A 115,343-nucleotide genomic window follows, 5' to 3' on the forward strand; every position below is an offset into this window, starting at 1 on the left:
AGCCAGAGCCAGAGCCAGAGCCAGAGCCAGAGCCAGAGCCAGAGCCAGAGCCAGAGCCAAAACACACAGATAAGAAACTAAAGCAAGATCTAAATTTAATAAATGATCAAAAAAAGCAGAAGACTGATCGTGCATCATCTTATGTATCAGAAAAAACTGAAACAAATACGAATAAAGTTTTTATCAGTGACAAAATAACGACCAAAACACCTCATAATGATAGAGATGTAGAGAATCATGAACCTAAAAAAATGTCTTGGTTTGAGCGCCTTAAAACGGGATTATCACGCTCTTCACGTCAATTAGGGGATTCAATCTCATCTATTTTTACCAAGCGCAAGCTTGACGAAGAAACATTACAAGATTTGGAAGATGTTCTTATTCAAGCAGACCTTGGACTTGAAACGGCCATGCGGATCACAGATAGTCTTGCATCTGGCAAATATGGAAAAGATATTTCTACCGACGACGTGCGCACAATTATGAGCAACGAAATTAAAAAAGTATTGGAACCTGTTGCGCAATCTCTTGAACTTGATCTCAGTCATAAACCACACGTTATCTTAGTGGTCGGCGTTAATGGTACCGGAAAAACCACGACAATTGGGAAACTTGCGGCAAAATTAACCGCTGGGGGATTAAAAGTTATGCTGGCAGCAGGCGATACATTTCGTGCTGCAGCAATTGAACAGCTTCACATTTGGGGCGAGCGCACAAACTCTCCTGTTATATCAAACAAATTGGGATCAGACGCAGCTGGTCTTGCTTATGATGCTTATGAAAAAGCCCGCGAAGCTGGCAGTGACGTTTTAATTATTGACACGGCAGGGCGCTTGCAAAATAAAACCGAATTGATGGAAGAATTAGCAAAAATTGTTCGCGTTCTTGGTAAGCATGATAGTGATGCCCCGCATACCGTCTTACAAACATTGGATGCAACAACAGGACAAAATGCGATTAACCAAGTGGAAATCTTTCGTAATATTGCTGGTGTTAATGGTTTAGTTATGACAAAACTTGATGGCACCGCTCGTGGGGGTATTTTAATTGCCATTGCCGCCAAATATAAATTGCCCGTGTATTTTATCGGTATTGGTGAAGGAATTGATGATCTTGAACCTTTTGCAGCCAATGATTTTGCTGAAGCTATTGCAGGAAAACACGAATGAACAAATCTATTTTTGAACCTGATCCACAAAACACCAAAGCAGTTAAAGACATGCAAATGTCACCAACATTAAAGCTCATTTTGGAAATGGGGCCTTTGATGGTATTTTTCTTTGCCAATTATAAAGGTGAATGGCTGATCGAAAATATACCCCTTTTTGAAAATTTTGATAAACCCATTTTTCCAGCTACAGCTATCTTTATGCTTGCAATTATTATTGCTCTTATTGCGTCATGGATTATTGCGCGCAAAATTCCGATTATGCCTCTTATATCAGGAATATTTGTTCTCATTTTTGGATGTCTAACACTTTGGCTTCATAATGATACTTTTATCAAGATGAAGCCAACAATTATCAATAGCTTGTTTGGTTTGATTTTATTCGGTGGGCTCTTTTTTAAAAAAGCACTTTTGGGTTATGTTCTTGATTCAGCTTTTCATCTTGATGATGAAGGTTGGAAAAAATTAACCTATCGGTGGGCATGGTTTTTTATTTTTCTAGCCCTTTTAAATGAAGTGGTCTGGCGCAATTTTAGTGACGATTTTTGGACAAGTTTCAAAGTATTTGGTACGATGCCCATTACTTTCATTTTTATGGTTGCTCAAATGCCAATGATTATGAAACATGCAACACAACCTTTAAATAGCAAAAAAAATAATTCGGATTAAAGCATTCATTGAAAACAACGGATTAAATCCATGGAAATTATTCAATTTATATGCCGTCATGATAATTTTGGTATACTTATACACGATAAAGCAAGTGGTTTAACCGCTGCCATTGACGCGCCTGATGCTGCAGTTATTCAAGATCAACTTCAACGCCATAACTGGACTCTTGATTTTATTTTTGTCACACATCATCATAATGACCATGTTGAAGGCATTCACAAACTTAAAGAAATTTATGATGCAAAAGTCATAGGGCCAAAAGCAGAAGAACAAAAAATACAAGGTATTGATATTGGTATTGATGAAGGTGAACCTTTAGATTTTGGCGCACAAGAGATAAAAATTATCGCAACACCAGGGCATACGCTTGGTGGAGTTTCTTATTATTTTCCCTTTGCTAAAGTTGTATTTACAGGGGACACACTTTTTTCTTTAGGATGTGGCCGTATTTTTGAAGGTAATCCTTCAATGATGTTTCAATCCCTCAATAAACTTAAAAATCTTCCCGATGACACAAAAATTTATTGTGGTCATGAATATACATTAGAAAATGCACATTTTGCTTTAACAATTGACCCGAACAATCAAGAGCTTATCAACCGAAAGGCTGCCGTTGAACGACTTATTGCTGTGGGAGAAGCAACATTACCAACCACACTGGCTTTAGAAAAAGCAACCAATCCTTTTTTACGTTATGATGATGTTGATATTCGCCAAAATTTAGCCATGGAAAATGCTGATGATGCAGAATTATTTGCAGAAATAAGAAAGCGTAAGGACAAATTTTAATGTTTTTTCATACACAAAAACAATTCTTTTTTTCAAACTTTATTTGCTCTTTTTTATGCGTTTTTATGATTTTCTTTTCAGTCAATTCTTTTGCTCAAAACGATGAAACACATTCAAAAAAAGAAGAATTTTATTTAGCCCCCATTCATAATCCAGCAATGATCGCAAATTACCCTTTAAACGAAGCTTTTCTTACTAAAATGGAAATTGTACAGCGTGAAATGACCAATCAATCTGTCTATTTGACTGTACAAGAAACAGGCAATGATGTGAGTATTAACGGTTTAATTTCTGCAATTGAAAAAAATGAAAAAATAAGCACAATATTAAAAAATAATGGGCTTTCACCCAACGATTATATCGTTGGATATATGGCTTTGCAAGCGGCTCTTGCTGCCGCCTCTTCCGCAGAAGACAAAGATGCTATTTTTGATGAAACAACAACTGTGTCACCCCAAAATCTAGAGTTTGGTAAGAAAAATACTGATCGTATTCGTCAATTACTAGAAAATATTTCTTGAAATTGACGCAAACAACTTTCAAAGAAATATCATTGATAAACCTATTAATTTCTTGATTTTATTTAATTTGTGATTGTTTACTTTTATGATAATAAGATTAATGAATCATTTGGTTTTATTAAGTGAGAAGCGGATGACAGGCATATCATCTTTTTCCCTCCGTCTCTTTGAATTTTCATGTTGATAGCCGCCGTAATGTCAGCACCATTGTCTTTTTCATTCAATATGGTTGAATGTCGCAAGATGCGTCTGTTGCCTAAGGTCCACATAAATTGCTCTGTAAGCGCTGCAGAAGCTGAAGAAGATTCGGTGGATTTGACCGCATATTGCTGCTCTCATCATATAAAGCTTTACTGTATTATCATTTTAACGCCATACAACATTTAGGCACTTTGCACGTCAATAAGCCCTTTAAAAAGGATATTTTCCTTTTTTTTCGATTGTACCAAAGGTGGCTTAAAGTCAAAGCTGCATACGATCTATAATGAAACCAGTAAACTTCTCTACCTATCATTGTCCGTAGGACAGTTGAGCAATTACTAGGATGCATCTCTTGTGTTAACGCTTCTGCCAGATGCGCAGCAATTCATTGCTTAAAAATATTATGATGGAAATTGATTTTATAAGAAATAACACAAAAAGAAGATTAAGGCCTTTTTTCCTCTTCAAAAATGAATAACTCCTCAAATGTACTTCGACAAACAAACCTACCGACATCGCCACAAAATTAAGAACTTGTTTGCCAAGCTAAAAGATTAACAACGCATCGCTACGCATTATGATCGATAGATATACATTTTCTTATCTGAAATCTGAACGCCGCAATCTTAATGAATAAATCTTGATACTTAAAGCAATAGTTTAATTTTGCAAACGGCGACAAATATCATCAAGCTGTTCCAACGAAGAATAATGGATTTTAACATCTCCGCCTTTTTTGCCATGTTTAATCGCCACTTTCATCCCAATAACATCAGCAAGAAGTTTTTCTAAAGATTTTGTATCAGCATCTTTTTCCAAAGGTGTCCGTCGTTTGGTTTTTATTTGAGTTTGACCATGAGCCAAAGCCTCAGTCTGTCGGACTGAAAGACCATCACGAATGATAAGCTCCGCCAGTGCTTGTGGATCTTCAACTGTAATAAGACAGCGAGCATGACCTGCTGAAATTTGACCCTCATTTAAAAACTGTTGTACTTTTTGTGGAAGTTTCAATAAACGCAATGTATTCGCAACATGACTACGGCTTTTGCCGATAACCTGTGCAAGATCAGCCTGTGTATAGTCATGATCATCAATTAATAATTGATACCCCATACCCTCTTCAATTGGATTCAAATCAGCACGTTGCACATTTTCAATTATTGCTAATTCCAAAGCCGTACGGTCATCCACATCGCGAACGATAACGGGTAACTCATTTAAATTTGCTCTTTGCGCTGCACGCCAACGTCTTTCACCAGCGATCAATTCAAAATAATTTGGATGATCTGGTGATGGGCGAACAACAACAGGTTGCACAACACCATGCTCCCGAATAGATTGCGCCAGATCATCAAGTTCATTTTCAGTGAAATAACGTCGAGGATTGCGCGGATTACGTGATATAAACTCAATCGGAACATGACGTTCTAAATTTGTCAGTGCCTCATTAGGTGTATTGCTTTTGTGAACATCAATATCAACATCGCCAATTAAAGCTGCCAAACCACGTCCAAGTCTTTTTTTTGATTGATCATCTCGCATTTTTAAATCTCTTTATTTTTCAATGGTTTATATTTATGCTGCACGCAATTTTCGTTCACGCTGGATCACTTCTGAAGCCAATTGTAAATAAGCCTGACTGCCAGCACATTTTAAGTCATACAACAAAGCAGGTTTACCAAATGAAGGTGCTTCAGAAATACGCACATTACGCGGTATCATCGTACGATAAACTTTATCTCCCATATAAGAACGGACATCATCAACCACCTGATTGGATAAATTATTACGCCCATCATACATTGTCAGAACAATACCTTGTATTTGCAATGCAGGATTAAGCGAATTGCGCACTTGTTGAACAGTTTCAAGCAATTGGCTTAAGCCCTCTAAGGCTAAGAATTCGCATTGTAGTGGCACGAGAACAGAGTCTGCAGCTCCCATAGCATTTAACGTTAAAAGATTAAGAGATGGCGGACAATCAATCAAAATATAAGTAAATTTTTGTCTGACACGCTGATCCCGACGAAGAGCCGTTTGCAAACGTGTTATACGATCTTTTTCTGGAGCAATTTCCATTTCAACTCCTAAAAGATCAAGAGTTGATGGTACAACATAAAGATTTGGAACTTCTGTCTCAAGTGCAGCTTGTGCAACAGATGCACCTGATATTAACACATCATAAGATGACAATGCGCGATTGTGACGATCTATGCCCAATCCTGTGCTGGCATTGCCCTGTGGATCAATATCCATAACCAAAACAATCTCACCAATCGCTGCTAAAGCCGTAGCAAGATTTATGGCGGTTGTGGTTTTACCCACCCCCCCTTTTTGATTGGCGATAGCGATAATTCTTGTGTCGCTCATATTTATCACCCTTTATATGCCCGTATATTTGTCATTTTCAAAATAACAGATTGCACATCAATTTTACTTTTAAAAATTTCAAGTTCAAATTCCCAATGCTTTTTTGCTTGATCAATTTCTTTTTGATATTCACGACCTTTTGGAAAAAGCACGTTGCTCCCTTTTTCTGTCCATATACGACACAAAGATAACAGTGCGTTAAGAGGCGCTAAAGCGCGCGCAGTGATAACCTCAGGAGCTTCAATTTTTTTCGTACTATCTTCTATACGCGCATTATGAACGTGAGCTGGCAAATCCAACTGGGCAATCATATGCTGTAAAAAGGCTGCTTTTTTATGATTGCTTTCAATAAGATGCAAACTGCCTTTTTTTTGTCCTTTCAACAAAATGGCTGTAACCAGACCAGGAAAACCACCACCAGAACCAATATCACACCATGTCATAGCATGAGAAGCCAAATTAAAAATTTGTGCACTATCTAAAATGTGACGATTCCAAATATTAGGAATTGTTGTATTGGCTATCAAATTAATATGTTTTTGCCATTTGGTAAGTTCTGCTTCATAAAACAAAAAACTTTCTTCTGTTTCACGTGAAACGGAAGGAATGATTTGCTTTAAAGCTGCAATTTTTTCTACAGCATTTTTATTCATTACGCTGTCTTTCTATCATTACGATATAAACGTTGAATATGCGTAATAATTAATGATAAAGCAGCAGGTGTCATACCATCTATTTTTTGCGCCTCCGCAATTGTTTGTGGCTCACGCTGTTTCAATTTAAACTTCAATTCATTCGATAAACCTGAAATGAGATCAAGGTTTAAATGTGCTGGAATTTTCATGTGTTCATCACGCTGCAAAGCGATAATATCCATTGTTTGGCGTTCAATATAAACAGCATATTGCGCTTCAATTTCTAAAACTTCTCTTGTCGTATTTTCAATTTGATTAAGCTCTGGCCAAACGCGTTCCAATCGAGCTATAGAAATATCAGAATAGGCAAGAAAATCATAAGCACTTCTGCGAATTCCATCATTTTTAATTTGAAAACCATAAGATTGAGCTTGATTTGGCGTTAAAGTCAGTGATTGACATAATAAACGCGCTTGATTGAGCTTTTCACGTTTTTCTTCATAAACGTGAAAACGCTCTGATTGAACAATTCCCCATTCTTTACCTAAGGACGTTAATCGTTCATCAGCATTATCTGCACGCAATGATAAGCGAAATTCAGCACGGGAAGTAAACATACGATAAGGTTCACTAACACCTCGATTGATTAAATCATCAATCATAACACCAATATAAGCTTGTGAACGACTTAATGTTACCATCTCATTTTGAGCTGCTTTTCGAGCAGCATTCACTCCAGCAAGCAAACCTTGTGCGGCAGCTTCTTCATAACCTGTTGTTCCATTAATTTGCCCAGCCAAAAATAGCCCTGGCAAAGCGCGTAATTCTAAGGAAGCATTAAGTTGTCGGGGATCTATAAAGTCGTATTCAATTGCATAACCAGGTTGTAAAACATGAACATTTTCTAAACCTTCAATCGTTTTTAAAAGGGCAATTTGTGCATCTTCAGGAAGTGACGTTGAAATACCATTTGGATAAATAGTGTCATCTTCCAAACCTTCCGGTTCAAGAAATATCTGATGACCATCACGATCCCCAAATTTGACAATTTTATCTTCAATGGATGGACAATATCGCGGACCAATCCCTTCAATTGCACCTGAATACATCGCAGATCGATGAAGATTATTTCTAATAATTTCATGCGTTTTATCATTGGTACGGGTAATAGCACATTCGATTTGAGGTTGAGGCAAATGCGTTGTTAAAAAGGAAAATGGTGTAAGAACATCATCGGCACCTTGTTTTGGTAAAGATGACCAATCAATGGATTTTTTACTTAACCGTGCAGGTGTTCCTGTTTTCAATCGACCTAATGTCAAGTTTAAAGACCTAAGTCGTTCTGCCAACAGTGTGCTTGGTTCTTCTCCTATGCGTCCAGCTGGCCAATTTTTATCACCGAGATGAATCAATCCTCTTAAAAATGTACCCGTTGTAAGAACAACAGAAGAAGTTTGAAAACTTCCTTTATTTTTTAGAATAACACCTTTTAATTGACGTTGATCAAAAACAAGATCAACAACTTCATCTTCAATGAGAGTAAGATTTTTTGTTTCTGCCAAAAGGTTTTGCATGGCTTTTTTATAAAGATACCTATCCGCTTGAGTGCGAGGACCACGTACAGCAGGACCTTTTCGACGATTTAATAGACGAAACTGAATACCAGCTTCATCTGCAGCGCGCCCCATATAACCATCAAGTGCATCGATTTCACGTACTAAATGACCTTTACCCAAACCCCCAATTGCTGGATTACAAGACATAGCACCAATTGTTGCAATTTTATGCGTAATTAATACAGTTTTTGCACCTGCTCGTGCAGCAGCACCTGCCGCCTCGCAGCCTGCATGCCCTCCACCAACAACTATGACATCATATTTTTTCATTTATACAATCCAAATAGAGACGAATCAAACATTTCACGTGAAACAAAAATAACGCCAAGACTCTATCTTATTATGAAACGTTTGTGTTCTCATCCATTTATTGAGAAGTGATCCGTTTATTTATCACATCTATTGTTTCACGTGAATCCAAAAAAAAAAGAATTATCATTTATTTCTCATACTTCAACGAATTCTTTATTATGGAGTTAGAAATTAGGATGTCAGTTTTAAAGAATTATAGACACACTGTTATATATTGTTTCACGTGAATCTTTATTTGCCAATGCAGAATTCAGAAAATATAACATCTAAAATATCTTCTACATCAATATCACCTGTGATGCGTCCTAACGCATCGGATGCCAATCGAAGATGCTCAGCCCGTAAAGTTAAATCAAGATCAGGATTTAATAGCGCATTATCTATTTCTTTTAGTGTTTGAAATAACAAATCACTTTGACGTTTACGTGCAGGAAGTGCATCACCAATTTTTGCCATTATATTTGAACAAAAATCACTGATAGATCTAAGGAGATGATCAACACCTTCACCATCAATAGCTGATATTTGAATTGGCCAACGTTGATTATCACCTTTTATGACATCTTGTTTATTTCCAATTCGCCAAATAACAGCTTTTGTTTGCGGAAGATCTATATAATGAGGCTGATTCATATCTTCAACAAGTAAAATCAAATCAGCTTCTTTTATGCGATCATAAGCTGTATCAATACCCAATTTTTCAATAGGATTATCTGTTTCATGCAAGCCCGCTGTATCACTGAGAAGAATGGGTAAACCTCCCAATATAAGCCGTGTTTCTAATGCATCACGCGTTGTACCTGCTATATCTGTAACAATAGCTAAATCGCGACCCGTTAACTTATTGATTAAACTTGATTTTCCAGCATTTGGTGCGCCAGCAATAACGACTTTTAGACCATCACGCATTAAATTTGCACGTTCTTCTTGATCAAGGTGTTTTTGAATATCATTACGTAAAAAAGGTAGTTGCTCCCAAACTTGATCAGAAACTGAACCGGGAATATCGCCTTCATCAGCAAAATCAAATTCAGCTTCAATCAATGCGCGTGCTTTTATCAGTTTATCACGCCACTCACGATAAAGAGTAGCAAGTTTTCCACTTGTTCCCATAAGCGCCAAACGTCTTTGGCTTTCTGTTTCTGCTTCTATTAAATCCGCAAGTCCTTCAGCTTGTGTAAGGTCAAGTTTGCCATTAAAGAAAGCACGTCTAGAAAATTCGCCTGGTTCAGCAATCCTACAATTATCAAATTGTGATAATTCCTCTAATAAGCGCGCAGCAACAGCTTTGCCACCATGAATATGAAATTCAACACAATCTTCACCTGTAAAACTCTTAGGTTCTTGAAAAAAAACAGTTAAAGCCGTGTCTAAAAAAGTACCGTCTTTTGCTATCAGCGATCCATAAGACATTATACGAGGTTCAGGTATTTTACCATAAAGTGTTTGTATAATTTCTCTTACCCGTTCACCAGAAATGCGAATAACGGCGACACCTGATGGTAACAATCCACTTGAAACAGCAAAAATTGTATCCATTGTCTTTATCCTCATTTCAATACAGACAATTGAAAATAAAAATACTCATTATAACACTCTTCATTCTATAAATAAGTTTATGAAAAGCAATTTGGTGCAAATTTAAAAAATATATCTATTTTTAATAATTTACTTCCGTAAATATTAATATGTTTTTATGTATTAACTTTAATAACAAAAAAATTTGATCTTGAAGATTTTAGTATTACTTTCAAGATCAAAATTATAGTTTGATTAAAATGATTACGTATTCATTGAATCAAAAAATTCATTGTTATTTTTTGTTTGTTTTAATTTATCAATTAAAAACTCAATTGCATCTGTTGTTCCCATTGGGGAAAGAATACGACGCAAAACAAAGATTTTTTGTAAATCTTGGCGTTCTATTAACAAATCTTCTTTTCGTGTTCCCGATTTTAATATATCCATTGCTGGAAAAATACGTTTATCAGCAACTTTACGGTCAAGAACAATTTCTGAATTGCCTGTACCTTTAAATTCTTCAAAAATAACTTCATCCATACGGCTTCCGGTATCAATTAAAGCTGTCGCAATAATTGTTAAAGAACCTCCTTCTTCAATATTACGCGCTGCACCGAAAAAACGTTTTGGACGTTGTAGGGCATTCGCATCAACACCCCCTGTTAAAACCTTACCAGATGATGGTACGACAGTATTATAAGCACGTCCTAGCCGTGTAATTGAATCAAGTAAAATAACAACATCACGTCCATGTTCAACCAGACGTTTAGCTTTTTCAATAACCATTTCTGCAACTTGAACATGTCGAATAGCAGGTTCATCAAAAGTTGAAGAGATAACTTCACCTTGCACTGAGCGTTGCATATCAGTGACTTCTTCCGGACGTTCATCAATTAAAAGAACAATTAAATAACATTCAGGATGATTAACAGTAATAGAATGAGCAATATTTTGTAAAAGCACAGTTTTACCTGTACGAGGAGGTGCAACAATAAGACCACGTTGACCTTTTCCTAATGGTGAAACAAGATCAATTACGCGTCCTGACATATCCTTTCCAGTAGGATCTTCCAATTCCATTGCCAACCGTTCATTTGGATAAAGAGGTGTAAGATTATCAAAATGAATTTTATGTCGGATTTTTTCAGGATCTTCAAAATTAATACTGTTAATTTTTAACAATGCAAAATAGCGTTCGCCTTCTTTTGGTCCTCGAATAGGTCCTTCAACAGTATCACCTGTTTTTAGTGAAAACCGACGAATTTGTGATGGCGATAAATATATATCATCTGGTCCAGGAAGGTAATTTGCATCAGCTGAGCGTAAAAAACCAAAGCCATCAAGCAAAACTTCAACGACCCCTTCCCCAATAATTTCCACATCTTGTAGTGCCAGTCTTTTTAAAATAGCAAACATTAATTCTTGTTTGCGCATTAAAGAAGCATTTTCAACTTCCAATGTTTCTGCAAAAGCAACGAGTTCAACAGGTGTTTTGCTTTTTAACTCTTGGAGCTTCATTTTTTGCATATCTTGCATATAAAAACCGTATATTTTGTTTAAAGGAAGGATGTTTATTCAGTTAAACAAATATTTAACGTAAACGCTTATTATTTTTTGTCTGAAAAACATATATGGTAGGTGAAAAGATCACTATCAGTTTTATTTGTAAAAATCAAGAATATTACATTTACTTTTTTATAAGGGTTTAACAATAACAGCAATAACGGCAATAATCATTAGAACTGTAGGAATTTCATTCATAATTCTCCATGTTTTTTGTGAAAAAACATTTCTATCTTCATTAAAATGACGTGTACCGCGCGCTAATACCCCATGAAATACAGAAAGAAGAACAACTATTAAAAGTTTTAAATGAAGCCAACCACCTTGAAACTGAAAAATTTTCCAAGCCAACCAAAGTCCTGTAATCCATGCAGCAATCATAGCAGGATTAATTATTGCACGTAATAAACGCCTTTCCATAATTTTAAACGTTTCAGATTGAACAGATCCAATTTGAACACCACAGTGATAAACAAAAAGCCGAGGTAAATAAAGCATACCTGCCATCCAACAAATAATTGCAATCACGTGAAGAGCTTTCAACCAAGAATACGCATTTGGGTAGTCATCAAGATTCACGTGAAACAATAATCCAACTATAATTGCGACAATTACAACGGATAAAAGCGTTCTAATCCAGATTTTCATCTTTGAAACGCGTTTTTTTTGATAAGTCATGGCTTAAAATTCCTTACCTGTGCAATCATTTTTTCAACATGTTCAATTGGTGTTTGCGGTGTAATGCCGTGTCCAAGATTAAAAATCAACGGACCCTTACCCAGTGTCTTTAAAATTTTTTCTACACCTTCTTCAAGCGCTTTACCACCTGCAACAAGGCGTAAAGGATCAAGATTACCCTGAACCGATGTTGTAGTTTGAAGTTTGTTTGCAAAAAAAAGAGGTATCGTCCAATCAAGTCCAAGTGCATTTACGCCCGTTTTTTGAGCATAATCTTGGTAAAACAACCCTGCGCCTTTTGGAAATCCAATGATCGGTATATCTGGATAACTTTTTCGAATGAGATGAACCATGCGCTTAACGGGTTCAATACAATACATATGAAAAGTAAACTCATCTAAGACTCCTGACCAAGAATCAAAAATTTGAACACAATCTGCGCCTGCTTTAATCTGATTTATAAGATAAAGTGCTGAGACTTCTGCTAAAATATTCAAGAGTTCTTTCATAGCATCATGATGATAAAAGCCAAAAAGTCTTGCAGGGGCTTGATCAGGCGTTCCATGTCCTGCAATCATATAAGTGGCTACTGTCCATGGTGCGCCGCAAAATCCAATCAAAGTTGTTTTTTCATCAAGATTTTTTTTAAGAAGTTTTAAAGTTTCAAAACTTGCACCTAGATTTTCTTGAGTATGATGCAATTGCAAAGTCGTAATATCACGAACATTTAGTGGATCAAGAATAGGACCGCGTCCTTCTTCAAAATGAAGATTTCTTCCAAGAGCTTTAGGAATAACAAGAATATCAGAAAATAAAATAGCAGCATCAAAATCAAAACGTCTGATAGGTTGCATGGTTATTTCATAAGCAAAATCAGGATTATTGCAAAGATCAAGAAAACTTCCTGCTTTTTTTCGAATTTCACGATATTCAGGTAAATAACGACCAGCTTGACGCATCATCCATATGGGTGGTGGTGTCATAGTTTGATTTTTCAAAACATTTAACATTTTTTTTGTCATGATGCATCGTCGCTTTTCCAACAGATCTTTTCAATAAAGAAATTTTTTAAATTAAGATTTTTTTTATTTGAGTCTGTGTTTATTGTTAATTCTTTTTTAACTATCAATTATCCACAAATAAGAAAGTCATATGCAGAGTTTATTTTTGTTTTCATTTAAGATAAAAAATAATGAGGAAACATTAAAATTTTATTGTATTTAAAAAGATTTATCTAAAAAAGGGATTGTAAATAAATTGTGCATAAAATTTCAAATTTTATCTTTTTTCCCACGTATTAAATTTTGTTTCTGATATTTATCCACATGAGGGGATAGTGTGTATAAAGTGGACACATATTTGTCAGTTATGCACAGTTGTGAATAAAAGGATGTGGCTTTGCACACTTATCAACAAGGAGCTGTGAATCCTGTGATAAAAATGAATTATGGCTTTCATTTGCGTGTAATTTCTGAACGACTAAAAAACACTTACTTTAAGAATATATGATGTTATAGCGCACTATCTTTTTTCGTAAAGGAAACACATTGGTTTAATGAGTCGATATCTGAACCAGTTGGTATGTGTAGAGAGATAATCTATTAATATTTTATATGATTGGTGATGACGATAGAGTATATGCGCTTGATTCGACCTATTATAAAAAACGCTCATTACATAACAGTCTTAGTGACATAACAGTCTTAGTGTTTATGTAAAGGTGTTCAAATTCATTTTAAAATCGACATTCATATGTATGCTATAATTTTAATACATAATATATTGAACATAGTGATGGATTTCATCATTGATTTTATTGCTTCAAAAGGTCAAATTTTTCAATCGCGTCAATGTCATCATAATAGCTGGCTGATTGATGATAAAAACTTTTACAAATCAAACAGTAACCGCTCAAAATTACATAGATTAAAAATATATTGTGCGGCTAAAAATGATTGCTCAACAATATTATGCGCTATTCTTTTAGAAGAAACAATAATCTGTATTCTTGAATTGTTTAACAATCGAATTTAACAATCACTGTAATATTGATTATAAAGGCTATTAACAAAATAAAATTGAATTAATTTAAGAGGATAAAATGTCCGCAGATTCGCTTATTCTTGCTTCCTTAAGCCCATTTCGTGCGGAGCTTTTAAAAAATGCAGGTGTAAATTTTGCTATTGAAGGTGCGCAAATTGATGAACGTAAAGTTGAAGCGACTTTTGATGAGCGTTCTCCTGAAACAATAGCTATAAATTTAAGCCAAGCCAAGGCATGTGACGTTTCAAAGCGCTTTCCATCAGCTCTTATTATTGGTTGTGATCAAACCCTCGATTTTAATGGGCAATTATTGCATAAAGCGGCAACTATGGAAGACGCGCGTCAACGATTATTAACTTTATCTGGGAAAATACATTATTTACACAGCGCTATCAGTCTTTTTAAAAATGGTACACATTTGTGGTCTGATGTTTCCACCGCGACAATGACCATGCGCATTTTAGCTCCTGATTATATTGGTCGCTATTTATCTCGTGTTGGACAAGATGTTTTATCATCTGTGGGAGCTTATCAAATTGAGGGAGAGGGCATCCAGTTATTTGATAAAATTGAAGGCGATAGTTTTACTATAATTGGATTGCCTTTATTGCAATTGCTTAAAAAATTGCGTGCTATGGGTGTTATTGATGGATAATTGTGAAACGGTGATAAAGTTAAAAGGACCTAAAGCTTTTGTTGTCGGATATCCCATAGGACATTCACGCTCGCCTCATATTCACCAAACATGGTTAGAACGTTATCAATGTGAGGGGTCTTATGAAAGTCTTGAAATAACGCCACAATATTTTCCCAAATTTTTAAAAAACCTTAAAAAACATCAATTTTGTGGTGGAAATGTAACTCTTCCTCATAAACACGTCGCATTTCAAATTGCTGAAAAAAAAGATGATGTATCCATTATGATAGGTGCGGCAAATACTTTGTGGTATGAAAATGAAATATTATGTGCGGGCAATACAGATGCTTATGGTTTTTCTAAAAATTTAGATGATTATGCGCCAGGATGGGCTGGTGATGTTGCCATTGTGCTTGGAGCAGGAGGGGCATCACGCGCTGTCATTTATGCCCTTAAAAAACGTGGTTTTGAACGTATTTATCTTTATAATAGGACATTTTCTCGGGCGCAAGAATTGGTAGACCATTTTGGTGCACCTCTTCACGCTTATGAATGGCAAAAAAGACAAGAATTTTTGCCTGAAGCAGATTTAATCGTGAATACAACACCCTTAGGCATGACGACATCGCCTATTAATAGTTTTGATATAACAAAAAATAAGCAATCAAAGAATTCTTTGAATTCTACAACATTTGATCACGATGACATGTCATTTCATTCTGAGCAAACATCAAAAAATCTGCATTATGATAATTTTGAAGCTTTAAATTTGATTGATTTTGATAGCGCAAAATCGTCACTTTTGGTCACAGATATTGTTTACACGCCTTTGCAAACACCTTTTTTATGCCAAGCGCAAGCATATGGATTGAAAACGGTTGATGGTCTTGGCATGCTTTTGCATCAAGCTGTTCCAGGTTTTGAGCATTGGTTTGGTATAAAGCCAAAAGTTGATGATGATTTGCGTATGAAAATTTTGCGCAATATAAGGTGACATATGATTATTTTGGGGCTTACAGGTTCCATAGGAATGGGAAAAACAACAACAGCGAATTTTTTTAAATCGGCTGGCATTCCTGTTTATAGTGCTGATGCGACTGTGCATGAGCTTTATAAAAGTGAGCCAGCAACGCGTCTTGTAGAAGCGGCATTTCCGGGTACAGTTACTAATGATGAAGTTGATCGAAAAAAACTGTCCCAAATCCTTTTGTCGGATCAACAAAATTTTAAAATTTTAGAACGGATTATACATCCTTTGGTGCGTAAGAAAGAACGTGATTTTATAACAATGGCAAAAAATAATCATGAGCCACTCATTGTATTAGATATTCCCTTATTGTTTGAAACAAAGGCTGAAGAGCGCGTTGATAAAATCCTTGTCGTATCGGCTCCGTTTGATGTTCAGCGAGAAAGAGTTTTAACACGGCAGGGTATGGATGAAAAAAAATTTTATATGATCCTTGCCAATCAAATGAGTGATGAAGACAAACGCGCCCGTGCAGATTATGTTATTGATACGAGTAATGGATTTGAATGTGCACAATTGCAGGTTTTGGCTCTTATTCAAGATTTAAAAAATACATCATCAATATTATAATTATTATCTGATAGTGTATTTGATAAATTCTTTGGTAAAAATCATGTTTTATGATTTTTTTATTATTATGAATAAACGGATGTATAAAACGCCAGATGACTTTTTAAATGGCGTTTTATATTTATTGATAGCATACATATAGTCTTAACAAAAATAAAACAGATATGATTGATTGTCACCAATGCATTTTAAAACCTGCAGATGCTTTCAAAGCATAGCTGTCGCCGATATTTTCTAAGCTGCTCTTTATAGAACCTTCGCCATAAAGTGTATATTTCCCATCATGCCATTTATGAGAAATACCGCTACCTATACCTCCCCAAAGACGATCTTGTTGGTTTTTAAAACTTTTTTCATTCAAATGCACACGGACGCCATCTTGAAATTCATGGAAAAGATTAGCAATTGCATAAATACCAGTTGTGTTACTTGTGCCATTTTCAGCTTTTTTTATGGTTTCTTTTTCGAAGCTTAAACCAACGCGACCACGTAAACTTTCCGCTCTATCCAGAACGACATCAATATTATAATGATCATGAAAATCATCAAAATCGATTGACGACCAACTTAATTGTGCTTGAGGTGTCATAATCCATCCATTGGATAAGCTCATGCGTCGTCCTAACTCGCTTGAAAGTGCTAGACCTGTTCCGTCATTTGAGGTTATTAGTCCGCCTAGTTGCGAAGAATTGAGATCAGAATTATACCAAGTTCCACGGATAAGATTGTCACTATAAAAACCATTATCACCATACCATGTTAAGCTTGCACCTATGCTATAACCGTCGGTATCAATCTTACCATCACCTGCTTGAGAACGAATACGTGACGCGCCATTTATATAGGAGACAATGATACCACCAACCAATTGTCCGTGGTCATTTTCTATGAAGCGACCATCAAGACCTGCTTCCATTTTATAAAGTGTTGTGCGAAAATTTGCATCACTTGTACTAATGTCTGCTTTATATTCTCCATATCCGCCTGTGATTTTGCTCCAAAAAGCGTTCGTTTCGCTGTTTTGTTGGCTATCTTCAGTCATCAATACGGCATTATCCCAATAACGTGCGCCAACGCGTTCGCGCATTGTGCCTGTCTGATTAAGCTCTAATAAGGTTTGCCCATAGGCTTCATAAATAGGAACGGCTGGTTGATAATGTGAGCGTAAATACCAGTTACCATCATGAGGCGTGGATACACCATTTTGATAAAGCGAGTAACCGTAAAGTCCTTGAATAAGTGATTTATGACCGCTTTTTGTTACATAATTACTATTGGCAAGGATAAATTCAGCATCGGAAGGACCATCAATTTCAATGAGTTTTATGCCTTCTTTTGTTGGTGCACCATAGCCACCTGCGCTGACAATTTGTATAGCACTTTGACCATATGCGCCGCCTTTAATATGCAATAGATCGCTTTTTGAATGATCATCATGCAGTTCTGTCGCTAAAATAATCGTGCTTCCTATAGAACCTCGATAAGATCCAACGCTTAATTGATGACCAGGATAAGGATTAAGTGGTGAGGTCAGTGCAAGTGTTGCATGATTGTTCAAAGATGATTTAAGATCACCACCACCAGTAAAAATAAGAGATCCATTATCAATGGTTGTATCACCTGTCCAATGGCTAAAACCGGCTAATTCAAGTGTTCCTGTCCCTTGTTTTGTTAAAAAACCTTGAGAAACGATCCCAGTTTGAGGACTTTTATAGTCGCCAATATCATTATACCAAGTATCATAAGCGTTAAATCCTCCTTTATCGGCATCCATTGTTAAGATAACATGGCCTTTAAAAGCGCCATAACCGTCAGCTGCATTAAACAAATTTAATCGTGCCCAACCACTGCCATCATCTAATGGCAGACCTGATTGTTGTTCAGTTGTGGCAAGAACCTCACGCAATTGTTCTTTGTTTAAATAAGGAAAGCGTGTGGCAATTAATATCTCTGCCCCTTCTGGTACGACAGGATCAAGATTGGTCGCACCAACAGCAGACATGCCATAAGTGAGCCAATAATTATAATTTTTCTTATTTTCTCTATGATCGTTGAAGCGATCATCTGGAGATTTGGCACTGGTGCAAATGGTAAGATCACCATAACAAGATGCATTTAACATGTTGCGTAAATCTGATTGTGCTGCAAGAAAAAGTGCTTGAAAATCGGATGTTGTTGTTGAGCTTTGCCCTGTGAAACTAGAGATAGGTTGATTAAGGTAATCAGGGTTATTATTAAGCATTTGCGCTAAAGCATAGGTTGTATGAATGCGAGCGCCAATAACATCAAGGGCGTAATGAACGCCTAGTACAATTCGGCTATTGCCGTATTCACCACCGCGTGTTAAAAACTCTTGATAACGTTCAGGGACCATCATAGCCATCAGCATAGTCGTAGTAAAGCCACCCGATGAATGCCCACTTGGAAACGATGCATTGGACGTAACACCTGGTAATATATCCTTTCCTGTAGTTATATTTTGACCAAAATAGTCAGTGCCAGAAAAGCTTTGAATCCTGTCAGGGGCAACTTGAACGGGGCGACTATTGCCAACCGTATTGGCATTTTCAGGATTAGGATTATAAGCAATGTCATAGATATTATAAGCGCCATCAGCAGGTAATGTGATCCCTTCAGCTGTGTCATTTGGGTCACCATTAATACTGCCATTAGCATAGAAGTTTTTTGCAAATGCTGAATCGCTACCTGTAAGTGTGGCGGCTTGGTTCATTAAATTACCAAAAGTCTCTGAAAAAGTTGTTATTTTATAGTCACGTGAGATTGTATTTTGAGCAAGATAGGCTTGAGAGAGTTGTGGCCCTAAAGCATCAGCGCCAAGCATTCCATTTGTAAATGAGCCAAGAAGATAAGCAATTGTATTATCATAAATAGCTTGCTGTCTTTGCTCGGCGGTTGCATTATTATTTGTCGCAATAGAAAATTCTAAATTTTCTCTTAAAACTTGTCGACCTTGCTCGGTATTATTAAGTTGGCTGAACCCACTTAAAAGTTCCGCGGCTTCAATATTCGGTACCGTTTGCGAATAAGCGTGTAACGGATTAAAAAATGACGAAAGCGCTGTTGAAAATGATAGTGTTAAAATGATCGATTTCTTTGATTGAACCATAATATTATCCCCAATGATACAAATCCCCATCTTCATCTGATGAGCCTTGTATTTTACACGCATGTGAAAATTTTATGAAACTTTTATGACAATGCACAGGTCTCGCATAAACGGGTTTTTAACGGCTTATATTCACCGCATGAACTTAACATTTTAAATTTCTGGGTATGAAGATAAATTTTTATATTTAAACGATGCGCGAAGATTTAAAATCACATAAGTTTTGATAAAACAATTAAAGTGATACAGTGTTGTTTTACAGCAAGTTTTATAATGAAAGCAGTTCATCATGCGAGAAATTATTTTTGATACGGAAACGACAGGTCTTCATAAAGAGAGTGATCGTATCGTTGAAATTGGCTGTGTAGAAATGGTGGATCGTTATCTTACTGGTAAGACATTTCACGTTTATTTAAACCCTCAAGGTGTTCTTATACCCGATGAAGTGGTTGCGGTTCATGGTTTGACTAATGAAAGACTAAAAGATGAACCTATATTTGATGAGATTGCTGATGATTTTTTGGACTTTATTGAAGGAGCAACGCTGATTGCCCATAATGCGAGTTTTGACTTAGGCTTTTTAAATGCAGAACTTGAAAGAGTTAAAAAACCCCTTATCAGTGTTGATCGTATCCTTGATACTTTGGCGATGGCGCGTAGAAAATATCCGATGGGTCCTAATTCTTTGGACGCATTATGCAAACGGTTTGGCATTGATAATTCTCATCGTACACTCCATGGCGCCTTGCTTGATTCAGAAATATTGGCAGATGTTTATATTGAGCTTATTGGTGGTAAACAGGGAGCTTTAGGCTTTGAAGGCATAAATAAACGGCTTAATCACAATGAAAATACGGCTCATCATTTGAAACATGTGAAGGTGCGGCCATCACCATTAGCCAGTCGTTTGACGCAACATGATCTTGATCAACATGCCGCGCTTTTAAAAAAAATTGGCGATAATGCGCTCTGGCACCGTTTTCAGTCGTCGTAAAATAAAGTTTGTTAAATGATTGAAAGCTTTGCTGATAATTCTATTCATGAAACGATGTCACCAAGAAACAGCCTTTATCGATATTATTATCAAATATGGTTATATTTATATAAAGTGTCATCAATAGCTCGTTTAAAAACATTAAGCAAAGAAGTAGATCTTAAAAAATTAGGCCGCTGTGGAGAGGGGAACCACAGCGACCTTATCACTGCTACTGCGCAACAGCCTTGAGAGGGGGATGGAGGCTGTTGCATCTGGTAATGGCAAGGGGACGATGCCTTATTTCCAGATAATCGACGCAGCGTCGATAGGGTATATAAAAGAATTCAAACATGGCTTTTCAAGGGCGAATAGATTAAGATTTTGTAACATATGCGTGAAAATCAAAAGGGGAAATTTTTAAAAATTTAAATTTATCTTCATGTTTGTTCTTTTCAAAACATTGAAGAGTTTTACATCTATTTAGTTTATAGATAAAAAAGATACATATTTAATATTTGTGTCAGATTATTTTTATTCATCATTGTCATAAAAGCTTGAATACATCGTAAGGGAATTTGTTTGCCACCCTTCAAGTGATGTTTTCACCAACCACAACACTATCCACACTTGAAAATATTCATAAGACTGCCATAAAAGACAGACGAGCATGAATTTAATGGAATAAAAAATGCAAAAAGATGATCACCTTTTTCTCGTCGATGGTTCGGGGTATATTTTTCGTGCTTATCACGCTCTTCCCCCATTAACGCGAAAAAAAGACGGCTTACCTGTTGGTGCTGTCGCGGGCTTTTGTAATATGTTATGGAAAGTTTTATGCGATGCGCGCAATACAGCTGTTGGTGTGGTCCCGACACATTTTGCTGTTATTTTTGATTATTCCTCACATACCTTTCGAAAAGAAATTTATCCAGATTATAAAGCTAACCGATCAGTACCACCAGAGGATCTTATCCCTCAATTTGGGCTTATCCGTCAGGCAACGCGCGCATTTAATGTACCTTGTATTGAAAAACAAGGCTTTGAAGCAGATGATATCATTGCCACTTATGCCAGTCTAGCCTCAAAAAAAGGAGCTAAAACGACGATTATTTCATCAGATAAAGATTTAATGCAGTTGGTCAATGAGCGGGTGGATATGTATGACGGCATGAAAGACCGTCAAATCGGTATTGATGATGTTATTGAAAAATGGGGCGTACCACCAGAAAAAATGATTGATCTTCAATCTTTAACAGGTGATTCAACAGATAATGTACCAGGTATTCCTGGAATTGGTCCCAAAACTGCGGCACAATTATTGAATGAGTTTTGTAGCCTTGACACATTACTTTCAAAAGCAGATCAAATTAAACAACAAAAACGGCGTGAAAATATTATAGCTTATGCGGAACAAACCAAAATTTCGCGCCAATTAGTGACTTTAAAAACAGATGTGCCGTTAGATATGGGGCTTGACGATTTATATTTAGAGCCACAGGATGGTCCACGCTTGATTGGTTTTTTAAAAGCTTTGGAGTTTACGACTTTAACACGCCGTGTGGCTCAAGCAACTGATTGTGATGCAGGTGCTATAGACGCTGCAGATATTGAAGTTGAATGGGGAAATGATGCTCATGGTCCTGATCTTGATAAAAATAGTTCTCATTTAGATAAGGCGCCAAATACTGAAAACAACGAGACTAAAAATAAAGATGATGGTGATGGTACACCACAAGACTTCGCGAATAAACGTAAAAATGAAGCGCTAAGAAAAAGTTTTGAGCGATCTGACTATGTGACAATAAGTGATGAAATAAGTCTTCAAAATTGGATTGATGAAGCCTGTGAGCAAGGCTATGTAGCCTTTGATACAGAAACAACATCTTTGGATCCAATGCAGGCAGAATTGGTGGGATTTTCTTTAGCCTTACGCCCAGGAAAAGCCGCTTATATTCCTTTAAATCATGTGAAGGGGAAAAATGACCTTTTAGGTAACGGGCGTTTAGAGGCTCAAATCACAGTTGAAAAAGCCTTAAAATTTATTAAGCCACTCCTTGAAAATACAGCGATTTTAAAAATTGCGCAAAATATGAAATATGACTGGCTGGTAATGAAGCAATATGGCATCGAAATTCGTTCTTTTGATGATACGATGCTTTTATCTTATGTATTAGATGCGGGCACCTTAACTCATGGTATGGATGCTTTATCGCAGCGTTGGCTTGGCCATAAGCCAATCACTTATAAAGAGCTCACAGGTAGCGGAAAAACGGCGATTAGTTTTGCAGAAGTTGATCTTGAAAAAGCAACTCATTATGCAGCCGAAGATGCTGATGTGACTCTACGTTTATGGCAGGTTTTGAAACCTCAGCTTGTAGCAAAAGGTCTTTCACGCGTTTATGAACGGCTTGAACGTCCACTTGTGGAAGTATTGGCTCGTATGGAACAAAGAGGTATTTTGGTTGATCGTCAAGTGCTTTCGCAACTTTCAGGTGAGTTGGCACAATCTGCAGCTGCTGAGGAAGATGAAATTTACACACTTGCTGGTGAAAAATTTAATATTGGATCACCAAAACAATTGGGTGATATCTTATTTGGAAAAATGGGTTTGCCCGGTGGTTCAAAAACAAAGACAGGGCAGTGGTCGACATCGGCACAAGTTTTAGAAGATTTGGCGAATGCGGGGCATGAATTGGCCAGAAAAATAGTTCAGTGGCGTCAACTTACGAAATTAAAATCGACTTATACTGATGCTCTTCCCAATTATATTTTAAAGTCGACAGGTCGTGTTCATACAAATTATTCAATGGCTGCAACTTCAACGGGGCGTTTATCGTCATCTGAACCAAATTTACAAAATATTCCTATACGGACAAAAGAGGGACGAAAAATTCGTGCAGCCTTTGTCGCTGCTCCTCATTATTCTTTATTATCCGCTGATTATAGTCAGATTGAATTGCGCGTTTTGGCGCATATTGCCGATATTAAAGCTTTAAAGAAAGCTTTTGATGAAGGATTGGATATTCATGCCATGACAGCATCTGAAATGTTTGGTGTGCCTATTGAAGGTATGCCTTCAGAAATCAGACGGCGAGCAAAAGCGATTAATTTTGGTATTATTTACGGTATTTCCGCTTTTGGTCTTGCGAATCAGCTTGGTATTTCTCGTGAAGAGGCGGGAAGTTATATTCGCACTTATTTTGAACGTTTTCCCGGCATTAAAGATTATATGGAAGCCACCAAGACTTTTGCACGTGAACATGGTTATGTTGAAACTATATTTGGCAGACGGGCGCATTATCCTGAAATCAATGCTTCCAATCCTCAAATTCGTGCCTTTAATGAAAGAGCAGCAATCAATGCACCTATCCAAGGATCGGCAGCTGATATTATTCGTCGTGCAATGATCCATATGGAAGATGCGTTAAAAATAGCTGATTTATCAGCAAAGATGCTATTACAAGTGCATGATGAATTAATTTTTGAAGTCGCTAATGATGAGATCGATAAAACAATACAATTGGTTAAAGATGTGATGGAAAATGCTACAATGCCTGCACTCTCTTTATCTGTGCCGTTAAAAGTAGATGCACGTGCCGCAAAAAACTGGGACGAAGCGCATTAGGCGTGTTTCTGTTTGACCAACGCCTATATGTACTGAAGATCTTGATACGTTATGAAAAAAAGTGAAAAATATACGTTGAAGAAAGTGTAGTTTAAAACTGTTTTGAAGGTCAAGCGATGAATATACTCGTTTAATATTCAATAAGTATAATGTCTCAATTCTTTTTATCTTACTGTAAAATTTTATATTCTAATATAGATTTTTTTAAAAAATATTGCTATAGAAGCATTTTATCGCGTGTTTTTTTCATTTAAAAACAGATTTTTTAAGCCTTTTATAAAGGCGAAAGTGCCATGTTAAGCTCAATGTGAAAATAAAGAGCTTAACATTAATTTATCACAATATAGTATAAGATTTTATAAATGCACTATTAAGTTCATTCTTGAGCCGAAAATCATTTGTCACGAGCTGCTAATGTGCGTAATCTTAAAGCATTGAGTTTGATAAAACCTGCTGCATCTTTTTGATCATAAGCGCCTTTATCATCTTCAAATGTGACCAATGCATCAGAATAAAGTGATTTATCACTTTGACGACCTTCCACAATGACATTGCCCTTGTAAAGTTTTAGGGTTACTTCCCCTTCAACATGTTCTTGACTTAAATCAATGGCGGCTTGCAGCATTTTACGTTCTGGTGAAAACCAAAATCCATAATAAATCAATTCAGCATAGCGTGGCATCAATTCATCTTTTAGATGTGCCGCCCCGCGATCAAGTGTGATCGATTCAATTGCACGATGTGCTTGAAGCAAAATTGTCCCCCCGGGCGTTTCATAAATACCGCGAGATTTCATACCCACAAAGCGATTTTCTACCAAATCCAATCGACCAATACCGTTATCTCGGCCTAAATCATTTAATGTTTTAAGGAGTTTTGCAGGCGATAAGGCTTGTCCATTAATGGATATAGGATCGCCTTTTTTAAAGCCGATCGTTATGATTGTTGCTTTATCTGGTGCAGCTTCAGGCGAAACTGTGCGCATATGCACATATTCCGCGGCTGGAATGGAAGGATCTTCTAAAATTTTCCCTTCTGATGATGAGTGCAAAAGATTGGCATCTACAGAAAAAGGTGCTTCGCCCTGTTTGTCTTTCGATACAGGAATTTGATGGGCTTGCGCAAAATTCAGAAGATCTGTGCGGCTTTTAAATTGCCAATCGCGCCAAGGCGCAATAATTTTAATGTCTGGATTAAGTGCATAAGCAGAAAGTTCAAAGCGAACTTGATCATTACCTTTACCAGTAGCACCATGCGCAATGGCATCCGCTCCTGTTTCTCGTGCAATTTCAATTAATCGTTTGGATATAAGGGGGCGCGCAATAGAAGTGCCAAGCAAATACACCCCTTCATAAATAGCATTGGCACGAAACATTGGAAAAACATAATCACGTACAAATTCTTCACGTAGATCTTCAATATAAATTTCTTTGATGCCCATAAGTTCAGCTTTTTTACGGGCAGGTTCAAGCTCTTCTCCTTGTCCTAAATCAGCTGTAAATGTCACGACTTCAGCGCCTATTTCGGTTTGTAACCATTTTAAGATAATTGAAGTATCAAGCCCACCTGAATAAGCCAGTACGACCTTTTTAACGTCTTTCCATTTTTCCATTCTTTTATCCAATATTGTGATGCTGGTTGGTTTTCTTCTTCTGTTTTATCAGTTGATGACGATCATGCAAGTGAACAAAATAAAATCAGCTGAAAGTGGTGATCAACAATGTTGAATATGATTGATCAGATAAAATCAAAAACATAAAAAGTGAACGAAGAAACGGATTAAATCCCTTATCAACCATTCAATATGAACAATGCTTAAGAGAAAGCTGATAGATTATTGATGTATTTTTATGAAAAACAAGGAAACGTTTATATAAAAAGATTGAAAATATCGTGTATTAAACTGTAAAAAAGGAAAATTATGCTTATTTTATTTAAATTTTAGTCATTTTCATATGTATATTGTGAAACATTGATAGAAGAAGCACAGAAGTTTGATAGGCGAAAATGATGTATTTTCATGTGACAAGCATTTTGCTTTTAATTTAAAACGGAAGATAGAATGACATTTTTACCAGATTGGCTGACTTTTATACAATTTGCAGGTGCTGTTATTATACTCACATTAATACCTGGACCAGATATGGTTTTGTTTGTGAGTCGCAGTATTGCCCAAGGTAAAGCCGCAGGTTTTGCTTGTATTTTTGGGTGCTCAACAGGTATTATTATACAGGTTATTGCTGTTTCGATTGGCTTGTCAGCTTTGATCATTGCTTCACCCACAGCATTTTTAGTTTTGAAAATTTCTGGTGCTCTTTATCTTTTATGGTTGGCTATAAAAACAATACGCCATAAATCGGGGTTTACACTTCATCAAACGCAAAAAGCTCCTTTGAGCTTTAAACGCAATTTTTTGACAGCGCTTGGTATTAATCTTTTAAATCCTAAAGTCCTTTTGTTTAATATGACATTTTTACCGCAATTTGTGCATGCAACCGATCCATATGCGGGAGCAAAAATATTATTTTTAGGACTTTCATTCATTCCAATAGGATTTCCAATCAATGCCGTTATGGTGTTTGCTGCACATCAATTTGCATCCCTTTTAAAAAAAAATCCTTTATATGTACGCATTCTTGATTGGGTCAGTGCAGGTATTTTTACGGCATTTGCTCTTCGCTTATTGGCAACACAAACAAAATAAAATGAGGTAACTATTAGTATTTTGAAACAAATTTTTCATTTCTAAGATTGTTATATAGAAAAATAGTGAAAATAATAGGAAATGAATATTTTTATAACACTTTATATTTCTTAATTATAATAAACACTATTTTTTAATCTTGTTTTAAAATTAGAGTTGTGCACGCTATCAAAAATTAATCCTTTAATTCAATTTTATACTCAATTTAGTAATATATGCTGTAAAAACTGTTTTTATTTTTTGCATTTAATTTGTAATTTTTTCGCCAGGATATGCACCCCAAATTTGATTTTGATTCACCCAACCGCGTGTTCTTCCAATAGTTAATTCACACCAATTACCATCACATTGGCGAATTCTGCCAATGACACCAGCTTCAAGTTGTGCTGCAAGATTTGAAGTTTCATTTGGCTCGCGATACATTGCGATTAAAGTGCTTTTATCTTTAGCCCAAGGGGCAATCATTGCTGTGCGTTGACCTGATACAAGGGATTGATAGACCCATCCTTCATCACCATCAGAATCTCGTATTTTACGCCATTGATCATATTCTTGTGTTATTTCAATTGGTAAACCCTGTTTTTGATAACTATAGATGACACTATAATTGCGACCTGGCCCAACACGGACATTAACCCGTGTTGGTTTGATGGACACAAAACGGGGAAGAGGTAAGCCACTTGGTCCAAGATTGGCGCTATCATTTTGAGAGGCCTCTTGCGCGTGAGCTTTATTTTGATCAAAATTTAGACTTAAACCATTTAAGTAAACACATAAACTGCTCAAAATAATAAAAAATCGCAACCATACCCAATTGCCCACTTTAAGACCTCTTCCTTTTGTTTTATATTCATTCACTCAATGATTATTCTGCTATAAGAATTTAGAATCAGTAGTTTATATAGCTTTTTAGCTATTGCATGAGACTGGTTAAAGAGGTCTCAACGATTAATAAAAAGTTCAATTTTGAGGCAGAAATTATTCTGGAACATTGCATGGATAGCAAAAAGAAACCTTTGGTTATTCTCACACATAAGCTACCTGAACCAGTAGAAAAGCGTATGAGTGAGCTTTTTGATATGATTTTTTCGGAAAATGATACTCCCATGACAAGAGAACATCTCATTGCTGCGTTACAGCGTGCTGATGTGCTTGTACCAACCATTTCCGATCATATTGATAATGAAATGCTCGATTATGCTGGTAAAAATTTAAAACTGATTGCCAATTTTGGTAATGGCACAGACAATATTGATGTGCAATCGGCGACAAATCGCGGGATTGTCGTGACAAATACCCCTAATGTGTTAACTGATGATACTGCTGATATGACCATGGCCTTAATTTTGGCTGTACCGCGCCGTTTGGTGGAAGGCGCGATTGTTTTAGATACAAAAGGGGCGTGGTCTGGTTGGTCTCCGAATTGGATGTTAGGAAGACGTATCGGTGGCAAAAAACTTGGCATTATAGGTATGGGACGTATTGGTATTGCCGTGGCGCGTCGGGCAAAAGCGTTTGGCCTTTCTATTCATTATCATAACCGCCAATGTGTTAGTCCCGCTATAGAACAGGAATTGGACGCGCAATATTGGCATAATCTTGATGACATGTTGACTGAAATGGATATTGTTTCGGTTCACTGTCCAGCAAAGACAGAAACACATCATTTATTGTCGTCAAAACGTTTATTACTCATGAAACCAACGGCTTATATTGTAAACACCGCGCGCGGTAATATCATTGATGAACAGGCTTTGGCACAAACTATTGCTAATGGAAAACTTGCGGGTGCAGGATTAGATGTTTTTGAAAGAGAGCCTGCAGTTACACCTCTTTTGGAAAATTTGGCAAATCAAGGAAAAGTTATTCTTTTGCCACATATGGGATCAGCGACATTTGAAAGTCGTGTCGAAATGGGCGAAAAAGTTATCATCAATATTCGTGCGTTTTTCGACCATCATCGTCCACCTGATCGCATAATACCTGAAAAAAGACGATGATTTTAAACGTTTAAATTTTTGATTGAAATCAAATTAATCTTTCCAAAGGATATTAAAAATATAGACGTTATGTTGGTTGTTTCACGTGAAATTTTATCTCTATTTTATGAGATAAGTTAAATATTAAAAAAAAAGCATAATAAATATTTTTCCTCATTCGCTTTATTAACGATTTTTTCCTGGAACCCATAAAACATCATCATGACCCTTATTATTTGCATGGCGTGCTGCGACAAAAAGAAAATCAGAAAGGCGATTGATATAGTGCAACGTATCCTCTTGCAAAGTTTCTTTTAAATGAAGAGCAACCATCGCTCTTTCTGAGCGTCTTGCTATGGTGCGTGCTAAATGGAGATGCGCGGCTAATTTTGTGCCACCTGGCAACACAAAAGATGTTAAAGGGGATAATGTTTTATTGAGATAATCAATTTCTTTTTCAAGACGATCAACTTGTGTCGTGGTGATGCGCAAATTTTCCTTTTTTTCATCATTTAGAGGAGTTGCTAGATCCGCTCCCAAATCAAACAAATCATTTTGAATACGAAAAAGCATGGCATCAAGCACATTTATTGCACAATTTTCAGTATGGTCATAATGAGTGTTTAAATCATTTTCGTTTGCTTGATATTTGTTTGTATTTATATAATTTGTTTCAAGGCGTGCGAGTCCAATTGCTGCATTTGTTTCATCAACATGACCAAAAGCGTCAATTCTTAAATCTGCTTTTGAACGGCGTGGCCCATTGACCAATCCTGTCGTTCCATCATCCCCTGTTTTTGTATAAATTTTATTAAGTTTGACCATTTTATAAGCCTTTAAATTTTAGTTCTAATCAACCGATGTGATAAAATTATCACATATTATGATGTGTCATCCAAATAAAATTCTAATGAAGACAATTGATTCTTTTATTTATTAATTAGAATTTTAAAAAAATTAAATCGCTTAATTTAAAGAGTTTTTTCACAATTATTTTTCTACATGTTTATTCAAATTTCATTGAATAATGTTGAAAGATTGAATTTTAAAATAAAATAACGCGTTGTTATGATTTGTGACATGAAACCCTAAAGAACTGAAATAATTTATCTTTCGTGGATTTTATTCTTGTATTTATGAACAATGTTCATAAGCTATATTTGCTTTTAAAAGAAATTATTTTATAAATGCCGCAAAGAATTTTGCACGAAAGTGTATAAAGTGATGCAAAATGACAGCACGGTGGTGCTTCGTTATCGTATCGACATGATCAAGAAAGAGCGTATATTTTGAAAAAAAAACCAATCAGATATAGTTGGCGCGTTTTTATCAATGCGCTTGGTCATTATTTTCGTGATAGTGGTAGTGCATTTGCCAGCCATGTTGCTTTATCAGGATTATTGGCGTTGTTTCCATTTTTGATATTTGCCACGTCACTTGCAAGTTTTTTAGGCGCGCGTGCTTATACTGAGCAAAGTGTGAATGCGCTTTTAACTATGCTTCCTGAAGCCATTGCTGGCCCAATTGTTAAGGAAGTTATTAATGTTATGACAGTGCAACGGGGCGGATTGTTGACCATTTCAGTTATTGGTACGGCATATTTTGCTTCAAATGGGGTTGAGGCATTGCGCACAGCATTAAATCGCTCATATCGAGTGGAAGATGCGCGCAGTATCTTTTTTTGCCGTTTTCAAAGTTTGTTTTTTGTTATTTTAGGCACAATTGGCCTTTTGGTTATCAGCTTTCTTTTGGTATTAGCACCACTTGTGATCAATCTGCTTGAACATGATTATCCAATTATTGCCCAATATGTTGGAACAATTCGTATTTGGCGTTATGCCATTGCTGTAGTGGTTTTGTTTATCACTTTGCTTGTGGCGCATAAATGGTTGCCAGCGGGAAAACGTAAATTGGGGGATATATTACCCGGCATTATTTTTACGATGATGGTTTGGTTTTTTGCTTCAATCTTATTTGCTCAATATCTTGCAACTTTTGCCAATTATGTCTCAACTTATGCAGGACTTGCCTCTATCATGGTGGCAATTATCTTTCTTTACATGTTAAGTTCCATTTTCATTTTAGGTGGCGAAATTAATGCTGCAACGATGTTTTATCGTAATCGGCAGCAACAACCAGGTCAAATGGTTCAGGCATTGGAAGAAGAACAAAAGTCTTATAACGATGATCAACAAACAGCCAATAACGCTTTTCATTGATGCGGATGCGTGTCCTGTAAAGGCTGAAGTCTATCGTGTTGCAGAGCGTTATGGATTAAAAACCTACGTTGTGTCCAATAGTTTTATAAAAGTTCCAAGGGAAAAATTTGTGCATGCTGTGATTGTTGCAAAGGGACAAGATGGTGCAGATAATTGGATCGTTGAACATGCACAAGAAGCAAGTATTGTTGTGACTAATGATGTACCGTTAGCCGAACGAATTGTAAAAAAAGACGCTATTGCTCTTTCTCCTACGGGGCGCCTTTTTGACATAAGCTCTATAGGACATGCTCTAGCAACACGTAATTTGATGGAAAATTTGCGTGAGGGTGGGATGATAACAGGGGGACCAAAACCTTTTTCACCTCGTGACCGCTCAAATTTTTTAAGTGCTTTGGATCTCGCTGTTCAACGTTTAAAACGGCGCGGTTATCCTATAGATGAAGTTTCAAAAAATTCTTAAGTACAACAACAACCTTGTTTTTTAAATTTTTTCAATTTTTATCGCGGATATTTTATCAGTGTGAGCAAATCTTTTGATGTTTAAGCTGCTTATCGCAAATAATGGCGAAAAGATTAAAAGGAAAATAAGTGTTTTAAAAAAATGCGGTATGATGTTCTATTAGCTGTCTATCCGTTCACCATTCTATCTTTAAATAAAGGAAGCAAACGTATATTGAGGTCAATGCATTTGAAAAACGCATTATAGAGATGAATCTCATTTTTCATGCGCTTTTCAAAATTATTTTCAAAGATATTATCGTTTTAAGAAAACGTTTTTCACTTTTTTATTACAAAGAACTGAGAAAAATAGCTGTTTATTTCCAATGTTTTCTTAGTTATCATAAAGCTTAAGATATTTATCTTTCTGTGTTTTGCAGGATGATCTTAATTTATGAGTATTCTATTGTCAGTTGCTTTGCTTTACTGCTCGGTATCAATTGCTGCACGCATCAATGTTTGTGAATCCTCATCAGCCCAAGGTGCAGCACCGTTAAATGAGGCAATTAAACAACCGTCTTTATCAATAAGTAATGTGACAGGAAGACCAAGAGCCAATCCATCACGGCGTATTTGATTAAAAATTCCCATTGTTTGATCACGATGTAAAGCAAGATTGTCGGCTTTAACCTCTTTTAGAAAGGCATTGATTTTTTCTTCTGAGGCAACTTTATCAATATTTATTGCTAATACTTCAAAACTTTCACTTCCAAGTTTAGTTTGTAATTGTGCCAATTCAGGCATTTCTGTACGGCATGGCACACACCAAATGGCCCATAAATTAACCAGTCGCGTTTTGCCATTTGAAGCAGCCAATGTGGTTGGATTGCCTTTAGCATCATTAAAATGAAGGCTGCTTGCATTATAAGGATCATCAGCAAAGCGCATATTTTGAAAAAAACCTTTTGCAGATTTTTTAATGTGTTCTTTTTTTTGAGCATTCATGGTGCATTGAGAGATTTCTTGTGCTTGCGCTGATGCAGTGAATGTTGGGAAAGCGTGAAGCTGGTTGTCATCCCCTATCATTATCGCGTATAGACTAAGTGCTGCGAAAAATCCGGTCATGGCCATATAAAGAATGCGTCTTGCGGTTTTTGCGTAGTTCAAAATTGTTTCAACCATTTTTCTTCCTTTCAATTGAGGCCAGTATAAATGACAAAGACCAAATCAAGCAACCAGATGTGGGGTGGACGGTTTGCCTCAGGCCCGAGTGCTATTATGGAAGAAATTAATGCGTCTATTGATTTTGATAAAAAACTTTATCGCCAGGACATTGAAGGGTCGCTCGCTCATGCGTCTATGCTTGAAAAACAAGGCATTATTACGTCAGCAGATTCTCATGAAATAAAAAAAGGTTTGAAAGCTATTTTGAGCGAAATTGAAAGTGGTGGTTTTATCTTTTCGCGTAAGCTTGAAGATATTCACATGAATGTTGAAGCGCGCTTGCGTGATTTAATCGGCGCTGCTGCAGGGCGATTACACACGGCACGCTCAAGAAATGACCAAGTTGCATTAGATTTTCGCCTATGGGTGCGTGATGAAACCCAAAAAACGGCTGAAGCATTGAAACAATTAATTCAACAGTTGCTTTTGCGTGCTGAACAAGAAACAGAAACATTTATGCCAGGTTTTACCCACTTACAAACAGCCCAACCTGTAACCTTTGGTCATCATCTGATGGCTTATGTTGAAATGTTTGGTCGTGATCTTTCACGCATGTTGGATGCAGCAGAACGTATGAACGAATCACCGTTAGGTGCGGCTGCTCTTGCAGGCACAGGTTTTCCTACGGATCGTTTTATGACTGCTCAAAGCCTTGGCTTTAGAGAGCCAACCCGCAATTCTATTGACAGCGTATCGGATCGTGATTTTGCTTTGGAATTTTTAAGTGCAGCCGCCATTTGCGCTACACATCTTTCGCGCTTGGCAGAAGAAATTGTGATTTGGTCGACAACACAGTTTCATTTTATCAAATTGCCTGATTCGTTTTCGACAGGATCTTCTATCATGCCGCAAAAGAAAAATCCTGACGCAGCTGAGCTTGTCCGGGCAAAAGTGGGGCGTATCAACGGCGCGTTGGTAGCACTTTTAACTGTGATGAAGGGTCTCCCATTGGCTTATTCAAAAGATATGCAGGAAGATAAAGAGCAAGTGTTTGATGCTGCAGAATCACTTGAATTATCTTTAGCAGCTATGACAGGTATGATCGGTGATTTGGATATTGATCGTGAGTCTATGAAAAGGGCCGCGGGCTCTGGCTATTCTACGGCAACAGATCTGGCAGATTGGTTGGTGCGAGAATTAGGCTTGCCTTTTCGTGAGGCGCATCATGTAACTGGACGTGCTGTGGCAATGGCTGAAGAAAAATCCTGCGCTCTCTCTGACTTAACACTTAGTGATCTTCAGTCTATTCATCATGATATTCGTGGTGATGTTTTTAATGTTTTAAGCGTAGAAAATTCAGTAAAAAGTCGACGGAGTTTTGGTGGTACCGCCCCACAAGAAGTACAACGGCAAATTGACTATTGGAAAAGCCGCCTTGCTAAAGACGATGTGACGCGAAATTCTTTATAAGAGGGTCATTTTTTTTAAAACGTCATTTGAAAAGCACAAAAAAAATATTAAACTAACAAATCTTTTGCTCTATAGACATATTGTCTTGTAATTTTATGATAAGATAATTTTTTGGGCAATATTTAAAGCAACAACGATAGAAAGAGACGAAATAATGAACAAAACGCTGATGAGTTTGATAATTGTCTTTTTCTTTAGTGCGGTTTTGTCTGCATGCGGGCGAAAAGGTCCACTGGAGCCTCCTCCATCAAGTATGGTTGAAAATGCTCAGGGAAAAATAGTAGAAAAGCCTAAAGAAGATAAACCATTTATCCTTGATCGACTTATTAAATAGAAGAGCGAATATGACAGAAGCTTTTGTCTATTGTAAGGGTATTTTGCATGCAGAAAATGTGAGCCTACCCTTGATTGCACAACAGGTGGGAACACCTTTTTATTGTTATTCGACACGCTATATAAATGAACAATTCGCTCTTTATCGTGATGCGTTTTCAACACAGCGTGCAATGATTGCTTATGCTTTGAAGGCAAATTCCAATCAGGCTATTTTGACACTTTTAGCAAATCAAGGAGCAGGAGCGGATGTCGTTTCTAAAGGCGAATTGATGCGCGCGCTTCAAGCGGGTATTCCAGCTAAGCGTATCGTGTATTCAGGTGTTGGAAAAACAACGGAAGAAATAGATTTTGCACTAAGCAATGATATATGCTCTTTTAATGTTGAATCTGAACCAGAGCTTGAACATTTATCAGCGCGAAGTGTTGCGCTTGGTAAAACGGCTCGAATTTCTTTGCGTATTAACCCAGATGTTGATGCTAAAACGCATAAAAAAATTGCAACGGGAAAGTCAGAAAATAAATTTGGTATTCCAATTAAAAATGCCAGTCAAACGTATCAACATGCTTTACAATTACCGGGCCTGAGTGTTCAGGGTGTTGACGTTCATATTGGCAGCCAAATATCTGAATTGCAGCCTTTTGACGATGCTTTTACAATAGTCGCTGATTTTGTACGTCATTTGCGTGCTGATGGAATTTTAATCGAGCATGTGGATGTTGGTGGTGGTTTGGGTATCCAATACCGCCATGATAATCATATATTGCCAAGCGTTGAAGAATATGCACGCATTGTCAAAAAGCACTTTGATCCTCTTAATGTTGAAATTATATTGGAGCCTGGGCGCAATATCGTTGGTAATGCAGGCATTTTAGTAAGTTCTGTCATTTATTTTAAAAAGGGTGAAGGGAAAAACTTTGTCATTGTTGATGCAGCGATGAATGATCTTATCCGTCCTACTCTTTATGACGCTTGGCAAGATATTATGCCGATTAAAGAAGCGGTTATTGGTGTTGAGAGCGTTGTTGCTGATATTGTTGGGCCTGTTTGTGAAACAGGTGACTATTTGGGATTGGAGCGGTCTTTGCCTTTGCTTCATTCAGATGATCTTATAGCTATCTTAGGAGCAGGCGCTTATGGCGCCGTTTTGGCAAATACGTATAATACACGTCGCCTTATTCCGGAAGTATTGGTCAATGATGATAAATTTGCGGTCATAAGAGAGCGGCCAGATTATCAAAGCATAATCGATTTGGACCATGTTCCTGATTTTGTTTACAAATTTTAAAATTAAAATGACTTAAAATCAGTGTTTGAGATTATAAATTCAATTTAACAAGATATGTTATCATTTCTTGATGTTTTTTGTTTTCTTTCAAAACACTGATTGTAAAGCGTTTAATTTTGTTAAGATTATTACTATAAAAGAATAAAAAATCACATGTTTTGGTCAATTGGTCTCGCCTTTGCCAAGATCCTCGCTATGATAGAAAATATGTTATGGATAAACAGGATTTCGGCTCAGTGACAAGAATTATACACTTAAGTTTGAATGCTGGAGCCGTATTGATGGGCAATAGAAAATAGAAAGCGTTTTCGCATGTGCAATGAAAACTTAGAATGTCCTTCTTTGTATGAAACGAATTCTAATCTTGCTCAAAAGCAAAGTGATAGAGCGTGGAGCTTATCTAAAAATGCGCTTAAATTTGCCAGAAAACGTGCTTTTTATGTTTTAACATTTGAGCGTCTTTGGCCATGTATTATGCCTTTAGTGCTTATAGTGATGATGATTGCTGGATTGGCATGGTTTGGTGTTTTTTATTACTTAGGACCAATAACGCATATTTTTCTTTTGGTCATCTTTTCCTTGCTTGCCTTGTGGTCTTTATTTTTATTTAAAAATTTTCATTTTGTTAAACAACGCGATATTGATGCACGCATTGAACAAACAAGCAATTTTAAAAATCAACCTTTGGAAGCTTTGAATGATAGACCCGTTAATGGTCAAGAAAATGCTTTTTCGCAATCTCTTTGGAATGAACATCAAAGGCGCATGGCCGCACAATTAGGCGCATTGCGTGTAGGACTACCTGACAGTCAGATACCAAAACATGATCCTTATGCATTGCGTGCTTTGGTGGTACTTTTTATGGTTATCGCTTTTGTTTTTTCTTTTGGATCAAAAGGTGGGTATCTGTCGGATGTTTTTTCTTTTCAAATACCTGTTCACTCTTCATTGATGCGGGTTGATGTTTGGGTAACCCCCCCTGCCTATACACGGCAAGCCCCTATTTATCTCACAAATAACAATGTCAATCAGGCTGAAGTACCGCAAAAAAGTATCATGACGGTACGTGTAAGTGATGGTGGAAAGCCTATTTTGAAAGTTGAGGAACGTGAGAGTGGAGAAGAAAAATATCCCCTATCGCTTGAAAAAAACACAGATCAGCAAAACGCGTCAAAAAGTTTTGAAATACAATTAGATGAATCATCGACGATTACGCTTTCAGCGCGTCATTATGAACGACAATGGCATATAGATGTTGTCAAAGATCATGCCCCAACAATTCGTATGACAAAGGAACCTTCTCGTGTTTTGAGTGGTTCGCTTGAATTGAATTATTCGCTTGAAGATGATTATGGTGTTGAAAAAGCTTATGTTGAGATAGAGCCTACGCAAACCACACCATTATTGAGCCATCCACTTTATGAGTCGCCACAAATTTCACTTTTAATTCCGCGTAATGGTAAGGGAAAAGGACGCACTGTAGCCGATATAAGCAATCATCCTTGGGCTGGTTCAGAAGTACGTGTCACGCTTGTGGCAGAGGATGGGGCGGGTCAGGTTGGGAAAAGTGAAACACGAACAATCATTTTGCCACAACGTATTTTTGCTCATCCTTTAGCGCGTGCAGTAGTGGAACAGCGGCGTATTTTAGCACTTGATCCCATGCAGAGAAATAGCGTCATGGATACGCTTTGGGCGCTTATACAGCGCCCAGAAGAGACATTGGACAATGTTACACATTTTCTCGCTTTGCGTATTGCATGGACACAATTATCATTAGCGAATAATGACGAAGATTTACGGCGTATCGCCGATTATATGTGGCAAATTGCTATCAATATTGATGGTGATATGGTCAATCAAGCGCAAAAACAATTAAAACAAGCGCAGGCTGCATTACGTGATGCGTTACGTAATGGTGCGCCTCCTGAAGAAATTGAACGTTTAACACAAGCTCTGCGCGATGCTATGTCAAATTATATTGCAGCACTTGCAAAAGACGCTCAAACACGAGGTCTTGAACAGACCCCAAACACCAATAATTATTTATCGCAAAATGAACTTGAAGATAAATTAAGACAATTAGAAGACATGGCCAAAACAGGTAATCGTGGAGCTGCAGAACAACTTTTGTCTGAACTTGAAAATATGATGGATAATTTGATTGTTCAACAAGATCAGGGGAATGGACAAGGTCAAACAGGTGGACAGGCAGGCGCTCAAGGTCAAATGCAACAACAATTGGACAAATTGGCTGATTTATTGCGTCGTCAACAAGAAGCGTTGAATAAAACACATAAGCTTGAAGAAGAACATAATCGAGGTGAAAAAACGCAAGAAGAGTATCTAAAAGGGCTCGATCAATTGCGGGAAAATCAACAAAATTTACAATCTGAATTGAAGGCGCTTCAAAAAGAGTTAGGCGCTCAAGGTCTTGAACCGGGAGAGGAATTAAATTCTGCTGAAGGCCATATGGGGCATTCTTCAGATGCTTTGACACAAGGCAATGGAGAGCAATCAGCACAAAACCAGGCTGATGCGCTTAATAGTTTAAGAGAAGGTGCGCAAGTCTTGATGAAAAAAATGCAGGAAGCCATGAAAGCTGAAGAAAATGGCGATGGATCTTCAGATGGCCGAAATTCATCTCAGACACAACAAGATCCATTAGGACGGGAAACAGGTAGTGGTAAGGCATCGAATGAGCAAACTGGTAATATTCCGCTTGAAAGTGAGACTGAACGCGCACGACGTATTTTGGATGAAATACGTAAAAGACTTGGACAGTCTCTCACACCACAGATGGAAAAAAATTATTTAGAACGACTTCTGAATTTTGATTAGTACAAATTATTCATAAGCTATTTTTTATGTTTTTTTAACACCTTTTTATCCTGCAGCGTATTGACTGATCTTATACAGTCTTTGCTATTTAAGATAAGTTCGTAAAAATTCTGTCATTTTTATGAAAGACTAAATTGGTAATTTATACCTAATTTTTGATATATGAGCATGTCTTTGCTTTTAACATGTTGATTATCGTTTTTATGATTTCAGCTCACATTATTATGTAAATCTATATGATGAAGCATGCAATAAAATGCTTTTATTAAGGCAATTTATATGCTTTGAGATATATCAAAAATGAAGTCATTATAAATGTAAAGACATGAAGTTGTTTAAGAAAAAGTGCATTGACTTTACCCTTATAGGAACCTTTACACTGAATTTCCATTTAAATTTTAATACATTATCATATCACGTTGATCAATTTTATAAGATAAAAATGAATTGAAAAGGAGTTTGCAATGAAAGTATTTCCTATAGCATTTATGATGACAGCCGCTATTGGTGCAAGTGCATTTACAGGTTCAGCTTTTGCTCAAAATGTTGAAACCGTGCAAATGATAGCGCAACATCATAAACAACCAAACGAGCAAAAAAAAATAAATGATCATGACGAAAAAGCGCAAGCACCATCAACAATCGCGTATGAACGTGCCAATGAAAAAATGCATAAAAATATGATGGTTCCATTAACGGGAGATGCAGATCAAGATTTTGTTCGCTCTATGATTCCTCATCATAAAGGGGCGATTGATATGGCAAAAGTTGTGTTGCGGTATGGTCAAGATCCAAAGATCAAAAAACTCGCTGAAAATGTCATTAATGCGCAGGAAAAAGAAATAAAAGAAATGCAAGATTGGTTAAATAAACATTCTAAAAATTAAATCTTGTATTTTGATAAGAGTGAAGTTTTAAATATTGAGTAAGCGATTTTTGCTAAAATTAATTAATATATTGTCATTTTAACAAATATAAAAATAAAATTTAGTAAAAAATTTACAAACGTTAAGGTCGAAGTTTTAACTTTGATGAACAAAGCGATGCGTAAAAGACGCATCGCTCTTTTTCACAGTGAGATTATAAACTAATGTTTTGATGCAAGATGGCGGTTATCATATTCATCTTCCAAACCATGAAAAAGGGCAGTTGAAAGATAACGTTCAGCAAAAGACGGAATAATAATCACGATGTTTTTGTCTTTATTTTCTGATCGTTTGCCGATTTCAATAGCAGCTTTCAGTGCTGCACCCGATGAGATACCAACAGGGATGCCTTCCAATTTTGCCAATTGGCGTGATGTTTCCATTGCATCATCATTTGTGACAGTAATGATTTCATCATAAATATCAGTATCAAGGATTTTAGGCACAAAACCTGCACCGATACCTTGAATTTTGTGCGGACCTGCTTGCCCACCTGACAAAACAGGAGAATCGCTTGGTTCAACTGCGATCACTTTGAAATCATGTTTACGGTTTTTAATGACTTGTCCCACACCTGTAATAGTGCCACCTGTGCCAATGCCTGATATTAAGAAATCAACATGACCGTCCGTATCGTTCCAAATTTCTTCTGCCGTTGTTCTACGATGAATTTCAGGATTAGCAGGATTTTCAAATTGCTGAGGAATAATGGCATTTTCAGTCTCATTGACTAAGTCTTCTGCTTTTGCAATGGCACCATTCATACCTAATGCTCCTTCTGTTAGCACCAGTTCAGCGCCTAAAAATTTTAATAATTTCTGTCTTTCTTCTGACATGGTTTCTGGCATTGTTAAAATAAGGCGATAGCCTTTTGCCGCTGCTGCAAATGCCAGTGCAATACCAGTATTGCCCGATGTTGGCTCAATTAAAACCGTTTTTCCGGGAATGGCTTTGCCTTCATTTTCTAAAGCATTGATGAGAGCAAGACCAAGGCGGTCTTTCACACTGGCAAGAGGATTAAAAAATTCTAACTTGGCTAGAAGATTGGCATGAACGCCATTTTCTTTGGCAAAATGATCAATGCGTACAAGTGGTGTGTTGCCAATTGTCTCTAATATTGAATCATAGATCTTACCGTGACCTTTTTTTGGATTTTGTGTGTCTTTTTCTATCTTTGTTTCTTTAAAATTTTGTGATGATTCGTGTGGCATGGTGACGTTCCTTTATTCATTTTCCGCAATAGCGTCTTATAATTTTAAACATTAGTGTTTGAACTTTTTTAAAAAGTGCAAAGTTTATATTTTCTCGCAGAGTGTATTTTTAAAATAGTTTATAAAGGAAAATTATAAAGGAAATTCAGTTTAATAGAGAGCGATTGCGTGTTATAGCTTAGCACAAATTAAAAATTTTTTCGAGAAAATATACGTTAAAGAATAAAATATTTTATAAATATGATAATTACATTATAACTCTATGATCAAAAACATTTAAAAAATTATCTCTTATAATTAAAAATGGTTTTGTAATTGGCAATCAAACAAGAAAAAAACATAAAATTACTTAATTAAAAGATTGATAGGATTGTTTATATTTAAAGGCACGTAAACGTGCCTTTAAATTTTTCTAAATATTTAAGTTGATGTTTTACTACTTGAAATTTGTTTTCAGGTTTTGGCTTTTATATGTAAAAGTTACTTATAAGATTTTCGTTTTAAACACTGGCTTTGTTTAAAAGATCCATATCATCTTGATCAAGATTAATTTTTGTTGCGCGCACAAGGCTATGCAATTGGTCAATTTTTGTTGCACTGGCTATAGGAGCTGTAACGCCTGGGCGCTCCATAATCCAAGCTAAAGCAATTTCTGCTAATGAGGCATTATGTTTTTCTGAAACAATATCAAGCGCACCTAAAATAGCCAAGCCTCGTGTATTAATATATTTTTTTACCATATCGCCACGTTTATGACCTGTAAGATCATCAATTGAGCGGTATTTGCCAGATAAAAAGCCAGACGCCAGACTAAAATATGTGATCACGCCCATATCATATTTCATGGCGATATCGCATAATGCTCCATCAAATTGTTCACGATCATAAAGATTATATTCAGGCTGTAATGTTTGATAAGAAGGAAGATGATGAGCCGATGCTATATCCATTGCTTTTTGTAATTGATCTGCCGTAACGTTAGAACAACCAATCGCTCGTATTTTTCCCGTTTTAAGTAATTTTTCATAAGCTTCAAGCGTTTCTTCAATCGGTGTTTCAGGATCAAACCAGTGGGATTGATAAAGATCAATCACATCACAATTGAGTCGCTTTAAGGAATCTTCGACCGCCTTTTCAATCCAGCGCGCTGATAAACCTTTATGCCCTTCAACGCCCATATCTGATCCAACTTTGGTAAAGATCAGCACTTTGTCACGCTTCGATGGATTGTCTTTCAACCATTGGCCAATGATCGTTTCGGATTCACCACCTTTATTACCTTCAACCCATGAGGAATAAACGTCAGCTGTATCGATTGCATTTAAACCACTTTCAACGATCGCATCAAGCATGGCAAAAGATTGTTTTTTATCCAATGTCCAGCCAAATACATTGCCACCAAAAACAAGAGATGCAATTTTAAGATGAGTATTTCCTAAGGAACGCAATTTCATAAAATATCCTTTCAATAACAGGATTAAAGATAGTCAACCATTATTATATAATAACTAATTTTTGTGCTATAATAGCATAGGTTGAATGAACTCAATATCTTATTTTAGATTTCGACCGTCATATAAATTTAACAATTTTAACCTTAAAACAAGCTATGCTTTTTCTTTAGTACAAAAGTTTGATATGAGTAAGGCAATATCAGTTTTTAAGTGGTATGGTTAGCCATAACCAAAACAGAATTGAGTGCAACAACGGATTGAAAATCATGGGTGGGATGAAGAATTTATTTTTTGCTAAAACGATGATGTTGTCAAGCCTTCTTCTCATAGGTGGTTGTGCAGCGCAAGCAACAGCTTGGACAGAAAAAATTACCTTGCAACATGTTGAAATGCCGAAAGAGTGTAGCGGATGGCAAAAGATTGATATTAAAACACGAAGCCGTTATCAATTGATGAAAGATGATCAACGCGCGCTTGTGGATATTGATGCGCATAATTTGCGTGGGCGTAATCTTGGGTGTTGGGAATAGTGGCTTATTGTGCTGATTTATAAAATGTTACAGTAAAATATATATAAATTTTATTAGATTTTTTAACAGCATATAATGTGTTCAAGCAAAATAATGGTAAGAATTATTCCAATTGATAAAGTCAGTTTATAGGCTATAGCATTATTTTAATTTAAAAAGCATCTTTGTTAAAAGATGATTTGTCTCGTGTTATCATTTGATTGTATGAATGGGTTCCCTTACTAAACCTTAACAAGGTTTTGTTTGCATTTACATGAAAAAGCACTCAAACTTGATGCAAAATGCATATAATCCTTTAAATAAAATACATAAGTGCCATATGATCGTTCATAGTGTTTATTTTAATACAGGAGTGCATTTGTGGATATTTTAACGCTTCGCTCCTTTTATACAACGCCACTTGGGCGGCGCTGTTTCAATGTCATTTCTAGCCAATTAAATATGGTTGCTCAAAATATGACAGGTGAACGCGTCATGGGGCTTGGTTATGTCACTCCTTATTTATCATTGTGTCAAAAGCAGGCTGAGCGCTGTTTGGCCTTTATGCCAGCACGCCAAGGTGCCGCACCTTGGCCAAATGCAAAAAAAGTTGCGACAGCGCTGGTTTTTGAAGAAGATTTGCCCTTGCCTGATGCTTCAATTGATCGCATATTTTTGGTTCATTCTTTAGAGTTTGCTGAAAATTCTGATGAATTGATGAAAGAAATTTGGCGAATTTTAGCACCAAATGGGCGTATTTTTATTGTTGTGCCCAATCGACGAGGCGTTTGGGCAAGAAACGATCATACACCTTTTGGTAGTGGACAACCTTATACGGCGGGTCAATTGCAACGCTTGCTGCATGAAACAAATTTTACTGTTCAATCAATGTGCGAAGCATTGCATTTTTTGCCTTCGCAACGTTTGCCCGCTCGGTTGTTTTCAGCCATTTATGAGCCTTTAATGCGTCGTTTTTGCCTTTATTTCGGTGGAATACTCATATGCGAGGCGCAAAAACGTGTCTATCAAGGTTTAATGGTCAAAAGACGCCAATCTCGACGTGTTTTTGTGCCTGCTTTATCACCACAAGCCTCTAACCGAAAATATAGTCGTGAGTTGAAATGGCAAGATCACAATTCTAAAAGCGTTCATTTCGATTTATAAGAGTTTAAATGAAAATGGCTCTTAAAATGACAAAATTTTATATGAATTACATAGAAAATAATCTTATAAAGCTACCGCAAATAATTTTACGAAAATAAAGCCAATGTTTTTGCGAAAGATAAAACCAGTATTTTTATCTATAGTCATAAACATATTGGTATGATGCTAAAATTTAAGTTTTTTAGAATGAATCACGATATTGAACCTCTATGATGGCATTTGCTAGCATAAACCAAAATATTTGCTTTTACCGTCTAAAACGCGTTTTAAGGTTTTGTAAAGCTTGGCAATTGACTGAGATTATCAATAAGTTGCTGCATTTTTGTGCTGACATAATCATGAATATGATGTGCAATTTCAGGATATTCTTGCATCAAGCGCAGAAAACTCTCTCTAGTGATTTGCAATACAACACAGTCTTCATCCGCAACAGCACTTACCGGGCAATGAATAGGGCTAACCATACCCAATTCACATAAAAGGCTGCCTATTAACGCTGTTTCAATAAGGTGGTTTTTATCATTTTGGGTTTTATAAATTTGAAAACTGCCTGATAATATAACATAAGCACATTCAGTGATATCACCTTCATGAAAAAGAATTTTATGACGATCAACACTAAAGCTTTGCGCATCAAAAAGTAACATGCGCAAATGTTCCTGTGTCATGGCTTTAAAAAAGTCCAAACGCTTTAATAAAGCTATATCATCATTCGTTAACAATAAAATGTCCTCTTTTTTACGGCATTCACAAAAGTATCGTGATTTTTACCCTATTTGGTTTCATTTTCTTTTACTGTTGTCGTATAGAAATGCTTTTTCTTCGATACTGATGAAATTATATTATGGAATAAGTTTATAACCACCACTATCTGTCACTAAAATATGGGCGTTTGAAGGGTCTTTTTCGATTTTTTGGCGCAAACGATAGACGTGTGTTTCCAATGTGTGAGTTGTGACACCAGAATTATAGCCCCAAACTTCTTCCAAAAGTGTATCACGGCTAACAACTTTATCGCCTGAACGATAAAGAAATTTAATAATGGCAGCTTCTTTTTCTGTCAGGCGAATTTTATGGTTTTTTTCGTCTAGAAGTAATTTTTGCCCCGGTTTAAAAATATACGGACCTACTTGAAATGTTGCATCTTCGCTTTGTTCATGTTGGCGCAATTGCGCGCGAATACGGGCAAGCAACACAGCAAAACGGAAAGGTTTTGTGACATAATCATTGGCACCAGCTTCTAATCCTAATATTGTATCAGAATCAGTATCATGTCCTGTTAGCATAATAACGGGAGAGCGAAATCCTTCTTGACGTAAAAGTTTGACGGCTTCGCGTCCATCAAGGTCTGGTAAGCCAACATCCATAATAACAAGATCAACATTTTCTTTTGTTGCAGTTTCAATGCCATTTTTGGCGTTTGTTTCTTCTAAAACTCGAAATTCTTCATGCATTTGCAGTTGCTCAACGAGAATAGTGCGTAAATCATTATCATCGTCAATAATTAAAAGCGTGCGATTTGTCATTGTTCTTCCTTATGAAAAGGGGGTCGTTTATGCTATAAACCCTTTGTTATCACAATCACGAAAAATAAAACACCATGCAAGTAAATTTGAAAAGAAAAGCACAAGAAAGACAATCTTTTGTTACGATTATTGTTGTGCGCCGGCGAATGGGGCAACGCTCTCAAGGAATTTTGGCAATTGGTCAGAATCGTTTCATATGCGCGTTAGGAGCTAGTGGCATTGTATCACAAAAATATGAAGGTGACGGCGCAACACCACGTGGTGTCATGAAAGTTTTACAAGGATTTAGACAAAAAAATGTGCACTCTCGAACTAAACATTGTTTGAAAATGCGCATTATTGGCAATCGTGATGGTTGGTGTGATGAAAATTGGGATGCCAACTATAATCGTCCTGTCCGTTTGCCTTATCGTGCAAGTGCAGAAGAAATGCAGCGTAAAGATGAAATTTATGATATGGGACTTATCGTTGACTGGAATATACAAAAACGAGTGATGAATCGTGGTAGTGCTATATTTATGCATCTAGCACGCAAAGGTTATACACCAACACGAGGTTGTATCGCCTTATCACGTCGTGATATGGAAAGAGTTTTTACGGTGGTTTCAAATAAAACTCGGCTGTTGATTTTAGGCTAAAAGTCTTGAAAAATCATTTGTCACGATTTTGAAAACATGCATAAAATTTACGAATTTTTTTGATATTTTAAATTTAAACCACATGACAACTCAATTTTAATGAATTGGCTCAATAAATAGCAAAAAAGACGAGAATATAACTGAAAACCAATTAATATATCTACTTCTCGACTTTTCTAACATAAGGTTATCAAAGCTGTTTTTGTGTTCCATGGATATCGGAAATTTTGTCGATAACTTTGTCGTGCCATTTAGAAAACACCCTTATTTTATGTAACTCTTTTCCTCATTTTCAAAAATCACTTCATACCAATTCAACAAAATGAAGTGGTTCTCAGTCTATTTCATTATTATTTTATGAAACCATATGAAAATGCGTTTATTAGGAAGATAAAGAGCGCATGATAATGAAGCTATTATATTTGTTTTTTGATTTTGATGAATTTTGACAGGGTTTTGAGTAATCATGACATAGAAACATATTTTGCAATCGGTACGTATCATGTTTCTTTTGATATCTTTTGTGTAGAGTTTGTCATGAGATTATTATCTCATGACTTTTCTTTTCAATAAGACAAATTTTACGACTTTTAAGAAAAATGTGTAAATTTTGGTTTTTTAAGCTTTTAGGCAAGAGACCGACCAATTTGCAAGTATTTTTCCCAACGTTCTGTCTTTAAGGTTTCACCGTTTTTCCCAGCCATGGTTTTTAATGCTGATGTAATGATATTGCCTGTTGCATCAATCGCAGCTTCTTGTCCGCGGTGAGCTCCTCCTAAAGGTTCAGGAATAATGCCATCAATAATTTTTAGCTGATAAAGGTCTTGTGCAGTAATACGCATATTGGTGGCAGCATCTTTGGCACGTGTGGAATCACGCCATAAAATTGAGGCAGCGCCTTCTGGAGAAATGACAGAATAGATTGCATGTTCCAGCATATACACTTTATTGGCTGCGGCAATGGCAATGGCTCCACCTGATCCGCCTTCACCAATAATAACTGAAACTACAGGCACTTTTAAACGTAAGGTTTGGGCAGTTGATTGTGCGATTGCTTCTGCTTGACCACGTTCTTCCGCGCTCACACCTGGATAAGCGCCAGCCGTATCAACAAGTGTAATAACAGGTAGATTAAACCGATCTGCTAATTCCATAATGCGCACAGCTTTACGATAACCTTCAGGACGGGCTGAACCAAAATTATAGCGTAAACGTGTTTGTGTATCATTGCCTTTTTCTTGGCCAATATAAGCAATCGCTTCTCCTTTAAAACGAGCAAATCCAGCTTGAATAGCTTCATCTTCACCAAATTTACGATCGCCTGACAAGGGGGTAATATCACTAAAAAGCTGATTGCAATAATCAAGAAAATGCGGACGATCTGGATGACGTGCCACTTGTGCTTTTTGCCAAGGGGTTAGCTTTTTATAAAGATCACGTAATGCTGCTTGGGATCGCCCTTCAAGGCGAGTAATGGCATCGCCCATGTCGACGCTTCCCTTTTCTTCGGCAATCTTTTTTAATTCAAAAATCTGGCCTTCCAGATCTGCAACAGGTTTTTCAAAATCAAGATAATTATGCATTTTTTTCCAACTTTTGCGACTGTTTCATTATACAGCCTTCCAACCTTTTGCGCTTTCTAGCATTTGCGCAATGGTTTTCTCAATAGCTTGTGCAAGATTTTTTGCGCCAATGGTCTTTTTCTTGTAATGCCTTCTACTTTTTAAATTTGTTTATAGCATAGATATTCTGTCAAATGTGTGGGTTTTTATATTATTTTATAATCATAAGTTAGCGTAATTAAATTGACGCTTTTACAGAATAAGAGAATTCAAAATTTTAAAGTCATCGATTAAATTTTGACTAAGTGTCAAATTTATAAATAAATATCGTATTTTTTGTCAATGATAACATTGCTAAGCTTTTGATAAAAAGAAAAGTATTATTTTGATAGCATCTTATTATCAATTGAAAATATGGATAATGTTTTTAAATAATGCCATATTAATATTATTTTGACGTGAAATTTAGTGTCATGAAAAAAATTTAGCCTGATTTATGATTGGCTAAAGGGTGATGTTCATTGACCAAACGTTGCAAACGTTCTTCCAATATATGTGTATAAATTTGTGTGGTTGAAATGTCGCTATGACCTAGCAATTTTTGAACCGCACGCAAATCTGCACCATGATGCAATAAATGGCTTGCAAAGGCATGGCGTAAAATATGGGGTGATATTTTTGAGCGATTTATGCCCGCAGCTACAGCAAGCTCTTTTAATTCGCGTGCAACCAATTGGCGGGCAATATAACCTGTTGTAGATTGCGCTGGAAAAAGGTAGGGGCTTTGGCGATTGTTTTCATCTTTTTTTTGCGAAAGATCTTCATCACGTAAAATGAGCCAATGAGCAAGAATTTCTATTGCTTTTTTTGATAAAGGAACCATACGTTCTTTTGCACCTTTGCCACGTACCAATAAAAAACGTGGATCTCCACGTGCTACACGAACGGGCAGACTAACACATTCACTGATACGCATCCCTGTGGCATAGAGAAGTTCAATGATTGTGCACAGGCGTAGTGCGCGACGGTGTTCGAATGCAGAAACTTTCTGCGCCATTGCATTTTCATGTGCAAGATCAAGTAATTTTGATACATCGTCTTCATTGAGAGTTTTGGGTAGGTTAAGTTGTTTTTTGGGTGCATCAATGTCTGCTGAGGGATCATCTGTGCGCAAACCTTCACTATAGAGAAATTGAAAAAATTGCCGCAATGTGGAGAGGCGTCGTGCTTGCGATGTGGCCGCAAAACCGCTTTTTTGCATCTCACCGACAAGTGTATTTATTGCATCCAGCTCAGCATTAAGCAGATCATTATTACCTTTTTTGAGTTGGCTTTCTGCCCAATTAAGATCGCGTCGATAGGCTTCAAGCGTATTACGCGATGCACCGCGTTCTGCACTCATCATTTCTAAAAAATTATCAATGAAACGAGCAGACGACATTATTTTTCTTTCCATTATTAATGGTGTTAAATTAAAATGTTTTGTTACTTAAAGATATAAAAAACTTCATTAATCTTTTTGAGGAAAAGAGATAATATTAATTATTTGTCTCTCATTTATGTAAGTATATTTTTAAAGTCAGTTTTGTCATCTAGATAGATTGGTATTCGTTTTAATGGACTTAAGTTCGAAGTCATTATTTAATTTTTTTGATGAAAATTTTCAGGCCGATCTCTTAAGTTTAGTTGTGAAAGAGGAATTTCAATGCTGATGATGGTTTGGGTCGGTTTGACAAATGCAACAAGTGCAACCATGCAACCATAGACCAAACCTAAAAAAAGTGAGATGATGCATAAAAGACGTGTTAAAGTGGGCATGAAATATATTTTTCCGTTTTCTTGCTTCTTACCATATTTTATAGATGATAATTATTAACAGCTTTTGACTGACTGGCAGAAATTGAATCGACGTCAGATAAAAGTATTGCTGAAACGCATGATGAAAAGCATAATGAAAAAAATAGGGAAACATACTGGCAAAAATGTCGGCCAATTTATAGATAAAAACCGTAACAATGTTATGGATAAAAACGTCGACAAAGATATCACAAAAATTTCAAACAAAGATGAAAGAAAAAAGTATTTCAAAAAAAATGCGCCTATGGCGCGTACAGCTGCACGGCTGAACACGCGTCTCAATAATAAATCTTTGGTTCTTGTAGGTTTGATGGGGGCAGGTAAAACTACCGTAGGAAAACGCGTTGCTTCTATGTTGCGTTTGCCTTTTTTTGATGCTGATCATGAAATTGAAAATGCAGCGCAAATGACGATTCCAGAATTATTTGAAGCTTATGGTGAAGCTGAGTTTCGTGGGCTTGAACGGCGTGTAATCTTACGGCTTATCCAACAAGGACCGATGGTTTTGGCAACAGGTGGTGGTGCTTATATGAATGAAGAAACGCGCATGGCAATAAATGAAAAAGGCATTTCTGTTTGGTTAGATGCTGATCTTGATTTGCTAATGGAGCGCGTTTCACGGCGACAAAATCGACCCTTGTTACAAAATGAAAATCCGCGTGCGGTAATGGAACGTTTGATGCAAGAACGCTATCCTATTTATGCGCGCGCTCACCTAACGGTGAAAAGTCGTAAAGCAGGTCGTGATGTGGTGGCTCGTAATGTTGTGCGTATCGTTGAACGTCATTTGAATAAACAAGAAAAATTACAACAAAAAGAATTCCACTATAAATAAATCATATCATTCATATGAGTAAAAATCAAGGTAACCTTATCCTAAGAATGAAATTTTTTAAATTTTTAAATTTATAATTTTAAAATTATTATGATAGGTAATAAGAGCTCTTCGATAAGTTTAGTGATTGAGAGGATTATTTTATTGCTATTATAAATGATACGCTTAAATGGAGATTGAGCTATAATAATATTCTATTACCATACAATATTTATTGGTGTTTATAATTTGTCTGTTTGATAGTATATTGGGATCGTTTTAAAGACACTGAGACTGTGTCATATTTAAAAACTTGATATTTGGCTGATGACATGAAAGATCGTATTTATCATTAAAATTATTTCAAACTATGGTCTTTGTTTAATAATTTTAAATAAATCCTGTGGTGATCACTTAAAAGATGATATCAAAGACAATATGAAAAGATTTATCAATCAACGTTTAATATTAAAAAATACGAGGTGATATCATGACGCATTTGACGGTTCCTGTTGGTCTTGGAACACGCAGTTATGATATTTTAATTGGGCCAGCACTTCTTACCAATATAGGACAAGAAATTAAGCAACGTTTTTTGGGTGAAAAAGCAGGACGTGTTGCTATCGTCAGTGATGATAAGGTGGCGGCCCATCATTTAGAAAATTTAAGTGCGAGTTTGCGCGATGCGCACATTCCTTTTACGCCGATTATTGTGGGATCAGGAGAAAAGTCCAAAAGTTTTGAAACCTTGCAATATGTGGTTAATGCTCTTTTAGAGGCGCGCTTAGAACGTAGCGATTTTGTCTTGGCTTTAGGCGGTGGTGTTGTTGGGGATCTTGCGGGATTTGCTTCTGCAATTGTGCGTCGTGGTATGAATTTTATTCAAATTCCAACCTCGCTTTTGGCTCAGGTTGATTCGTCGGTCGGAGGAAAAACAGGTATTAATACTGCTCATGGTAAAAATCTTGTTGGTGCATTTTATCAGCCGCGTTTGGTGATCGCAGATAGCGATGTTTTGGAGACACTACCCTTACGCCAATTTCGAGCAGGCTATGCTGAGGTGGTTAAATATGGATTGATTAACCAGCCTGACTTTTTTCATTGGCTTGATACCCATTGGAAAGAAGTTTTTTCTGGCGGTCCAGCTCGTATGGAAGCCATTGCGCGCTCTTGCCAATCCAAAGCTGATATCGTGGAGCGTGATGAGCGTGAAGCTGGGGAACGTGCATTGCTCAATCTTGGTCATACATTCGGTCATGCATTAGAAACTGCCACAAATTATAATGCAGAACGTTTGGTTCATGGTGAAGGGGTTTCGATTGGCATAGTGCTTGCATATCAATTTTCAGCCTATTTGAATTTATGTAGCCCTGATGTCAGTTTAAAAGTTGAAGCGCATTTACAAAAGGTTGGTCTTCCTACAACAATTCAGGATGTACCAGGTTCTTTACCTAATGCAGAAAAATTTTTAGATATAATCGGGCAAGATAAAAAAGTTTCACGCGGTCTTTTAACTTTCATCTTAACGCATAATTTGGGTGAGTGCTTTGTTGCAGAAAATGTAGCACCCACTTCTGTTTTGTCTTTTTTAAAGCAGAAATTAGGGGAAACGTCATAATTCTCATAGAATTTTTACTCGATTTTATTAAATGATTTAAGAGTATGCGACGTTTTTATCATTCGAGAAAACGTGTTTGACAATGAATTCTCATTCCTTAACCATTGCCGTGGATAATCTCCATCGCTATTGGTCTCTATTTATAGTGGTTAATATTAAAAAATTATCATGAAGACTATTAACTGTTTCATGTCATATAAATTTGCCCTTAAAAATTGAAAAAAATTCTTAAACGCAAAAGTTTTTTATAAAAGCTGTATAAATATTTTTTTCAATTTACCTGAAAGTCAAAATTTAGGTTTTAAGAAGTGCCATTTTTATAACAATCTTTCTTCTTGCTCTTGTTTGGTTTTCTTCATACGATCAAAGATAAATGAAAATAGCATCATCATGGAATGAAAACACTGTGACTTTAAGAGGATATGTTTGATGGCTAAAGACGAAAAAAATGGCTGGACTCCTTTTTCTACTTCTAAAGAAGATGTACGCATAGTCGATGAAGTCCCTGATACGCCGCAAACGCGATCTCCTACTTATCGATTGGCTTATGATGATCCTGATTTTCTCATGCGTCCTGAAATGCGCGCTATGCGTATTGGTTTAGAACTGACAAAGCCAGAATTGGGTTTAAAGGATTTTGGTATTAAATCCACTATTGTTCTTTTTGGAGGGGCACGCATTCCAGCACCGGGACAAGCTGCATGGGCCGCTAAAAATGACACACAGAGAAAAAATCTTGAAAAATCTTCACATTATTATGAAGAGGCACGAAAGTTTGCTCAACTTTGTTCTTGTCAATCAGCAAAACATGATCATCGTGAATTTGTTATTGTTACAGGTGGTGGTCCAGGTGTCATGGAAGCTGGCAATCGCGGTGCCGCTGATGCCAATGCACCGAGCATTGGTCTCAACATTGTTTTACCGCATGAACAAGCCCCTAATATCTATGTGACACCAGAGCTTTGTTTTAATTTTCATTATTTTGGTATGCGCAAAATGCATTTTTTAATGCGTGCAAAAGCTTTGGCTATTTTTCCTGGTGGATTTGGTACATTGGACGAATTGTTTGAAGCGTTAACTTTGATACAAACAGGACGAATGCACCGTGTTCCTATAGTGATGTTTGGTGGAGAGTTTTGGAAAAATGTTATTAATGTTGATTATTTAGCCGAACAGGGCACAATATCTCCAACAGATAAAGATCTTTTACATTATGTCGATAATGCTCAAGAAGGCTGGAATGTTATTTGTCAGTTTTATGGAATTTGTTAAAACGAAGATCACATCGCATAACTTTTGTGAATCTCATCAAGGTATAATCAGATTTAAAAATGAGAATTATGTATTAGATTTATTGAAAAATGAGTAATTCACCAAAAAATGCGAAGACTTCAAATGAAGTCTATAAACATATTTTCTATAGATATAAATTTTAGCTTTATGAAAAAATTATTGTTTCAAATGCGTTACCAATAAAAAAGGTGGGACAAGCCCACCTTTTTTAGCGATAAAGCAAAATTATTCAGCTGGCGAACCATCATCAAAGCTGCCTGTCTCACTATCTTCAATGATATGTTGTGATTGAGGCGCATCTTTTTTCTGGCCAGGAACATAAGTATCTTCATGAGAACCATTACCAAAATGTTTAGGCGTACCCATTTCTTTTGCTTCAGGTGAATCAGGTGTTTTTTGACCCGATACGTAGCTATCTTCAGGTGAACCATCACCAAAGGAATCACGACCATCAGCAGCCATTGCAAAATTGGAAGCAATAACTCCACTCATGGACATCATAGCAATGAGACTCGCGGCAAGAATTTTTTTCATAATATTTCTCCTTATTTTGAAGCTTTCGCCTTTGTATTATTATTTTCGCATTTTTACGATAAGTGTTCATGTATAATATTGATCAAGAATATATTTCTTTCCATTCACGAAGTCGTGAAGTCATCACGTTTTTCGTGAAAACGATCCTAAATAGCTTAATGCACTCATCCTGAAGTAAGATTGATTGATATTTTTTCGAGCTCAGGATGTATAAGTTTTATCAAAATGGTATGAGGAAATTTATCCGAGAACGATTAAGTGTCTTAATTCCTTATACAGATTTATTTCTATATTAAAAAAATCATAAAATTAGATGAATAAACGGTTTGAAATTTGAGAAATTTAATTTGAAAATAGGGAATATATATATTTTAATGTAAAAATATGACTCTTATAACCATCTTTAAATGATCGAATTCTCTTCATTTAAAAAGCAAATAATAACAATTTGAAGCAAAAATCATATAATTTATCGTTTTTTTACGCAAAATTTTACATTTCCATGAGGATTCTCTTTCTCCTCTCTTGCACGCTTAAAAAGCCACCCTTATATACCTTCCATCGAAGTTCGTTAAGGTGACGTTTTTCTAAACCGCCTTTGCGGACTTTTAATTGAGAAGGAGCCGTCACTGGGGAATGCTTGGTAAAGGTCCCGGCGGTTTGCTGAATGGAGAGTAGATATGGCAAAAGTAATTGGTATTGATTTAGGAACAACAAATTCCTGCATTGCTGTTATGGACGGTAAAAATGCGAAAGTTGTTGAAAATTCAGAAGGTGCACGCACCACACCTTCTATTGTTGCCTTTTCAGAAGGTGGTGAACGTCTTGTAGGGCAGCCCGCAAAGCGCCAGGCCGTTACCAATCCTGAAGGGACAATTTTTGCGGTAAAGCGTTTAATTGGTCGTCGTTTTGACGATCCAACTGTTGCAAAAGATAAAGAGCTCGTACCTTATAATATTGTTAAAGGTGATAATGGTGATGCTTGGGTTGAGGCAGAGGGTAAAAAATATTCTCCTTCACAAGTATCTGCGATGATTTTGCAAAAAATGAAAGAAACAGCTGAAGGTTATTTGGGCGAAAAGGTCGAACAAGCTGTTATTACTGTTCCTGCATATTTTAATGATGCGCAGCGTCAAGCAACTAAAGACGCTGGTAAAATTGCCGGTCTTGATGTTTTGCGGATTATTAATGAGCCGACAGCAGCAGCTTTGGCTTATGGTCTTGATAAAAAAGATGGCAAAACAATCGCTGTTTATGACCTTGGTGGCGGTACATTTGATATTTCAGTTCTTGAAATTGGTGATGGCGTCTTTGAAGTAAAGTCCACGAATGGGGATACTTTTTTAGGTGGTGAAGATTTTGATATGCGCTTGGTCGGCTATTTGGCTGATGAATTTAAAAAAGAACAAGGCATTGATCTTAAAAACGATAAACTTGCTTTGCAACGTTTAAAAGAAGCAGCAGAAAAAGCAAAAATTGAGCTTTCTTCATCACAACAAACTGAAATCAACTTGCCCTTTATTACTGCGGATCAATCTGGTCCAAAACATTTAGCGATGAAATTGACACGGGCAAAATTTGAATCTCTCGTTGATGATCTTGTTCAACGTACAATTGCACCATGTAAATCTGCGTTAAAAGATGCTGGCATTAACGCAGGTGAAATTGATGAAGTGGTGCTTGTGGGGGGTATGACCCGCATGCCAAAAATTCAAGAAGTTGTTAAAAGCTTCTTTGGAAAAGAACCGCATAAGGGTGTCAATCCTGATGAAGTTGTTGCCATGGGCGCTGCAATTCAGGCAGGTGTTTTACAAGGTGATGTTAAAGACGTCTTGTTGCTTGACGTGACACCTCTTTCCTTAGGGATTGAAACTTTGGGTGGTGTATTTACTCGCTTAATTGAGCGTAACACGACCATTCCTACAAAAAAATCACAAACTTTTTCAACTGCAGATGATAATCAAAATGCAGTTACAATTCGTGTTTTCCAAGGGGAACGTGAAATGGCTGTCGATAATAAATTGCTTGCCCAATTTGATTTGGTGGGAATTCCACCTGCACCACGTGGCGTGCCTCAGATTGAAGTGACATTTGATATTGATGCAAATGGTATTGTGAATGTGTCTGCTAAAGACAAAGGTACAGGTAAAGAACATCAAGTGCGTATTCAAGCATCAGGTGGTTTGAGTGATGCAGATATTGAACAAATGGTCAAAGATGCAGAATCTCATGCTGAAGATGATAAAAAACGTCGTGAAAGTGTAGAAGCTAAAAATCAAGCGGAAGGACTTGTTCACTCTACTGAAAAGTCATTGGCTGATTATGGCGATAAGGTATCTGCTGAAGATAAAACTGCCATTGAAACAGCTTTGGCTGATTTGAAAACAGCACTTGAAGGCGATGATGCACAAGACATTAATGCCAAAACACAAGCATTGGCTGAAGCCAGCATGAAGTTGGGTCAGGCAATGTATGAAGCATCACAGGCTGAAGCAGAAGCTGATGCAGCAAAAGATGCAGCAAAAGACGCTTCTAATGATGACGTCGTGGATGCTGATTTCGAAGAAATCGACGATAATAAGAAATAATTGGTGGTAATGCTTTAAAGGAAAATAAGCCCGACCTTTCAAACAAAGTGTCGGGCTTGCTTTTTAAAAAAACCATCAGTTATGAAATCAAATATCATTTTTAGAAGTGATTAAAAATATCATTCGGTAACATTAAAACCTCTAAATGAAAATAAAAGACCCCTTTAAGAAGCTTTAAAACAAATGTACAAGTTCTCATCAATTCTCGATAGAAGATAGGTTTTTGAATTATGTTCTTAGTGATAAAAACGTCTTTTATGATTAAATATGAAAAGCTTAAACTGTGTACCATCTGCAGGATTGACCTATGAAAATTGATTATTATGAATTGCTCGGCGTTACTCGTGAATGCGATGAAAAAACGCTCAAATCTGCTTTTCGTAAATTGGCTATGCAATATCACCCTGATAAAAATCCCGGGGATGTGGTTGCAGAGCAAAAATTCAAAGAAATCGGTGAAGCTTATGAGGTTTTAAAAGATCCACAAAAACGCGCCGCTTATGATCGCTTTGGGCATGCAGCTTTTGAAAATGGCGGCCGTGGCGGTGGAGGCCCGTTTGGCGGCGGAAATCCTTTTGGAAATGCTGGTGGCTTTTCCGATATTTTTGAAGATTTTTTCGGCGAAATGATGGGGGGAGGTCGTCGCAGACGCTCTGATGGGCGTGAGCGAGGTGCAGATTTAAAATATAATATGGAAGTCTCACTTGAAGAGGCTTATCATGGCAAAACCGCACAAATTCGTGTTCCTACTTCTGTCACTTGTGACAGCTGTAATGGCTCGGGTTCTAAAAAAGGATCAAAACCACAAACATGCACAACATGTCATGGTTCAGGTCGCGTGCGTGCGGCTCAAGGCTTCTTTTCTATTGAACGGGCGTGCCCCACATGTAATGGACGGGGAGAAACAATTTCAGATCCTTGTAGTAAATGTCATGGTCAAGGGCGCGTTGAAGAAGATCGCACACTTACCGTCACAATTCCTGCTGGCATTGAAGATGGAACGCGCATTCGCCTTTCTGGTGAAGGAGAAGCAGGAAACCGTGGTGGTCCATCCGGTGATCTTTATATATTTATATCTGTACAGCCACATGAATTTTTTCAGCGCGATGGTGCTGATCTTTATTGCCGCGCCCCTATTTCTATGACAAAAGCGGCACTTGGTGGGGAATTTGAAGTCTCTGGACTGGATGGTATTAAAACACGGGTTAAAGTTCCTGAAGGAACACAAAATGGAAAACAATTTCGCTTAAAAGGTAAAGGAATGCCTGTTTTGCGTCAAGAAGCAATGGGGGATCTCTATATTCAAGTTGCCATTGAGACTCCACAAAAACTGAGTAAAAAACAGCGTGAATTGCTTGAAGAATTTGATCAAATATCAAGTCACGAAAATTCTCCTCAATCGCACGGTTTTTTTTCGCGTATGAAAGAATTTTTTGAGGGTTTAAGTGGTCATCATTAATATTATACGACCATAAAAATTATATCTTTTATGTATGATATGCTTATCAGCATGAAAGGTGTTAACCTTTGATTATGATCAGTGTGAAGAACATCTTTGCATTGTATAAATTTTATGCCATTCTCATCGTATTGAATATTCAGTGTTAATAGAAAAAAACTTCATGATATGCTGATTAAAAAAATGGGAAGATATAATGACGCAAACACTTAAAGAAAAAATTTCAAAAAAATTTAGTGAAGAAATTCGTTTTTTTAAGGGTATGATCGATGGTCCTAAAAAGGTTGGGGCTGTATTGCCGACAAGTTCTGTAACATCAAAACGTATGGCAAGTGTGATTGATGTTGAGTCAAATTTACCTGTTTTGGAGTTAGGACCTGGAACAGGTGTTATAACGAAAGCGATTTTAGAACGCGGCATTGCTCCAAATGATCTTTATTCTATTGAATATAGCGAAGATTTTGCCGAGTTATTGTTTGAAAAATTTCCAAAGGTTAATGTGATTCATGGTGACGCTTTCAAACTTGATGAAACATTGGGTGATAAAAAACATCTTAAATTTGATTGTGTGATCTGCGCTATTCCTTTGACTTTAATTCCCGTTGCTGATCGGATCGCTTTGATTGAAGATCTTCTTGATCGGATACCTCATGGGCGTCCAGTTATTCAAATCACTTACGGTGCAAAGTCACCTGTTCCCGCGAATAAAGGAAGTTATGAAGTTAAGCATTATGACTTTGTTATGCGCAATTTTCCTCCTGCGCAATTATGGATCTATCGACGCAAGATAAGCTCATAATTGATGCAAAATTATAAACACGTTTAAGTTTATTTAATACGGTTATAAAATCTTAAAAAGCATTAAGAGTTTTCACACTCAGCATATGTCTTTTGTGCCTCTTTAAAAAAGCTTAAAGAAAACTGAAGAAGAGTTTCTATTTGTCTTGGAATTTTAACATTCTTCAGTTGCATTGACGACATGAAAGCAGATTGTAATAATGATTAATGGATTAAAACGTAACATATGATCTTATGGAATAGACCTTAAAACGAAATTTTTAGGCAAAAAATTTTTCAAGAAAATTTTCATAGATTTGTGTTAAAGTTTCTAAATCATGCACATCAACGTATTCATCGATTTGATGCATGGTTTGCCCAACCAAACCAAATTCTATGACAGGGCAATAATCTTTGATAAAGCGCGCGTCCGATGTCCCACCTGTCGTCGATAATTCTGCATGACACCCCGTTATAGCCAAGATTGATTGCGAAAGAATATTGATTAAAGTGTCATCTTTGGTAACAAAGACCCCTCCGGGACTCATCATCCAATCGAGGGTAAAAATTGGTCGATCTTTTTTGAAAGAGGACGGAATATGCATGTCATTTGACATACTCTGTTTTCTTATCGATTGATCAGATGTCGTCTCAAAAACGTCTGTTTCACCATCTGCCTTTAATGTTTTATTTAACCGTTTTTCAATTTCGGCTTTCAGACTTTCTTGTGTCCAACAATCATTATAACGAATATTAAAACGTATGCGGCATTGGCCAGGGATAATGTTGGTTGCTTGATTATCTGTATCAATGGCAGTTATTTCCAAATTGCTTGGTTGAAACATTTCGGATCCATTGTCTAAAGGTGTTGTTGTTAAAGCCTCGCATAATTTTATAGCAATTGGAATAGGATTAAAAGCGCGTTCTGGATAAGCAACATGACCTTGGTAACCTTGAACTGTCATGAGACATGAAAGTGAGCCACGTCTACCAATTTTAATCATTTCACCCAAATGGTTGGGGTTTGTAGGTTCGCCAACAATAGCTGCGTCCCAATTTTCTCCTTTTGTTGCTGCCCAGTGCAATAATTTCACTGTACCGTTAATCGCAGGGCCTTCTTCATCATTGGTAATGAGAAAGCTGATGGAACCTAAAAGCGGCTTTTTTTCGAGATAGCGTGCAGTTGCAGCAAGAAAACAGGCTATACCGCCTTTCATATCAACAGCACCACGTCCAAAAATTTTATTATCTTTCAGAACTGCATCAAAAGGAGGATAAGACCATTGGTCATTATTGCCTGGAGGGACAACATCTGTATGGCCTGCAAACATAAGATGGCGACCATTCGCACCAAGACGCGCATAAAGATTGTCAACGTCAGGGGTATTTGTATCCTGAAATGTAGGCCGTTTTACATCAAAATTAAGTTTATGCAAAAAAGTTTCCAATGTGCTTAAAACACCAGCCTCATTTGGCGTGACAGATGCGCATTGAATGAGGGTGCGTATTAAAAAAACGGGATCTTTCAAAGAGTCCATAACTCTGTCCTTTTATTTGAATGAGGCATTTTTGATAATAAAATTGATTGTTTAAGAGTTCACTAAAAAGGTTTTTTATCTTGATGGACTTGTTTTCACATACTAGCTTTGATCAAGTTATGATAAAAATTTATAGGAAGAAATATTAAAGAATTGTTTTAAAAATAAAAAGTTAAACTTTAGTGGAGTTTAAGACAAATGTATTTATGAATGTGAAGGTATAAGCTTTATTGAAGGATAGGATTTTATTTTTTTGAAAGCGACGGATACACTTAGTAAAAAAGACGTCTCAGAGAAAATCATGATGCGTGATAAACCTTTACTAAATTATGAAACGTGAAAAAGTGTTACAGTTCCTAAAAATTTACAACAATAATAAGAAAAGTACACAGAATAGCTTTTCATGATAGGCATATTGTTTTATTGTAAAAAATTCAATGAAAATTGGGCATAGATCAAATAATGAGGAGGGACTGACCCTATGGTAAATGAGAGTGAAAATTTAGACCGAACTTGGCCAAATGAACAAACTCATCTTAATGGTGGTCTTAAAACAAGCGGACAAAAAGCGAAATTGATTATTGCCGCAGGTATCGGTAATTTTATAGAAATTTTTGATTTCACTGTTTATAGTTTTTTTGCTGCTATTATCGGGCGTGTTTTCTTTAATGCTGAGAATCCTCTTATAGCATTGCTGATTTCTGTATCCGTATTCGGTGTTGGCTTTGTCATGCGCCCTTTGGGAAGTATTATTATTGGTGCTTATGCAGATCGTCATGGTCGTAAATCGGCCATGCTTCTTACAATTACCCTCATGGCTATCGGAAGTGCCTTGATTGGTTTTGCACCATCTTATGCAACTATTGGTATTTTTGCCCCTATATTGATTGTTTTAGGTCGCTTATTCCAAGGGTTTTCAGCTGGTGGAGAAATTGGCGCAGCAACAACTTTATTGATGGAATCAGCTGGTCGTAATCAACGTGGTTTTTTTGTAAGCTGGCAATTTTTGGGGCAAGGATTAAGTGCTCTTTGTGGCTCACTTCTTGCGGCTTGGCTCACTTACCAACTTTCAGAAGAAGCACTTCACAGTTGGGGTTGGCGGTTACCATTTATTTTTTCTTTAATTATTATACCTGTTGGGCTTTATATTCGCGCTCATATTGATGAGACTTATGAAGCTCCAGCACATCAAGATACCAAAAAACATCCTTTTAAAGTCTTGATGACTGATCATACAAAGCAGACAATTATGGGAATATTATTTATTTTTCCTGTGACTGTTTTAATGTATGTCATCATTTTTTTCATGCCCAATTATTTGAAATTAGTGACGAATATTGGTAGTTCACAAGCCTTTCTCGTTTCAAGTTATGCTAGTGTGATAATGATTGTGGCAACGTTTTTTTCTGGTTTATTAAGCGATAAGCTTGAACGACGTAAACCTACAGTTTTGGTCATTTTATGCGTTGCATTTATAAGTTCCTATCTCGAATTTCATTTTGTTCGTAACATCTTATTGTTTTATACATTTCATGTTGTGACAATTTGTTGCTTAGGCTTTTTAACAATAGTGTCTGTATTGATGATTATGGAAGCCTTTGTGCAAGAAATTCGTGCAACTGCGACAGCTGTTATTTATGCTTTTGGCGTTGCTATTTTTGGTGGTACAGCTCAGATGGTTGTCACATTTTTATTAGATCTTTCTGAGTTGGACAATATGGCACCTTTTTGGTATTTGGGTTTTGCTTTAATTGTGGGCATTATTGCAGTGACCAAATTTGATGAACGCCGTGAAATAATTTAACTAATTTGGAGGAAGATGAATGAGTGAGACACTAAAATCGGAAAAAATGGCCCATATTTTGAATCATATTTCAAATTTTGTGCCGCAAATGGTTGAGATACGGCGTGATCTTCATGCTCATCCTGAGCTCGCTTATGAAGAGCATCGTACCTCTAAAATTATTGCCGATCTCTTAAAATCTTGGGGCTATGAAGTTGAAACGGGGTTAGGAAAAACAGGTGTTGTTGGTCAGTTAAAGGTGGGTGATGGGACAAAAGCTGTTGGCTTGCGCGCTGATTTTGATGCACTTCCACTTTCTGAAATGACCAATTTGCCTTATTCAAGCAGATATGAGGGTAAAATGCATGCTTGTGGGCATGATGGTCATACAGCTATGTTATTAACAGCTGCGCGCTATCTTGCTGAAGCAAAAAATTTTAATGGTACATTAAATCTTATTTTTCAGCCTGCTGAAGAAGGATATGCTGGCGCGAAGGCCATGATAGATGATGGTTTGTTCGATAAATTCCCTTGTGACAAAGTTTTTGGCATTCATAATTGGCCAGATGCGCCGACGGGTTTTGTTGGCTCTCGTAAAGGAGCCTTTATGCCTTCAAGTGATACGGTTAGGATTCAAATTAACGGAAAAGGCGGGCATGGTGCAGTGCCAGAAAAAGCGATTGATCCGATCGCTGCTGGTGCTGCTATTATTACGGCATTACAAACCATTGTATCGCGCAATGTTCCACCACTTGAAACAGCAGTTGTAACAGTCGGCAGTTTTCGTTCGGGATTTACCTCAAATGTAATTCCAGATAGTGCTGAAATGCTTTTAACAGTACGGTGTTTTAACGCACAAATACGCGATCTTTTACAAGAACGTATTGAAACATTGGTCAAAGCACAGGCGGAAAGTTTCGGAGCCACTGCCGATATCCACTATCGCCGTATGTATCCTTGTCTTGTTAATCATGATGATGAAACCGATTTTGCTCTCAATGTCGCGAAAGAAATTTTTGGAGAAGAAAAAGTCAATACCAATATGGTGAAAGCATCGGGGAGTGAAGATTTTGCCTATATGCTTGAAAAACTTCCTGGTTCTTATTTGATGATCGGCAACGGTGAAAGTGCGCCGCTTCATAATCCTAAATATGATTTTAATGATGATTTAATTCCCTTGGGGGGGTGTTATTGGTCATCATTGGCTGAAAACTATTTACGCTAAAAGTTCTACCCGACAACATAAAAAGCTGGCGGGTATTTTGTTTGAGCTTTTAAGTAAGGAATTATGTCAATGAATATTATTCGCAATCATATTGAAAACAGTCTTCCTGAAATGACGCAATTGCGCCGTGATTTTCATCAACATCCTGAGTTAAGTTATCAGGAATATAAAACAAGTGAGAAGGTGGCAGAGCTCCTTGAGAGTTGGGGATATGACGTCACGCGCGGAATTGGTAAAACAGGTCTTGTTGGATCATTTAAATTGGGAGACAGCAAAAAAACAATTGGTATTCGTGCCGATATGGACGCATTGCCTATTCATGAACAAACAAACCTGGACTATTCGAGTGAAAATAAAGGCGTTATGCATGCCTGTGGTCATGATGGTCATACAACAATTTTACTCACAGCTGCGCGCTATTTAGCAGAAACAAAAAATTTTAATGGTACCGTTCATCTTATATTTCAACCTGCTGAAGAAGGATATGCAGGGGCAAAAGCGATGATTGATGATGGTTTGTTCGATAAATTTCCTTGTGATAAAATTTATGGTCTTCATAATTGGCCAGGATTTCCTACTGGTAGCTTGCGTTTTGCAGAAGGTCCGATGATGGCTTCTGTCGATACAGTCTATATTACCATTCGAGGTAAAGGTGGGCATGGCGCGCGTCCTGAAACAACAATAGATCCAGTGGTTGTGGCGTCTTCTACGGTTATGGCATTGCAAACTGTTGTCTCACGTAATGTTTCACCGCTTGAGGCCGCTATTGTAACAGTTGGACTTATTCAAGGAGGAACAGCCCACAATGTTATTCCTGATGAGGTAAAACTTGAATTAACGGTCCGTAGTTTTTCTTCAGAAGTGCGAGCTTTGTTGGAAGAGCGTATTTGTAATATTGTGCATGCACAGGCACAAAGTTATCGTGCAGAAGCTGAAATAAACTATTCTCGTGGATATCCCGTAACGGTCAATAATCCTGAGGCTACCCGCTATGCTCAAGCGGTTGCCGAACAATTGGTCGGTAAAAATAATGTCGTTTTTAATGCTGAACCATTAACGCCAAGTGAAGATTTTTCTTTTATGTTAGAAAAGGTTCCAGGTGCTTACATTATTATAGGTAATGGCAATAGCGCTGGATTGCATAATCCGCAGTATAATTTTAATGATGATATTATTCCTGTTGGTGCTAGTCTTTGGGGCGCTTTAGTGGAAACATATTTAAAAAAATAATAAAATTTAATATAAAATAATGAGGGACTTATTAAAAATAAGCACACGATTTTTTTATCATTATTGTAAAATAGTGAGTGTTTGTGCGTAGTATTGCTTATTCAATATATATAATCGTAGTGTTTAAAGATATTGATTAATCTAACGTGATAATTGCCTCGCTAAGATTATTCTCTTATTTGCAAAAGCACGTGCATTTTATCATTTTAAGCTCCTTAATTCATTTTATGCATCATGAATATAATTATGAAAAAATGACTGATAATTTTTAGAAGTGTTAGAATACCTGCTTTTGTGATGTAGATGAATGAGCCTTATCATTTCAACATGGATTGGAATGTTTTATGATTTGGGGTGATATGTAAGACAGACAGAATAATGATAGATAAATAATCTCATCCATATGACAGTCCGTCGAATCAGTTACAATAGTTAAGTGTTAAAATTCGTCACTTTATGATCATACAATAGCTAAAAAATAAAGTGTTAGTATTAAAATACAATCTAGGTTTGGGTATTAAAGTAAAATTACAATTGATGCGTGTAAATCCTTTTAATTTTATTATGATATTTTTTTCAAAGAGTTGACGGATAATCATAAGCCGAATAATGATTATCCGACTAATGTATCAACTATTTTTATTCGGGTATTTCAAAATGCCTGAACGTAACCGGACGAGATTTTTTTGAAAATCCAGTCCGGCGCAGCAGAGTTATACCCCCGCATACTCTGCTGCACTTTTTATGGGATAATAGAGAAGATGAATCAGAAATAATTGATGCATCTTTTTTGTTTTAGCTTATGAGCCCGTAGGAATTTTTGCTTTTTAATTATTATGTGCATTATAAGATTTTTTAAATTTTATTTAAATTTCACCTTTTAGTAACCACAAACACGTCAAAATTAGATGTAATAGTGGTGCCAAGGACAACTCATGATATAATTTATCAAAATATGTATATTGATGGATTAGGGACTGGTCAAAAGCTGTAAGTTTAAATGAAGTGAATTAATAAGGCTTTGCCAAAAGAAAAAGAGAAGCGAGCGGAGTATACGATGATTGGAAAAATTTTTACTGCTGGATCTATTATGGTTTTGGCTTTTGTTGGAACGGCTTTTGCGCAGACACCCACACGACTCAATCAATTTGATGCCTGGGGTGCCTATTCTTATAAATCAGGCAATAATACAGTCTGTTATGTGCTTTCAGCTCCGTTGACATCACAACCAACGAATGTCAATCATGGCGATAATTTTTTTCTTATCAGTAAACGTGCAGGTGGCCAGGTAATATTTGAACCGCAGTTTATGGCTGGTTATACGCTTAAATCTGGATCAAAAGTTACAGTAACAGTTGATGGTAAAAATTATGAATTTTTTACCAAGGATTCATCAGCATGGGCATCTTCACAATCGGCTGAAAATCAGCTTGTTGCCGCTATGCGCGCAGGTTCTAACCTTACGGTTAAAGCCGTTTCACAAAGGGGAACTAATACAAGCTATACATATTCCCTTAAAGGCGTGACAGCGGCACTCAATTCAACGCAAAATTGCAAATAATTAGCGTTATACTGTAATTAAAGTTATGAGTTTATCATTTTTAATTTATCAATAATCCTCAATCATTTGAGGATTATTGATGTTGAGAATAGAATTTGATTGCTTAGATATTTATTTTTGCCCATGCGTTCATGGAGAAATCAAAATCCAATTATTATAAAATGGATTCATATTGATAAAAATGAAACAATGATAGCTGCGGTTTTTCGTTTGTATATTAATTATTAAAAATATAATGTCTTGAGAGTTTGTTTTTATAAAAGAGTGAATAAATATCAAAGACACAAAGTATGCTTACATAATGACGTTTGTGGTTTTTTGTGTTAAAGCTTCGAATATTCATAAAATTGAGACCCAAAAACAATGAGCGTATCTTACGATCTAAGACCAGTTGGCGCCAATAAAGCTTTGCGACCAACGTTTGATAATGATGAACGTCCTTCTTTGATTGGGCTTAACCGTGAAGAAATGGCTGAAGCCCTGCATCGTATTGGTATACCTGAACGTCAAACACGCATGCGGGTTGCTCAGTTATGGCATTGGCTTTATGTGCGGGGGGTTTCGCATTTTGATGATATGTTTAATATTTCAAAAGAAATGCGGGAAAAACTAAAAAGCGCTTTTACAATCGCCAGACCACAAATTGTTGAAGAACAAATCTCAAATGATGGAACGCGCAAATGGTTATTGCGTTTTCCCCCACGCGGTGCTGGTCGGCCAGTTGAAATTGAAATGGTTTACATACCAGAAGAAGGGCGTGGCACATTGTGCATGTCTTCGCAAGTTGGATGTACTTTAACTTGTACTTTTTGTCATACAGGTACACAGAAACTTGTTCGTAATTTAACAACAGAGGAAATTTTAGCGCAATTGCTTATCGCACGTGATTGTTTGGGTGATTTTCCTGATAAAGATACACCAGATGGTGCCATTGTACCAGCAGAAGGGCGAAAGATCACAAATATTGTGATGATGGGTATGGGAGAACCGCTTTATAATTTCGAGGCGGTTAAAAAAGCACTGATAATTGCTTCAGATGGTGAAGGATTATCGCTTTCGAAACGGCGCATAACCCTTTCAACATCAGGTGTGGTTCCCGAAATTGTACGTACAGGCGAAGAAATTGGTGTTATGCTTGCGATTTCATTGCATGCTGTGCGCGATGAATTGCGGGATATGCTGGTGCCGATAAATAAAAAATATCCGCTTGATCAACTAATAGAAGCTTGCCGTCATTATCCCGGTCTTTCCAATGCAAGACGTATTACGTTTGAATATGTAATGTTGAAAGATGTCAATGATAGTTTGGATGATGCCAAACGTCTTGTTCACTTATTAAAAAATATTCCTGCAAAAATAAATCTCATTCCATTTAATCCATGGCCTGGGACCAATTATCAATGTTCTGATTGGGAACAGATTGAGCGATTTGCTGATTTTATCAATCAAGCAGGATATGCTTCACCTATTCGTACACCTCGAGGGCGCGATATTTTTGCTGCATGCGGGCAATTGAAATCTGAATCTGAACGCATGCGTAAATCAGAACGCCAAAAGCTTGAAAATGATAAAAGTGGTAAAAAAACCGCTTAGAGAATAAGAAGACAATTTTAAAATCCGATCTTTTCTAAGATGATCACGTCTTTATAGTGTTGTGTTGAATAATCTTTGTTTTTTATGTGATAACAATCATCATAGAACGCGTACTCGTTTTTAAAACCGTTTCTTTTGCTTAAACGTATCTTTTATAAAAAATCAGTAAACATAAAGTAACGTCTTTTAATTGTTGATCACTTATAGAATTGGAATTTTTGATAAGACAATTAAGTGACACTAAGCGATAGCAGCTCAGCAATAAAATATCTCGATCATTGAAAGCTAACAATTTGATAGTTGTTAATATTTATTCGATTTTTGCTGAAGAATACTGCAATGATCGTGTTTACGAAAATTATAAAAATTTTAACTTTGATCAATCTTATCCAATGATATCAACTTGATTTCGTTTTTTTATTCGTTTTTTTAATTTTTCTCTATGCTTTTGGCGTAGTTTTGGCGAGGCACGACGCAATGTTGGCCATAAAATCCATGGAATGGCAAAAATATGAAACATGGCAAAAAGAATGATGGTGCGTATCCGTCTTGCACGTCGAATATGCCCTTTTGATCGTAATATAATATAAGGGAGTGTTGCAATGATAAAGGCAAGAATAAACCATAAAGCTGGAATGATGAGTGCTAATAAAAATATACCTGCATTCCCCATATTTTGAAGAATGCTTATATGCCATGCATGAATGATCCAATCAGAAAGTCCTAAAAGACCAACCAGTAATGCGCCATAGACAAAAAAGATGAAAAGAGCCATAAATGCAAGTGGCGTAAGAATTCCTGTGTCTTGGAAACGATCATCTTGAAGAGGCGTTTTAGAAGTCATTGATTTGTCTTAAAAAGGATAAGATATGGAAATAAGATTGAGTATCATTACCCTCTTTATAAAGTTTTTTTTAAAAATATCATCTTTTAAATGCGTGACAAATAGACGCTTTTGGAATTCTTTTTGTTAAAAATGTCTTTTCACTTATAAACATCATAGAAAAACTATTAAATCGTGTTCGATTGAAAAGAAGACATTTTCATAAAATCACAATCTTATTTTATTATGAAGCTTCATAGTATTCTATAATAAGACTATACACGAGTGCTTTTAATAATGATTGCCTATTGGATCATGTATCAGGACATATCTTATATGCCATCAAGTTATTGGATAAACCCAGTCTGATCCATAAAGTCTATGATTTAGAAAATAGGACCATGTATCAAAGATACACTATGACATTCATCTTGATAAGCATGAATGCGTTGTCATCATTGTTCGCCTCTTAGAATGAGTCCAGTTGATAAAACATTTTCGCCGTGATTTATTGATGTAATATCTTAAACGCACTAAGCTGCATTCGAAGCTGCTGGATGTTCCACTAAGAAAGAATAGAGAGTTTGTGCTTCATGTGTGTTGCGTAATTTTTGAAGCATATCTTGATCGCGTAAAACACGTGCAATGCGAGACAGGGCTTTCAAATGATCTGCGCCTGAATTTTCAGGTGCTAAAAGCATAAAGACCAAGTCGACAGGTTCATCATCAAGGGCTTCAAAATCAACAGGATGATCCAATCGGGCAAAAATACCCACAATATGATCAATTTTATTCAATTTACCATGTGGTATGGCAATACCATTGCCGACACCTGTAGAACCAAGTTTTTCGCGTTGTAAAATCGTGTCTAAAATTTCACGTTCGCTAAGTCCTGTTGCTTTGGATGCTTTTTCAGCCATAATTTGCAAGACTTGCTTTTTCGAATTGGCCTTGAGCACTGGAATCACTGCCTCAGGTTCAATCAAATCACTCAGATCCATGCTATTTTTTCCTCTTTACCATCCAAACATTCACCTTATCAAAATGCTAAAACACTTTAAACAAGTGAAGGTTGCGAATAACTATTGTGTCGTAAACACCTTTGTATTGATCAAATTCGGGGATTTATCTTTATGCTTTGTTTGTAACTGAAGAAGGGTCAATCCAACCTATATTGCCATCAGCCCTGCGATAAACAAGATTAATCTTATCACTTGCTCCATTACGAAAAACCATAACTGGATTATCCATTAAGTCAAGCTCTACCACTGCATCAGCAACAGACATAGAGCGTAAGGTCATTGATGTTTCAGCAACAATTGTTGGCGCATAATCTGCCGGTAAATCGTCATCAAGATCATTATCAGGTATTGGCTCCATAATATGATAAGCGTATTCGGCAAAGACCGCACTTTCACTTTGTACATGGCTACGGGATTTAAGACGACGATTGTAACGACGAAGGCGTGTTTCAATACGTTCTGCAGCACCATCAAACGCCCCTTGCGGGTCAAGTGCCTGACCTGTTGTTTGCAAAATAGCGCCCGTACTAAGATGGAGGACACAATCTGCCGAATAACGCGAGCCCGATTTAGACACAGTTACATGGCCTTCAACGCTTCCATCGAAATATTTCGAAATCGCATCTTGAATGCGTTCCTCAATTCGAACACGAAAAGCATCACCAATATCCATGTGCTTTCCAAAAATACGCAAACTCATTATAAACCTCGTTCATAATTCGTGATAAGGTCAATTTAACCTTATCTTTCCTATCACGCAAGCGTCAGCGTTTAAAAATATGGAAAAGATAAGGTCAATTCCTTAATCGGGCTTCTATTGGGTTGTATGAGGGAAGTCAACCAGTAAAAATCAACTTTTGGTTGTATTTTTTCGTGCTGTATTTTCTCTCCGTCTAATTGTTGAAGACGGAATGTTCATTGCTTCACGATATTTTGCTACAGTCCGTCGTCCGACAGCAATATTTTCTTTTTTTAATAAAGCCACCAATTGATTATCTGAAAGAACATTATCATTATTTTCTTTTTGGATTAATTCTTGGATACGGTGACAAATTGCACCACCTGAATAATATCCCTGACCATTATTGGCGCTAAGCGCGGAGGAAAAAAAACGCCGCAGTGGCAATGTTCCAAGTGGTGTTGCTATATATTTATGAGCTGTAATACGACTTATGGTCGATTCATGCATATCGACCATTTCAGCAATTTGACAAAGGGTAAGAGGTTTAAGTTTACAAATACCATGCCTTAAAAATTTTTCTTGGCTTTGGACAATAGCGCTCGTGACCTTAAGCAAGGTTTTTGCGCGTTGGTCGAGTGCTTTTATTAATCCATATGCTTCTTGTTGGCAGGTTTTGATGAAGTTTTTCTCTTGTGGGTTGATACAAACTTTTGCGGTGTAATTTTGATTAACAATCAATTTTGGTAAAATGGCTTCATTTAATTCAACCAGAAAATGATCATTATCTTGAGTATAGACCATAATGTCTGGAATAATAATTATGCTTGGAGTTATATCAAATAATGTTGCAGGTTTTGGATTAAGCTGACGGATCTCATGCAAAAAAAGAACAATATCTTGTTGTTTTAATCCTGTTAATTTTTTTAATGAAGTAAAATCGCGTTTTGCAAGTTGAGTAAGATGGTTTAATAGAGAACGATAAGCACATGTGAGGCGTTTTTTACGTGATAACTGCAACGCTAAACAATCGCTCAAAGACAGTGCAAATATTCCAGCGGGATCAAATTGACGTAAACGCTTAAAAATATGCATAACCATATCTTCTGAAACATTGAAATTTAATGCTGTCTCTGAGAGAGAGCCGCAAAAATAGCCAGCGCCATCAAGTTGATTTATGAGATCAAGCGCAATATTAAAATGCATGCCGCGAGCAAATGTAAATAAACATTGTTCATAAAGATGATCATGTAAATTGGGTTTTGTTGCCAAAACATGAGCGTTTTCATGAACATTAGCATCGCTATATACTGATTGAGTTATGTGTTTATGTGCAAAATTATAGGCGTATTCTTGTCCTTGTGATAAATATGACGTTTCTTTTATCGATTTTTGATCATTGTGCCTATCAACGTTTGGTTTATTCCGAAAATTATCATGCGTTGATGATAGAGAAATTGTGTGAGTGTTTTGTCGTTCCTTATTAAGGTGAATGTCACGGCAGTTTGTTTCAAAATTACGATAAACAGGCGTGCCATCATTGTGATCTGCGCGTTCTAAAAGGGGATTTTTTTCCAAAGCATTTTGTACAAAATGTTCAATTTCTGTAGCGGTCATCGACAAGATTTGGATTGATTGTAGCAGTTCGCCCGTTATAATAGGCGCTGTTTTTTGACGTAAACTGATACGAGGCGATGATGCCATGAAGAGTAATCCATCTGACAAGATGCATATGACGCGATAAGTGATAATGCATGGTTGTAAGTTTCAGTTTTGTTTTAAGATCTTTCTCTTATTAATGCATATATAAGATAAATTATTACTGTATTTTAAGCGCTTAGGCAAACTGTGTCTTTTATATATTTTAAGTATGTATGAGATGAATAAAAATGAAAAAATGCTATAAATTTTAACAAAACACACGATAAAATCAAAATACAATTACGCGCCAATCATATCTTGTCAGAATGATGATTGTTATATAGCGTTTGGGACTTATTTTTGAAATAAGGAGTGAGGATTTTATGCATTTTTCTGTTGAATATTTAACACAAAAGGATGTTTATAAATTACTGACGGCAACAGTGACACCGCGCCCCATAGCATGGGTCACAAGCAATAATGCAAATGGAGGAGTGAATGCCGCGCCGTTTAGTTTTTTTAACGTTATGGGTAGTGAACCACCGCTTGTTGTTTTTAGTATTGCAAAATCTTCCGTAAGAACAAAAAAAAGATACAATAGAAAATATTTTGCATAATAACAAATTTGTAGTTAATTTAGTTTCCAAAAAGTTGGTTGAAGCCATGAGCCTGACGGCAATGGAAGCCCCTTATGGTTTTGATGAATTGAGAGCTGCAGGTTTAACAATGCGTGTATCAAGAGTTATCAAAACGCCTCACATTGAACAATCCCCTGTTTCCTTTGAATCTGTTAATCATGCCACCATGCTGACAGGCCCAAGACAATATATGGTTATCGGACGTGTAGTTGATATTTTCATTGAAGATAGTTTTATCAAAGACAAGGATAATTATTACATCGATACTCAAGAATTGGATTTAGTCGGACGTGTTCAGGGAACAGGTGGTTATATTAGATGCCAAGATAGATTTGAATTAAGACGGATTTCTTATGAAGAATGGAAAAATCACAATGAGAATTAAAAACTAACGGCATTCATATCTAAATTTAAAAAATAAAGTCAAGTTAGACTTTAATTACGTAAATTTTGATGAATGATATAGATGGCTTAAAAGATATGTGTGCATGAAATATGACTTTGTTCACACGAAGATATATTTTGCTGTTTTATCACTTATAAATTAAAATATATGACCGCATTTGATTATTGTCACATTGAAAAGATTGTCATCATTTTAAAATTTTCGCTTGAACATAATATATTTTAAATATGCAAAAGAGAACGTTTTTTTGGGAGCGTATGCAATTTTTAATGAATGAATCTGGCTCTTAAATCGTTTAATAAGGCGATTATTTTTACAAAGTAATGGCTGACCAACACATTTTGCTAATTTCTTTTCTATGCTGTTGTGAAAGATTTTTATAAAGTATTCTATGCCATTTTAAACTATTGCGGATACCGCCGCCAATAAAACTTGTTAAGAGTTCTTCGTTGTAAGGAGCAGTGAGGCCAGCTTTTTGCGCTTTTAAAAAAATATGCGAAGAATATTTGCTTGTTTTTTCGAAAATCACAACCATTTCTTCAGGCGAAATAAGTGGAACATTTGATAAATATTCGAAGAGAACGGCGCGCTTTGGATCTTCCCATATGAAATCAATATAACAATCAATATAATGCTGAATTCTTTCTTGATCGGTGTGCATTGGGTGATCTGTTTTCACCAAAGAATTTTCAAGTTGTTGAGCAAGACGGTGATAAAGCGCTCTAATCATTGCATCTTTAGATTCAAAGTAAAGATATAAAGAACCCGTAGCGATATGGGCGCGTTTTGCAATTGCCGCCATGGAGGTCTCTAACCCGTTTTCTACGATTAATTCTGCGGCAGCGTTTAGAATTTGTGAAATTTTCTTTGTTCTATGATTCATGAAATATCTCAAAATGAACGATCATTCATTAAACTGTCATATAGCACGGTTATTTCTAAATCAAGCAATAGAGATCGAGTTTTAAGTGAGGAAATAGTGCGCGTGCCAGTTAATTTTATTCATTTGACAGATTTGCATATCGGTAATCCTGATATTTACGACGAATACTTGCATACAGATACTGATGCGACTTTACAAACTATTTTAGGTCAAATTCAAAATATGAAACCAACCCCTGAATTTATTGTTGTCAGTGGGGATTTAACCAATCGCGGTGATGATGTGAGTTATCAACGCCTACGGTATTTTTTTGCTTCTTACGATTTACCAATGCCAGTATATTTTGCACTTGGTAATCATGACAAACGTGATGGTTTTTATAAAGCCATGTTAGATCGTGAAAATAACCTTGAACAGCCTTATTATTATGATGTTGTTCAATCGGGTATACATCTTATAGTTTTAGACTCAAGTGTACCAGGGAAAATTGGTGGTGCTCTTGAACCAGAACAATTTGAATGGTTACAAATACGTTTAGACGCTCATGCTCATTTGCCAAAACTCATTATGGTTCACCATGCTCCAGCATTGGACGAAGACTGCAAAGATAATGAATGGGAGTCCCTCACTATTGAGGATACAAAGCGTTTAAAAACAATGCTTCAAGGTTATAATATTGCAGGTATTTTATCAGGTCATATTCATTATGATCGTGTTTCCACTTGGTATAATATACCGATAGTTGTTGGAATTGGAATGCATACTGCGCTTGATCCAACTTATATTCATTATGGTTTGCGTGGTGTTACAGGTGCTTCATATTCACTATGTTGCCTACGAAATTCAGGATTAACGGTTTCATTTGTGCCATTGCCGTCTGAGAGAAAAGAATTAGACACCATCTCTCATGAAGATCGCATTGTTGCGTTTCAAAAATATGAAGAACGTATCCAAAAAGGTTGTTAGAAAGATGAATATTAAACGATATTTATGCGTTATGCCTTTTCTGGCTATAGGACTTGGATGGATGGTTTCTTTAGGGCATGCTCAAACAGCAGCTTCTACGGTGGATCAGCCTGTTGAAATCATTTTTTATAATTATAATTTAGCCAGTGCTGGCATAGGTGCTGAAGCAACACAAAAAATGATTTCCGATTTTATGGACAAAAATCCACTTATAAAAGTTGAAGGGATAGGTGTTCCAGCTGAGAATTTTTTAACCAGATTACAAGCGGATTTTGCAGCAGGCCAAACAGTCGATTTGATACAGCTGCGTTTTAATGACTTTGATTTTGCTGTACATAATTTAGGCGCAAAAGCGCTTGAAGATCTTATACCTGAAGACGAATTTATAGATCATACAAAAGGTATGGTACCTAACGGTGTACGCCTTGGCCAGTTGAATGGTAAAACTTATGGTTTGGCTTATACATTTTCAACGCCTGTTTTATATTATAATGGGGATCTTTTTCGTCAGGCAGGGCTTGATCCCGATCATCCACCTCAAACTTGGGATGACGTGAAAAAAGCATCATTAGCCATTAAAGAGAAAACCCATAATGATGGTTTTTCAATGGGAATGTTTGGTTCAGGTCCGGGGGATTGGCTTTTTCAAGGTTTGGTTCGTTCAAATAATGGCGAAGTCATATCGCGTGATCGTAAAACATTAAAATTTGGCGAAAAGGAATCTCTTGAAGCAGTGCGTATGATGCGAGACCTAGCGCTATCTGGGGCTTTAATGAATACTGATTTGAATGGCGCTATGGATAGTATGGCTGCTGGAACATTGGGAATGTATCTCCAAAGCAGTGGTCTGCAAAATTATTTGGTCAAAAGTGCCAAAGATAAATTTGAATTACGCGCAACAACCATGCCACGCTTTGGTGATAAACCAGTTCGCCCGAACAATTCAGGGAGCGCTCTTATCATTACGACAGATGATCCAGTAAAACAACGTGCAGCTTGGGAATTGATGAAACATTTAACCACAAAAGAGGCTTATACCATCATTACTTCACAAATAGGCTATCTTCCGCTTCGTTTGGATATTGTTGATGACCCTAAATATTTGAAAAATTGGGTTCAAGAAAACCCGTTAATTGAACCAAATCTCAAACAGCTTAAAATTTTAGAGCCTTGGGAATCATTGCCTGGACCTAATTATCGCCAAATCGAAAAAATCATGATGGATGCTGCTGAACTTGCTGTCTTTGGTAACGAAGACCCAGATGAAATTATGAAAAATGCGCAAAATACCGCTCAAACCCTTATGCCAAACGAGACTTGAATATTGAGATGATCAAAACAACGCAAAGTATGATGGCTATTCAGCCTTCTGTAATACATGTAAAATTGCACAAAAAAATATTGGAAGGTCTGCGACCTTGGTATTATATTTTCCCAGTGCTTTTCATTATGCTTATATGGATTTATGAGCCACTTATAAGAGCTTTATGGTTATCCTTTTATCAATGGAATTTGCTGCCAACTTCACCAATGATATGGCAAGGGACCAATAATTATGAGCGTGTATTATCTTTGCCAAAAATGTGGAATTCTTTATGGAATACCTTAATTTATATTATTGGATTGCTTCCAATTGCTGTTTTTATCCCTTTAGCTATCGCTCTTTGGACGCATGATCTACCTTCCAAAGCACGCATGATCTACCGTTCATTAATTTTCATTCCAATGATTATTGCTCCGATTGTTGCGGCTTCTGTATGGCGTTGGCTTCTTGATCCAGGTTATGGCATTGTGAATGTGGTCCTGAAAGCTTTTGGTTTTACACCAATACGTTTTTTAAATGATCCTGATTATGCAATTTGGACGATTATTTTCATTACAGGTTGGAAGCTTATTGGTTTTTCAACACTCATATTGTCAGCAGCAAATGCAAATATAAATACTGCACTTATTGAGGCAGCGCGTATGGATGGTGCAACACGATGGCAAATAATTCGAGATATTCGTATCCCACTTTTGTCTTCGACGATATTATTTTTGATTGTAATGACAATTTTATTAGGCGCACAATGGAGTTTTGCGTATATACATGTTTTAACCGGAGGCGGTCCATTGGGGGCGACCACAAATATCTTTTATCTTTTATGGGAATTTGGTTTTGCAAGCTTAGCTGTAGGATGGAGCGCGGCTGCTGCAGTCATGTTGTTTATCGGGTTTGCACTTTTGGCGTTCATTTTGTTTCGACTGATTGACAGGTATTCATTTCATGATAACGCTTAAAACAAACAGTAAATATTTTACAAGTTTAATAATCAATAAACCTAAAAAGGTAACAAAAAAACCTTATAAAATAACAGGTCATATCATTATGGCATTGTTATCTTTCTTATGTGTTTTCCCAATTTATTGGATGGTTGTAACTTCTCTACGCCCAGCGAATGCTGTATTTGATCACTCTATTTGGCCAAGTAGTATTTCTTTAGAAAATTATGCATATGCACTCAATAAGATTCCTGTCGTAAAAATGCTTTTTAACACATTCATCGTATCTACATGTGTGACTATACTACAATTATTAACATCTCTTTTAGCCGCCTATGCATTTTCAATGTGGCGATTTCGTTTTGATAAGATTGTTTATATGCTTATTGCTCTTACCTGGTTGGTGCCGTTTCAAGTTGTGATGATACCCAATTATCTCTTAATAGCACGTTTAGGATTAATCGATAATATATTTGCCTTAATATTACCTAATGCTGCTGCCGCAATAGGTGTTTTGCTTCTTACTCAAGCAATGCGATCTTTTCCAAAAGAAATCGTGGAAGCAGCTCGAATCGATGGTGCAGGAAGTTGGCGTATATTGTGGCAAATTATTACCCCTTCAATGCGCGGAACGATCGCTTCGTTGGCTATATTGATATTTATATCAACTTGGAATGAATTTTTTTGGCCATTACTCATTTCAAGACGTGCAGAAAATAGTGTCATTCAAATTGGGTTACAGATGTTTATGTCCGAAGAGGGAAATTCTTGGGGGCCACTTATGGCCGCATCAACCATGGCCTGTCTTCCCATATTAATTTTATATTTTGTTCTACAAAAACAAGTCGTTAATTCTTTTATGAAATCAGGCATAAGATGAATATTTCACATAATCAACGCCATTTAAAATTTGAATCAGCTTATAATATTCGTGATCTTGGTGGCTATCAGACAGAAAATGGTGATAAAACACAATGGCGCCGTTTTTTGCGTGCGGATGGTTTGCATTTACTGAAAAAAGAAGAATGCACGCGTTTAGTAGAATACGGTGTGTCAACGATCATTGATTTACGCAGCGGTATGGAATTGAAAGAAGCGCCAAACCCATTTTTGTACGACCAACGCGTTATTTATCATAATATTGCTTTATTTGATGAACTCAATCCTATGACTTTAATGACCCAAAAAGATGCGTTACTTGCTTTATATCTTTTGGCTTTGGAAACGAGACAAGCGGCTTTTGTTGATGTTTTTAAAAAAATGCAGCAAGCTCCATCAGGAACAATTTTATTTCATTGTTCTGCTGGTAAAGATCGCACAGGTTTAATTTCAGCTATATTATTATTGATTGCAGGTGTTAATGACCAAACGATCATTGATGATTACGTTTTAACAGGAAAACTTATAAAACCTTTAACTCAATACTTATTGCGCGATAGCGGTTTGCACAATATCCCAAACAGTGATTTTGAACGATTGCTTTTGTGTGAGGAAGAAACAATGGCGCAAACTTTAAGAATAATCAAAGAACGTTATGGCAATATATTTCGTTGGCTTTTGTCCATCGGTCTTACATCAGATGATATCTTAGATTTAAAAAAAAGGCTTTTGTTTTCTTAATAAGGATAAATCTTATGTCGATGCTATCTATCAAAAATGTGATTAAAAAATATCAAAATAAACAAGTTATTCACGCAATAAATATGGAAGTCCCAGCTGGGGCATTTGTGGTGATTGTTGGTCCATCAGGATGCGGAAAATCAACTTTATTACGCATGATCGCCGGCCTTGAAGATATTAGTGAAGGTGAAATAGCCATAGCAGGAAAAACGGTTAATAATTTAGAACCAAACGCTAGAGGCTGTGCTATGGTTTTTCAAAATTATGCTCTTTATCCTCATATGAGTGTCGCGCAAAATATTGCTTATCCTTTAAAAATTTCGGCTATGCCAAAACAAGAACGCATGAATAAGGTCTATGACGCAGCTAAAATTCTTGGTCTCGAAAATTATCTTGATCGGCGTCCTGCACAATTATCTGGTGGCCAAAGACAACGTGTTGCTATGGGACGAGCAATTGTACGCGAGCCGTCTATTTTTCTTTTTGATGAACCACTTTCTAATCTTGATGCAAAATTACGCGTTCAAATGAGAATTGAAATTCGAAAGCTTCATCGTCGACTTGCTGCAACATCAGTTTTTGTTACGCATGATCAAATAGAAGCTATGACATTGGCCGATATTTTGGTGGTGATGAACAAAGGGAAAATTGAACAAATAGGAACACCTTCGCAAATATATAATAAGCCAGCAACGAGTTTTGTCGCCAGTTTTATTGGTTCACCCTCGATGAACTTAATTCGAGCAACATTTGTGAATGATTATAAAGCGCAATTGGATTGTTTGCCTAATACTTCTATTTCCTTGCCTGTTCAAGGCAAGAAAGGACAAAGCATTATGGTCGGCGTTCGACCAGAAGATATTCAACTTGAAAAAGATGAAGGAAAAGGTCTGCCAGTTAAACTTGATCTTGTTGAGGATATGGGTGGTTCAATGACTGGGTATTTTGCATTGGGTGAGCAAGAAATCGCAGCACAACTGCCGAAAAACTTTCAGCCGCGTAACGGACAATTTTCTTTAACGTTACCGCTTTCTGCTATAACGTGTTTTGATTGTCAGACATCGCGTTGTATTGAATAAGATTTATGGTGCGCGCAAAATGACAGCTATTATTATAATGAAAATTGATCCCCAAGATAAAGTCTGCGTACATCAGCATTTGTGACAATATTATCTGGTTGACCATGGGTCAGAACTTGGCCTGCATGAATAATATAAGCACGATCAACAAGCCCTAATGTTTCGCGCACATTATGATCGGTAATTAAAACCCCAATGCCACGGCTTGTCAAATGACGCACCAATTGCTGAATATCTGAAATGGCTATTGGATCAATGCCGGCAAAAGGTTCATCCAACAACATAAAATTTGGCCGTGATGCAAGTGCGCGGGCAATCTCTAAGCGTCTTCTCTCACCACCCGAGAGCGCAATCGCGGCACTTTTGCGTAAATGGGCAATTTTAAATTCTTCTAATAACGCATCAAGTTCTTGAGCGCGTTTATAGCGGTCTTTTTCAACAACTTCTAAAACCGCTTTAATATTATTTTCAACAGATAAGCCACGGAAAATTGACGCTTCTTGAGGCAAATAGCCGATGCCTAAACGAGAACGACGATACATAGGCATAGTGGTGACATCAAATCCATCAATTTCAATAGTACCACTATCCACTTCAACAAGTCCTGTAACCATATAAAAACAGGTGGTTTTACCAGCTCCATTCGGACCCAAAATGCCAACCGCTTCCCCCGCACGCACACCAAAAGAAACGCCATTGACCACCTGGCGTCCACGATAGCTTTTTGTTAAGCCTCTTGCCACTAAGGTGCCTTTTAGACGCTCATTGCGTAAATCATTGGATTCATTTTGATCGCGAGTTTGTTCATTCATTGTATCAGATGGGCTTTGCGACATAAAGCTTAGTTTCCGTTCTGTTCATTACGATTCATAATTATAGAAACCCGACCTTTTTGTCCCGTTGATTTACAGCTTTCAAGAAAGGCTTTTCCTGTATCCATATGTGCGGTTAATTTGCACCCTGTAACAACATTATCACCATCAATTAAAGTGACGGGTTGACCGGTTAGAACCATTTGATTTGCTGGACCATCAAACGTACCAGCATCACCTGTTGCGACTTGTGTGGCTGTTTTTATATAAACTTTGCCCGATGCTTCCATTTTTTCAACACCTGTTGAACCAAGACCACCGCCATTAGAAGCTGAAGCTTGCTGTGCATTATTGCCATCTTTATCGTTTTGAGCATAATGAACGATAAGTTTAGACGTACGCAAGACTCTATCACCTTGTACAACTGAAACATTGCCAGTAAAAATGGCAATACCTTCTTTATCACGCATTTCCAAATTATCTGCGTTTAATTCTACAGGCTCTTTGCCACCAGAAAGATTTACACCAAAATCGGTTTGTTGTGCATGGGCATTTGCACCAAAGGCTCCAAAACATGCCATTGTCATCACAATAAATGTGCGTAATTTATAATGTAAATGTTTTAATGCCATTTTTTCCTCAATTCATCTATTACTTGCTTTTATAGAGCTTTGTCTTAATCAACAAGCCTTTTTGAAAACTATGTTCTATTGGCTTTTTATATTTATTGTAAAACTTGTTTATTGATCGGTATTATCAATAATGAGATGTACACCGCCACCAAAAAATATTACTTGTCCATTTTCGCGCACTTGCATAATATTTGCTTTTAATCTTTGTCCTGTGCGTTGAATATCGACTGGATCATTGGTGTTCACCTGACTTGTTGCTAAATTAACATCTGCAGAGGCAAGTTTTGCAATCATACCATCATTCGTCTTAACAACAAATGGTTTATTGAGTTGCAATCTCCCGTTAATATTATCATAAAAACCACCTTCTGCTTCAACGAAGGCTTGCCCACGCTCGCCTAAAGGAAGTTCTGCAGTAATATTTTGTAATTCAATCACACCAGATTGTGAAGGATTTTGAATGGCTTTTTCTGCTTTTAAAGAATAAGGCTTATTAGCGCTTGTATAACCTTCCAATTGGGGATCTGTCATTGTAAGGCGTCCATCAGAATTTTGTTCGTCATTTAAAACAACAAGCTCAACTGATCCAGGTGCGGATAAAAACGTGAACCATGAAAAAATCAGAGCAATGATAAGAGCTGCAATAGGCAAAATAATTTTTAAAACACGGACACGTATTGAGTGACGACGGGCGGCATTAAAAGTCGCATCTGTTTTATAATTAGCCGAAAAAATTTCTGAACTTGTGCTCATTCTAATTCCAATAAAAGTTATAACTGATAAACAATCTTATTTGTTTTTTTAAAAGTGCTCTAGTTGCCATTATGTTTGATAAAAATAAATGTCCTTTATTGCTTTTAATACCTCAAGGCGTCATTTTACTTTTAATTTAATTCGCGTTTTTAAAAAAACATAAAATATAATCAATTGCGTTCATAAAACTCACTTTAATTTCAAATTACAATTTTAAAACTTTATTTTCTAACGAGCTAAACAAGAAAAAAGAATGAGATTTCATAAATTGCTTATGAAATAAGGCATAACTTAAAATTCTAAACACTTTTGATATTTCATTTTCATATGGTGTTTTTCTCATAAAACCAAAACAAAAATACGGCAATTTGCTGGTTTTTTTTAAAAAAAGTTTTTTTTAAAGGACTTTTTGATACAATATCATTGACGAAGGGACGTCAAAAGTGAATAAGCAATTGAATAAATAGATCATTTGCGTCACTGTGCGTTCAATGTTAATCAAGTATAAAGCACACTTGATCCATGTAAGATTATGAAGACAGATAATTGAAAATAACTTTTAAAAGATATTTTTTAATCATGACGATGGATATTATGGTCTTAATCAAAAAAATGTTGTAAAAAAATTCTGACGACGTATGAGTAAGATTGAAAGACGATCAATTGATTGTATGGTTTAAAATTGGAGGCTGTTTTGATTAAATCGGAACTTGTAGAAATCATTGCCAATCGTAATCCCCATCTTTTTCAGCGTGATGTTGAAAATATTGTTGGTGCCGTCTTTGAAGAAATTTCTGCAGCCCTTGCTGAAGGAAATCGCGTGGAACTTCGAGGATTTGGTGCATTTTCGGTTAAAAATCGTCCTGCACGCAATGGACGCAATCCACGCACGGGTGAAGCGGTGAGCGTTGATGAAAAATGGGTCCCTTTTTTTAAAACAGGCAAAGAATTACGTGACCGCTTAAACGGAAAATAGTTTATGAGTGCCAAACGCATTATAGCCTTAATTATTTTGATTCCTATTGCGGTAATTCTCATCGCTTTTATTGTGGCTAACCGCCAAATTGTGGCTTTAACTTTCAATCCTTTTCAACCTGGGTCAGAAGGACTTACTTTCTACGCTCCACTTTTTGTTTGGCTTTTTAGTTTCTTTATTATAGGCATATTGATTGGCGGTTTGACCGTTTGGTTTACCCAACATCGTTTTCGAAAAGCTTTGAAAGATACACAAACAGAACTTCAAGGTTTGAAATTGGATATTGCCAAAAAAAGTGAGCATTATATTCCATAAAATTTTAATATGTTTTAAAGAGTTTTCAAAAATGCATTCATTTCATGATAAAGTGATCTGATTAAATGCTAATATATAAAGATGAGATAATTAAAAAAACAATCCAGACTGGAAAACCCAGACCGTGAAAACTCCATTTAAAAAAAACAGTTTAAAAAAAACGCGTGAAAACACAACGCGAAAAGCAAAAATTCAAAAAAATAAAAAAACAACTGATTATGAACCAGTCAGTCATACTGTAACGAAAATAAGAGTGCAAAAACATCACCAGACGCGTAGTAAAAAAAACAATGCGCCGACACAAGACAGTCAGTGCACTATTCAAAAAAATAAAAAAGCAGAAGGGGGCGTATACAATAATAATGATCCTAGGTCTTTCCCTCTCATGCAGCAAGTTTTCCAGCCAAGGCTAAGTGGTACACGTCCAAGTGAACATGTCCCTTTCATTATGGAAACGGGCTATAGTGATGATTATGCTCTTATTGATAGCGGCAATGGGTTGAAATTAGAACGTTATGGGTCTTTAAAAATAATTCGTCCAGAAGGACAAGCTTTGTGGCAGCCAGCACTAAATGCACAAGACTGGAACGATGTTGATGCTATATTTACTGGCAATACTGATGAAGAAGGTATGGGCAGATGGCATTTTCCCAAGCAAGCTTTGGGGGAAACTTGGCCGCTTTCCTGGCAAGGCCTTCATTATCTTGGCCGTTTTACATCTTTTCGTCATGTGGGTGTTTTTCCTGAACAAGATGCGCATTGGCGTTATATTGAAAAAGTGATTGCTAAAGCCAACCGCCCTATAAATGTTCTTAATTTATTTGGCTATACAGGGCTTGCTACACTCATTGCTGCTCGCGCTGGCGCCCATGTTACCCATGTTGATGCTTCTAAAAAAGCCATTTTATGGGCGAAAGAAAATCAAGAAACGGCGAATTTAAGTGATTATCCCATTCGCTGGATTTGCGATGATGCTATGAAATTTGTGGAACGTGAAGGACGTAGAGGCAAAAATTATGATCTTATTTTGCTTGATCCTCCCGCTTATGGGCGTGGGCCTCATGGCGAGGTCTGGCAATTATTTGATCATTTGCCTAATATGGTCACTCATTGTCGGATGCTTTTATCTGCCAATTCAATTGGTGTCATTTTAACGGCTTATTCAATCCGTTCGTCTTTTTATGCGATTCATGAATTGATGCGTGATGCCTTTACTGGGCTTGGTGGATGTGTTGAATCGGGTGAACTCATCATTCGTGAGGAAACAGCAAAACGCGCGCTTTCAACTTCTCTATTTAGCCGTTGGATTTTATCATAATGACAGTAAAACGCACAGGTCAAGTTAAAGAAATTACCTCACTTGGTAATCCCATCATAAAAGATATTAAAGCACTGTCACAAAAGAAAAATCGTGATCGGGAGCGAGTGTTTCTTGCAGAAGGATTAAAGCTTGTCATTGATGCTTTAGAACTTGGTTGGACAATTCGTACTCTAATTTTTGCCAAAAGCGGTCTTGGTCATCCTTTAATTGAAAAAACCGCGGCACGCACCGTTGCAGCAGGTGGATTGGTTATTGAAGCATCACAAAAAATTATGGAATCCATTACTCGGCGTGATAATCCTCAAGTGGTTATTGGTGTATTTGAACAAAAATGGCATTCCACGCTTGATCTGCATGTGTGTGATAGTGATGTTTTTGTTGCGCTTGAGCGCATACGCGATCCGGGTAATCTAGGAACCATTATTCGCACTTCTGATGCGGTGGGGGCTAAAGGACTTATTCTTATTGGTGAGACGACGGACCCTTATTCTCTTGAAACAGTGCGTGCAACAATGGGATCGATATTTGCCTTGCCGCTTTATAAATTGAGCACTGGAGATTTTGATGAACTTAAGAAAAAATTTTCAAAAGTGCCATCGGGTCGAGTTGTTGGGACACATCTCAAAGGTGCAGTCGATTATCGTTTGGCTGATTTTAAACATGGCCCGACGCTTTTGATCATGGGCAATGAACAACAAGGTTTAAGTGATGATTTAAGTAAAAATTGTGATCAATTGGTACGTATTCCGCAGGAAGGACGGGCTGATTCACTCAATTTGGCTGTTGCAACTGGAATTATGCTTTATGAAATTCGACGCCATGCATTGACGCTTGAGACGCGTGAGGGACAATTATGAAACATAAATCTGGATATTTTTTAATTTTAGGTGTGATTATTCTTGTCGGGCTTGATCAGGCTGTAAAATATTGGGTGGTTCAAACATTGAATTTAGGCGAAGAGATTGCTCTTTTACCTTTTCTTTCTCTTTATCATGCACGTAATCCCGGCATTGCCTTTTCAATGCTCGCATCTTTTTCAGATTGGGGACTTATCATTCTTACTTTTTTGATTATTGGCTTTGTTTTATGGCTTTGGAAAAACGCTGATTTAAATAAATCGCTTGCGCGGTTTGGGTATATGTTTGTTATTGGAGGAGCGATTGGTAATGTGATCGATCGGATACGTTTTCATTATGTGATTGATTATATCTCTTTTCATATACCCAATGTTTTTTATTTTGCGATTTTTAATCTTGCGGATGCATTTATAACAATTGGTGCCATTGCCATTATTTTAGATGAAGTCACACATTGGCTAAAAGAAAAGCGCGCAAATTAATCATAGAAAACGAAATTATTTTACTTATTTAAAATGACTAACCATTATTTGTCTTTCACTATATCTAAAGGTTATGTTTTCTGATCGTTTATTAAAATGATCGCCTTATTTTCTAAGGCTTATATCCGCTATAAACACAAGATTTTTTAATGGGAACCAAGATGTTTATCATTCATTAAACATGACCTAAGCTAATTGTGTATTGCCTTAAAAAAATCACCTTATTGTCATTGTCGTGCAACAAGTTGCGCCTAGATTATGCATAATCGCTGATAATTTTCATAAAATACGCGAATAACCCATGGGTCTATTGTTTGAAGGAGCCATAAAATGACTGTTGACGCACGTACACTGCTAAATCGCGCTTTTGATAAAAGAGCTTTGGTGCAAGATTCTGCATTTTTGGCAACACTTGGTGTCCTTGAAGCACGTCTTGTCAAGAATTTTGATGGGTTAGATAAAGTTGGACGTGCATTGGCAATGCGCGGTCAATCGGATCAATTGCATATGAAACATGATAAAAATGGTTTATCTGATCACGATCACTTTATTGTCGTGACGTTGAAAGAACGGCCAGATGAAACGCTTGCCTTATGCCGCTTGAGCCTTTCTGAACGTTTGAATGTGAGCGAAAACTTTAAAACTGCTGGACTTGTGGGGGATTTTGAAGTCCAAGTGAATCAAAAAGAACCTTGTTTTTTAACGATTTCACCATTTGAATTTACAGAAACATTGAAAGTCCATCGCGCTCAAGCTTTATTATGGCACGCAATTGCACAGTATTGCGCGCTTTATGATGTCGATTATGTTGTAGGCAGTTTGGCTTTTAATAGTCGCTATCCTGCAGCATATGCTTTAGAACTTTCCTATCTTTATCATTTTTGCCGTGCACAATCTGGTTTGCGGGCTATGGCAAAAAATGGTGTGACGATGGATATCATGCCACAAGAAGCGATAAAACCACATGAGGCTTTTTCCGCATTACCACCAACATTGCGTTATTGCTTGCGTCTTGGTGCAAAAGTAAGTGAAAATGCTATTGTTGATGCTTTGAATAATCAGACACGTATTTTTTTGCTTTTTCCAGCACGTACCATGCGCCCTTAAAGAATTGGCTCATAAGTTGATGTTTTAGCGTTATTTTGTAAAAGCTTTACAAAATTAGACCTTACTCATAAGGCATAGGATTATTTTTTTGCTAAAATGGTCTAAGGAATTGTTTGAGAAAAAAAGCCGCAGAAAATAAGAATATTTTCAAGGCGGCTTAATACAGTTGCCGACATAAATTTTTATAACTTAAGGACAAAGCAGCTTCAATCTCCTTTATCGAAAAAACAAAAAGAGGATATATCATCCTCTTTCCACTTTCTTCGTCGTTTTTTTGTGTGTTACTTTTTTATTTATTGCGGTTGATTATGCCCCTTCATTAAAATGAAGTGATCTTAAGTCTCAATAATATATTTATAAAATGATTGATAAATCGTAATCAATCACCCATTTTCAAAGCACTGATAAAGGCTTCTTGAGGTATTTCAACCTTCCCAAATTGACGCATACGTTTTTTACCTTCTTTTTGCTTTTCTAAAAGTTTGCGTTTGCGGCTTACGTCACCACCATAACATTTAGCTGTTACATCTTTGCGTAGAGCACGAATAGTTTCGCGCGCAATAATTTTACCCCCAATGGCCGCCTGAATAGGAATTTGAAACATATGCTGTGGGATAAGATCTTTTAATTTTTCACACATTAAACGTCCACGCTTTTCGGCCGCAGTGCGATGAACAAGAATGGAAAGCGCATCTACAGCTTCAGCATTGACAAGAATAGACATTTTAACAAGATCACCTTCACGGTAGTTTGTTATTTGGTAATCAAATGAGGCATAACCTTTTGAAATAGACTTTAAACGGTCATAAAAATCAAAAACGACCTCATTGAGCGGCAAATCATAGGTCACCATTGCTCGTGTTCCAACATAAGACAGATCAACTTGGATGCCACGCCGGTCTTGACAAAGTTTTAAAATAGCACCCAAATAATCATCAGGGGTCATGATGGTGGCTCGTATCCATGGCTCTTCAATAGAAGCGATTTTAACACTATCAGGCATGTCGGCAGGATTGTGCAGTTCTTTAACCGCCCCGTCTGTCATATTCATACGATAGACGACCGAAGGCGCTGTGGCGATAAGATCAAGGTTAAACTCACGCTCAAGCCGCTCTTGGATAATTTCAAGGTGTAATAGTCCTAAAAAACCGCATCGAAAACCAAAACCTAAGGCTGCGGACGTTTCCATTTCAAAGGAAAAACTTGCATCATTTAAGCGCAGTTTACCCATAGCAGCCCGTAAATCTTCAAAATCAGCGGCATCAACAGGAAATAACCCACAAAAAACAACAGGCTGCGCAGGTTTAAAACCAGGTAATGCGCTGTCACAAGGACGGCGTTCTTCAGTTATGGTATCACCAACGCGTGTATCGGCTACTTCCTTAATAGAGGCGGTGATGAAGCCGATTTCTCCTGGCCCTAATGCGTCCATAGCCACCATTTTAGGTGTAAATACACCGACCCTTTCAACTGGATACTTGGCATTTGTACCAAGCATTCTTATGGTTTGCCCTTTTTTTAAAATACCATCAATCACGCGCACCAATACAATAACACCTAAATAAGCGTCATACCAGCTATCAACCAACATAGCTTTAAGCGGTTTAGAAATGTCCCCTTCTTGCGGTGAAGGCAATTGATCAACAATTGCATCAAGAACACGATCAATTCCCATGCCCGTTTTGGCAGAAATTTCTACGGCATTGGTCGCATCAATACCGATAACCTCTTCAATTTGTTCTTTTACTCGTTCTGGCTCGGCAGCAGGAAGATCCACTTTATTTAAAACAACAATCAACTCGTGATTATTATCTATGGCTTGATAAACATTGGCCAGAGTTTGTGCTTCCACGCCCTGTGAGGCATCAACCACCAATAAAGAACCTTCACAGGCTGAAAGTGAGCGCGACACTTCATAAGCAAAATCCACATGCCCTGGTGTGTCAATGAGATTAAGAACGTAAGTTTCACCATTTTTCGCTTTATAGTGCAGACGTACAGTTTGTGCTTTAATGGTAATGCCACGTTCGCGTTCAATATCCATTGAGTCGAGAACTTGATCTTTCATCTCGCGCATATCAAGGCCACCGGTCATTTGAATAAGCCGGTCTGCTAAGGTTGATTTTCCATGGTCAATATGCGCCACGATAGAAAAATTACGGATATGGTCTCGATCTATTGTCATAGTTAAGCGATTTAGCAAGGAACGCGCCTAAACGCAAAGCAGAAATTGCTTTTTGAGTATAAATCATCACACAATTATTGAATTAACAAAATACCAAGCTCAGATCCACTTCATTTTAATGAAAGAGCACAATAGGTGCTAAACAGCAAAAAAATATGAGGAAGACAGTGAAAGCGGATGATATATCCTCTTGTTGGTTTCTTCGATAAAGGAGATTGAAGCCTTTTTTATTCTATGGATATAGGAAATTATGTCAATGTTTCATTGTCTTAATCAGGAAGGAGTTTTTTGGCACATTTTGTTGGCGCTGGAGTGAGACGCGTGTGAAACCATGGCGGAAAGGGAAAAACCTTAAAACTATGTTTTTTATCTTCACACGCATTCTTTTGATTAAGCATATACACATCAAAACGCATCAAAAAATCTCTTTCGATTGTCGTTGGCATTGGTATAAGAAGTGTTTACAGATTTGTTCTCTGGATAAACCTTGTTTTCATATCCTTGCCTTTTTGGTACATTCCATGCAGGATCTTGGCTCCAATCATGGGCTTTTCTTAAACTTTGATATTCGCGCTTGTGATAAATAGTATCATTTCGACTTTTACCAGTTTTACTTTCTATCACATGCTTTTCACCAACATAACTGTTATTTTGGGTGCGATTTTTTTGAATTTGATGATTATAAACGTGACGATTCAAATTGCTTTGATCGGGATCAACATAGTTATAATTATCTAAAACTGCGCGTAAATCATTAGCTTTTTCATCAGGTACGCGTAACACTAAAAGGGTTGAACCTTTTGTTACTGCATCACGATAAAACTGTGCTTGGTTTTGATCAACTCCTGCTTTAGACATAACCTCTGACATATTGCCCGCAAATGCTCCAAGTGCGCCACCTGCTGCACCTCCTCCAAAAATGGCTGCAAGCCAGCCAAGAGTATCAACAGGAGTAACCGCGGGTATGGACATAAGGGCCAGACCACCAGCGATACCAGCAAACACACCAATAATGGCACCTTTTAACACTCCATGTGTTTTATCTCCCTCAACGAGCAATTCACTCGCTTTCTTATCATTATTTTGTGTGATGAAACTTATATCAGATTGTTTACATTTATTGGCGATGAGGGCTGCAAAAGCCTTTTCTGCCTCAAAACGATCATCAAACAACGCATTCACGATTTGCATGGCTTTTCCTTTCTTGTTCTTTTTGTGGAAAAGCACGATATTCACTTTTGTTCCTCATGATTTTAGAAAACATAAAAGCGATGCTGAATACGCAATATAAATTTTTATAAAGTTCCATTTTCACAAAAAAATAGTGACGTTGAACATCATCATTTGTGATTCATAGATTAGTGTTTATGAGCATTGTTGAATATGAAATTTTTGGCGTGAAAAAGATGCGTTGAAAACTCCCAAGATCAGTTTAAAGAATACGATCTTTATTATTTTTAATTCATACTCATGTGTTTTTTTTAATAATAACAGTATGATGCAAGACGTTATAATGAATAGTTCAATCCTCTTATCTATGATTGAGCATAGTTGAAATAATGATCATTTTTTTTAAAATATATTCTTATGAGGCATGTAATGAATAGTCGTAATTTTTAATTATAATTTATAATTATCAAATGATTTCGTGTTCAACATTTAGTTTTTGCTTTGTTTTCTGCGCCATTTAGAAGGTTGCAATTCAGCAACTAAAATACCGATAAGAATAAATAAGGCACCTAAAAGGGCTATCACAGGTAGGCGTTCACCTGCTATACGACCAAAAACACCTGCCCATACAGGTTCTCCTGCATAAATAATGGTGGCACGTGTGGGAGAAACGGATTTTTGTGCCCAATTCATAGTGAATTGGATCAAAGCACTGGCAATAGCAAGACTAAGACCTGCACTTAACCAAATCCATGAAAATTCAGGAATTCCTTCACCATTTAATGGCATAAAGGCAAAAGCCAATAAACCTGCACATAAAAGTTGTACTACAGTAACACGACGACTATCGACATGAGCTGCGTAAAAACCAATCAGCAATATTTCACCGGCAATAGCCACTGCACCTAGAAGTGTAAGAACAACACCTGTGGAAAGACCTAAACCTTCAGCACCATGTCCTGAAATCAACATTAATCCTATAAAAGCCAAAGCAGCACCAATCCAACTGCTTAAACCAGGTGATTTTTTAAAAACGATCCATTGCAAGAGAGGAACCATAGGGACATAAACTGCGGTGATAAAGGCTGATTGTGTTGCTGTAATGGTTTGAAGACCTGCAGTTTGCAAACTATAACCAAGAAAAATAGCAATACCAATCATGGCACCTGCAATAATGTCGTTACGTGTGATATCCTTCATTTTGCGCCAAAACAAAACTGCACATAAAACTCCCGCAGAAACAAAGCGCAAACCAACGAAAAACAAAGGTCCACTATGGCGCATAGCCAAATGGATAATAAGAAAGGTTGCCCCCCAAACAATCGTGATGATGATAAGAGACAATTCTTGTTTAGTAAACCAAAGATGTTTTTGCGGCGGCGCTTGTTCCATCAAATATTTTCCTATTTCGGTGCTTCATTATCATAAACTTGAAGACATTTAGAAGCGAGAGCCTTTGTCTGGTGTCATTTAGCATAATTCATGTAGTTTTGCAGAAAAACAGCACTTGAGGGTGCACAATAATCAACATAAAGTGGTAAATGATCGATTTTTGGAGTTGTTTTGGATGTCTGATCGCGAGATAAAGAGGTTTTCATAACAAAATTTGTTTCGTAGAAACATGCTTTTTCATCAATGAGAACAGTGGTCATGCCTAAATTTTTGCTTATAGCAAGATTGGACATGTTGTCTTCCACCATGACTGTTTCACGTGGATCAATGGCAAAATGGTTTAAAAAAAGTGCATAAGTTTCCGGAAAAGGCTTGGGCAATAAATTGGCAGCATTGATGTCAAATATTCCATCAAAAACATTATCAAGACCAAGATGCGCTAGACTTCGCAAAGCATGCCCATGATCCCCATTCGTAAAAACATATTTACGTGCCGAAATGTTTAACAGAGCCTCATGGAGAATCTTGTCATGCTTTAATACAGAATAATCAAGAGTATGGACGTCATGAAGATACTCAGCGACATTGACCCCATGATTTTTGCGCAAACCATTAAGAGCGCCGCCATAATCATTACGAAATAAGCGACGTAATTTTGCGACTTCCTCATCATTGGAAAGTTTTAAATGCTTTTTAATATAAGCACTAATGCGTTGATCAATTTCTTTCGAAAGACCTGTACTGCGTGCATAAAGCGTGTCATCCAGATCAAAAACCCAGACTTTTGCATTGTATAGTTGAGTTATAATTTCTTTCTTCATTGAAGATGCTTTACGTATTCTATTTATTTTTTCTTTTGCCGCTTTATCAAATTTTCATCATAAAAAGATTATAAATCATTAAAAATAAGCTTGCAATTATAAGTCAGAGGCACGAAAATCTTAATTGTATTAAAACACAATGAAAACAAATTTTTAACATCATGTGACGACGATTGTCGTTTCGGGTTTAATACATTGCGCGTATTGATATCTTATGGCACAAGTAATGTACCAGCACCTCTTTCAGTAAAAAGTTCTAACAACACAGAATGGGCTGTTTTGCCATTTAAAATAACCACACCTTCCACGCCGCGTTGGATCGCTTGAATACAGGTTTCAACCTTTGGAATCATTCCGCCTGAAATAACTCCTTGTTGAATAAGTTTTTGTGCATCAGTGACGGTGAGCTGTTTTATTAAAGCGCCTTTTTGATCCAAAACACCTGCGACATCGGTTAAAAAAAGCAATCGCTTAGCGGCTAAAGCACCAGCAATGGCACCAGCAAACGTATCAGCATTGATATTATAAGTTTTTCCATCGCGTCCGGGAGCCACGGGTGCGATAACAGGGATCATTTCGGAACGTGCCAAAAGATCAAGCAAAGTGCGATCAACGTCTACAGGTTCACCGACGTAACCAAGATCAAGGATACGTTCAATATGAGAATCAGGATCAATGATTGTTTTGCGTGCTTTTTCAGCAAAAACCATATTACCGTCTTTGCCACAAAGGCCAATTGCCCATTCTCCTTCGGCATTGATCATTGCGACAATTTCTTTATTGATGGATCCTGCTAAAACCATTTCCACCACTTCGACTGTTTTTTCGTCTGTTACGCGAAGTCCACCTTCAAATTTTGATTCAATGCCCATTTTTTGCAAGGCTTTAGCAATTTGTGGACCACCACCATGCACAACAATGGGATTAATGCCAGATTGCTTAATGAGAGCAATATCACGGGCAAAAGCTCGTCCAAGCTCCATATCGCCCATAGCATGGCCACCATATTTAACAACGACCGTTTTATTTTCATATTTTTGCATATAGGGCAGAGCCGCTGATAATAAAGCTGCCTGCTTTTCAGCAAGATCGGCCGCAGCCGTAATTTCAGCATGTTCTAATGTCTGCTCTTTCATCAACGGATCTCCTCAAATATGCTTATCATCTTTTACTGCAACTTATGCTTTATGAAAACAGCTTTATGCGATTATTTATTTTTCGCTTTTTGACCCTTTAAAGCTTAATTTTCTAAAACGAACATATGATAGGATTATGTGGTGATAAAAGGCTTATAAATTTGCAAATTTTATGAAGATGAGACAAATTTTTTTATCGGTGTGCATCTATAAAAATAATGATGAAAGTCTTCGATTCAAAACCACTTTATTTAACAAAAGCAGTGTGATTTGACGCCGTATAATAAAATGGTTTTTTGCTTTATTTAGTGTTTTAAAAATTCAAAGATATTTTTAAAGCTGTTCACGCAGTCTTGAAAAGTAAAAGCAAGATTGTAGCTTTTCTTCACCAAGACGTGAAAATAATACTCTTAAAACTTGTTATCATGCGCTACCGAATGAAAGGTTCATTTGTGGGAGTTATAAAATGGTTGAAAAAACAAGAAGAGATTTCTTTACTACCGCGGGGCTTGCCTTTGCAGGTTCTGTTGCATTGGCAAATGGTGCATTTGCTGAAACCCGCCCTGAAAGGCCTAATATTAGCAGAGCTGCTGGCATTGGTGGTGATGATCCGGGTTCCCATGATCCATTGCGCGATAGAGAAAATCCTGATTTATTAAACCCACCTGCTACTGATTCAGGCACATTGCCTAATTTAAAATTTTCATTTTCTGATGCGCATGTACGCCAACAATCAGGCGGTTGGACACGTCAGGTTACTCATCGTGAACTTGGTATCGCTACAACCATTGCTGGCGTTGATATGCGTTTGAATAGTGCGGGTATTCGCGAACTACATTGGCATAAGGAAGCGGAATGGTCAGTTATGACATACGGACGCGCGCGTATAACTATGATTGATCCACAAGGGCGCTGGTTTGTCAAAGTGGTTGAACAGGGTGATTTATGGTATTTCCCAGCAGGTTACCCCCATTCCATTCAAGGATTGGGCCCTGATGGATGTGAATTTCTATTGGCTTTTGATGATGGGGATTTTGATGAAGACAGTACGTTTTTGCTCAGCGATTGGTTCAAACATGTACCACCTGAAGTTTTGGCAAAAAATTTTGGCGTCAGCATTGATGATATTCGTCCAACGCCCTCTCCCGATGAAGAATATATTTTTGCAGGTACTGATGTTGATGAAAAAGCTCCGTTAACTTTTACACGAGAGAAAACGCCGTTTGAATATTCTTATCAATTATTGGAAGAAGAACCGATTCAAATAGATGGTGGTCGTATTTGGATTGCTGATTCACACAATTTTAAAGTTGCAAAAACAATTGCTGCTGCTCTTGTTGAGCTCGAACCCGGTGCGATGCGTGAACTGCATTGGCATCCTAATAACGATGAATGGCAGTATTATTTGCAAGGCGAAGGTCGCATGGGTGTTTTTGCTGCAAAAGGTCAGGCACGAACTTTTGATTTTAGAGCGGGTGATGTGGGATATGTTCCTTTCGCTATGGGGCATTATGTTCAAAATACGGGTGATAAGCCTTTGCGTTTTTTTGAATTGTTTAAAAGTGATTATTATGCAGATGTTTCACTCAAACAGTGGTTGGCATTAACACCACAGCAATTGGTTCAAGATCATCTTAAACTTGGTCCCAACTTTATGGACACACTGAAAGACGAAGATAAAACTCCTATCGTTAAATAAAATAACTGTTATGACACTGTCGGAAAAAGCATGAGCTAATTTTCGACAGTTTCTTTAAAGTGTTGTTTTGATATAAATATTTTTTTAAATAACTTTAAATATTTGTATATTATATGTTTTAGCGGTTATAGTCTTCATAATAAATATAATTATTGTGCAAGGCGTGCAATCACATGGTCAAGCACAATGCGCCCTTTAGGAGTGGCGCGAAGATGCGCATTTCCAACAGCTTCAATGAGCCCCTCATCCGTTAATTTTTGTATTCGATCTCTTTGTAAAGCAGGTGCCCCCAAAGCTTCATAACGGGAAAGATCAAGCCCTTCATAAAGACGAAGCCCCATAAGCAGCATTTCATCTGATTGCTGAAGTAATGTTAAAGATTCAGTTTCAACGATTCCATGTCCTTGGTTTTCAACGTGATTGAGCCATGTTTCAGGGTGTTTTTCTGTTATGGTTACAAGACGTTTTCTTGTTTGATTGAGTGAAGCAGTGGTCATGACTTCACTTTGAGGAATGAAGCGTCCATGAGCTCCAGGCCCTACACCAACATATTCATGATAGCGCCAATAAAGAAGATTATGACGTGAATGCGCACCATACGCCGCATGATTAGAAATTTCATAAGCAGGCAAACCGTTTAAAGCCGTTACTTCTTGGGTAAGAGCGTAAAGGTCCGCGGCAAGTTCTGCTTCGGGCATGATGAGTTTTCCATTTTCAAAAAGACGATGAAAAATCGTACCTTCCTCAATTGTAAGTTGATAAAGCGACAAATGATCGGCAGCAAGATCAATCGCACGTAAAAGTTCATTTTTCCAATTTGATAAGGATTGATGAGGTCGAGCATAAATCAAATCAAAGGATAGTCGAGGGAAAATTTGCCGCGCAAGTTTTATCGCATAAAGTGCTTGTTGGACATTATGCAAACGTCCTAATTTTTTTAATGAATCATCATCTAAAGCTTGTACGCCAAGAGATAAACGGTTGACACCTGCGGCCCGATATCCATGAAAGCGATCTGCTTCTACACTTGATGGATTGGCTTCCATGGTGATTTCAGCATCATTTTCTAAGGGCCAAAAATGATCAATTGTTTTTAAAATAGCATCAAGAGTGTGCGGCTCCATTAATGAAGGTGTGCCGCCACCAAAAAAAACAGATGTTACACGGCGACGCCCTGTTTTTTCATACATATGCGCAATTTCTCGGCGAAACCCTTCCACAAAGCGCGGTTGATCCACACCTTGCATACGCACATGGGAATTAAAATCACAATAAGGGCATTTGGCCGCGCAAAATGGCCAATGCACATAAACACCAAAAGGTTCTTCTAAAAGGGGGTCATCGCTAAAGGATTCTGATTTCAAAAAGTCAGCTCCAAAATTGAGGCTTAAAAATATATCATCGCAAAGGTTAGATCATATATTAAACTGACCTTAAGGTGATAAAGTTTTGAGTAATATAGTATTTATGTCTTTGCCAAAAGAGTTTCTGCAAAAAGTTTAAACGCACGGGCTCTATGTGAAAGTGCCTGTTTATCGCCAGGTTTCCAACTATGTTTTTCTTCAGCACTCATTTCACCAAATGTTTTTTGATAACCTTTAGGTAAAAACATCGGGTCAAAACCAAAACCGTCTTGCCCTAAAGGAGGCCAAACCATTGTGCCTTCAACTTCACCGCGGAAATATTCTGCATGCCCATCAGGCCATGCAAGACATAAAACACTGATAAAACGTCCACCGCGTTGGTTTGCTTTAATGGCACCACGCGCGCGCATTTCATCTTCAACTTTTTGCATAGCTTTCACAAAATCTCGATGACCATCTGCTTGTGTAGCCCAATCCGCTGTATAAACACCTGGTGCCCCATCAAGTGCATCAACGCACAAGCCAGAGTCATCAGAAAGAGCAGGTAACTCCGTCAATTGTGCTGCGCTTAAAGCCTTAATATAAGCATTTTCTTCAAAAGTGGTGCCTGTCTCTTCAGGTTCAGCTAAGCCTAATGCGCCAGCTGATTGTGTTTTAAAACCAAACGGAGCAATAAGATCGGCGATTTCACGCAATTTTCCATCATTGTGCGTTGCAACGATTAAATCTCTTCCACTCAATATTCTCATTTTTAATCCTTCACCATTCTTGTAAGGTTAGATTGATTATCGCTTAGAGAAAGATTTTTTATTTCAAATTATGAATTTAAAAAATGTTTAAAAAGGGCGATGATGCATCTCATTATTGCATTAGCGGATTTCGATAAAAGATCATAGTGCAATTGCGATAATTGAAAAATCATATTTGCATATTTCGAAAAAATACGAAAATTCTAATCATAAATTATCGTATAATTGTCTTATGATCTAGTTTCAGGATCTATAAATTTGATAGAGTCCATTTTTGGTGGTTTGTGTTTCATTGGTTCGAGGGAGGATTGACCAATGAATGATTTAGTTTTGTTGAGCGAAAATCAGATGGCACGGATATCACCCTTTTCCAACTTTCTCACGGAGTTTTTCGTGTTGATAACCAGTGTGGTGACAGCAGTATTGTCTATGTCATTAAGCATGGTCTGCAATGCAAAGATGCACCTGTTGGCTATGGTCGGCATAAAACACTCTATAAACGTTTTATCCGCTGGAGCCGAATGGGTGTGTTTGACCGCATCTTTACAGCCCTTGCTGGGCAAGACCCAAAGCCTCAACGTATCACGATTGATGCCACACATCTCAAGGCACACCGCACGGCAGCACGCCTCTTAAAAAGGGGATGTTCCCCGCCACATCGGGCGCACGAAAGGTAGCTTGAGCTCAAAACGGCATACAGTCTGCAATCAAGATAGAAAGCCCATATGCCGGCTTTGATCAGAAGGACAGATGAGTGACTATAAGGGTGCCGCTCTTCTGTTGCCGGTTCTGCCAGATACACACGAACTCGTAATCGACCGGGGTTATGATGCAGACTGATTCCGTCAGGCATTGTTTGACAGAAACATCAACGCCTGTATTCCTCCAAGAAAGGGAAGGAACACGCATATCCACTTTGAAAGACACCTCTATAGGTACCGCCATAAGATTGAGAAGCTATTGGCAAAATTTAAGGACTGGCGTTGCATTGCAACACACTATGACCGATGCGCACATACATTCTTCTCGGCTATTTGCATCGCCGCTACCCTCATCTTCTATCTTAATGAGAATGTGTCATGAGCCTAGCAGTTTAACGCTTACAATGATGATTGTTTTTACAATAGTATATAGATTGAGCGTATGAATGTTATTTCAAAGCTTTTAATGAGATTTTTGTTTTAGATCATATGATTAGGCTTTAAAAAGAGTGATCGGTTTTTAGTAAATGATAATGAAGCTTTATGCCAATTTATATAAAAGAAAAGGCATGAATTTTGAAAATCCATGCCGTCTCTTATAAAAATATAAAGATTTATAATGCTTTGTATTTTAAGCGCTAACGGCCTTTTTTTGCAATGCAACCAAATCGTGAATGCCTCCTTTTGCAAGCTCCATTAAGGTGGAGAATTCTTCAAGGCTGAATGGTTTGTCTTCCGCAGTGCCTTGAATTTCTACAATGCCCCCGCGTCCTGTCATAACAAAATTAGCATCTGTTTGGGCGTTGGAATCTTCTGCATAATCAAGATCAAGAACTGGTACATTATTAAAAATACCACAAGATACTGCAGCAACATGATCTTTAAGGACTTTATCGCGTAAAACGATTTGGCGTTCTTGCATCCAAGACAGACAATCATAAAGCGCAACCCATGCCCCTGTAATAGAGGCTGTGCGTGTACCGCCATCTGCTTGGATGACATCACAGTCTACAGTGATTTGCATTTCGCCTAAAGCTTTTAAATCTACGACAGCGCGAAGTGAACGGCTAATAAGACGTTGAATTTCCATTGTACGTCCCCCCTGTTTACCTGAAGACGCTTCACGGCGCATACGCTCACCTGTTGATCGTGGTAGCATACCATATTCAGCCGTAATCCATCCTTTGCCTGAATTGCGAATCCAACCCGGCACACGTTCTTCAAGGCTTGCTGTGCATAAAACATGTGTGTCGCCAAATTTTATCAAACACGATCCCTCGGCATGTTTGCTTACATGACGTTCAAAAGAGACTGGGCGTATTTGATTATCAGTGCGTTTGGATGGACGCATAAAATTTCCTTTCTTTCTCATATCTACTCATAATAGTAGGTTCACACTGTGTCTATGAATACTTCATTGAAATATTTTATATCATTTTATAAGTTTGTTTTTAAATAAAACAAAAAAATTATATTAACTTATGGCTGATGATGCATCCGTCCTATAGTGATATGGGATTACATGTCAAATAGACGGTTTTTCTTTTTAAGTTCTTTTAGCACTTATTTTTATTATTGCACCATTTGACGATACATTATCAAAACATATATAAAGATAGATATAAATTTAAATGTGATAATGACATGACACATAGAGCATTGACTGATGATTTGTTAAGTCTTGATGAACGTTCGCGCGATATTTTTCGCCATATTGTCGAAACATATCTTCTCGAAGGTGAACCCGTTGGTTCGCGCAATTTGTCGCGTCAATTGCCGCAGTCTTTATCCCCAGCAACCATCCGCAATGTTATGAGCGATTTAGAAAATTTAGGTTTAATTTATTCTCCTCATATCTCAGCAGGTCGGTTGCCTACCCATTCAGGCTTACGGTTTTTTGTCGATGCTTTCATGGAAGGCGGAAATTTAGGCCAAGAAGAACGTAAAAATATTGAAGCACAAGTCGAAGAAGCAGGACAGGCTCAATCGGTGGAGCAATTTTTAACAGATGCAAGCCAGATATTATCAGGCCTTTCTCAAGGCGCAGGCCTTGTTTTGACGACAAAAAGCGAAGGCACGTTAAAACATATTGAATTTGTCCGTCTTGACCCAGAACGTGCTTTAGCGGTTATGGTGAGTCAAAATGGTGCGGTTGAAAATCGTATTATAGATTTGCCTAAAAATGTCACTCATGCTCAATTAACTGAGGCGACTAACTTTCTTAATGCCCATATTCAAGGCCGTACTTTGAGTGAAGCACGTGCAGAAATTACCCGTTTGCGTGCGGAAACAAAAGCCGCACTTGATGTTTTATCGCAACATTTAGTAGACACTGGTTTAGCGATATGGGGTGGCGAAGGTGAAGGACAAAAAACACAACTGATCGTGCGTGGGCGTTCTAATCTTTTGAATTCAGTCAATGCAATTGAAGATATTGAACGATTACGTCATTTATTTGATGATCTGGAGACGCGCGACAGTATGGTGCAATTGCTTGATCTTGCAGAAGAAGGTTCAGGCGTTCGGATTTTTATTGGATCTGAAAATAAGCTTTTTTCTCTATCAGGTTCATCTCTTGTAGTTGCTCCTTATCACAATAGTGAACAACGCGTGATTGGTGCATTAGGTGTTATTGGTCCAACACGGCTTAATTATGCACGTATCGTGCCAATGGTTGATTATACTGCACAACGTGTGTCACGTCTTTTAAAATAAAGCATTTTAAACTTTAAAAATAAATTAGATAAGGATTAAAGTGTTAAGAATATTTTATAAAAATTTATAGCATACTATTAAAAGACGATGCTTGTGACTTATTTTAGCAACCATGATCAATAGCATGTTTAAAATGGTATCTTTTGGAAAGGTGACAATTTCTCTTTCCTCAGTTTTAAATTTTTCATGGTTTTACCATAAGACTGTGAAAATCTGTTTTGAAGAATGAAAAAAAATATAATGGAAAAACAGTTTCTCTTAATATTGGCATTTATTTTTTTAATAGGGCTAAATCCCGCTTCACCCAATGAAACGATAAAGTCTCTATCTACTACAAACGCATTTCAAAAAAATAAGTCCGTATCTCGTTTTATTTCTCAAAAAAACTTTGATCGTATGATTATGTCTCAACTCCAAAACGTTAGAGATTATAAAAGTATCAACGTTCAATTGTCTTCAAACATTGAAAATGAAAAAAAAGATACGAAGCTAACACTTGCGCTTTCGCGCAATACAGTCACACCAGCAGAAGAAATTTTCACTTATGCAGTGCCCCAATATATGGGGTATTTTGCGCAACAAAATATTCAACCAAAGCTTTTATATACCAATGGCTCCACGGCCGCTATTCAAGCTCTTACTAGCGGTTCGGCAGATATCGCTTATGCTTCCAGTTTGAATATTGCAGCCGCTATTGATAAGGGTGTGCCTATCATTGCCTTTGCAGGGCTCACGGTACGCTGGCCTTATTCAATTGCTGTGCCGAAAGACTCAAACATTACATCGATATATGATTTGAAAAATAAGCGCATTGGTGTGGTTAGTTTTGCTTCTGCTTCTTATCACGATTTGCGTGCAACCTTAAATCATGCCAATATTTCAGAAAGTGATGTAACAATTGTACCCGTTGGAGCAGGTGCGCGCGCTGCTGCTGCCCTTTATAATCGTGATATTGATGCATTAGATAGCTATAGTGATAGTTTCAACGCGATACAGCAAAACGGTCTTAAATTGACTTTTTTAGAACGCCCTCAATCTTTGGAAAAGCTTTTCAGTGTGACCATGGTCACACGCAAAGATGTTTTACAAGATAAACCAGATCTTTTGATCGGCTTTGTCCGTGCAGCTTATAAAGGTATTATTTTTACAAAATTGTATCCAAAGCTTGCCTTAGAAATGGGGTTAGAGGCGTTTCCACAACTTAAAAACTCAAAGCCACAAAAAACTACTAACAAAAAAATCTTGAATGGTGATGGAAATATGTCTTTTAAACACGAAAATGAAGCTAAAAAAAGCATCGAAAATATTTTGCAAACGATGCAAATAGCGCTTGGTGATTCCATACCAAAAGACCAAAATGATCCAACACAATGGGGCGCGTGGTTGAACCTGCCTCAGGAGCGTTGGCAGGCAGTAGCTGATTTTGCTTATCAAGCAGGCTTAACGCATAAAAAACTTAAAGTTGGAGATCTTTGGGATCCAAGACTTATGGATAAAATTTATGATTATAATGCTGAAACCATCATGCGTGATTAAAAACACTAAAAACTTTTAAGAGTGCAACTAAAATTTTATGAACAATGTGTTTAAACATATTTTATGAGGATCTATTAAAATAAAAAACTCCCTTTAGTATAAAAATATTAAAAAGTTTTATGATTATTTTTTTCCTTTTATAAAACTATCTATGGCGCCATATAAATTTTTATAAAAGGTGCAGTTCGTTTTATGATAATGTTAAAATGTTAGGCGTGAAAATGCGTTTTAAATGTTTTCAATCAGTTTGATCCTTTAGCACTGAATAAGATTGAATATGCAAGTGTCAAATAGGACTAGTAAAAACGTAACCATCTTTTAAAATCGAACTCAGAACTTGTAAAATCAAAGGACATTGTTTGCCTCATCCTATCATCACTATCAACAATTTAGAAAAATATTATCAAAGCCAAAAGGTTGAAAAGATATGTGCTTTAAATGAGATCAATTTAAAAATTGATGAGGGAGAGTTTGTTTCTATTATTGGGCCGTCAGGTTGTGGTAAAACCACATTATTAAAAATAATTGCAGGTTTGGAAATGCCTTGCCAAGGAAATATTGATTTTCATCATGCCCGCCTTCAAAATACGGACGCAATATTAGGACAAAAGGAAAAAAAAGCACCCACGCGCACTCAATCTTCATTGAGATCAAATTTTGTTCCAAAAGGTACCGTTGGATTTGTGTTTCAAGATCCGACATTGCTTGCATGGCGAACCATTTTAAATAATATCCTTTTGCCTATTGAATTAAATTCTTTCGATTATGGACATAAAAGCCGTGAAAATGTCAAAGCACGTGCACAGCATTTAATGGAAAAAGTAGGCTTAAAAGGTTTTGAAAATAAATTTCCTTATGAGCTTTCTGGTGGTATGCGACAAAGAGCAGGTATTTGTCGCGCTTTAATCTTGAATCCTCCGATTTTGTTGATGGATGAACCCTTTGGCGCATTAGATGCTATGACACGGGATCTTATGAATAGCCAATTGCAGGCGCTTTGGTTAGAAAGCAAAAAAACGGTCTTATTTGTGACGCATTCAATCTCTGAGGCGGTTTTTCTTAGCGATCGTGTATTGGTGATGAGCAAAAGACCTGGTCATATTGTAGAAAATATTCCAATTCACCTTCCAAGACCACGCAATCTTATCTTAATGCAAAAACCAAAAGCACTCAAGCTTATACGCGATATTCGTCACTATTTGGAAGAATACTATGGTCTTCCTGTTTGACAAGATTTAAGGACTTTAATGCCAGATACCTATTACGAATACATTTGATTTTGAATTGTAGGTGTTTTTAACTATTTTTTGTTTCAATGCTTAAGTTTAGGGATTTTGATGGATTGATTGTCAAATAATGATACAATCATGTTTTGATTTGAGTATTTAAATCTAGATATCAGACACTTTGTCTGATTAAAAATTTGAATATTTAAATATTGTGATGATCTTTGGTCATGACATATGCGTTTTTTATCTTCATTGTTCAGACTCTTTAAGATTATTTCACAAAAATTTCTGTCGGGATCAATGATACTTGGTACATATTGAATTAAAAAGATCCTTTTGTTTGAATAATTTTCAATACAATGACATGATAAAGATAAATGGATGATAAAATGATAAGGCACCATCAATTTAAAACAAGCTTTTATCGAAGAGAGAAAACCTATCAAATTTTGAGCGTTGTTGCTGTTTTTATTTTTATTGTTGGGGGGATTGAAATATATACGCGTATAAGTGCTATCCCTGCCTATATTTTGCCTCCACCAAGCCTTGTTTTAAATGAGTTAAAAAAACTTTTATTATCATCTTTATTTTGGGATAATTTGTTTGTAACGATGAAAGAGGTTGTTTTTGGTTTTTTATTCGCTATTGTTTTGGCAGTCGTTTTTGGTGTTGCAATAGCGCAAATTAAAGTGTTTCAGTTGGCTTTTATGCCTTATATTATCGCTTTTCAAACCATTCCCACTGTGGCGCTTGCGCCTATATTGTTGCAATGGTTTGGTTATGGTTTAACCTCAAAAGTTATAATGGCGGCGTTAATTTCTTTTTTTCCTATGCTTGTTAATATCGTCGCTGGGCTTCAATCTGCGCGTCAGCAAGACATTCAAATGATGAAAGCTTTTGGCGCAACACAAATACAAATCCTTATGAAAGTTAAATTTCCAGCTTCTTTGCCTTTTGTTTTTACAGGAGTTGGACTAGGCATTATTTTTGCTTTAATTGGCGCTATTGTGGCTGAATTCATTGGCGCACAAAAGGGGTTGGGTACAATGATGCTGCAATTGATTGAGAGCTTTAATATTGCTGGCATGTTTGCTGTACTTATGGTTTTGTCTTTAATTGGCGTTTGTTTACATCTTTTGGTTGAATATGCCAAAGCTAAAATTGTTTTTTGGAAAGAGTAAAACAGTTTAAAAATTTTTTACAAAATTCTTTATTATGTCAGCTTTTGAAAAACACTCATACTTATACTTTTTTTCCAATCGCAAGAAAAATTTAGAGCAAAACAGAAATTTATAAAATAGGCATATGATGTGTATGAGAAAAAATCAGAAAATGTCTTCAATTTTATATATGATCAAACATGTGGTAAGGGCATCATTCACAATCATTTAAGAAAAATGTGGTGAATCGTACTTTTTACATATAAGAAAATAAAAATAATCTATGCAACAATTTGCCCCACACCCATTTACAGAAAGAGCTTTTTAGGGCTTAAAACATAATAAGTCTAAGTTTTTTCAAAAAAGCTTCTTTACAAATTATAGTGATAGAACTTTTCTTTATCGTTACGATGCGCTAGATAGTCTAGAAAGACTCTAAAAATTATAAAGAGCCACAGAAATAAAAAGGTGAGCGTTTAATTATGCGGATAAGGCTTGGAACAAGAAAGAGCGCGTTAGCACGCGTTCAAGCAGATAAAGTAGCTCATCTTCTTCACGCTGTTGATCCGAATTTAAACGTTGAAATGGTGTTTCTTGGTTCTAAAGGTGATGCGGATAAGCGAACCAATTTTCAAGATATTGGAAGTGTCGGAGTTTTTACCAAAAGTGGTGAAGATGCGCTTATTAATCGTGAAGTAGATATCGTCGTTCATTCTTTGAAGGATTTGCCGACAACTCAACCTGAAGGTTTGGTTTTAGCTTCTGTTCCAGAACGTGAAGATCCACGCGATGTTTTATGTGGATTAACACTTGATACAATTAGATCCAACCGTCATAAAATTGGGACAGGCTCTATTCGACGCGCCGCGCAATTGCGTGCCATTTTTCCTGACATTACTGTGGTGCCAGTACGTGGTAATGTGCCACCACGTTTACGTCGTGCGGTTGAAAAAAATGGTATTGATGCAACAATTTTAGCAGCGGCTGGGCTGAAACGTCTTGGTCTTATGGATAAGACAATGGAATATCTTAATCCGCAAATTTTTCCTTACGCTGTAGCACAAGGCGCGTTGGGAATTGAATGCCGTGAAAGCGATAAAGATATTATTCAAATTTTGAAAAAAATTGAATGTAAGAAAGCGCGCGCAGAAACTGATGCTGAACGTGCTTTGATGAAACATTTGGGTGCTGGTTGCAATTTGCCTGTTGGTGTTTGCACAAGCTGGAAAAATACCATGTTGCATATGAAAGCAACGGTTACTGGTATTGATGGACTACAACAAATTCGCGATCATGCTTTTATCTGCACATTTGCGGTTGAAAAAATCGGCCAAAGACTGGCTGAACGTCTTTTGGATAAAGGTGCAGGTGAATTGTTGCGCGCGTCTGGGATCAATCAAGACACAGCTAAAGTAGCACGGTTTTTAAAAACCTAAGTTTTTAAATCACAATTGGAATGCGGGATAAAATGTCTTCATTTTGTGTTGGGATGGTTGCTTTAAGTGTTATCTTTCATGCAATTATTTTTAAAATCTTTTAAGCGCATAATTTTTTAAAAACGATTTTATATTTTATCTTAAACAACACAACTATGAATGACACACAACAATAATAGAAAAAAATACATATAAATTAAGCGGCTTTTGTTTTACCCTCTTGATTTTTGTGTCAAAAATTTCGATATCTCTTCAAAATATCTTCATTAAGAAATGGAAATCATATGTCTGACGAAAAAATGAAGCCCGGTGAAAATGATTTTGAAAATCGTGATTTAAAAAATCCGGCAGACCGTGATGCACTGAAGCGCGCTGCGGATGATTTTTTAAAAACACGAAAGGCAGAAGCGACATCTGAAGTTGAAGAAGATTCTGTGCAAGACGAGGGTGCAGACCCTGTTGCAGCGTTGAATGCAGAAAATGAAGAGCTCAAAGATCAGTTGTTACGCGCTCATGCTGAAATGGAAAATTTACGTCGACGCACGCAACGTGATGTCGCAGATGCTAAAACTTATTCTGTTGCTGCATTTGCGCGCGATATGTTGTCTGTTTCTGACAATTTAAGTCGTGCATTAGAAGCTATCCCCGAAGGTGCTCGTGAGCAGGATGCAGGTCTTAATGGGCTTGCTGAAGGTGTCGAAATGACAGAACGAGCTATGATGTCGGCGCTTGAACGTCATGGTGTGAAAAAGATAGAGCCTTTGGGTCAGAAATTTGATCCAAATTTTCATCAGGCAATGTTTGAAATTCCTGATCCAACTGTCCCTGCCAATACTGTGCAGCAAGTGGTGCAAAGTGGTTATAGCATTGGTGAGCGTGTTTTGCGTCCAGCTATGGTTGGTGTGGCCAAGGGTGGACCGAAAGAAAACACCGTGCAAAGCACACATGAAGAGAAGTCAAACTCTGAAGATGATATTTAAGCATTCCATTGACTTCACAAGAGACTTTCAGGCAGGTTTACCCCTGCCTTTATTTTTTATCAGCCGTAAGATTATTAAGAGTTTATTTAATCAAGAGTTTTAACAAATTTTTAAAATACAACCATTTAACGGCTTGATTGGTTGGTATTTTTAACAAAAAAAGGGCAAATCTTTGTTTTCTCATTCATAATGAAGCGATGATTATTTATTATTATAAAAAACGCATGCTTGCATCTTAGCGATGCTTTTTTCAATTCTTAATGATCTATAACGAATTTCTTTGATGTTTTCTGCTTTCATATGACAAATATATTGCACCTTTTTTAAGCACTAATTTTAAGAAAAAATGGCTGTTACGTGATGGATTTATTATTTTTAAAAACATTACCACTAAATGTTTAAATTATGATCTTTTGTTCAAAATTTTTTTATAAAATGAAAAAAAATAAAGAAAACAAAGATAAGCAAAATTGATTCAAAAAAAATCAAAAACAATGGAGAAAATGGTAAAAAGCGGGGGAAGAGAGGTCAATAAGATTTGATTTTTACCTAAAATTAACAGTAACTTCGTCTAAGGGTTTCAATTTATCCTCTTATACTGCATGGTAATGCGTGTTGATTAAGTGGTTATGATGTGTCTTAAGGGGTGGGTCTTGGCAATGCGTATTTTTAAACGTTTAAAACTGATTCTTGCTTTGTGTCTTGGCATTGTGACAGTTTTATTCTTTGCTTTAAGCCCTTCTCACGCACAAACGGCCCTTCCGTCCATTGTGGTTGATGCAAATAATGGTAAGGTACTTTTTGCCAACCGTGCGGATGAAGTGCGCGCGCCAGCATCAATCACTAAAGTTATGACACTTTATCTTGTTTTTGATGCTTTGCAAACTGGACGTATCAGTTGGGATACGCAAATGCCTGTATCAAAAGTCGCGGCAAGTCGTCCGCGAATGAAACTTGACGTGCCCGCAGGTTCAACAATTAACGTCCGTGACGCGGTGAATGCTCTTGTTATAAGTTCTGCCAACGATATTTCTGTTGTTTTTGCTGAATATCTGGCTGGTAGTGAAGCAAATTTCGCAAAAGTTATGACCTTAAAAGCGCGCAGTCTCGGTATGCGGAATACAAGTTTTAAAAATGCTAGTGGGCTGACACAAAAAGGTCATGTTTCAACGGCTCGTGATATCGCTTTAATGTCGATAGCGATACAGGAGCATTTTCCTCAATATTATTCTCTTTTTTCTCAGCGCCAATTTAAATATCGTGGACGCACTATCAAAGGTCATAATCGTATTTTAGATAGACTAGATGGTGCAAATGGTCTAAAAACAGGCTTTACCAATGCAGCAGGCTTTACTATTACTAGCACAATTTCACGAGGAAATAGAAAAATCGTTGTTGTAGTTTTGGGCGGAAAAACGACACGCAATCGTGATGATCAGGTAGTTTTGCTTACAGAGCGTTATTTTTCTAAAGCAAGTCGGTTTAATCGCAAAGGCGTGTTTAAAAAATGGACGATTGCGCAATCTGTGTGGCGTGGTCAACCTTTACCTAATAGTGTGCCAGCTATCGCAGTTGCTCAAGCCCCTGATACTCTCGTAAATGCACCAGTACCGCTTGTAAAACCGAACATGAATGGTACTGTTTCTCCTTATCAAACTTTTAATATTGCACAATCTAAGCCAGAAACCAATCGCTCAAGTGATAATTTGCAAACCGCTTCCATTCATGCGCCAGTAACATCTGTTGTGCCAGTCAGGCGTCCTGCCAAATCTATCGGGCAAGAAGACACGTCAACTCGTGTTATGGCTTATGCCGATTATCAATCAAATAATGCCGTTGGTGCATTAGAAAACCAGTTCTCATCCAATGAGCAAATCAATGGAAATATAACAGCTGGTAATACTGCTTATGTGGTGCAAGTTGCGGCTTTGCACGATGTGCAATCAGCCAATAATTTTTTAAATGATGTGAAAAATGCATTGAATGATAAAAGTTATAGCGCTCTTGGCTTTGTTGAATCTGCTACGGTAAATAAGACAAATGTTTATCGTGTACGCTTTGGCTCTTTTAACGATCAAGCTTCGGCTATTTCTTTATGTAATGACATAAAAGCACGCGCTTTTTCTTGTTTTGTGAGCTCGCAATAATCGCTTAAAAAGTCCGATAAACTTTTTAAAATTATACCTATTTTTTTTAAAAACAGTGAGCATGGTATATGATAAATATTGCGCATCTTTTTAAAGATGAGTTTAAAAAAGTTATCAAATAAATTATGAATGCGCGTAAAATTTCTAACAATATGCCATAAATTTTATAAATAAACGTTTGATGATAATTTTTATAATGACGTATTAAAAAATTATAATGGCAATTGTCTTTATGATTTTAAGCTTCAAATCTGCTTTTTTTAAAAAAAGAAATTATATATTATCTCTTTATACGCTTTATTGATTTCATTATAAACAATATTAACATTATAGAAACTATAATCTGCTAATGAAAAGCAATCGGAATATGTCGATTTTTCAGGTATGGTTATGAAAATATCTTCTTCATCTTTTACGAGACGATCTTTTTTATTTGGTGGCAGTTTAGGCACGTTGAGCATTTTCGCTGGATGTACAACAAATGGTCTTATGCGCGACATTGATCAAACAACAACAGGTTCAATCCTACGTCCTCGCATTGGTATTGATCCTGCTTTTACAGCCCCAGACAAAATGTATGCGGCTGTAAAAGAGGGATCATATGATCTTGAAGCTATTCCATATAATAAGGTGCCAAAGCAATATTGGCGACAAATTGTGCCAAATCCTACTGGTGAAGCACCTGGCACAATTGTCGTAAGCGTAAAAGATCATTTTTTATATTTCATTCAACCAGATGGTGATGCATTGCGTTATGGTGTAGGCGTTGGAGCGGCAGGATTTGAATGGTCTGGACGTGCCAATGTGCAATATAAGCGCCAATGGCCGCGTTGGACGCCGCCAGCTGAAATGATTGAACGTAAGCCCGAACTCGTAAAATATCGTAATGGTATGGATCCAGGTGTGACCAATCCTTTAGGAGCGCGTGCACTTTATATTTATCAAAATAATCAAGATACAGGCTATCGCATTCATGGTTCACCAGAATGGTGGTCTATTGGTCAATCAATGTCTTCTGGATGTATCCGTTTGATGAACCAAGACATCATTGATCTTTATAATCGTGTTCCTGTTGGCGCACCAATCGTGGTTGGTTAAACTCAATTTATCTTTAGTGATTGTTTAAGAACGATAAAATATATTTTTAAATAAAGTTTAGATAATAAGCAACGGTTTTTCTATTTTATTTAAAACAATTGATGCATCATTTTTATGCTATAGTTATACATTTCCTTATAAAAATATTAAAGAGAACTTTCGATCTAACAAATAAACTAGATATTTATCTTATCCACTATATTTATAATGTCTTGTGAAGATAGTGGATATTGATCCTTATACGATTATAATAATTAATATTTAAAATTTTATATAAGAATTATTAACATAAATTACGATGGAATGGCTTGTTACATTTGCTTTAATCGTTTATGGAAGTGATTAAGGGTGCCCGGCCAATCAAGCGGGGGCAATGTGACCGGGCCCCGATGCCCCGCTTACGAATTTGCAGGGTAAAAACCGCGCTAATTTAACAGCATGGTACACTTATAATGTTTTTCATGATATATTGTTCCAAAGATATTTATAAATTTAAAGGTTTATTCATGTTAAAATATATTCTTTCTATGTGCGCTTTAGTAATGTCTTTAGGTTTTGCGCCTTCCGTATTGGCTAATGAAGTTGAAACCAGTGATGGAGTTACAGTAAAAAATGAGCTTTATATTTGCGAACGTGGTGTTCAACTGCCTGTTGTCTATTTGATTGAAAAAGATTTAAGTTCTTACGCCATTGTTTCAATTGAAGGTAAACTTGTTCCAATGTATCAACGTAAAATGGCATCAGGTGCAAATTATATCGCTTTTGATGAACAAGACAGTTACCGTCTCTATACAAAAGGTGATGAAGCAAGTGTTGGTTTTCTGGCTGCTGATGATACGGCTGAAGAGCAAACAATATTTTCATCATGTCACGCAGATATAGATCAGGATTAATAATGCGTCCAGATTTTACCAGTGGCCTTTTTGGCGCGTTACGTCGTGACACAGGGGATATATGGGATTCTTATATTCATCATCCTTTTGTACAGCAATTGGCTACTGGTAAATTAAATCCGCAATGTTTCAAACGATTTTTAACGCAAGATTATTTATTTCTCATCCATTTTTCGCGCGCTTATGCTTTGCTGGCTGCAAAATCTATAACGCTTGTTGACATTAAACAAGCGCTTTCAGGTCTTAAAGCCATAGCGGATGAATTGCCCTTACATGTTGCTTATTGTGCCAAATGGGGTCTTTCAGAAGATGAGATGGAACAAGAGCCAGAAGCACAGCAAACCATTGCTTACACACGTTATGTGCTTGATGTTGGTCATATTGGTGACAGGCTTGATTTAATGGCTGCTTTGATGCCCTGTGTTGCGGGTTATGCTGAAATTGGCTTGGGTCTTGCTGCTTCAGAACAGACCGTTTTTGACAATAATCCTTATGCAGATTGGATTTACGCTTATGAAAGCGAAGAGTATGCGCAAAGTGTTCAATTGAGTATTCAGTATATGAATAGCCTTGCAGAAAAGGATATGAGTAAGGCACAATATAAAAGATTAAGAACTATTTTTAATAAGGCTACACAGTTAGAAATCGAATTTTGGCAGATGGGACTTGATGCTGAAAATTTATAATCTGACATTAAAACACGATCTTGATTAAAAATAACTGCGTTTCAACGTCAAGAGCAATAGTTTAAATCAGCAAACCAAGCAATGCATAATAATGAAAACGTCTCTATTTTAGCTTGAATTTATACTGACTAAAATAGTGAGTTTAAAAAGTTCATTTCACTTTATCTTAAGTGAACTTGTTACGTATATATTTAGTTTACACTACTTTTTTAATAGATTGACCTTTTTGTTTGTCAAACTTTATAAGTCGTTTAAATTCTGTTTGATTTGAAAATTTCATTTCATCAGTTTATTTTTCATAGAAAAGACGAAGGAATATTTTTAAATAGGTTCTTTCGTATATTTATTTTTTTATTGTAAAATTTTTGACAAATTTTTTAGTTTCAGGGTCTATAAATTTGATAGAGTCCATTTTTGGTGGTTTGTATTTCATTGGTTTGAGGGAGGATCGACCAATGAATGATTTAGTTTTGTTGAGCGAAAATCAGATGGCACGGATATCACCCTTTTCCTACTTTCTCACGGAGTTTTTCGTGTTGATAACCAGTGTGGTGACAGCAGTATTGTCTATGTCATTAAGCATGGTCTGCAATGCAAAGATGCACCTGTTGGCTATGGTCGGCATAAAACACTCTATAAACGTTTTATTCGCTGGAGCCGAATGGGTGTGTTTGACCGCATCTTTACAGCCCTTGCTGGGCAAGACCCAAAGCCTCAACGTATCACGATTGATGCCACACATCTCAAGGCACACCGCACGGCAGCACGCCTCTTAAAAAGGGGATGTTCCCCGCCACATCGGGCGCACGAAAGGTAGCTTGAGCTCAAAACGGCATACAGTCTGCAATCAAGATAGAAAGCCCATATGCCGGCTTTGATCAGAAGGACAGATGAGTGACTATAAGGGTGCCGCTCTTCTGTTGCCGGTTCTGCCAGATACACACGAACTCGTAACCGACCGGGGTTATGATGCAGACTGATTCCGTCAGGCATTGTTTGACAGAAACATCAACGCCTGTATTTCTCCAAGAAAGGGAAGGAACACGCATATCCACTTTGAAAGACACCTCTATAGGTACCGCCATAAGATTGAGAAGCTACTGGCAAAATTTAAGGACTGGCGTTGCATTGCAACACACTATGACCGATGCGCACAGACATTATTCTCGGCTATTTGCATCGCCGCTACCCTCATCTTCTATCTTAATGAATGTGTCATGAGCCTAAAGTAAGCGTGTGTTTTATGATCAGTGTAGATAAGAAAAATTAAAACTTTTAAGTAAAATGAATGGCGTGTAATTTTTGTCCGTTGCGTTTAAGCCAAGTTTGATGTTGCTTGGATTGGGGGCACAGTCTTTCGCATAAAGCCCAAAAACGCGCACTATGATTCATCTCAATTAAATGGGCAACTTCATGAGCAACAAGATAGTTCACAACTGGTAAAGGCGCCATGATAATGCGCCAAGAAAACGAAAGATTTGCCTGCGACGAACAAGAACCCCATCGACTTTTTGTATCTTTATAACGAATAGAAGCAGGTTTTTTACCCACTTTTTTTGCATGTTGTACGACAAGAGGGGCAATGACGCTCTCGGCATGTTTTTTTAATGCATCTGAAAGACGCCGCGTCAAATGAGCTTGATCACCATAAACGATGATATGTGGATGATCACTTTTGCTGACAATCAGAGTTGTTCCGCGTCCCTCTTGATGAATGATGCGATGTTCAATACCTAAAATTGGGATAAAGGCGCCATTTTTTAATGCAGATGTTTCTTGCGGTTTGGGTAAATGTACAATGCGATTTTCAATCCAACCACGATAGCGCTCAACAAAAGATTTGACTTCATTGATTGATGTTTTAGGAGGTATCGTGACACGTAAAGATTTCCCCCCTGCTTCAATACGCAATGTTAATCTTTTGGCGCGCGTATTTTCACGGATGAAAAGAGGCAAAACGCGGTCAGACAGTTTGAAAACATCTTCAATAGAATTTTGCATCTGTGGTGATTTAATACGTTTTTTTTGGATAAATAATTTTGAAAACATAATTCAGTATATAGATTTTAAAAAGTAAATTTAAGGCATAAAAAAAATTTTAAACCAGTCTATTTTTAACCGCTATGCGCTTTGAAAACTTATTTAAAAAAATAGCAAATGCATATTTTCATCAAAAATAGGTGCTCACCTTCAATTCTATCACTTTATGAACCTGTCATATTTTTTTCGATGAGAAGTGAAAGTGCTTTTTCAAGAGCATTTAAATCTTGCTCTCGTGACAAACGATGATCCCCATCGCGGATCAACGTTAATGCAACATTATCATAGGGTAAAAGTTCTAAAAGTTCAATTGTATGGCGATAAGGAACTTCTTCATCACACATACCTTGCAATATTTGAATACCACAGCGCACATTAATGGGTTGAACCATTACGCGATTGATTTCACCATCTTCTATTAAAATTTTTGTAAAAGGTGTTGGTTCTGGTCCATATCGCGATGGAACTTCAATAAACCCATTTTCTTCCAATAGATTTTTATAAGTGTCATCAAGCTGTGGTAAAATAAGGTCATGGGTAAAGTCAGGTGCAGGAGCAACAAGAACAAGTCCTGCAAGATCAATTTTTTTCTTCTGTAACTCTTGTGCCATACGGAGGGCAATCCATCCACCCATGGATGATCCAATTAAAATTTGAGGGCCTTCACAAAAGGCTTCATAAACTGCAAGGCTTTCGTTGAGCCAACGTGAAATACACCCTTGAAAAAAATCTCCACCAGATTCACCATGACCCGAATAATCAAAACGCAAACAGGAAAGATCATGTTTGTTGGCAAAAGCATCAACCCGCAAAGCTTTAGCACCAAGCATATCTGAGCGATAGCCGGAAAGCCAAACAAGACCAGCTTTTGTTTTACCCTTGCGATAACGCACAGCAATATCTGTATTATTGACATTTAAAAATTGAAGATCTATTCCGTTCATGGATATTTCCTTTTAACAGTCTTTAACCGATTATTTTAAAGTAAACGCTCTGTTGTTTCATTTTAGACCCATATCATAATCTTTACACACATGAAATTTATCGCTCAATCAGATGATTGTCACTATTTTGAGTTGTTTTTCACTCTGTTTTTTTTTAAAAAACATGCTATGAAACATGTTTATGAAGAAATTCCGCTTATTGGTCTTTGCAAGAATACACTATTGTGGAACAATAAAAAGGATTTCTCCGTTATTTATATGCACTATCTATCAATAATGATTTTAAGGAGATTTGATCATTCGTCGACCGTTTAAAGCTACACCCGTCCAAAAGGACGGACCACGTTCTAATGAGGATATTCGTGTACCCAAAGTCCAGCTTATTGACGATGAAGGGCAAAATCACGGAATAATTGCAACGCAAGATGCTTTGGCCATGGCTGATGAAGCGGGTCTCGACTTAGTTGAGATTGTGCCTAATGCTGAGCCACCAGTATGTAAGATTATTGATTTAGGTAAACTGAAATATCAAAATCAGAAAAAAGCATCTGAAGCGCGTAAAAAACAAAAAACAGTTGAAATTAAAGAAATTAAAATGAGACCTAATATTGATTCTCATGATTATGGGGTCAAAATG

At 36.9% G+C, this 115,343-nt stretch carries 97 protein-coding genes and 3 pseudogenes (1 of these 100 only partly in view); 60 read left to right on the forward strand and 40 right to left on the reverse strand.

Going from position 1 to position 115,343, the window contains the following annotated elements:
* The 4 genes from ftsY to ME5_RS01545 form a co-directional block, all read left to right on the forward strand.
* Positions 1 to 1,169 (forward strand): signal recognition particle-docking protein FtsY (ftsY, locus tag ME5_RS01530; protein ID WP_008037801.1); only part of this gene is annotated, 1,169 nt, incomplete at its 5' end.
* On the forward strand, positions 1,166 to 1,837 hold the full coding sequence (locus tag ME5_RS01535) for a septation protein A (protein ID WP_008037802.1): 672 nt from the start codon (positions 1,166 to 1,168) through the stop codon (positions 1,835 to 1,837). The genes ftsY and ME5_RS01535, both read left to right, overlap by 4 nt.
* A gap of 30 nt (positions 1,838 to 1,867) precedes the next feature.
* Complete coding sequence (gene gloB / locus ME5_RS01540) at positions 1,868 to 2,629, forward strand: hydroxyacylglutathione hydrolase (RefSeq protein ID WP_008037803.1); 762 nt, start codon at positions 1,868 to 1,870, stop codon at positions 2,627 to 2,629.
* Between the two features lie 65 nt (positions 2,630 to 2,694).
* Positions 2,695 to 3,150: a hypothetical protein gene (locus ME5_RS01545; protein ID WP_245256472.1), complete on the forward strand. Its 456-nt coding sequence runs from the start codon at positions 2,695 to 2,697 to the stop codon at positions 3,148 to 3,150.
* An 861-nt stretch (positions 3,151 to 4,011) separates the two neighbouring features.
* Here the strand turns inward: ME5_RS01545 and ME5_RS01550 are convergent.
* The 8 genes from ME5_RS01550 to hemE form a co-directional block, all read right to left on the reverse strand.
* Positions 4,012 to 4,893 (reverse strand): ParB/RepB/Spo0J family partition protein, encoded by an 882-nt coding sequence (locus ME5_RS01550; protein ID WP_008037805.1) that lies wholly within the window; start codon positions 4,891 to 4,893, stop codon positions 4,012 to 4,014.
* A gap of 33 nt (positions 4,894 to 4,926) precedes the next feature.
* Positions 4,927 to 5,721, reverse strand: coding sequence for a ParA family protein (locus ME5_RS01555; protein ID WP_008037806.1), 795 nt, complete (start codon positions 5,719 to 5,721; stop codon positions 4,927 to 4,929).
* A 5-nt stretch (positions 5,722 to 5,726) separates the two neighbouring features.
* The gene (rsmG, locus tag ME5_RS01560; protein WP_008037807.1) at positions 5,727 to 6,374 is read right to left on the reverse strand and encodes a 16S rRNA (guanine(527)-N(7))-methyltransferase RsmG; all 648 of its coding nucleotides are present in this window, start codon (positions 6,372 to 6,374) and stop codon (positions 5,727 to 5,729) included.
* The gene (gene mnmG, locus ME5_RS01565) at positions 6,374 to 8,242 is read right to left on the reverse strand and encodes a tRNA uridine-5-carboxymethylaminomethyl(34) synthesis enzyme MnmG (RefSeq protein WP_008037808.1); all 1,869 of its coding nucleotides are present in this window, start codon (positions 8,240 to 8,242) and stop codon (positions 6,374 to 6,376) included. Before mnmG ends, rsmG begins: the two co-directional genes overlap by 1 nt.
* A gap of 273 nt (positions 8,243 to 8,515) precedes the next feature.
* On the reverse strand, positions 8,516 to 9,823 hold the full coding sequence (gene mnmE / locus ME5_RS01570; RefSeq protein WP_008037810.1) for a tRNA uridine-5-carboxymethylaminomethyl(34) synthesis GTPase MnmE: 1,308 nt from the start codon (positions 9,821 to 9,823) through the stop codon (positions 8,516 to 8,518).
* 243 nt (positions 9,824 to 10,066) lie between these two features.
* Complete coding sequence (rho, locus tag ME5_RS01575; protein WP_035000351.1) at positions 10,067 to 11,332, reverse strand: transcription termination factor Rho; 1,266 nt, start codon at positions 11,330 to 11,332, stop codon at positions 10,067 to 10,069.
* A 168-nt stretch (positions 11,333 to 11,500) separates the two neighbouring features.
* Positions 11,501 to 12,046 (reverse strand): protoporphyrinogen oxidase HemJ, encoded by a 546-nt coding sequence (gene hemJ / locus ME5_RS01580; protein ID WP_008037814.1) that lies wholly within the window; start codon positions 12,044 to 12,046, stop codon positions 11,501 to 11,503.
* Entirely contained in the window at positions 12,043 to 13,068 is a 1,026-nt protein-coding gene (hemE, locus tag ME5_RS01585; RefSeq protein ID WP_008037817.1) for a uroporphyrinogen decarboxylase, read from the reverse strand. The genes hemJ and hemE overlap by 4 nt, the downstream gene beginning before the upstream one ends.
* 1,079 nt (positions 13,069 to 14,147) lie before the next feature.
* On the opposite strand from hemE, the gene ME5_RS01595 reads away from it, so the two are divergent.
* From ME5_RS01595 to coaE, 3 genes are read left to right on the forward strand one after another with little or no spacing between them, the layout of a single operon-like run.
* On the forward strand, positions 14,148 to 14,744 hold the full coding sequence (locus ME5_RS01595; protein WP_008037823.1) for a Maf family nucleotide pyrophosphatase: 597 nt from the start codon (positions 14,148 to 14,150) through the stop codon (positions 14,742 to 14,744).
* Positions 14,737 to 15,720, forward strand: a complete 984-nt coding sequence (locus tag ME5_RS10950) for a shikimate dehydrogenase (RefSeq protein ID WP_008037825.1) — start codon at positions 14,737 to 14,739, stop codon at positions 15,718 to 15,720. Before ME5_RS01595 ends, ME5_RS10950 begins: the two co-directional genes overlap by 8 nt.
* Positions 15,721 to 15,723: 3 nt before the next feature.
* A complete protein-coding gene (gene coaE / locus ME5_RS01605) occupies positions 15,724 to 16,323 on the forward strand; it encodes a dephospho-CoA kinase (protein WP_008037826.1) in 600 nt (199 codons plus the stop codon).
* Positions 16,324 to 16,498: 175 nt separating this feature from the next.
* Here coaE and ME5_RS01610 read toward each other — a convergent pair whose 3' ends face one another.
* On the reverse strand, positions 16,499 to 19,486 hold the full coding sequence (locus tag ME5_RS01610; protein ID WP_008037827.1) for an autotransporter outer membrane beta-barrel domain-containing protein: 2,988 nt from the start codon (positions 19,484 to 19,486) through the stop codon (positions 16,499 to 16,501).
* Between the two features lie 253 nt (positions 19,487 to 19,739).
* On the opposite strand from ME5_RS01610, the gene dnaQ reads away from it, so the two are divergent.
* Complete coding sequence (dnaQ, locus tag ME5_RS01615) at positions 19,740 to 20,444, forward strand: DNA polymerase III subunit epsilon (RefSeq protein WP_008037831.1); 705 nt, start codon at positions 19,740 to 19,742, stop codon at positions 20,442 to 20,444.
* Positions 20,445 to 21,114: 670 nt separating this feature from the next.
* Entirely contained in the window at positions 21,115 to 24,051 is a 2,937-nt protein-coding gene (gene polA / locus ME5_RS01625; RefSeq protein ID WP_008037833.1) for a DNA polymerase I, read from the forward strand.
* Positions 24,052 to 24,445: 394 nt separating this feature from the next.
* On the opposite strand, the gene ME5_RS01630 is transcribed toward polA, so the two are convergent.
* Positions 24,446 to 25,663: an argininosuccinate synthase gene (locus ME5_RS01630; RefSeq protein ID WP_008037835.1), complete on the reverse strand. Its 1,218-nt coding sequence runs from the start codon at positions 25,661 to 25,663 to the stop codon at positions 24,446 to 24,448.
* 450 nt (positions 25,664 to 26,113) lie between these two features.
* On the opposite strand from ME5_RS01630, the gene ME5_RS01635 reads away from it, so the two are divergent.
* Positions 26,114 to 26,755 (forward strand): LysE family translocator, encoded by a 642-nt coding sequence (locus ME5_RS01635; protein ID WP_008037837.1) that lies wholly within the window; start codon positions 26,114 to 26,116, stop codon positions 26,753 to 26,755.
* A gap of 246 nt (positions 26,756 to 27,001) precedes the next feature.
* Here ME5_RS01635 and ME5_RS01640 read toward each other — a convergent pair whose 3' ends face one another.
* Positions 27,002 to 27,577 carry an SH3 domain-containing protein gene (locus tag ME5_RS01640; RefSeq protein ID WP_008037840.1) on the reverse strand — a complete coding sequence of 192 codons (576 nt, stop codon included), beginning with the start codon at positions 27,575 to 27,577 and terminating at the stop codon, positions 27,002 to 27,004.
* Between the two features lie 173 nt (positions 27,578 to 27,750).
* Here ME5_RS01640 and ME5_RS01645 point away from each other — a divergent pair, with 173 nt between their 5' ends.
* On the forward strand, positions 27,751 to 28,755 hold the full coding sequence (locus tag ME5_RS01645; protein WP_008037841.1) for a 2-hydroxyacid dehydrogenase: 1,005 nt from the start codon (positions 27,751 to 27,753) through the stop codon (positions 28,753 to 28,755).
* Positions 28,756 to 28,920: 165 nt separating this feature from the next.
* Here the strand turns inward: ME5_RS01645 and ME5_RS01650 are convergent, their stop codons facing one another.
* Entirely contained in the window at positions 28,921 to 29,559 is a 639-nt protein-coding gene (locus ME5_RS01650) for a cob(I)yrinic acid a,c-diamide adenosyltransferase (RefSeq protein ID WP_008037843.1), read from the reverse strand.
* Between the two features lie 464 nt (positions 29,560 to 30,023).
* Between ME5_RS01650 and ME5_RS01655 the strand changes: the two genes are divergently transcribed.
* Positions 30,024 to 30,953 carry a YihY/virulence factor BrkB family protein gene (locus ME5_RS01655; RefSeq protein ID WP_008037845.1) on the forward strand — a complete coding sequence of 310 codons (930 nt, stop codon included), beginning with the start codon at positions 30,024 to 30,026 and terminating at the stop codon, positions 30,951 to 30,953.
* Entirely contained in the window at positions 30,919 to 31,416 is a 498-nt protein-coding gene (locus ME5_RS01660) for a YaiI/YqxD family protein (RefSeq protein WP_008037848.1), read from the forward strand. Before ME5_RS01655 ends, ME5_RS01660 begins: the two co-directional genes overlap by 35 nt.
* Before the next feature lie 461 nt (positions 31,417 to 31,877).
* Here the strand turns inward: ME5_RS01660 and ME5_RS01665 are convergent, their stop codons facing one another.
* Positions 31,878 to 32,576 (reverse strand): TlpA family protein disulfide reductase, encoded by a 699-nt coding sequence (locus ME5_RS01665; protein WP_008037850.1) that lies wholly within the window; start codon positions 32,574 to 32,576, stop codon positions 31,878 to 31,880.
* 30 nt (positions 32,577 to 32,606) lie between these two features.
* Here ME5_RS01665 and argH point away from each other — a divergent pair, with 30 nt between their 5' ends.
* From argH to copM, 5 genes are all read left to right on the forward strand, one after another.
* Positions 32,607 to 34,028 (forward strand): argininosuccinate lyase, encoded by a 1,422-nt coding sequence (gene argH, locus ME5_RS01670; protein ID WP_008037852.1) that lies wholly within the window; start codon positions 32,607 to 32,609, stop codon positions 34,026 to 34,028.
* Between the two features lie 154 nt (positions 34,029 to 34,182).
* Positions 34,183 to 34,362: an LPS translocon maturation chaperone LptM gene (gene lptM, locus ME5_RS01675; protein WP_008037854.1), complete on the forward strand. Its 180-nt coding sequence runs from the start codon at positions 34,183 to 34,185 to the stop codon at positions 34,360 to 34,362.
* A 10-nt stretch (positions 34,363 to 34,372) separates the two neighbouring features.
* Positions 34,373 to 35,650: a diaminopimelate decarboxylase gene (gene lysA, locus ME5_RS01680; RefSeq protein WP_008037855.1), complete on the forward strand. Its 1,278-nt coding sequence runs from the start codon at positions 34,373 to 34,375 to the stop codon at positions 35,648 to 35,650.
* Between the two features lie 312 nt (positions 35,651 to 35,962).
* Entirely contained in the window at positions 35,963 to 38,491 is a 2,529-nt protein-coding gene (locus ME5_RS01685) for a TIGR02302 family protein (RefSeq protein WP_008037856.1), read from the forward strand.
* Between the two features lie 464 nt (positions 38,492 to 38,955).
* Positions 38,956 to 39,378 (forward strand): CopM family metallochaperone, encoded by a 423-nt coding sequence (copM, locus tag ME5_RS01690; RefSeq protein ID WP_008037857.1) that lies wholly within the window; start codon positions 38,956 to 38,958, stop codon positions 39,376 to 39,378.
* 200 nt (positions 39,379 to 39,578) lie between these two features.
* Here the strand turns inward: copM and cysK are convergent, their stop codons facing one another.
* Both cysK and ME5_RS01700 read right to left on the reverse strand, forming a co-directional pair.
* Complete coding sequence (cysK, locus tag ME5_RS01695) at positions 39,579 to 40,628, reverse strand: cysteine synthase A (RefSeq protein WP_008037858.1); 1,050 nt, start codon at positions 40,626 to 40,628, stop codon at positions 39,579 to 39,581.
* A 500-nt stretch (positions 40,629 to 41,128) separates the two neighbouring features.
* Entirely contained in the window at positions 41,129 to 42,082 is a 954-nt protein-coding gene (locus tag ME5_RS01700) for an aldo/keto reductase (protein ID WP_008037859.1), read from the reverse strand.
* Positions 42,083 to 42,357: 275 nt separating this feature from the next.
* Between ME5_RS01700 and ME5_RS01705 the strand changes: the two genes are divergently transcribed.
* Together ME5_RS01705 and ME5_RS01710 are read left to right on the forward strand one after the other, a co-directional pair.
* Positions 42,358 to 42,612 (forward strand): hypothetical protein, encoded by a 255-nt coding sequence (locus ME5_RS01705; RefSeq protein WP_245256473.1) that lies wholly within the window; start codon positions 42,358 to 42,360, stop codon positions 42,610 to 42,612.
* A gap of 360 nt (positions 42,613 to 42,972) precedes the next feature.
* Positions 42,973 to 43,755, forward strand: a complete 783-nt coding sequence (locus ME5_RS01710; RefSeq protein WP_008037861.1) for a class I SAM-dependent methyltransferase — start codon at positions 42,973 to 42,975, stop codon at positions 43,753 to 43,755.
* Positions 43,756 to 44,021: 266 nt separating this feature from the next.
* Here ME5_RS01710 and ME5_RS01715 read toward each other — a convergent pair whose 3' ends face one another.
* Complete coding sequence (locus ME5_RS01715; protein ID WP_008037862.1) at positions 44,022 to 44,477, reverse strand: Crp/Fnr family transcriptional regulator; 456 nt, start codon at positions 44,475 to 44,477, stop codon at positions 44,022 to 44,024.
* 120 nt (positions 44,478 to 44,597) lie between these two features.
* On the reverse strand, positions 44,598 to 45,281 hold the full coding sequence (locus tag ME5_RS01720; RefSeq protein WP_008037863.1) for a response regulator transcription factor: 684 nt from the start codon (positions 45,279 to 45,281) through the stop codon (positions 44,598 to 44,600).
* 74 nt (positions 45,282 to 45,355) lie between these two features.
* On the opposite strand from ME5_RS01720, the gene ME5_RS01725 reads away from it, so the two are divergent.
* A complete protein-coding gene (locus ME5_RS01725; protein WP_008037865.1) occupies positions 45,356 to 45,919 on the forward strand; it encodes a L,D-transpeptidase family protein in 564 nt (187 codons plus the stop codon).
* Between the two features lie 626 nt (positions 45,920 to 46,545).
* On the opposite strand, the gene ME5_RS01730 is transcribed toward ME5_RS01725, so the two are convergent.
* From ME5_RS01730 to ME5_RS10600, 3 genes are all read right to left on the reverse strand, one after another.
* Positions 46,546 to 47,502 (reverse strand): acetyl-CoA carboxylase carboxyltransferase subunit alpha, encoded by a 957-nt coding sequence (locus ME5_RS01730; RefSeq protein WP_008037866.1) that lies wholly within the window; start codon positions 47,500 to 47,502, stop codon positions 46,546 to 46,548.
* Between the two features lie 463 nt (positions 47,503 to 47,965).
* Positions 47,966 to 48,922: a site-specific tyrosine recombinase XerD gene (locus ME5_RS01735; protein ID WP_008037867.1), complete on the reverse strand. Its 957-nt coding sequence runs from the start codon at positions 48,920 to 48,922 to the stop codon at positions 47,966 to 47,968.
* 200 nt (positions 48,923 to 49,122) lie between these two features.
* Positions 49,123 to 49,299 (reverse strand): hypothetical protein, encoded by a 177-nt coding sequence (locus ME5_RS10600; RefSeq protein WP_008037868.1) that lies wholly within the window; start codon positions 49,297 to 49,299, stop codon positions 49,123 to 49,125.
* A gap of 283 nt (positions 49,300 to 49,582) precedes the next feature.
* Here ME5_RS10600 and ME5_RS01740 point away from each other — a divergent pair, with 283 nt between their 5' ends.
* The 3 genes from ME5_RS01740 to ME5_RS01750 all read left to right on the forward strand — a co-directional run bounded on the left by ME5_RS01740 (position 49,583) and on the right by ME5_RS01750 (position 53,042).
* The gene (locus ME5_RS01740) at positions 49,583 to 50,173 is read left to right on the forward strand and encodes a shikimate kinase (protein WP_035000398.1); all 591 of its coding nucleotides are present in this window, start codon (positions 49,583 to 49,585) and stop codon (positions 50,171 to 50,173) included.
* A 469-nt stretch (positions 50,174 to 50,642) separates the two neighbouring features.
* Positions 50,643 to 51,770: a 3-dehydroquinate synthase gene (aroB, locus tag ME5_RS01745; protein WP_008037870.1), complete on the forward strand. Its 1,128-nt coding sequence runs from the start codon at positions 50,643 to 50,645 to the stop codon at positions 51,768 to 51,770.
* 429 nt (positions 51,771 to 52,199) lie between these two features.
* Positions 52,200 to 53,042 carry an LOG family protein gene (locus ME5_RS01750; protein WP_008037871.1) on the forward strand — a complete coding sequence of 281 codons (843 nt, stop codon included), beginning with the start codon at positions 52,200 to 52,202 and terminating at the stop codon, positions 53,040 to 53,042.
* 246 nt (positions 53,043 to 53,288) lie between these two features.
* Here ME5_RS01750 and ME5_RS01755 read toward each other — a convergent pair whose 3' ends face one another.
* A complete protein-coding gene (locus ME5_RS01755; RefSeq protein ID WP_008037890.1) occupies positions 53,289 to 53,597 on the reverse strand; it encodes a hypothetical protein in 309 nt (102 codons plus the stop codon).
* A 680-nt stretch (positions 53,598 to 54,277) separates the two neighbouring features.
* Between ME5_RS01755 and dnaK the strand changes: the two genes are divergently transcribed.
* The 3 genes from dnaK to pmtA all read left to right on the forward strand — a co-directional run bounded on the left by dnaK (position 54,278) and on the right by pmtA (position 58,443).
* Positions 54,278 to 56,185 (forward strand): molecular chaperone DnaK, encoded by a 1,908-nt coding sequence (gene dnaK, locus ME5_RS01765; protein ID WP_008037892.1) that lies wholly within the window; start codon positions 54,278 to 54,280, stop codon positions 56,183 to 56,185.
* 307 nt (positions 56,186 to 56,492) lie between these two features.
* Positions 56,493 to 57,644, forward strand: a complete 1,152-nt coding sequence (gene dnaJ, locus ME5_RS01770; RefSeq protein ID WP_008037895.1) for a molecular chaperone DnaJ — start codon at positions 56,493 to 56,495, stop codon at positions 57,642 to 57,644.
* Positions 57,645 to 57,840: 196 nt separating this feature from the next.
* Positions 57,841 to 58,443: a phospholipid N-methyltransferase PmtA gene (gene pmtA, locus ME5_RS01775; protein WP_008037896.1), complete on the forward strand. Its 603-nt coding sequence runs from the start codon at positions 57,841 to 57,843 to the stop codon at positions 58,441 to 58,443.
* 259 nt (positions 58,444 to 58,702) lie between these two features.
* Here pmtA and dapE read toward each other — a convergent pair whose 3' ends face one another.
* Positions 58,703 to 59,959, reverse strand: coding sequence for a succinyl-diaminopimelate desuccinylase (gene dapE / locus ME5_RS01780; RefSeq protein ID WP_008037897.1), 1,257 nt, complete (start codon positions 59,957 to 59,959; stop codon positions 58,703 to 58,705).
* 481 nt (positions 59,960 to 60,440) lie between these two features.
* On the opposite strand from dapE, the gene ME5_RS01785 reads away from it, so the two are divergent.
* From ME5_RS01785 to rlmN, 5 genes are all read left to right on the forward strand, one after another.
* Entirely contained in the window at positions 60,441 to 61,763 is a 1,323-nt protein-coding gene (locus ME5_RS01785; RefSeq protein WP_008037898.1) for an MFS transporter, read from the forward strand.
* Between the two features lie 19 nt (positions 61,764 to 61,782).
* Positions 61,783 to 62,967, forward strand: a complete 1,185-nt coding sequence (locus tag ME5_RS01790) for a M20 aminoacylase family protein (protein WP_008037899.1) — start codon at positions 61,783 to 61,785, stop codon at positions 62,965 to 62,967.
* Between the two features lie 69 nt (positions 62,968 to 63,036).
* Positions 63,037 to 64,197: a M20 aminoacylase family protein gene (locus ME5_RS01795; protein WP_008037901.1), complete on the forward strand. Its 1,161-nt coding sequence runs from the start codon at positions 63,037 to 63,039 to the stop codon at positions 64,195 to 64,197.
* Between the two features lie 1,057 nt (positions 64,198 to 65,254).
* Positions 65,255 to 65,758: an invasion associated locus B family protein gene (locus tag ME5_RS01800; protein ID WP_008037903.1), complete on the forward strand. Its 504-nt coding sequence runs from the start codon at positions 65,255 to 65,257 to the stop codon at positions 65,756 to 65,758.
* Positions 65,759 to 66,121: 363 nt separating this feature from the next.
* Positions 66,122 to 67,351, forward strand: a complete 1,230-nt coding sequence (rlmN, locus tag ME5_RS01805; protein ID WP_008037905.1) for a dual-specificity RNA methyltransferase RlmN — start codon at positions 66,122 to 66,124, stop codon at positions 67,349 to 67,351.
* Between the two features lie 385 nt (positions 67,352 to 67,736).
* On the opposite strand, the gene ME5_RS01810 is transcribed toward rlmN, so the two are convergent.
* The 4 genes from ME5_RS01810 to rpoN all read right to left on the reverse strand — a co-directional run bounded on the left by ME5_RS01810 (position 67,737) and on the right by rpoN (position 71,579).
* Complete coding sequence (locus tag ME5_RS01810) at positions 67,737 to 68,195, reverse strand: hypothetical protein (protein WP_008037906.1); 459 nt, start codon at positions 68,193 to 68,195, stop codon at positions 67,737 to 67,739.
* 512 nt (positions 68,196 to 68,707) lie between these two features.
* A complete protein-coding gene (gene ptsN, locus ME5_RS01815; RefSeq protein WP_008037907.1) occupies positions 68,708 to 69,175 on the reverse strand; it encodes a PTS IIA-like nitrogen regulatory protein PtsN in 468 nt (155 codons plus the stop codon).
* 130 nt (positions 69,176 to 69,305) lie between these two features.
* Positions 69,306 to 69,896, reverse strand: a complete 591-nt coding sequence (hpf, locus tag ME5_RS01820; protein ID WP_008037908.1) for a ribosome hibernation-promoting factor, HPF/YfiA family — start codon at positions 69,894 to 69,896, stop codon at positions 69,306 to 69,308.
* 150 nt (positions 69,897 to 70,046) lie between these two features.
* The gene (gene rpoN, locus ME5_RS01825; RefSeq protein ID WP_008037909.1) at positions 70,047 to 71,579 is read right to left on the reverse strand and encodes an RNA polymerase factor sigma-54; all 1,533 of its coding nucleotides are present in this window, start codon (positions 71,577 to 71,579) and stop codon (positions 70,047 to 70,049) included.
* 320 nt (positions 71,580 to 71,899) lie between these two features.
* Between rpoN and ME5_RS10835 the strand changes: the two genes are divergently transcribed.
* Positions 71,900 to 72,133, forward strand: coding sequence for a flavin reductase family protein (locus tag ME5_RS10835; RefSeq protein ID WP_008037910.1), 234 nt, complete (start codon positions 71,900 to 71,902; stop codon positions 72,131 to 72,133).
* Positions 72,126 to 72,539 carry a flavin reductase family protein gene (locus ME5_RS10840; protein ID WP_245256571.1) on the forward strand — a complete coding sequence of 138 codons (414 nt, stop codon included), beginning with the start codon at positions 72,126 to 72,128 and terminating at the stop codon, positions 72,537 to 72,539. The genes ME5_RS10835 and ME5_RS10840 overlap by 8 nt, the downstream gene beginning before the upstream one ends.
* Before the next feature lie 334 nt (positions 72,540 to 72,873).
* Here the strand turns inward: ME5_RS10840 and ME5_RS01840 are convergent, their stop codons facing one another.
* Positions 72,874 to 73,443 (reverse strand): TetR/AcrR family transcriptional regulator, encoded by a 570-nt coding sequence (locus ME5_RS01840; protein WP_008037912.1) that lies wholly within the window; start codon positions 73,441 to 73,443, stop codon positions 72,874 to 72,876.
* A 102-nt stretch (positions 73,444 to 73,545) separates the two neighbouring features.
* Between ME5_RS01840 and ME5_RS01845 the strand changes: the two genes are divergently transcribed.
* From ME5_RS01845 to ME5_RS01870, 6 genes are all read left to right on the forward strand, one after another.
* On the forward strand, positions 73,546 to 74,409 hold the full coding sequence (locus tag ME5_RS01845) for a metallophosphoesterase (RefSeq protein WP_008037913.1): 864 nt from the start codon (positions 73,546 to 73,548) through the stop codon (positions 74,407 to 74,409).
* 4 nt (positions 74,410 to 74,413) lie between these two features.
* A complete protein-coding gene (locus tag ME5_RS01850; RefSeq protein WP_008037916.1) occupies positions 74,414 to 75,730 on the forward strand; it encodes an ABC transporter substrate-binding protein in 1,317 nt (438 codons plus the stop codon).
* Positions 75,731 to 75,858: 128 nt separating this feature from the next.
* Entirely contained in the window at positions 75,859 to 76,689 is an 831-nt protein-coding gene (locus ME5_RS01855) for a carbohydrate ABC transporter permease (RefSeq protein ID WP_245256474.1), read from the forward strand.
* Positions 76,676 to 77,551: a carbohydrate ABC transporter permease gene (locus ME5_RS01860; RefSeq protein WP_008037919.1), complete on the forward strand. Its 876-nt coding sequence runs from the start codon at positions 76,676 to 76,678 to the stop codon at positions 77,549 to 77,551. The genes ME5_RS01855 and ME5_RS01860 overlap by 14 nt, the downstream gene beginning before the upstream one ends.
* Positions 77,548 to 78,291, forward strand: a complete 744-nt coding sequence (locus ME5_RS01865; RefSeq protein ID WP_008037921.1) for a tyrosine-protein phosphatase — start codon at positions 77,548 to 77,550, stop codon at positions 78,289 to 78,291. The genes ME5_RS01860 and ME5_RS01865 overlap by 4 nt, the downstream gene beginning before the upstream one ends.
* Positions 78,292 to 78,305: 14 nt before the next feature.
* Entirely contained in the window at positions 78,306 to 79,370 is a 1,065-nt protein-coding gene (locus ME5_RS01870; RefSeq protein WP_008037923.1) for an ABC transporter ATP-binding protein, read from the forward strand.
* A 32-nt stretch (positions 79,371 to 79,402) separates the two neighbouring features.
* On the opposite strand, the pseudogene lptB reads toward ME5_RS01870, so the two are convergent.
* The 3 genes and pseudogenes from lptB to lptC form a co-directional block, all read right to left on the reverse strand.
* Positions 79,403 to 80,134: pseudogene (lptB, locus tag ME5_RS01875) on the reverse strand (LPS export ABC transporter ATP-binding protein); the annotation flags it as partial.
* A 77-nt stretch (positions 80,135 to 80,211) separates the two neighbouring features.
* Positions 80,212 to 80,814, reverse strand: coding sequence for an LptA/OstA family protein (locus ME5_RS01880; protein ID WP_008037927.1), 603 nt, complete (start codon positions 80,812 to 80,814; stop codon positions 80,212 to 80,214).
* 108 nt (positions 80,815 to 80,922) lie between these two features.
* Positions 80,923 to 81,567 carry an LPS export ABC transporter periplasmic protein LptC gene (gene lptC / locus ME5_RS01885; RefSeq protein WP_008037928.1) on the reverse strand — a complete coding sequence of 215 codons (645 nt, stop codon included), beginning with the start codon at positions 81,565 to 81,567 and terminating at the stop codon, positions 80,923 to 80,925.
* A 694-nt stretch (positions 81,568 to 82,261) separates the two neighbouring features.
* Here lptC and ME5_RS01890 point away from each other — a divergent pair.
* The 6 genes from ME5_RS01890 to ME5_RS01915 all read left to right on the forward strand — a co-directional run bounded on the left by ME5_RS01890 (position 82,262) and on the right by ME5_RS01915 (position 86,625).
* Positions 82,262 to 82,543, forward strand: a complete 282-nt coding sequence (locus ME5_RS01890; RefSeq protein ID WP_008037929.1) for an integration host factor subunit beta — start codon at positions 82,262 to 82,264, stop codon at positions 82,541 to 82,543.
* Between the two features lie 3 nt (positions 82,544 to 82,546).
* The gene (locus ME5_RS01895) at positions 82,547 to 82,858 is read left to right on the forward strand and encodes a lipopolysaccharide assembly protein LapA domain-containing protein (protein WP_008037930.1); all 312 of its coding nucleotides are present in this window, start codon (positions 82,547 to 82,549) and stop codon (positions 82,856 to 82,858) included.
* A gap of 385 nt (positions 82,859 to 83,243) precedes the next feature.
* Positions 83,244 to 84,176, forward strand: coding sequence for an RsmD family RNA methyltransferase (locus ME5_RS01900; protein WP_035000397.1), 933 nt, complete (start codon positions 83,244 to 83,246; stop codon positions 84,174 to 84,176).
* Entirely contained in the window at positions 84,176 to 85,036 is an 861-nt protein-coding gene (locus ME5_RS01905) for a TrmH family RNA methyltransferase (RefSeq protein ID WP_008037932.1), read from the forward strand. The genes ME5_RS01900 and ME5_RS01905 overlap by 1 nt, the downstream gene beginning before the upstream one ends.
* Positions 85,033 to 85,518 carry a signal peptidase II gene (gene lspA / locus ME5_RS01910; protein WP_008037933.1) on the forward strand — a complete coding sequence of 162 codons (486 nt, stop codon included), beginning with the start codon at positions 85,033 to 85,035 and terminating at the stop codon, positions 85,516 to 85,518. The genes ME5_RS01905 and lspA overlap by 4 nt, the downstream gene beginning before the upstream one ends.
* 330 nt (positions 85,519 to 85,848) lie before the next feature.
* Positions 85,849 to 86,625, forward strand: a complete 777-nt coding sequence (locus ME5_RS01915) for a hypothetical protein (protein WP_008037934.1) — start codon at positions 85,849 to 85,851, stop codon at positions 86,623 to 86,625.
* A gap of 379 nt (positions 86,626 to 87,004) precedes the next feature.
* Here the strand turns inward: ME5_RS01915 and lepA are convergent, their stop codons facing one another.
* The 5 genes from lepA to argB form a co-directional block, all read right to left on the reverse strand.
* Positions 87,005 to 88,810 carry a translation elongation factor 4 gene (gene lepA, locus ME5_RS01920; RefSeq protein WP_035000349.1) on the reverse strand — a complete coding sequence of 602 codons (1,806 nt, stop codon included), beginning with the start codon at positions 88,808 to 88,810 and terminating at the stop codon, positions 87,005 to 87,007.
* Between the two features lie 405 nt (positions 88,811 to 89,215).
* Positions 89,216 to 90,001, reverse strand: coding sequence for a hypothetical protein (locus ME5_RS01925; RefSeq protein ID WP_008037936.1), 786 nt, complete (start codon positions 89,999 to 90,001; stop codon positions 89,216 to 89,218).
* Positions 90,002 to 90,469: 468 nt separating this feature from the next.
* Positions 90,470 to 91,372: a DMT family transporter gene (locus ME5_RS01930; RefSeq protein ID WP_008037937.1), complete on the reverse strand. Its 903-nt coding sequence runs from the start codon at positions 91,370 to 91,372 to the stop codon at positions 90,470 to 90,472.
* 74 nt (positions 91,373 to 91,446) lie between these two features.
* Complete coding sequence (locus ME5_RS01935) at positions 91,447 to 92,193, reverse strand: pyrimidine 5'-nucleotidase (RefSeq protein ID WP_008037938.1); 747 nt, start codon at positions 92,191 to 92,193, stop codon at positions 91,447 to 91,449.
* A 212-nt stretch (positions 92,194 to 92,405) separates the two neighbouring features.
* On the reverse strand, positions 92,406 to 93,329 hold the full coding sequence (gene argB / locus ME5_RS01940; RefSeq protein ID WP_008037939.1) for an acetylglutamate kinase: 924 nt from the start codon (positions 93,327 to 93,329) through the stop codon (positions 92,406 to 92,408).
* A 466-nt stretch (positions 93,330 to 93,795) separates the two neighbouring features.
* Here argB and ME5_RS01945 point away from each other — a divergent pair, with 466 nt between their 5' ends.
* Positions 93,796 to 95,028 (forward strand): cupin domain-containing protein, encoded by a 1,233-nt coding sequence (locus ME5_RS01945; RefSeq protein ID WP_008037940.1) that lies wholly within the window; start codon positions 93,796 to 93,798, stop codon positions 95,026 to 95,028.
* 149 nt (positions 95,029 to 95,177) lie between these two features.
* Here ME5_RS01945 and hemW read toward each other — a convergent pair whose 3' ends face one another.
* Both hemW and rdgB read right to left on the reverse strand, forming a co-directional pair.
* A complete protein-coding gene (gene hemW, locus ME5_RS01950) occupies positions 95,178 to 96,392 on the reverse strand; it encodes a radical SAM family heme chaperone HemW (protein ID WP_008037941.1) in 1,215 nt (404 codons plus the stop codon).
* Between the two features lie 101 nt (positions 96,393 to 96,493).
* Positions 96,494 to 97,141, reverse strand: coding sequence for an RdgB/HAM1 family non-canonical purine NTP pyrophosphatase (rdgB, locus tag ME5_RS01955; protein ID WP_008037942.1), 648 nt, complete (start codon positions 97,139 to 97,141; stop codon positions 96,494 to 96,496).
* Positions 97,142 to 97,456: 315 nt separating this feature from the next.
* On the opposite strand from rdgB, the pseudogene ME5_RS10465 reads away from it, so the two are divergent.
* Positions 97,457 to 98,224, forward strand: a pseudogene (locus ME5_RS10465) (IS5 family transposase).
* Positions 98,225 to 98,473: 249 nt separating this feature from the next.
* Here the strand turns inward: ME5_RS10465 and rph are convergent.
* On the reverse strand, positions 98,474 to 99,193 hold the full coding sequence (gene rph / locus ME5_RS01960; protein ID WP_008037943.1) for a ribonuclease PH: 720 nt from the start codon (positions 99,191 to 99,193) through the stop codon (positions 98,474 to 98,476).
* A 293-nt stretch (positions 99,194 to 99,486) separates the two neighbouring features.
* Here rph and hrcA point away from each other — a divergent pair, with 293 nt between their 5' ends.
* The 11 genes and pseudogenes from hrcA to ME5_RS10470 all read left to right on the forward strand — a co-directional run bounded on the left by hrcA (position 99,487) and on the right by ME5_RS10470 (position 112,954).
* Positions 99,487 to 100,557 (forward strand): heat-inducible transcriptional repressor HrcA, encoded by a 1,071-nt coding sequence (hrcA, locus tag ME5_RS01965; RefSeq protein ID WP_008037944.1) that lies wholly within the window; start codon positions 99,487 to 99,489, stop codon positions 100,555 to 100,557.
* A 240-nt stretch (positions 100,558 to 100,797) separates the two neighbouring features.
* A complete protein-coding gene (locus ME5_RS01970) occupies positions 100,798 to 102,093 on the forward strand; it encodes an ABC transporter substrate-binding protein (RefSeq protein WP_008037945.1) in 1,296 nt (431 codons plus the stop codon).
* A gap of 359 nt (positions 102,094 to 102,452) precedes the next feature.
* Positions 102,453 to 103,322 (forward strand): ABC transporter ATP-binding protein, encoded by an 870-nt coding sequence (locus ME5_RS01975; protein WP_008037946.1) that lies wholly within the window; start codon positions 102,453 to 102,455, stop codon positions 103,320 to 103,322.
* 389 nt (positions 103,323 to 103,711) lie between these two features.
* Complete coding sequence (locus ME5_RS01980; protein ID WP_008037947.1) at positions 103,712 to 104,503, forward strand: ABC transporter permease; 792 nt, start codon at positions 103,712 to 103,714, stop codon at positions 104,501 to 104,503.
* A gap of 461 nt (positions 104,504 to 104,964) precedes the next feature.
* Entirely contained in the window at positions 104,965 to 105,918 is a 954-nt protein-coding gene (gene hemC, locus ME5_RS01985; protein ID WP_008037949.1) for a hydroxymethylbilane synthase, read from the forward strand.
* Positions 105,919 to 106,202: 284 nt separating this feature from the next.
* On the forward strand, positions 106,203 to 106,898 hold the full coding sequence (grpE, locus tag ME5_RS01990; protein WP_008037950.1) for a nucleotide exchange factor GrpE: 696 nt from the start codon (positions 106,203 to 106,205) through the stop codon (positions 106,896 to 106,898).
* Positions 106,899 to 107,557: 659 nt separating this feature from the next.
* Entirely contained in the window at positions 107,558 to 109,045 is a 1,488-nt protein-coding gene (locus tag ME5_RS01995) for a D-alanyl-D-alanine carboxypeptidase (protein ID WP_008037952.1), read from the forward strand.
* A 390-nt stretch (positions 109,046 to 109,435) separates the two neighbouring features.
* Complete coding sequence (locus ME5_RS02000; RefSeq protein ID WP_008037954.1) at positions 109,436 to 110,143, forward strand: L,D-transpeptidase; 708 nt, start codon at positions 109,436 to 109,438, stop codon at positions 110,141 to 110,143.
* A 506-nt stretch (positions 110,144 to 110,649) separates the two neighbouring features.
* Positions 110,650 to 111,036, forward strand: coding sequence for an MliC family protein (locus tag ME5_RS02005; protein ID WP_008037956.1), 387 nt, complete (start codon positions 110,650 to 110,652; stop codon positions 111,034 to 111,036).
* 2 nt (positions 111,037 to 111,038) lie between these two features.
* Positions 111,039 to 111,722, forward strand: a complete 684-nt coding sequence (gene tenA / locus ME5_RS02010; protein ID WP_008037958.1) for a thiaminase II — start codon at positions 111,039 to 111,041, stop codon at positions 111,720 to 111,722.
* A 455-nt stretch (positions 111,723 to 112,177) separates the two neighbouring features.
* Positions 112,178 to 112,954, forward strand: a pseudogene (locus tag ME5_RS10470) (IS5 family transposase).
* Between the two features lie 43 nt (positions 112,955 to 112,997).
* Here the strand turns inward: ME5_RS10470 and ME5_RS02015 are convergent.
* Complete coding sequence (locus ME5_RS02015; RefSeq protein WP_008037960.1) at positions 112,998 to 113,771, reverse strand: M48 family metallopeptidase; 774 nt, start codon at positions 113,769 to 113,771, stop codon at positions 112,998 to 113,000.
* A gap of 155 nt (positions 113,772 to 113,926) precedes the next feature.
* A complete protein-coding gene (locus ME5_RS02020) occupies positions 113,927 to 114,706 on the reverse strand; it encodes an alpha/beta hydrolase (protein WP_008037962.1) in 780 nt (259 codons plus the stop codon).
* A 298-nt stretch (positions 114,707 to 115,004) separates the two neighbouring features.
* On the opposite strand from ME5_RS02020, the gene infC reads away from it, so the two are divergent.
* Positions 115,005 to 115,343 carry the 5' portion of a translation initiation factor IF-3 gene (infC, locus tag ME5_RS02025; RefSeq protein WP_196793564.1) on the forward strand. The gene runs 198 nt beyond the window's last position, so only the first 339 of its 537 coding nucleotides appear in the window; the start codon lies at positions 115,005 to 115,007; its stop codon lies off the right edge, out of view.

The sequence above is a fragment of the Bartonella tamiae Th239 genome (assembly GCF_000278275.1).
Lineage (GTDB): Bacteria > Pseudomonadota > Alphaproteobacteria > Rhizobiales > Rhizobiaceae > Bartonella > Bartonella tamiae.

Bases quoted from the DNA above. Each gene is read 5' to 3' on its own strand.
- ME5_RS02000 (WP_008037954.1), top strand. From the start codon at position 109,436: ATGAAAATATCTTCTTCATCTTTTACGAGACGATCTTTTTTATTTGGT.
- ME5_RS01970 (WP_008037945.1), top strand. From the start codon at position 100,798: ATGGAAAAACAGTTTCTCTTAATATTGGCATTTATTTTTTTAATAGGG.
- copM (WP_008037857.1), top strand. From the start codon at position 38,956: ATGAAAGTATTTCCTATAGCATTTATGATGACAGCCGCTATTGGTGCA.
- ME5_RS01930 (WP_008037937.1), bottom strand. From the start codon at position 91,372: ATGGAACAAGCGCCGCCGCAAAAACATCTTTGGTTTACTAAACAAGAA.
- lptM (WP_008037854.1), top strand. From the start codon at position 34,183: ATGAACAAAACGCTGATGAGTTTGATAATTGTCTTTTTCTTTAGTGCG.
- ME5_RS01915 (WP_008037934.1), top strand. From the start codon at position 85,849: ATGACTGTTGACGCACGTACACTGCTAAATCGCGCTTTTGATAAAAGA.
- ME5_RS01980 (WP_008037947.1), top strand. From the start codon at position 103,712: ATGATAAGGCACCATCAATTTAAAACAAGCTTTTATCGAAGAGAGAAA.
- ME5_RS01860 (WP_008037919.1), top strand. From the start codon at position 76,676: ATGATAACGCTTAAAACAAACAGTAAATATTTTACAAGTTTAATAATC.
- ME5_RS01645 (WP_008037841.1), top strand. From the start codon at position 27,751: ATGGATAGCAAAAAGAAACCTTTGGTTATTCTCACACATAAGCTACCT.
- ME5_RS01800 (WP_008037903.1), top strand. From the start codon at position 65,255: ATGATTGGAAAAATTTTTACTGCTGGATCTATTATGGTTTTGGCTTTT.
- cysK (WP_008037858.1), bottom strand. From the start codon at position 40,628: ATGCCACACGAATCATCACAAAATTTTAAAGAAACAAAGATAGAAAAA.
- grpE (WP_008037950.1), top strand. From the start codon at position 106,203: ATGTCTGACGAAAAAATGAAGCCCGGTGAAAATGATTTTGAAAATCGT.
- lptC (WP_008037928.1), bottom strand. From the start codon at position 81,567: ATGAGCACAAGTTCAGAAATTTTTTCGGCTAATTATAAAACAGATGCG.
- ME5_RS10600 (WP_008037868.1), bottom strand. From the start codon at position 49,299: ATGCCCACTTTAACACGTCTTTTATGCATCATCTCACTTTTTTTAGGT.
- pmtA (WP_008037896.1), top strand. From the start codon at position 57,841: ATGACGCAAACACTTAAAGAAAAAATTTCAAAAAAATTTAGTGAAGAA.
- ME5_RS01725 (WP_008037865.1), top strand. From the start codon at position 45,356: ATGCAAGTAAATTTGAAAAGAAAAGCACAAGAAAGACAATCTTTTGTT.
- dnaJ (WP_008037895.1), top strand. From the start codon at position 56,493: ATGAAAATTGATTATTATGAATTGCTCGGCGTTACTCGTGAATGCGAT.
- ME5_RS01810 (WP_008037906.1), bottom strand. From the start codon at position 68,195: ATGACTTCTAAAACGCCTCTTCAAGATGATCGTTTCCAAGACACAGGA.
- ME5_RS01840 (WP_008037912.1), bottom strand. From the start codon at position 73,443: ATGAATCATAGAACAAAGAAAATTTCACAAATTCTAAACGCTGCCGCA.
- argB (WP_008037939.1), bottom strand. From the start codon at position 93,329: ATGAAAGAGCAGACATTAGAACATGCTGAAATTACGGCTGCGGCCGAT.
- ME5_RS01900 (WP_035000397.1), top strand. From the start codon at position 83,244: ATGCAGCAAGTTTTCCAGCCAAGGCTAAGTGGTACACGTCCAAGTGAA.
- ME5_RS01790 (WP_008037899.1), top strand. From the start codon at position 61,783: ATGAGTGAGACACTAAAATCGGAAAAAATGGCCCATATTTTGAATCAT.
- hemE (WP_008037817.1), bottom strand. From the start codon at position 13,068: ATGACAAAAAAAATGTTAAATGTTTTGAAAAATCAAACTATGACACCA.
- gloB (WP_008037803.1), top strand. From the start codon at position 1,868: ATGGAAATTATTCAATTTATATGCCGTCATGATAATTTTGGTATACTT.
- ME5_RS01935 (WP_008037938.1), bottom strand. From the start codon at position 92,193: ATGAAGAAAGAAATTATAACTCAACTATACAATGCAAAAGTCTGGGTT.
- rph (WP_008037943.1), bottom strand. From the start codon at position 99,193: ATGCGTCCATCCAAACGCACTGATAATCAAATACGCCCAGTCTCTTTT.
- ME5_RS02005 (WP_008037956.1), top strand. From the start codon at position 110,650: ATGTTAAAATATATTCTTTCTATGTGCGCTTTAGTAATGTCTTTAGGT.
- lspA (WP_008037933.1), top strand. From the start codon at position 85,033: ATGAAACATAAATCTGGATATTTTTTAATTTTAGGTGTGATTATTCTT.
- ME5_RS01895 (WP_008037930.1), top strand. From the start codon at position 82,547: ATGAGTGCCAAACGCATTATAGCCTTAATTATTTTGATTCCTATTGCG.
- ME5_RS01535 (WP_008037802.1), top strand. From the start codon at position 1,166: ATGAACAAATCTATTTTTGAACCTGATCCACAAAACACCAAAGCAGTT.
- ME5_RS01870 (WP_008037923.1), top strand. From the start codon at position 78,306: ATGTCGATGCTATCTATCAAAAATGTGATTAAAAAATATCAAAATAAA.
- ME5_RS01665 (WP_008037850.1), bottom strand. From the start codon at position 32,576: ATGGTTGAAACAATTTTGAACTACGCAAAAACCGCAAGACGCATTCTT.
- polA (WP_008037833.1), top strand. From the start codon at position 21,115: ATGCAAAAAGATGATCACCTTTTTCTCGTCGATGGTTCGGGGTATATT.
- ME5_RS01720 (WP_008037863.1), bottom strand. From the start codon at position 45,281: ATGACAAATCGCACGCTTTTAATTATTGACGATGATAATGATTTACGC.
- ME5_RS01660 (WP_008037848.1), top strand. From the start codon at position 30,919: ATGATCAACAAACAGCCAATAACGCTTTTCATTGATGCGGATGCGTGT.
- ME5_RS01730 (WP_008037866.1), bottom strand. From the start codon at position 47,502: ATGCATAATTATCTTGATTTTGAAAAACCTGTTGCAGATCTGGAAGGC.
- ME5_RS01550 (WP_008037805.1), bottom strand. From the start codon at position 4,893: ATGCGAGATGATCAATCAAAAAAAAGACTTGGACGTGGTTTGGCAGCT.
- hrcA (WP_008037944.1), top strand. From the start codon at position 99,487: ATGACACATAGAGCATTGACTGATGATTTGTTAAGTCTTGATGAACGT.
- ME5_RS01650 (WP_008037843.1), bottom strand. From the start codon at position 29,559: ATGGTCAAACTTAATAAAATTTATACAAAAACAGGGGATGATGGAACG.
- ME5_RS10835 (WP_008037910.1), top strand. From the start codon at position 71,900: ATGCATTTTTCTGTTGAATATTTAACACAAAAGGATGTTTATAAATTA.
- dnaK (WP_008037892.1), top strand. From the start codon at position 54,278: ATGGCAAAAGTAATTGGTATTGATTTAGGAACAACAAATTCCTGCATT.
- ptsN (WP_008037907.1), bottom strand. From the start codon at position 69,175: ATGGATCTGAGTGATTTGATTGAACCTGAGGCAGTGATTCCAGTGCTC.
- dnaQ (WP_008037831.1), top strand. From the start codon at position 19,740: ATGCGAGAAATTATTTTTGATACGGAAACGACAGGTCTTCATAAAGAG.
- ME5_RS01880 (WP_008037927.1), bottom strand. From the start codon at position 80,814: ATGGCATTAAAACATTTACATTATAAATTACGCACATTTATTGTGATG.
- ME5_RS01685 (WP_008037856.1), top strand. From the start codon at position 35,963: ATGTGCAATGAAAACTTAGAATGTCCTTCTTTGTATGAAACGAATTCT.
- ME5_RS01905 (WP_008037932.1), top strand. From the start codon at position 84,176: ATGACAGTAAAACGCACAGGTCAAGTTAAAGAAATTACCTCACTTGGT.
- ME5_RS01945 (WP_008037940.1), top strand. From the start codon at position 93,796: ATGGTTGAAAAAACAAGAAGAGATTTCTTTACTACCGCGGGGCTTGCC.
- lysA (WP_008037855.1), top strand. From the start codon at position 34,373: ATGACAGAAGCTTTTGTCTATTGTAAGGGTATTTTGCATGCAGAAAAT.
- rlmN (WP_008037905.1), top strand. From the start codon at position 66,122: ATGAGCGTATCTTACGATCTAAGACCAGTTGGCGCCAATAAAGCTTTG.
- ME5_RS01595 (WP_008037823.1), top strand. From the start codon at position 14,148: ATGTCCGCAGATTCGCTTATTCTTGCTTCCTTAAGCCCATTTCGTGCG.
- hpf (WP_008037908.1), bottom strand. From the start codon at position 69,896: ATGAGTTTGCGTATTTTTGGAAAGCACATGGATATTGGTGATGCTTTT.
- ME5_RS02020 (WP_008037962.1), bottom strand. From the start codon at position 114,706: ATGAACGGAATAGATCTTCAATTTTTAAATGTCAATAATACAGATATT.
- ME5_RS01750 (WP_008037871.1), top strand. From the start codon at position 52,200: ATGGCTAAAGACGAAAAAAATGGCTGGACTCCTTTTTCTACTTCTAAA.
- ME5_RS01635 (WP_008037837.1), top strand. From the start codon at position 26,114: ATGACATTTTTACCAGATTGGCTGACTTTTATACAATTTGCAGGTGCT.
- hemJ (WP_008037814.1), bottom strand. From the start codon at position 12,046: ATGACTTATCAAAAAAAACGCGTTTCAAAGATGAAAATCTGGATTAGA.
- mnmG (WP_008037808.1), bottom strand. From the start codon at position 8,242: ATGAAAAAATATGATGTCATAGTTGTTGGTGGAGGGCATGCAGGCTGC.
- rho (WP_035000351.1), bottom strand. From the start codon at position 11,332: ATGCAAAAAATGAAGCTCCAAGAGTTAAAAAGCAAAACACCTGTTGAA.
- ME5_RS01855 (WP_245256474.1), top strand. From the start codon at position 75,859: ATGCTTATATGGATTTATGAGCCACTTATAAGAGCTTTATGGTTATCC.
- hemC (WP_008037949.1), top strand. From the start codon at position 104,965: ATGCGGATAAGGCTTGGAACAAGAAAGAGCGCGTTAGCACGCGTTCAA.
- ME5_RS01785 (WP_008037898.1), top strand. From the start codon at position 60,441: ATGGTAAATGAGAGTGAAAATTTAGACCGAACTTGGCCAAATGAACAA.
- ME5_RS01735 (WP_008037867.1), bottom strand. From the start codon at position 48,922: ATGTCGTCTGCTCGTTTCATTGATAATTTTTTAGAAATGATGAGTGCA.
- aroB (WP_008037870.1), top strand. From the start codon at position 50,643: ATGACGCATTTGACGGTTCCTGTTGGTCTTGGAACACGCAGTTATGAT.
- rdgB (WP_008037942.1), bottom strand. From the start codon at position 97,141: ATGAGAATATTGAGTGGAAGAGATTTAATCGTTGCAACGCACAATGAT.
- rsmG (WP_008037807.1), bottom strand. From the start codon at position 6,374: ATGAATAAAAATGCTGTAGAAAAAATTGCAGCTTTAAAGCAAATCATT.
- ME5_RS01545 (WP_245256472.1), top strand. From the start codon at position 2,695: ATGATTTTCTTTTCAGTCAATTCTTTTGCTCAAAACGATGAAACACAT.
- mnmE (WP_008037810.1), bottom strand. From the start codon at position 9,823: ATGGATACAATTTTTGCTGTTTCAAGTGGATTGTTACCATCAGGTGTC.
- ME5_RS10950 (WP_008037825.1), top strand. From the start codon at position 14,737: ATGGATAATTGTGAAACGGTGATAAAGTTAAAAGGACCTAAAGCTTTT.
- tenA (WP_008037958.1), top strand. From the start codon at position 111,039: ATGCGTCCAGATTTTACCAGTGGCCTTTTTGGCGCGTTACGTCGTGAC.
- argH (WP_008037852.1), top strand. From the start codon at position 32,607: ATGACAAAGACCAAATCAAGCAACCAGATGTGGGGTGGACGGTTTGCC.
- ME5_RS01795 (WP_008037901.1), top strand. From the start codon at position 63,037: ATGAATATTATTCGCAATCATATTGAAAACAGTCTTCCTGAAATGACG.
- lepA (WP_035000349.1), bottom strand. From the start codon at position 88,810: ATGACAATAGATCGAGACCATATCCGTAATTTTTCTATCGTGGCGCAT.
- ME5_RS01555 (WP_008037806.1), bottom strand. From the start codon at position 5,721: ATGAGCGACACAAGAATTATCGCTATCGCCAATCAAAAAGGGGGGGTG.
- ME5_RS01740 (WP_035000398.1), top strand. From the start codon at position 49,583: ATGGCGCGTACAGCTGCACGGCTGAACACGCGTCTCAATAATAAATCT.
- ME5_RS01630 (WP_008037835.1), bottom strand. From the start codon at position 25,663: ATGGAAAAATGGAAAGACGTTAAAAAGGTCGTACTGGCTTATTCAGGT.
- ME5_RS01925 (WP_008037936.1), bottom strand. From the start codon at position 90,001: ATGCAAATCGTGAATGCGTTGTTTGATGATCGTTTTGAGGCAGAAAAG.
- ME5_RS01755 (WP_008037890.1), bottom strand. From the start codon at position 53,597: ATGAAAAAAATTCTTGCCGCGAGTCTCATTGCTATGATGTCCATGAGT.
- ME5_RS01865 (WP_008037921.1), top strand. From the start codon at position 77,548: ATGAATATTTCACATAATCAACGCCATTTAAAATTTGAATCAGCTTAT.
- rpoN (WP_008037909.1), bottom strand. From the start codon at position 71,579: ATGGCATCATCGCCTCGTATCAGTTTACGTCAAAAAACAGCGCCTATT.
- ME5_RS01995 (WP_008037952.1), top strand. From the start codon at position 107,558: ATGCGTATTTTTAAACGTTTAAAACTGATTCTTGCTTTGTGTCTTGGC.
- coaE (WP_008037826.1), top strand. From the start codon at position 15,724: ATGATTATTTTGGGGCTTACAGGTTCCATAGGAATGGGAAAAACAACA.
- ME5_RS01850 (WP_008037916.1), top strand. From the start codon at position 74,414: ATGAATATTAAACGATATTTATGCGTTATGCCTTTTCTGGCTATAGGA.
- ME5_RS01700 (WP_008037859.1), bottom strand. From the start codon at position 42,082: ATGAAATTGCGTTCCTTAGGAAATACTCATCTTAAAATTGCATCTCTT.
- ME5_RS02015 (WP_008037960.1), bottom strand. From the start codon at position 113,771: ATGTTTTCAAAATTATTTATCCAAAAAAAACGTATTAAATCACCACAG.
- dapE (WP_008037897.1), bottom strand. From the start codon at position 59,959: ATGGACTCTTTGAAAGATCCCGTTTTTTTAATACGCACCCTCATTCAA.
- ME5_RS01705 (WP_245256473.1), top strand. From the start codon at position 42,358: ATGAAGAATTTATTTTTTGCTAAAACGATGATGTTGTCAAGCCTTCTT.
- ME5_RS01610 (WP_008037827.1), bottom strand. From the start codon at position 19,486: ATGAAGATGGGGATTTGTATCATTGGGGATAATATTATGGTTCAATCA.